Annotated in this window: 92 protein-coding genes and 1 tRNA gene (2 of these 93 running past the window's edge); 49 read left to right on the top strand and 44 right to left on the bottom strand. The window is 56.1% G+C overall.

All coding sequences use genetic code 11. From position 1 onward, the window contains the following. Nucleotides 1-1,698, top strand: the 3' portion of a protein-coding gene (cooS, locus tag ACUZ9Q_RS09115; protein ID WP_449247731.1) for an anaerobic carbon-monoxide dehydrogenase catalytic subunit. Its footprint begins 198 nt before the window's first position; only the last 1,698 of its 1,896 coding nucleotides appear in the window; its start codon lies off the left edge, out of view; its stop codon occupies nt 1,696-1,698. Nucleotides 1,699-1,785: 87 nt separating this feature from the next. After that, nucleotides 1,786-2,598, top strand: coding sequence for an ATP-binding protein (locus ACUZ9Q_RS09110; RefSeq protein ID WP_449247730.1), 813 nt, complete (start codon nt 1,786-1,788; stop codon nt 2,596-2,598). Nucleotides 2,599-2,752: 154 nt separating this feature from the next. Here the strand turns inward: ACUZ9Q_RS09110 and ACUZ9Q_RS09105 are convergent, their stop codons facing one another. The 9 genes from ACUZ9Q_RS09105 to ACUZ9Q_RS09065 all read right to left on the bottom strand — a co-directional run bounded on the left by ACUZ9Q_RS09105 (nt 2,753) and on the right by ACUZ9Q_RS09065 (nt 13,203). Next, the gene (locus ACUZ9Q_RS09105; RefSeq protein ID WP_449247729.1) at nt 2,753-4,924 is read right to left on the bottom strand and encodes an EAL domain-containing protein; all 2,172 of its coding nucleotides are present in this window, start codon (nt 4,922-4,924) and stop codon (nt 2,753-2,755) included. A gap of 476 nt (nt 4,925-5,400) precedes the next feature. Continuing rightward, entirely contained in the window at nt 5,401-5,967 is a 567-nt protein-coding gene (locus tag ACUZ9Q_RS09100) for a lipid-binding SYLF domain-containing protein (RefSeq protein ID WP_192113765.1), read from the bottom strand. Nucleotides 5,968-6,015: 48 nt separating this feature from the next. Further along, nucleotides 6,016-6,624: a hypothetical protein gene (locus tag ACUZ9Q_RS09095; protein WP_449247728.1), complete on the bottom strand. Its 609-nt coding sequence runs from the start codon at nt 6,622-6,624 to the stop codon at nt 6,016-6,018. A 439-nt stretch (nt 6,625-7,063) separates the two neighbouring features. Further along, nucleotides 7,064-7,717 (bottom strand): DUF599 domain-containing protein, encoded by a 654-nt coding sequence (locus tag ACUZ9Q_RS09090; protein ID WP_215648631.1) that lies wholly within the window; start codon nt 7,715-7,717, stop codon nt 7,064-7,066. A 314-nt stretch (nt 7,718-8,031) separates the two neighbouring features. Further along, nucleotides 8,032-8,418: a response regulator gene (locus ACUZ9Q_RS09085; RefSeq protein WP_449247727.1), complete on the bottom strand. Its 387-nt coding sequence runs from the start codon at nt 8,416-8,418 to the stop codon at nt 8,032-8,034. Continuing rightward, nucleotides 8,393-11,005 (bottom strand): PEP/pyruvate-binding domain-containing protein, encoded by a 2,613-nt coding sequence (locus tag ACUZ9Q_RS09080; RefSeq protein ID WP_449248136.1) that lies wholly within the window; start codon nt 11,003-11,005, stop codon nt 8,393-8,395. The genes ACUZ9Q_RS09085 and ACUZ9Q_RS09080 overlap by 26 nt, the downstream gene beginning before the upstream one ends. Before the next feature lie 86 nt (nt 11,006-11,091). Continuing rightward, entirely contained in the window at nt 11,092-11,850 is a 759-nt protein-coding gene (locus ACUZ9Q_RS09075) for a TIGR02186 family protein (RefSeq protein ID WP_192113770.1), read from the bottom strand. A 2-nt stretch (nt 11,851-11,852) separates the two neighbouring features. Beyond that, nucleotides 11,853-12,791: a sulfite exporter TauE/SafE family protein gene (locus ACUZ9Q_RS09070; RefSeq protein ID WP_192113771.1), complete on the bottom strand. Its 939-nt coding sequence runs from the start codon at nt 12,789-12,791 to the stop codon at nt 11,853-11,855. 22 nt (nt 12,792-12,813) lie between these two features. Then, nucleotides 12,814-13,203 carry a universal stress protein gene (locus tag ACUZ9Q_RS09065; RefSeq protein WP_192113772.1) on the bottom strand — a complete coding sequence of 130 codons (390 nt, stop codon included), beginning with the start codon at nt 13,201-13,203 and terminating at the stop codon, nt 12,814-12,816. A gap of 232 nt (nt 13,204-13,435) precedes the next feature. Between ACUZ9Q_RS09065 and ACUZ9Q_RS09060 the strand changes: the two genes are divergently transcribed. Further along, nucleotides 13,436-14,926: a sensor histidine kinase gene (locus tag ACUZ9Q_RS09060; protein ID WP_192113811.1), complete on the top strand. Its 1,491-nt coding sequence runs from the start codon at nt 13,436-13,438 to the stop codon at nt 14,924-14,926. Nucleotides 14,927-14,929: 3 nt separating this feature from the next. Further along, nucleotides 14,930-16,273 carry a sigma-54-dependent transcriptional regulator gene (locus tag ACUZ9Q_RS09055; RefSeq protein ID WP_192113773.1) on the top strand — a complete coding sequence of 448 codons (1,344 nt, stop codon included), beginning with the start codon at nt 14,930-14,932 and terminating at the stop codon, nt 16,271-16,273. Nucleotides 16,274-16,396: 123 nt separating this feature from the next. Here the strand turns inward: ACUZ9Q_RS09055 and ACUZ9Q_RS09050 are convergent, their stop codons facing one another. The 3 genes from ACUZ9Q_RS09050 to trpS all read right to left on the bottom strand — a co-directional run bounded on the left by ACUZ9Q_RS09050 (nt 16,397) and on the right by trpS (nt 18,552). Further along, on the bottom strand, nt 16,397-16,798 hold the full coding sequence (locus tag ACUZ9Q_RS09050) for a pyridoxamine 5'-phosphate oxidase family protein (protein ID WP_192113774.1): 402 nt from the start codon (nt 16,796-16,798) through the stop codon (nt 16,397-16,399). 84 nt (nt 16,799-16,882) lie between these two features. Then, the gene (locus tag ACUZ9Q_RS09045) at nt 16,883-17,323 is read right to left on the bottom strand and encodes a MarR family winged helix-turn-helix transcriptional regulator (RefSeq protein ID WP_192113775.1); all 441 of its coding nucleotides are present in this window, start codon (nt 17,321-17,323) and stop codon (nt 16,883-16,885) included. A 161-nt stretch (nt 17,324-17,484) separates the two neighbouring features. Continuing rightward, nucleotides 17,485-18,552: a tryptophan--tRNA ligase gene (gene trpS, locus ACUZ9Q_RS09040; protein WP_192113776.1), complete on the bottom strand. Its 1,068-nt coding sequence runs from the start codon at nt 18,550-18,552 to the stop codon at nt 17,485-17,487. Nucleotides 18,553-18,917: 365 nt separating this feature from the next. Here trpS and ACUZ9Q_RS09035 point away from each other — a divergent pair, with 365 nt between their 5' ends. Continuing rightward, on the top strand, nt 18,918-19,346 hold the full coding sequence (locus tag ACUZ9Q_RS09035; protein WP_022659158.1) for a cupin domain-containing protein: 429 nt from the start codon (nt 18,918-18,920) through the stop codon (nt 19,344-19,346). Nucleotides 19,347-19,516: 170 nt separating this feature from the next. Here the strand turns inward: ACUZ9Q_RS09035 and ACUZ9Q_RS09030 are convergent, their stop codons facing one another. Genes ACUZ9Q_RS09030 through ACUZ9Q_RS09020 form a run of 3 tightly spaced genes read right to left on the bottom strand, consistent with a single transcriptional unit; the run spans nt 19,517 to nt 22,201 of the window. Then, on the bottom strand, nt 19,517-20,374 hold the full coding sequence (locus tag ACUZ9Q_RS09030; RefSeq protein WP_449247726.1) for a DMT family transporter: 858 nt from the start codon (nt 20,372-20,374) through the stop codon (nt 19,517-19,519). After that, nucleotides 20,367-21,176 (bottom strand): alkaline phosphatase family protein, encoded by an 810-nt coding sequence (locus tag ACUZ9Q_RS09025; RefSeq protein WP_449247725.1) that lies wholly within the window; start codon nt 21,174-21,176, stop codon nt 20,367-20,369. The genes ACUZ9Q_RS09030 and ACUZ9Q_RS09025 overlap by 8 nt, the downstream gene beginning before the upstream one ends. Continuing rightward, nucleotides 21,176-22,201 carry a hypothetical protein gene (locus ACUZ9Q_RS09020; RefSeq protein ID WP_449247724.1) on the bottom strand — a complete coding sequence of 342 codons (1,026 nt, stop codon included), beginning with the start codon at nt 22,199-22,201 and terminating at the stop codon, nt 21,176-21,178. Before ACUZ9Q_RS09020 ends, ACUZ9Q_RS09025 begins: the two co-directional genes overlap by 1 nt. Before the next feature lie 229 nt (nt 22,202-22,430). Here ACUZ9Q_RS09020 and ACUZ9Q_RS09015 point away from each other — a divergent pair, with 229 nt between their 5' ends. The 10 genes from ACUZ9Q_RS09015 to ACUZ9Q_RS08970 all read left to right on the top strand — a co-directional run bounded on the left by ACUZ9Q_RS09015 (nt 22,431) and on the right by ACUZ9Q_RS08970 (nt 33,075). Then, on the top strand, nt 22,431-23,522 hold the full coding sequence (locus tag ACUZ9Q_RS09015) for a glycosyltransferase (protein WP_297891830.1): 1,092 nt from the start codon (nt 22,431-22,433) through the stop codon (nt 23,520-23,522). A gap of 185 nt (nt 23,523-23,707) precedes the next feature. After that, nucleotides 23,708-24,193, top strand: coding sequence for a hypothetical protein (locus ACUZ9Q_RS09010; RefSeq protein WP_449247723.1), 486 nt, complete (start codon nt 23,708-23,710; stop codon nt 24,191-24,193). A 142-nt stretch (nt 24,194-24,335) separates the two neighbouring features. Continuing rightward, entirely contained in the window at nt 24,336-25,523 is a 1,188-nt protein-coding gene (locus tag ACUZ9Q_RS09005; RefSeq protein WP_449247722.1) for a glycosyltransferase family 2 protein, read from the top strand. 260 nt (nt 25,524-25,783) lie between these two features. Then, nucleotides 25,784-26,974 (top strand): ABC transporter permease, encoded by a 1,191-nt coding sequence (locus tag ACUZ9Q_RS09000; protein WP_192113784.1) that lies wholly within the window; start codon nt 25,784-25,786, stop codon nt 26,972-26,974. A gap of 61 nt (nt 26,975-27,035) precedes the next feature. Further along, the gene (locus tag ACUZ9Q_RS08995) at nt 27,036-29,021 is read left to right on the top strand and encodes a glycosyltransferase (protein ID WP_449247721.1); all 1,986 of its coding nucleotides are present in this window, start codon (nt 27,036-27,038) and stop codon (nt 29,019-29,021) included. A 19-nt stretch (nt 29,022-29,040) separates the two neighbouring features. Further along, nucleotides 29,041-30,498, top strand: a complete 1,458-nt coding sequence (rfaE1, locus tag ACUZ9Q_RS08990) for a D-glycero-beta-D-manno-heptose-7-phosphate kinase (RefSeq protein ID WP_449247720.1) — start codon at nt 29,041-29,043, stop codon at nt 30,496-30,498. 27 nt (nt 30,499-30,525) lie between these two features. After that, nucleotides 30,526-31,524 (top strand): glucokinase, encoded by a 999-nt coding sequence (locus ACUZ9Q_RS08985; RefSeq protein WP_449247719.1) that lies wholly within the window; start codon nt 30,526-30,528, stop codon nt 31,522-31,524. A 292-nt stretch (nt 31,525-31,816) separates the two neighbouring features. After that, a complete protein-coding gene (locus ACUZ9Q_RS08980) occupies nt 31,817-32,224 on the top strand; it encodes a Fur family transcriptional regulator (protein ID WP_022659167.1) in 408 nt (135 codons plus the stop codon). Between the two features lie 107 nt (nt 32,225-32,331). Next, nucleotides 32,332-32,871 (top strand): bacterioferritin, encoded by a 540-nt coding sequence (locus ACUZ9Q_RS08975; protein WP_022659168.1) that lies wholly within the window; start codon nt 32,332-32,334, stop codon nt 32,869-32,871. Between the two features lie 15 nt (nt 32,872-32,886). Then, nucleotides 32,887-33,075, top strand: a complete 189-nt coding sequence (locus ACUZ9Q_RS08970; RefSeq protein ID WP_022659169.1) for a rubredoxin — start codon at nt 32,887-32,889, stop codon at nt 33,073-33,075. Between the two features lie 124 nt (nt 33,076-33,199). On the opposite strand, the gene ACUZ9Q_RS08965 is transcribed toward ACUZ9Q_RS08970, so the two are convergent. The 5 genes from ACUZ9Q_RS08965 to ACUZ9Q_RS08945 form a co-directional block, all read right to left on the bottom strand. Continuing rightward, nucleotides 33,200-34,051, bottom strand: coding sequence for a PhzF family phenazine biosynthesis protein (locus ACUZ9Q_RS08965; protein WP_449247718.1), 852 nt, complete (start codon nt 34,049-34,051; stop codon nt 33,200-33,202). A 128-nt stretch (nt 34,052-34,179) separates the two neighbouring features. Beyond that, complete coding sequence (ybaK, locus tag ACUZ9Q_RS08960; protein WP_215648650.1) at nt 34,180-34,668, bottom strand: Cys-tRNA(Pro) deacylase; 489 nt, start codon at nt 34,666-34,668, stop codon at nt 34,180-34,182. Between the two features lie 15 nt (nt 34,669-34,683). Beyond that, nucleotides 34,684-36,741 carry an ATP-binding protein gene (locus tag ACUZ9Q_RS08955; RefSeq protein WP_192113790.1) on the bottom strand — a complete coding sequence of 686 codons (2,058 nt, stop codon included), beginning with the start codon at nt 36,739-36,741 and terminating at the stop codon, nt 34,684-34,686. A gap of 139 nt (nt 36,742-36,880) precedes the next feature. Further along, the gene (locus ACUZ9Q_RS08950) at nt 36,881-38,455 is read right to left on the bottom strand and encodes a dephospho-CoA kinase (protein WP_449247717.1); all 1,575 of its coding nucleotides are present in this window, start codon (nt 38,453-38,455) and stop codon (nt 36,881-36,883) included. Beyond that, complete coding sequence (locus ACUZ9Q_RS08945) at nt 38,452-39,837, bottom strand: NlpC/P60 family N-terminal domain-containing protein (protein WP_192113792.1); 1,386 nt, start codon at nt 39,835-39,837, stop codon at nt 38,452-38,454. The genes ACUZ9Q_RS08950 and ACUZ9Q_RS08945 overlap by 4 nt, the downstream gene beginning before the upstream one ends. Nucleotides 39,838-39,988: 151 nt before the next feature. Between ACUZ9Q_RS08945 and ACUZ9Q_RS08940 the strand changes: the two genes are divergently transcribed. Further along, nucleotides 39,989-40,064: transfer RNA gene (locus ACUZ9Q_RS08940), tRNA-Glu, on the top strand. A gap of 501 nt (nt 40,065-40,565) precedes the next feature. Here the strand turns inward: ACUZ9Q_RS08940 and ACUZ9Q_RS08935 are convergent. The 14 genes from ACUZ9Q_RS08935 to ACUZ9Q_RS08870 form a co-directional block, all read right to left on the bottom strand. Then, on the bottom strand, nt 40,566-42,590 hold the full coding sequence (locus ACUZ9Q_RS08935) for a glycosyltransferase (protein ID WP_449247716.1): 2,025 nt from the start codon (nt 42,588-42,590) through the stop codon (nt 40,566-40,568). An 18-nt stretch (nt 42,591-42,608) separates the two neighbouring features. Next, nucleotides 42,609-43,691 (bottom strand): methyltransferase domain-containing protein, encoded by a 1,083-nt coding sequence (locus ACUZ9Q_RS08930; RefSeq protein WP_449247715.1) that lies wholly within the window; start codon nt 43,689-43,691, stop codon nt 42,609-42,611. A 99-nt stretch (nt 43,692-43,790) separates the two neighbouring features. After that, nucleotides 43,791-45,728 (bottom strand): TIGR04326 family surface carbohydrate biosynthesis protein, encoded by a 1,938-nt coding sequence (locus tag ACUZ9Q_RS08925; protein WP_449247714.1) that lies wholly within the window; start codon nt 45,726-45,728, stop codon nt 43,791-43,793. Between the two features lie 302 nt (nt 45,729-46,030). Beyond that, the gene (locus ACUZ9Q_RS08920; RefSeq protein WP_449247713.1) at nt 46,031-48,352 is read right to left on the bottom strand and encodes a glycosyltransferase; all 2,322 of its coding nucleotides are present in this window, start codon (nt 48,350-48,352) and stop codon (nt 46,031-46,033) included. Next, a complete protein-coding gene (locus ACUZ9Q_RS08915; RefSeq protein WP_225530094.1) occupies nt 48,352-49,587 on the bottom strand; it encodes a glycosyltransferase in 1,236 nt (411 codons plus the stop codon). The genes ACUZ9Q_RS08920 and ACUZ9Q_RS08915 overlap by 1 nt, the downstream gene beginning before the upstream one ends. A gap of 85 nt (nt 49,588-49,672) precedes the next feature. After that, the gene (locus tag ACUZ9Q_RS08910; protein WP_449247712.1) at nt 49,673-51,361 is read right to left on the bottom strand and encodes a class I SAM-dependent methyltransferase; all 1,689 of its coding nucleotides are present in this window, start codon (nt 51,359-51,361) and stop codon (nt 49,673-49,675) included. Further along, the gene (locus ACUZ9Q_RS08905) at nt 51,362-52,993 is read right to left on the bottom strand and encodes a radical SAM protein (protein ID WP_449247711.1); all 1,632 of its coding nucleotides are present in this window, start codon (nt 52,991-52,993) and stop codon (nt 51,362-51,364) included. It lies immediately after the preceding gene. Nucleotides 52,994-52,995: 2 nt separating this feature from the next. Continuing rightward, complete coding sequence (locus ACUZ9Q_RS08900) at nt 52,996-55,188, bottom strand: hypothetical protein (RefSeq protein ID WP_449247710.1); 2,193 nt, start codon at nt 55,186-55,188, stop codon at nt 52,996-52,998. Nucleotides 55,189-55,190: 2 nt separating this feature from the next. Beyond that, on the bottom strand, nt 55,191-56,198 hold the full coding sequence (locus tag ACUZ9Q_RS08895) for a glycosyltransferase family 2 protein (protein WP_192113801.1): 1,008 nt from the start codon (nt 56,196-56,198) through the stop codon (nt 55,191-55,193). A 2-nt stretch (nt 56,199-56,200) separates the two neighbouring features. After that, nucleotides 56,201-56,830: a transferase gene (locus tag ACUZ9Q_RS08890; RefSeq protein WP_215648702.1), complete on the bottom strand. Its 630-nt coding sequence runs from the start codon at nt 56,828-56,830 to the stop codon at nt 56,201-56,203. Beyond that, nucleotides 56,830-57,585, bottom strand: a complete 756-nt coding sequence (locus tag ACUZ9Q_RS08885; RefSeq protein ID WP_215648700.1) for an SDR family NAD(P)-dependent oxidoreductase — start codon at nt 57,583-57,585, stop codon at nt 56,830-56,832. Before ACUZ9Q_RS08885 ends, ACUZ9Q_RS08890 begins: the two co-directional genes overlap by 1 nt. Beyond that, complete coding sequence (locus ACUZ9Q_RS08880; RefSeq protein WP_192113804.1) at nt 57,582-57,812, bottom strand: phosphopantetheine-binding protein; 231 nt, start codon at nt 57,810-57,812, stop codon at nt 57,582-57,584. The genes ACUZ9Q_RS08885 and ACUZ9Q_RS08880 overlap by 4 nt, the downstream gene beginning before the upstream one ends. Beyond that, entirely contained in the window at nt 57,812-58,996 is a 1,185-nt protein-coding gene (locus ACUZ9Q_RS08875; RefSeq protein WP_449247709.1) for a 3-oxoacyl-ACP synthase III family protein, read from the bottom strand. The genes ACUZ9Q_RS08880 and ACUZ9Q_RS08875 overlap by 1 nt, the downstream gene beginning before the upstream one ends. Nucleotides 58,997-58,999: 3 nt before the next feature. Beyond that, nucleotides 59,000-60,091: a DegT/DnrJ/EryC1/StrS family aminotransferase gene (locus ACUZ9Q_RS08870; protein WP_233483036.1), complete on the bottom strand. Its 1,092-nt coding sequence runs from the start codon at nt 60,089-60,091 to the stop codon at nt 59,000-59,002. Between the two features lie 1,456 nt (nt 60,092-61,547). Between ACUZ9Q_RS08870 and ACUZ9Q_RS08865 the strand changes: the two genes are divergently transcribed. Continuing rightward, nucleotides 61,548-63,287, top strand: coding sequence for a methyl-accepting chemotaxis protein (locus ACUZ9Q_RS08865; RefSeq protein ID WP_308586368.1), 1,740 nt, complete (start codon nt 61,548-61,550; stop codon nt 63,285-63,287). A gap of 210 nt (nt 63,288-63,497) precedes the next feature. Further along, a complete protein-coding gene (locus ACUZ9Q_RS08860; RefSeq protein WP_449247708.1) occupies nt 63,498-65,153 on the top strand; it encodes a sigma 54-interacting transcriptional regulator in 1,656 nt (551 codons plus the stop codon). A 138-nt stretch (nt 65,154-65,291) separates the two neighbouring features. Here ACUZ9Q_RS08860 and ACUZ9Q_RS08855 read toward each other — a convergent pair whose 3' ends face one another. The 6 genes from ACUZ9Q_RS08855 to lysA form a co-directional block, all read right to left on the bottom strand. Further along, nucleotides 65,292-65,522, bottom strand: coding sequence for a dissimilatory sulfite reductase D family protein (locus tag ACUZ9Q_RS08855; protein ID WP_215648696.1), 231 nt, complete (start codon nt 65,520-65,522; stop codon nt 65,292-65,294). Nucleotides 65,523-65,576: 54 nt separating this feature from the next. Further along, nucleotides 65,577-66,722: a dissimilatory-type sulfite reductase subunit beta gene (gene dsrB, locus ACUZ9Q_RS08850; protein WP_449247707.1), complete on the bottom strand. Its 1,146-nt coding sequence runs from the start codon at nt 66,720-66,722 to the stop codon at nt 65,577-65,579. 18 nt (nt 66,723-66,740) lie between these two features. Further along, nucleotides 66,741-68,054, bottom strand: a complete 1,314-nt coding sequence (gene dsrA, locus ACUZ9Q_RS08845) for a dissimilatory-type sulfite reductase subunit alpha (protein WP_449247706.1) — start codon at nt 68,052-68,054, stop codon at nt 66,741-66,743. Between the two features lie 872 nt (nt 68,055-68,926). Beyond that, a complete protein-coding gene (locus ACUZ9Q_RS08840; RefSeq protein WP_192112039.1) occupies nt 68,927-69,820 on the bottom strand; it encodes a DUF2156 domain-containing protein in 894 nt (297 codons plus the stop codon). Between the two features lie 88 nt (nt 69,821-69,908). Continuing rightward, on the bottom strand, nt 69,909-71,321 hold the full coding sequence (locus tag ACUZ9Q_RS08835) for an MATE family efflux transporter (RefSeq protein WP_233483032.1): 1,413 nt from the start codon (nt 71,319-71,321) through the stop codon (nt 69,909-69,911). A 1-nt stretch (nt 71,322) separates the two neighbouring features. Then, nucleotides 71,323-72,591, bottom strand: coding sequence for a diaminopimelate decarboxylase (gene lysA / locus ACUZ9Q_RS08830; protein ID WP_449247705.1), 1,269 nt, complete (start codon nt 72,589-72,591; stop codon nt 71,323-71,325). A gap of 413 nt (nt 72,592-73,004) precedes the next feature. On the opposite strand from lysA, the gene ACUZ9Q_RS08825 reads away from it, so the two are divergent. From ACUZ9Q_RS08825 to ACUZ9Q_RS08750, 16 genes are all read left to right on the top strand, one after another. Beyond that, entirely contained in the window at nt 73,005-73,427 is a 423-nt protein-coding gene (locus ACUZ9Q_RS08825; RefSeq protein ID WP_192112037.1) for an FKBP-type peptidyl-prolyl cis-trans isomerase, read from the top strand. A 355-nt stretch (nt 73,428-73,782) separates the two neighbouring features. After that, nucleotides 73,783-75,975: a glutamine synthetase III family protein gene (locus ACUZ9Q_RS08820; RefSeq protein ID WP_449247704.1), complete on the top strand. Its 2,193-nt coding sequence runs from the start codon at nt 73,783-73,785 to the stop codon at nt 75,973-75,975. Nucleotides 75,976-76,320: 345 nt separating this feature from the next. Then, nucleotides 76,321-77,778 carry an anthranilate synthase component I family protein gene (locus ACUZ9Q_RS08815; protein ID WP_192112036.1) on the top strand — a complete coding sequence of 486 codons (1,458 nt, stop codon included), beginning with the start codon at nt 76,321-76,323 and terminating at the stop codon, nt 77,776-77,778. Next, a complete protein-coding gene (trpD, locus tag ACUZ9Q_RS08810; protein ID WP_192112035.1) occupies nt 77,759-79,351 on the top strand; it encodes an anthranilate phosphoribosyltransferase in 1,593 nt (530 codons plus the stop codon). Before ACUZ9Q_RS08815 ends, trpD begins: the two co-directional genes overlap by 20 nt. Then, entirely contained in the window at nt 79,341-80,174 is an 834-nt protein-coding gene (locus ACUZ9Q_RS08805; protein ID WP_215648905.1) for an indole-3-glycerol-phosphate synthase, read from the top strand. Before trpD ends, ACUZ9Q_RS08805 begins: the two co-directional genes overlap by 11 nt. Further along, entirely contained in the window at nt 80,168-80,800 is a 633-nt protein-coding gene (locus ACUZ9Q_RS08800; RefSeq protein WP_297891779.1) for a phosphoribosylanthranilate isomerase, read from the top strand. Before ACUZ9Q_RS08805 ends, ACUZ9Q_RS08800 begins: the two co-directional genes overlap by 7 nt. Next, nucleotides 80,797-81,990 (top strand): tryptophan synthase subunit beta, encoded by a 1,194-nt coding sequence (gene trpB, locus ACUZ9Q_RS08795; protein ID WP_192112032.1) that lies wholly within the window; start codon nt 80,797-80,799, stop codon nt 81,988-81,990. The genes ACUZ9Q_RS08800 and trpB overlap by 4 nt, the downstream gene beginning before the upstream one ends. A 2-nt stretch (nt 81,991-81,992) precedes the next feature. Further along, nucleotides 81,993-82,760 carry a tryptophan synthase subunit alpha gene (trpA, locus tag ACUZ9Q_RS08790; RefSeq protein ID WP_192112031.1) on the top strand — a complete coding sequence of 256 codons (768 nt, stop codon included), beginning with the start codon at nt 81,993-81,995 and terminating at the stop codon, nt 82,758-82,760. Between the two features lie 209 nt (nt 82,761-82,969). Further along, complete coding sequence (locus ACUZ9Q_RS08785; RefSeq protein ID WP_022659208.1) at nt 82,970-83,245, top strand: DUF2325 domain-containing protein; 276 nt, start codon at nt 82,970-82,972, stop codon at nt 83,243-83,245. A 481-nt stretch (nt 83,246-83,726) separates the two neighbouring features. After that, nucleotides 83,727-85,958: a ferrous iron transport protein B gene (gene feoB, locus ACUZ9Q_RS08780; protein ID WP_192112030.1), complete on the top strand. Its 2,232-nt coding sequence runs from the start codon at nt 83,727-83,729 to the stop codon at nt 85,956-85,958. Nucleotides 85,959-86,080: 122 nt separating this feature from the next. Continuing rightward, nucleotides 86,081-86,569 (top strand): thermonuclease family protein, encoded by a 489-nt coding sequence (locus ACUZ9Q_RS08775; protein ID WP_022659211.1) that lies wholly within the window; start codon nt 86,081-86,083, stop codon nt 86,567-86,569. A gap of 31 nt (nt 86,570-86,600) precedes the next feature. Beyond that, nucleotides 86,601-87,023 (top strand): hypothetical protein, encoded by a 423-nt coding sequence (locus ACUZ9Q_RS08770; RefSeq protein WP_192112029.1) that lies wholly within the window; start codon nt 86,601-86,603, stop codon nt 87,021-87,023. A gap of 2 nt (nt 87,024-87,025) precedes the next feature. Continuing rightward, complete coding sequence (locus ACUZ9Q_RS08765) at nt 87,026-87,556, top strand: 3'-5' exonuclease (protein WP_227117969.1); 531 nt, start codon at nt 87,026-87,028, stop codon at nt 87,554-87,556. A gap of 231 nt (nt 87,557-87,787) precedes the next feature. Further along, nucleotides 87,788-88,201: a flagellar basal body rod protein FlgB gene (gene flgB / locus ACUZ9Q_RS08760; RefSeq protein WP_192112028.1), complete on the top strand. Its 414-nt coding sequence runs from the start codon at nt 87,788-87,790 to the stop codon at nt 88,199-88,201. A 72-nt stretch (nt 88,202-88,273) separates the two neighbouring features. Then, complete coding sequence (gene flgC / locus ACUZ9Q_RS08755) at nt 88,274-88,711, top strand: flagellar basal body rod protein FlgC (RefSeq protein WP_192112027.1); 438 nt, start codon at nt 88,274-88,276, stop codon at nt 88,709-88,711. Between the two features lie 203 nt (nt 88,712-88,914). Beyond that, complete coding sequence (locus ACUZ9Q_RS08750; protein WP_449247703.1) at nt 88,915-89,118, top strand: hypothetical protein; 204 nt, start codon at nt 88,915-88,917, stop codon at nt 89,116-89,118. On the opposite strand, the gene ACUZ9Q_RS08745 is transcribed toward ACUZ9Q_RS08750, so the two are convergent. Then, the gene (locus ACUZ9Q_RS08745) at nt 89,115-89,795 is read right to left on the bottom strand and encodes an IS1595 family transposase (RefSeq protein ID WP_449247358.1); all 681 of its coding nucleotides are present in this window, start codon (nt 89,793-89,795) and stop codon (nt 89,115-89,117) included. The genes ACUZ9Q_RS08750 and ACUZ9Q_RS08745 overlap by 4 nt on opposite strands. 48 nt (nt 89,796-89,843) lie before the next feature. Between ACUZ9Q_RS08745 and fliE the strand changes: the two genes are divergently transcribed. From fliE to ACUZ9Q_RS08690, 11 genes are all read left to right on the top strand, one after another. Continuing rightward, nucleotides 89,844-90,104, top strand: coding sequence for a flagellar hook-basal body complex protein FliE (gene fliE / locus ACUZ9Q_RS08740; protein ID WP_449248135.1), 261 nt, complete (start codon nt 89,844-89,846; stop codon nt 90,102-90,104). Nucleotides 90,105-90,422: 318 nt separating this feature from the next. Next, entirely contained in the window at nt 90,423-92,066 is a 1,644-nt protein-coding gene (gene fliF, locus ACUZ9Q_RS08735; RefSeq protein WP_192112025.1) for a flagellar basal-body MS-ring/collar protein FliF, read from the top strand. After that, nucleotides 92,047-92,250: a hypothetical protein gene (locus tag ACUZ9Q_RS08730; protein ID WP_225529821.1), complete on the top strand. Its 204-nt coding sequence runs from the start codon at nt 92,047-92,049 to the stop codon at nt 92,248-92,250. Before fliF ends, ACUZ9Q_RS08730 begins: the two co-directional genes overlap by 20 nt. A 46-nt stretch (nt 92,251-92,296) precedes the next feature. After that, on the top strand, nt 92,297-93,292 hold the full coding sequence (fliG, locus tag ACUZ9Q_RS08725; RefSeq protein ID WP_022659219.1) for a flagellar motor switch protein FliG: 996 nt from the start codon (nt 92,297-92,299) through the stop codon (nt 93,290-93,292). A gap of 37 nt (nt 93,293-93,329) precedes the next feature. Beyond that, nucleotides 93,330-94,943 (top strand): FliH/SctL family protein, encoded by a 1,614-nt coding sequence (locus tag ACUZ9Q_RS08720; protein ID WP_449247702.1) that lies wholly within the window; start codon nt 93,330-93,332, stop codon nt 94,941-94,943. Nucleotides 94,944-94,949: 6 nt separating this feature from the next. Next, the gene (locus ACUZ9Q_RS08715; protein ID WP_215648891.1) at nt 94,950-96,467 is read left to right on the top strand and encodes a FliI/YscN family ATPase; all 1,518 of its coding nucleotides are present in this window, start codon (nt 94,950-94,952) and stop codon (nt 96,465-96,467) included. 166 nt (nt 96,468-96,633) lie between these two features. After that, a complete protein-coding gene (locus ACUZ9Q_RS08710) occupies nt 96,634-99,276 on the top strand; it encodes a PEP/pyruvate-binding domain-containing protein (RefSeq protein ID WP_449247701.1) in 2,643 nt (880 codons plus the stop codon). After that, nucleotides 99,276-100,979, top strand: a complete 1,704-nt coding sequence (locus tag ACUZ9Q_RS08705) for a sensor histidine kinase (RefSeq protein ID WP_192112021.1) — start codon at nt 99,276-99,278, stop codon at nt 100,977-100,979. Before ACUZ9Q_RS08710 ends, ACUZ9Q_RS08705 begins: the two co-directional genes overlap by 1 nt. A gap of 50 nt (nt 100,980-101,029) precedes the next feature. Further along, nucleotides 101,030-101,407, top strand: a complete 378-nt coding sequence (locus tag ACUZ9Q_RS08700) for a response regulator (protein ID WP_192112020.1) — start codon at nt 101,030-101,032, stop codon at nt 101,405-101,407. Between the two features lies 1 nt (nt 101,408). Next, nucleotides 101,409-104,021, top strand: coding sequence for a PEP/pyruvate-binding domain-containing protein (locus ACUZ9Q_RS08695; protein ID WP_449247700.1), 2,613 nt, complete (start codon nt 101,409-101,411; stop codon nt 104,019-104,021). Between the two features lie 212 nt (nt 104,022-104,233). Beyond that, nucleotides 104,234-105,211 (top strand): 2-hydroxyacid dehydrogenase, encoded by a 978-nt coding sequence (locus tag ACUZ9Q_RS08690; RefSeq protein ID WP_449247699.1) that lies wholly within the window; start codon nt 104,234-104,236, stop codon nt 105,209-105,211. 286 nt (nt 105,212-105,497) lie between these two features. Here ACUZ9Q_RS08690 and groL read toward each other — a convergent pair whose 3' ends face one another. From groL to ACUZ9Q_RS08675, 3 genes are all read right to left on the bottom strand, one after another. Continuing rightward, nucleotides 105,498-107,150 carry a chaperonin GroEL gene (groL, locus tag ACUZ9Q_RS08685; RefSeq protein ID WP_192112017.1) on the bottom strand — a complete coding sequence of 551 codons (1,653 nt, stop codon included), beginning with the start codon at nt 107,148-107,150 and terminating at the stop codon, nt 105,498-105,500. Between the two features lie 42 nt (nt 107,151-107,192). Continuing rightward, nucleotides 107,193-107,480: a co-chaperone GroES gene (groES, locus tag ACUZ9Q_RS08680; protein WP_022659228.1), complete on the bottom strand. Its 288-nt coding sequence runs from the start codon at nt 107,478-107,480 to the stop codon at nt 107,193-107,195. A gap of 381 nt (nt 107,481-107,861) precedes the next feature. Next, complete coding sequence (locus ACUZ9Q_RS08675) at nt 107,862-110,939, bottom strand: hypothetical protein (RefSeq protein WP_449247698.1); 3,078 nt, start codon at nt 110,937-110,939, stop codon at nt 107,862-107,864. A 226-nt stretch (nt 110,940-111,165) separates the two neighbouring features. On the opposite strand from ACUZ9Q_RS08675, the gene ACUZ9Q_RS08670 reads away from it, so the two are divergent. The 4 genes from ACUZ9Q_RS08670 to radA all read left to right on the top strand — a co-directional run. After that, on the top strand, nt 111,166-111,429 hold the full coding sequence (locus tag ACUZ9Q_RS08670; protein WP_449247697.1) for a hypothetical protein: 264 nt from the start codon (nt 111,166-111,168) through the stop codon (nt 111,427-111,429). A 770-nt stretch (nt 111,430-112,199) separates the two neighbouring features. Continuing rightward, the gene (locus tag ACUZ9Q_RS08665) at nt 112,200-113,402 is read left to right on the top strand and encodes a sensor domain-containing diguanylate cyclase (RefSeq protein ID WP_449247696.1); all 1,203 of its coding nucleotides are present in this window, start codon (nt 112,200-112,202) and stop codon (nt 113,400-113,402) included. A 217-nt stretch (nt 113,403-113,619) separates the two neighbouring features. Beyond that, nucleotides 113,620-113,925, top strand: a complete 306-nt coding sequence (locus ACUZ9Q_RS08660) for a hypothetical protein (protein WP_192112013.1) — start codon at nt 113,620-113,622, stop codon at nt 113,923-113,925. Nucleotides 113,926-114,218: 293 nt separating this feature from the next. Beyond that, nucleotides 114,219-115,343, top strand: the 5' portion of a protein-coding gene (radA, locus tag ACUZ9Q_RS08655) for a DNA repair protein RadA (RefSeq protein ID WP_300553150.1). Its footprint extends 219 nt past the window's final position; the window shows 1,125 of its 1,344 coding nt (coding positions 1-1,125); it begins with the start codon at nt 114,219-114,221; its stop codon lies beyond the right edge, outside the window.

Here is a 115,343-nt window from a genome sequence, read left to right as displayed (position 1 = left end):
GAACCTGGTGGAAAACTTTCTCGCGGCGTGTGTGGCGCAGACGCCGATGTGATTGTGGCCCGCAACTTTGGCCGTTTTATCGCTGGCGGCTCTGCTGGGCACTCCGATCACGGACGTGATGTGATCGAGGCTCTGGAGGCAGTAGTGGAAGGCCGCGCCCCCGGCTACCAGATTCGGGACGAGGCCAAACTGCGGCGTATTGCTGCCGAGCTGGGCGTGGCAACAGAAGGGCGCGATGCCCTTGATGTGGCCGCCGATGTGGTGGATGCCTGCTACAGCGATTTTGGCAGCAGGCGCAAGGCGGTCAATTTTCTCTCTCGTGTTCCGGCCAAGCGCCGCGAGCTGTGGGAAAAGCTCGACATCACTCCGCGCGGCGTTGACCGCGAAATAGCCGAAATGATGCACCGCACCCACATGGGCTGCGATAATGATGCGCCCAATACCATGCTGCATGCGGCGCGTTGCGCCCTGGCCGACGGTTGGGCTGGTTCCATGATCGCCACAGAACTGTGCGACGTGCTTTTCGGTACACCCAAACCCAAAATGTCCACCGCCAACCTTGGCGTAATCAAAAAGGACACAGTCAATATCTTGGTGCACGGCCACAATCCTGTGGTGTCCGAGATGATTCTGGACGCAGCTCGCGACCCTGAAATGATCGAGCTTGCCAAAAAGAACGGAGCAACAGGCATCACTGTTGCCGGGTTGTGCTGTACCGGTAATGAGCTGCTCATGCGGCAGGGCATCCCCATGGCAGGCAACCACCTGATGACGGAGCTGGCAATCGTGACCGGCGCTGTGGAAGTTGTGGTGGTGGACTACCAGTGCATCATGCCGAGCCTTGTGCAGGTGGCTGGCTGCTACCACACCCGTTTTATCGACACAGCAGCCAAGGCCCGCTTTACCGGGGCCATCCATTTTAATTTCCATCCCGAAAATGCACGGGAAGAAGCCCGCAAGGTCGTCCGCATGGCGGTGGACGCCTTTGTGGAGCGCGACCCCAAGCGTGTGGAAATCCCCGCCGAACCTGTCAGCATCATGACCGGTTTCTCCAACGAGGCCATCCTTGAGGCTCTGGGCGGTTCGCTTGATCCTTTGCTGGGTGCCGTCAAGGCTGGCACGGTGCGCGGTTTTGTGGGCGTGGTTGGCTGCAACAATCCCAAGATCAAGCACGATTCGGCCAACGTGGGCCTCATGAAGGCGCTTATCAAAAAAGATATTATGGTTCTGGCCACAGGCTGCGTCACCACAGCGGCGGGCAAGGCCGGGCTGCTGATGCCCGAGGGCGCTTCCATGGCGGGGCCGGGGCTGCAAAGCCTGTGCGGGGCGCTGGGCATTCCGCCTGTGCTGCACCTTGGCAGTTGCGTGGATAACGCCCGTATCTTGCAGTTGTGCGCGCTGATCGCCAATGCCCTGGGCGTGGATATTTCCGATCTGCCCGTGGGCGCGTCTTCGCCGGAGTGGTACTCTGAAAAAGCGGCGGCCATCGGCCTGTATGCGGTTGCCAGCGGCATTTACACGCATCTGGGGCTGCCGCCCAACATCCTCGGCTCGGAAAAGGTGACGGATATAGCCCTAAATGGTCTGGAACAGATTGTGGGCGCATCCTTTGTGGTCAATGACGATCCCGAAACGGCGGCTGATCTGCTGGATGCGCGCATCCGGCAGAAGCGGCAGGGCCTTGGCCTGCAACCCTAGGCCAGTGTGTTTTGCAGAGCGGGTGGGCGGGCCTGCCCGCTCTGCGCAAGGCGAAAGGACACGTACATGAACCACAAGGGGGATTGCATGAAGATTGCCGTTTCTGGCAAGGGCGGCGTGGGCAAAACCTCCATCACCGCCTGGCTTGGCGATTATCTGGCCCGGCGCGGAGAAAAAGTCTGGCTTGTGGATGCCGACACGGCGCTTTCGCTCGGGCAGGCCTCTGGTCTGGCGCGGGCTGATCTGCCGGAGGCCCTCACCCAGCGCGCCGTATTGATTGAAGAACGCATTCGTCCCGCTGGCAAGGGCGGCATGATGGATCTTGATCCGCATGTCAGCGATCTGCCCGAGGCTCTGTCGGCCCCTCTGCCTGTTGTGGGGGAAGGGGCGAAAACAGCAGGCGACAAACGCCTGCTGGTCATGGGCCCCTTGACCAGCGCCGGGGGCGGCTGCGCTTGTGAAAGCAACGCCCTGCTCAAGGCCCTGCTGGCGCACCTGGTGCTCGACAGACGTGAATGGGTGCTGGTGGACATGGAGGCCGGTGTGGAGCACCTGGGCCGGGGAACCGTGGCTCATGTGGATGCCCTGCTGGTGGTATCCGAGCCGAGTATGCGCTCGCTGGAAACAGCGGCGGAGGTTGCCCGTATGGCTGGCAATCTGGGCCTGCACCGTCAGGTGCTGGTGCTGAACAAGGCCACACCTGACCAGGTCGCTGACCTGCCGCCTATTGCCGATCTGCCGCAACAGCGCATCAGCATGCCTGATCTTGAGCCGCTACGGGCGCGCCAGTTGCGGTCCGGTTCTGTTTTGGGGCTGGGCGATGAAACAGAAAAGATGCTGGACAATTTTTGCGCCAGCCTGCTGCAAAAAATCGAAGGCGAATCCGTCCAACGAGGGTAGCGCAGGCTTTGCCCGACTAGTGTCATTGGCCCTGTCTGGCTGGGGATAATTGCGGCAGATTTGGAAAGTTCACGCTATAAAGTTTAGGCCCCGGTTATGCCGGGGCCTTTTGCGTGCTTGGGGCAAAGCGCGAAAAAAACGCCAACCTGCTGCCTCAGGCTTCCAGATCCGTTTGCCCGTTGTAGCGCAGTACAAAGTCCAGGCAGTCCGCACTGGAAAGCGGGCGGCTGAAATAATAGCCCTGAAACGTATGGTAGCCGATGCCCGTAAAAACGCGCAACTGCTGCTCGTCTTCCACGCCTTCCACCACTGTGGTTATGCGCAGGCTGCGGCTCAAATCCAGAATGCTGCGCACGATCTGTTCCTGCACGTTGCTGTTGAGGCTTTCCGTCAGGGAGCGGTCAACCTTGACCGTGGTCACAGGAAAGGCGCGGATGTAACGCAGAGATGTGTGCCCCATGCCGAAATCATCAATGGCAAGGCGTACTCCAAGCACACGCAGCCGGGTGAGCAGATCAAGAGTGCGGGCGTCTGGCTCCAGAATGGAAGATTCCGTAATTTCCAGTTCAAGCTGGGTGGGTGAAAGGCCCAGACCGTGCAGCGTACCAAGCACCATCTGGGCAAAGTTGGCATTGCGCAGCTGGCTGGGAGTGATATTGACGGCGATCACAAGGTCATGCGGAACAGCGGGATGCCATGCAGCGCGCTGTTTACAGGCCTCAAGCAGTACAAACTTGCCCAGTCGGTCAATGAGGTTTGTGTCTTCGGCAAGCGCAACAATAATGGGCGGGGCCACAGGGCCATATATGGGGTGATCCCACCGCAGCAGGGCTTCCACGCCTGCCACGCGCTTTGCCGTGTGGTCGCACTGCGGCTGAAACACAAGATAAAGCTGACCGTCATTGGCGTTTAGCGACCGCTCAAGGTCTGTGGCAAGCGTGTGGGCAAGGCGGCCCACTTCGCCGGGAATGTTCAGGCACTTGCGAGTGTCGGGAGACCCAAAATCACAGCGGCTGGCAATTTGCAGCAGGTTGTGCATAACCTGCTTGCCGTGCTTTTCGCGCACTGCGTCAGAGAGAGCCACAAAGGGCAGATATATGAGGAAGCCAAGCCCAAGGTTAATCATCTGCAAAATGGAGCCGTTGATGCTGCCAGTCGCGACATAGCCGCTGAGCAGTGGGGGGGTGGTCCAGGCAACTCCCACCGTGGTATGCGGCACAAAGGCAATAATTGTTGCAAGGTATGCCACTACGGTTTGTACCGCCGGCACCAGAAGAAAAGGAATGGCAAACGCGGGGTTGAGCATCAGGGGAATGCCAAAAATAAGAGGCTCATTGACGTTGCACAGGGCCGGGACCAGCGCCAGCAGGCAGAGTTTTTTCATACCCCAGTCGCGGCAGCGTACCAGAACGGCAAAGCACAGGGCCAGGGTGGAGCCAGAGCCGCCCATGCGCGTAAAAGTATCAAAGAATATTTTTGTAAAAACAAAAGGCGGCTCGTTGCCATACATTATGGCTTTGGCATTAACCAGGCCCGCAGGGCTGAGGATGTTCACATCCACAGAATTGAGCACGTTGGGGCCATGAGCGCCGAAAAACCAGAGCACCTGCGAGGTGAAGCTGTAGAGCAGGCCAAAGCCGAGGCCATTGCCGCTATGCTGAAAGGGCAGGGTAAGCAGCTTGCTTGTTGCTGCATGCAGGTCTGTTGCTCCCCATAGCGTCAGCAGAAAGCGGATAAACCCGAAAAGCAAGATTGTTGCCATGGCCGCAGGCATAACTGTGACCACATCGCGTACAACCGGATCATGCCCCGCCATTTCTTCCGACAGATGAAAAATACGGTACCGCGCAAGGCGTACAAATACGGCGCTGCCCGCCATTGCCACGCACATGGCAAGCAGCAGGCCTCTGTCCATGGAAAAGCTGATGGTCCAGGAACTTGTTTCTTCCGGTGCAACAATGACAAAAAAGCAGGAGAGAACCACCAGCGAACTCAGCATTGGGCTGACGGCTGGGGCAGAGGGATTGGTCAGGTTGGCCCGCATGGCGCTGGCACCGCCCAGTGCGCAGGCCAGGGCCAGGGCGGATATGCCGAATGTGCCTGCCACAAGGGTGTCGCACGCGCGCATTCCCACGGGGCCGAGCAGTGCGTCAACGGCATTTTGCGCGGCTTCAAAGGGCAAATTGCGTAGCAGCAGGGTGAATGAGCCGATCATTATGAGCGGCAAAACAATGAACAGCCCTCGCCGTATGGCAAGAAAAAATGGCCTCCCGCTCAAATTATCAAGCAGGCACAAGAGGGATTGGGCTAGCTGTTTGCTGTTCATATGCAGAGTGTCGCTTGCAAGTCCACCTTCTACGGCTCAGTGTGTACAGTCAGGCTGAGCCGTTTGATCGAATTCGTGTCAAAGACCTCGTAAAGGCAACGGCATCAGGGGTTGCCGCGCCAGCCTGCAAGCTGTCTGCAATTGCACCCGGCAGAAACATCTGTTTGAGCGATCCTGCCATGCATGTTGGATGACTTATTATCAATCTGTGTAATATCAGGATAAAAAACAATCAAGCGCTCAGGTATGTTAGCGGCAAAGATCGTACGATTTTCAGAAGAAAGGGGAGAGGGGCAGATCGGCAGGCAGTTCAGGTGGTGATTACATATGTGGGCTTGAGCCCAAGAACGAGTATGACCACATCAAGGGGTCACTATCTTCCACCGCATGCGCAGGAAAAACGGCGGCCTACCCTGAACGGTAAGCCGCCGTTTATGCATTTCAAAAGGCTGAATCCGAGTATGTAAAAACAGAGGCTACTTGCCCGGATGTATTTCAGTTATTTTGCTGCCCTGAATACCCAAGCCAGCCATTAGCCCCTTCTGGTTGAAGAAAAATGCGTACACCCCAGAGCGAGCCGTGGTAGTGGTAAACGATCTGGCCATCCCCTCATCCACAACAACCACGCTGGGGCCGACACCTATCTCCCATCCGCCACTGCTTTTCAGATACTTCAGGTCATCATCTGAAAGAAAAAACAGAGCATAGCCAAACTTCTGTATACCGGCCTGCAACCCGTAGGATGCTGCAACGCTACGATAGTAGCCCCTGGTTTTGCCTCCAATCCGCAGGGCGCCTTCGCCGAATTGACCGCCAATGATAAAGCCGCCCTTGACTATATTGGGAAAGACAAGGATTCCCTTGGCTGCGCTTCCCATTTTTTTTGCCGCCGGGCTTGAAGCGTATAACTGGTTTAACGCAGCAGTAACATCATAATTGATGGATGCCGCGCTGTCTGCCATGGAGGGCGCGGGAAGAGCAACGACCATGAGTGCAAGCAGGGATAAGAAGATCATCAAACGCCGAAGAACTTTCCCGTTCATTGACCATTCCCCTCGTTAATATGGCCCGAAGACACCAGGCTTATAAAATCAACGCTTGGAGCCCTGCTTGGCGCTCTGCTTGGAGCTCTTCCGTACGGCGATATCAACAACCTCAAGATAGCTAATACCCAGCGTATCCCCGACCTTAAGCTTTTTGAGGTTCTCTGGATTTTGCACCTTGACTACCACCACAGAACCGTTGGCGAGTTCAAGCTTGGCCAGCTCGTTGACTTTATCCATGGCAAGTATCTTGGCGGTAAAGTTCGATTCCCTTACTCCCATGCCCTGCGGCTGGGATCCGGGTTTGGCCCTGACAACAGCCGTAGCCTGTTCGTCAGCCACAGAACCAGGCTCCGCCAACCACACTGTCAGTTCACGCCCGTAGGAAATATCGACCATATCTCCTTTCTTTACGCGCCGCAGATTAACGGCTTCCTTGCTCACATGAATAATAAACAAATCACCCTGAAGGCTGCTCAAGGTTACCTTGCGCGTTTTCAGATCAACAGCTTCAACCTTTGCCACCGTGCTCTCAATCTCAGAGCTCATCACCAGCGTTTCATTTGGCTGGGCAGAAGGTTGAGGGGCATTTTTGCTGCAACCCACCAAACATATAGCCATAAGTCCTAGCACCAATCCAGAAAATACAATCTTCATGCCTTTCCCTCCCATGGTTGACTTTTTCATTTGATTACAAACATTCTTTGACAAAAATAAAGTACCTCTTGCCTACTAAGGCGTCAATTATATCTGATTTGCGTCAAGGTTAAAATAATGCGCATACCTAAATAAACTGCATATAAAAACTGCATGCTATTGATAACAAGGGTGAGCACGCAGTTAATTATGCTTGCATAAAGCGTTTATATCAGACAGTTGAATATGATATAATGCAACAATGAAGATAGAAGTGAGTTGTGAAAATTGTATAATGTTCTCGTAAGTACTGTTATTTTTGTCATGATGCTTTATTTTTATGATGGTATTCATAAAAAATAAAATCAATACGCATATAACTGTGTTAACTTGTACTTAAATTCAGAATTTTTTTACGAGATTATCAATAATAGAATGGAAAGATATTTCAAGATAATATCTAACTCTCTTTGTGTTGTGGCGTCTTATCAAGAATAAAGATGATGCTGATCAGAAACGCAGTGCCAAAAATCATGAACTGCGCGCCAAAAATCCAGAAAACCAGCGGCACAGTGAAATAGAAGGCGCGCATTCCCAAATAAAAATGGTTTGCACCCATATTCAGGTATTTTTCTGCCATGCTGCCAAGCTGGTCGGAATCCTGTTGTCCGGATTCCGCGCCCAGCATGAAGGCCACATGCGTGTACAACCTGAGCGATGAGGTAAAGCAAAAAAAAGCCAGAAAAAAATTCAGCAAAAGGGCAAGAATCTTGAAGGCAAACATGCCCGGCTCCACAGAACCAAAAAAGTTCAGCGAGTGCCATGTGTGCCGGACATTTTCCCCATTGCCAGTAAGGGAGAGCACGCCCACGGCCAGCAAAACGCTTGTGGAGGCCATGAAGGTAGAGGCCATGGTGGCGTTGCGCAGGGTTTGCACGGCAAGAATGCCATTCTTTTTTTCAAGAATGGACGCCACCCACTGAACCCGTGCCGTTCGCGATATGCCGTGGATTGTGTAGCCAGGATTGAATGATTCCCTGAAACGGATAAAGAGATTGTATGCGGCGTACAGGGCCACGGAAATACAGAAACACAGCAGGTCAAAAGTATACATGCAGCCCCCGAGGGAGAAAAAGCCAATACTGCTGCCCCTTCACATTGACGGCAAATCCCTTTGCGCGGATTTTACGCCGTCAGCACCTGTAAGGGGGCCGGGCGAAATACGAAACAAGTTGCCTGGTGAGGCGGCAAAACCCCAGTCTGCACTTGATTTTCGTTCGTGCTGGCGTTGCCGGCACGTTAGCTCTGCGCCCTCAGTGACTGTATACTCCTGCATGTGTATCTGAAGCAACCGGTCGGCCAGCGGTTCCCTCATTGCCGCAAATCTCACACACTCAGGCAATGGGTTGCACCGCGGCACTCAGTGTTTCAACGGGTTGCGGACGGGGGCGTCATGCTTTCCTCAAGGCGGCGCACGCATTCAATGATGCCGCTCAGCTTGAAGGGTTTGGCCACAAAATCAAAGGCTCCCTTGCGGAACGATTCCTTCGCGGTTTCCAGCGTTGCAAATCCGGTAATGACCACAATCCGCGCCTGCGGCAAAAGCTCTCTTGCGCGTTCCAGAACCTGAAATCCGTCCGCTCCTTCCATTTTAAGGTCTGTTATAATCACATCAAAACCCCCTTCAGCCATGCGCTGCAATGCTGCTGCGCTGTCTGTGAACGTTTCTACTTCATAGCCAGACTTCTGAAATGCCGGTTTCAGGCGTTTACAGACGATTGGTTCGTCATCAAGCACCAAGATGCGCAGCGCCATTGTGCTTTCCTCCTGTGGGCTCGGCAAGTTCAGCCGGGATTGTGGATTTGATGGCCTCCAGAAAGGCCTGAGCGTGTTTTTCAACCAGTTCATCGCTGTTCAGGCGGGCATCAAGCTGGCGAGCGTAACCCACAAGGCCGCCAAGCATGTGCATGCGAACCAGCATGCGCGTTACGGAGAGTTTTTTTATTCTGCCAACTACCAAGTCTCCGTGCACTTCCGCGCGAAAGTCAAACCTGTCAAGAACGTTCGCCACAAACCGGGCCCTGCGGGACCGACGCACAAGTTCCGTTACACCGCCAATAAAGCGAAAGTAGATGTAGTTGTCGTTGATCTGCTCGGAGATATAGGCATCAATGGTATTATAATGATAGCCCAGACGCATGTTGACGTTCATGTAGTCGCGCAGCGCCACGGCAAGGTTGCGCCCCACTGTTTCCGGCCCAGCCATCGAGGCGGTGAACGTGCGGGTAAAGCTGGACATAAAACTGCCCAGATCTACCGGCACGGGGGCAGTGTCCCACATGCCGGAAATGCTCATTCCTTGCAGAAAGGCCAGGAGCGGTACAGAAGTTATTTCTTCCATATTCAGGGTTGGCGCTTCCGGCTGGCAGTTGGTTCCGCCGCCTGCGTCAATGATGGTAAGGCCAAGAGGAGGGCCGTCCATCAGCCGACGGGCCGGAGCGTGGTGCAGGGCGTCGTGCCGCTGGCTTAGCACCACCAGTGCTTCAACGGCTTTCTCATGAATATAACGGGTTATATCGTGGTATGTCTTGCATGCCTGCGGTTTGAAATCGTCCGAATGCGGATCGACAAGATTGAGCGGCGTTATATGCTTGAGCAACCTGCGCAACAGCCTGTATTCATAAGATTCTTCAAACATGTCAGACTCTGAACGCTCAAACCTGTCCAGCTCTGCAACGCGCCCCCGGTAAACAATGTTCTGCGTTGCATCAAGGGTTATTTCATCATCATTGCGCAGCAGACGCGTGGCTTCTTCAGTGTTGACCAGCGCGGGCACGCGCTGCTCCCTGGCAATAGTGGCCATGTGCCCCGTGGGTGAACCAACGTCAGTAATAATACCGCAGGCGCGGCGCATGACACGGGCATAGCGGGGGGAGGTGAACTTGGAAACAAGAATGCCGCCTTCGGGAAACTGGTCGAGATCTGTATTATGGTCAACCAGCACAACCTTGCCTACCGCCACGCCGCGTTGCGCCACCAGGCCCTTGCCAGCAAAAATTATTTCTGCCTTTCTGGTGGCGTCCTGAACTGGAACAGACAAACCCGCGTCGCCGCCTGGGCGCAAAGGGCGCGATTGCAAAATATGCAGTTCACCCAGGGAATCGAATGTCCACTCCACATCTTGCGGGCGTTTGTAATAGCGCTCAAGCGACATGCCAGCCCGGGCGAGCTGTTCCAACTGCCTGTCGGTAAGGCAGGGAATGTTTTGCAAATTTTCCGGCACATCCTCCCATACAAGGTCCCCTCTTGCCGCAGGCACAAGTCTGCGCATTTTTCGCGCTATTGCCCGTGTGAATGATGGATAGGGCGGCGTGCGGCTCAAATAGATGGTATCAGTGGCAGTTTCTCCTGCAACCACGGCAGCGCCTCCACCCCAGGTGGCGCTCACGATCATGGACTCGCACGCTGCGCTGGAAGTTTGCGTGCAGGTAAAAAGCACACCGCTGATGCGGCTGTCTGCCATGATCTGGCAGCCCACAGCCATGGCCACTTCGTTTTCGTGGTATCCACGATCAAGGCGATAGCGCCATGCTTCAAAGGAATAGGTGCTGGCGATAACGGTTTTGTATGCTTCAACAACGCGGTCAGGTGGCACATTCAGCTCGGTTGCGTATTGTCCGGCAAAGCTGGAATCGCCGTCCTCGCCCCAGGCGCTGCTGCGCAGGGCAAGACGCAAAGGGTGGCCAGGGCATTTGCTCAGCACATCAATCATGGCGTCAATCTGAGCTACAAGTCGCCAGGGAAGGGGGGAGTCCATAATGCGCGACTGCATAAGGTCGGCCAGTTCGTGGAGTTCCTGATCAGTGCCGTCCCATTGCTCAATGCCTTTTTGGGCCAGCTCAAGAAGGCCGCTGTGCGACATAAAGGCAAAAAAGGCCGTGGTGGTGATGGCAAAACCATTGGGTGTTTGCAGGTGCAGGCGGTTGGAGATGTCGCCAAGCTGGGAAATTTTGCCGCCAACCTCGTCTTCTGCTTCAATGCCGATGTCTTGAAACGGCAGCACCATGCGGCCTCCTTCCGGATGGCGCCGACCTGCGATTTCTTCCTGCAGGATATGCTGAATGCGTTCAAAGGCCAGAAACAGGGCTGTGTTTTTATTCTGTGTGAGCACGCTCATATCAGAAATGAGCTTGAAAATCTGGTCGTTCAGTTCGAATGTGGCGTCTTCAATATATTTGCTGTCAAAAATGTATTCGCCGCCAAGCTTGTCCCCCATATCGGCCATGAGTTCAAGGATGCGGTTATTGCGTTCAAGAATGCTTTTGAATTTCTTGAACAGCAGGGCAAAGGTTACGCTTTGCTCGTTGCGCCAGCCTGTCAACAGGTTGGCTATGCGCGCCATAATTCCCACGATTGCCCTCCGGCGGGGGGCGTTGCCGCTCCCCCGTATCCGTTCGTGCGGCTAGAGCACGTTTGCGTATAAATGCTCTAGTGCGCCCCGCCCCTGCTCTGGAATACGATGCCAATGGCAAGGCCTCCCAAAATTGCTATCAGGGTGGACAATATGCCGTACAGCAGGCTGTTGTCCCTGGCCATGTGGTCTATCCATGCAGGCATGCCCACAAGCCTGACTGTCACTGGGGCCGAAGCGCTACCTGCAATGCTGCCATTGCGCAGGGCAAAAACCTCAAGCGTGTATGCGCCGGGGGACATGCGCGAAGGAATGGGCATATTTGCGGTAAAACTGCCATTGTCTGCTACGGTGATCCCCCGGGTGCTCTCGCGGTACAAGCCGTCCTGTTGTTTCAGTTTTATGAGTTCAGCGGGAATATCAAGGGCATCGCCCTTGTTCTCCTCTGCAGTTATTGCTTTACGCACGGCCTCAAGCCCCAGATCTGCACCGCCCACATCCGCCAGCGGGCGCGATGACGCAACCAGAAAGACTGACGGCACGTTGTGCAGGTGCACGGTGCCGAGGTTCATCCACAGCAAGTCGAAAACCTTGCCCTTTTGCCTCAGGGCAAGATCTGTTTTTTCGCCCGCAAAACGGACGGCAATGGCGCTGCCCTGTGGGGCCAGCCCTTCCACATGCAGCGTTGTCCCTCTGTAAGAGGCAGAAATGTTGATGTCGGATGGTGTTTCCGTGAGAACTACTGTTTCTGCGGCATGTACGGCAAAGCTCGCAAGGCAAAGGGTTATGGTCAGGGCCGCAGCCGGAATAATGCGCAAGAGTGCAAGATCACACATGATTAATGCCCTCCCGCGTATGCCAGCAATACATCTGGCCGGGCCAACAGGTCGTAGAGAATTTTGCCCATAACCACCAGGACAAGTGTTGCCAGCAGAATTTTAAGCTGGTCGGCCTGGAGCTTTTTGCCAATGCGCGTGCCGATCTGTGCGCCAAATGATGAACCTATGAGCAACAGCAGAGCCAGGATGAAGTCTACCGTATGGTTTTCAATGGACTGCATGACGGTGACATTGACGCAGGTGAACAGAATCTGGAACAGGCTCGTGCCAACCACAACATGCATGGGCATGCGCAGCAGGTACACCATGACAGGTACCATGATAAAACCGCCTCCAACACCCATGATGGCGGCAAGTATGCCCACCAGGGTTCCAAGGCCCAGAGGCATGAGTACAGAGAGCCGTACGCCGGAACGTGCAAAATCCATTTGCCAGGGCAGGTTGTGCAATCCCCGCTGATATGGTGATTCGGCGCGTTTGGCTGTTTTGGTACGGGTTACAGCATTCGGAGCGCGCATGGATTGCAGGCTTTCATAAAACATGTACCCGCCTACAAGGCCGAGCATGAGCACATACGTGATGTTGATGAGAAAATCTGCATTGCCCATAGCACGCAACAGCTTGATGACGCGCACCCCCACGCAGCCGCCAGCCACACCGCCCGCCAGAAGCAGGAATCCCATTTTGAAATCCACATTGCCCAGGCGAAAATGGGCCAGGGTGCCGGAGGTGGAAGCGCCGATAATCTGGTTGGAGTCAGAAGCCGCGGCAACTGTCGGGGGGATGCCCAGCATGATGAGCAGCGGCGTCATAAAAAAACCTCCGCCAACGCCAAAAATGCCCGAGAGCAGTCCAACGGTTCCGCCCAGGCCCAGTATTGCCGCCATGTTTACGCTGTTTCCGGCAATGGGCAGGTACATATACAGCGGTATGTTCATACGTCAGCCTCGCTGTGTTGCATCAACGTTTTTGAGGAGTTACTGTTTCAACCCTGCAAGAAATCCTGTGACGAACAGACTTTAGTACAGAAAAACTGCGCTCGAATGAATGTAAATCTGTATGTTCAAGTTCGTGTATGAACAGGGTTATTCCATTATTTTGTATAAATGAAATAATTGATTCTTCATATCCTCCTTCTAATATGGTATACTCAACATGTATTCCTTCTGTTCTGGCATATGCCACAAGTAATTCAAGGCGCTGGCGTGCCGGATTTGTGACCACGCACGACTTTTTGTGCACAAAGAGCACATGCAGCCGTGCTTGAATGCGTTTTGCCAGAGAGCACGCGTGAGCTATGGCTTCATGCTGGGGATGTAGCTGATCAACGGCCACTAAAATGTGTTCCATGCGCCACCTCGTGGGTGTGCATAGGCAAATGTGATGCCAAGGTGGAGTTTTAAAGAATAATGTTTAATTTAAATGTGTTGTGAATTTTGCACCAAGAGTTTTAAAATTCGTTGTGTTCATTTTGAAAAGAATATAAAAAATCTTAGTGAAAAATGTTTCAAAATGAATAGGCGTTGGCGTGGAACTTGAACACCATGCACTATTGCCTTGGGAAGAGGCGTGGAGGTTGCCAATGGGCGAGGCGGAGATGGGGAAAATTGCAGCCATGCGGGGCATTCAGCGTCTGGTTGTGTCTTCTGGAGATTTTTTTCACTCCATCAAGGGCAAAATATTTATTCTTTTTGCCGTCACCTTTCTGTCTATCGGCGTTTTGGCGGGCCTGAATTACTGGAGCCTGTCCACAGTGAGCCAGCGGCTGCTGCTTGGTGAAAAATATGACGATTTGTTAAATAATATTCTTGAAGTACGCAGATATGAAAAAAATTATTTTTTCTACAATGACGCCAAGAGCCTGAGTGAAGGCATTGTGTACCTTGAGCGTATAAACGCCCTTGCCGGGGAACTGGCCGAAGATATGACCATGCTCGCCGGGAGCGAGCAGCAAAAAAAATTCATGGATCTGCTTTACCACTATGATCAGGCCATGCGGATCCTGGCAAAAGGCGGCGAAGCCGGGCAGCAGACTCTGCGCAATCTGGGAAAAGTGCTGACAGAAGCCGCAGATGACATCCGCAGGCAAAAGCGCGAGCGGGCGCACAAGGCTCTTAAGCAGACCCATATTATGCCGGTGGCTTTTTTGTCGATATTTCTGCTGCTTATGGCTCTGGTCATCAAGCTGATTTCGCAAGGGGTTCTGCGCCCGCTGGGCATGGTGGCGGCGGGTACAGCCCGCGTAGGACGCGGCGATTTCAGCCCCATAGCAACAGGGGCCGAGCAACTTAGCGAAATTGCCAGTTTCATTCGCGCCTTCAACAGAATGTCGCACGAACTGGCTGTAAATCAGGAGCACCTGCTGCAAGCCCGCAAAATGGCAGCGCTTGGCACATTCACCGCTGGCATCGCGCATGAGTTGAACAATCCCATCAACAACGTATTGTTGAGCGCCGAAGGTCTGCGCGAAGATTACAAGGAAAACATCGATGCCGATGGGCAGGAGATGATTGATGATATCATGCAGCAGGCGGAGCGTGCCTCTGACATTGTGCGCAATTTGCTGGATTTTTCGCGCACCGGGCATCCTGCCTCAGAGGGGCTGTGCCCGGCAAAGGTTGTGGGGTCTATACTGAACTTGCTGAAAAATCAGGTGATACTTTCCGGGGTTGTGCTGCATGCTGATGTGCCTGAAACCCTGCCGGATATATGCGGCGATCTGCGAAGCTTGCAACAGATATTCATGAATCTGCTGCTCAATGCCATTCAGGCCACGCCAAGGGGCGGAACGGTTAGCGTCTGCGCCCATGAGGCAGATGCTAACATGGTGGCATTTGAGATCTGCGACACTGGCCCTGGCATACCGGAGTCCATTCAGGAACATATTTTTGAGCCTTTCTTTTCCACCAAGGAGGTTGGCAAGGGCACGGGCCTTGGCCTTGCCGTAACCTATGCACTGGTGCACCGCTACGAAGGACAGATCAGTGTGCGGAGCAGCCTGGGGCAGGGAGCCGTGTTTACAGTTTTGCTGCCCCGCGTGGGTGGCTGTTTGCAGGCTACTGGAAAGGAGTAACAGATGCCCTTGCGTGTCGCCATTGTTGACGATGAGCCTGTTGTCTGCAAACGCCTCAGCCAAGCCCTTGTGAAAGAAGGGTATGCCGTCGAGGCCTTTATGAGCGCCCGTTCTTTTCTGGAGGCGATGATTGAACAGCCTTTTGACGTGGTTTTTTCAGACATGCTGCTGCCGGATATGAACGGCCTTGAACTGTTGCCCAAAATCAAGGGACTGAAGCCGGAAACCGAAGTCATCATTGTAACAGGGCACGGTACTATTTCTACCGCCATAGAGGCCATGCGCGAAGGTGCCTTCCATTATGTAACCAAGCCCGTGAATTTTACGGAGATTCGTACTCTTGCCCGACATGCGCAGGAAAAAATAGCAATGCGCATGGAAAATACCCGTTTGCGGGAGGCCCTTCTGGGGACTACCGGCCTGTCATCCATAGTGGGCAAAAGCCCGGCCATTCAGGAGCTTTTTTCGCTTATCAGGAAGGTTGCGCCAGTTGACTGCAACGTGCTTGTTCAGGGCGACAGCGGAACCGGCAAGGCCCTTGTGGCCCTTGCCCTGCACCATCTGAGCCCGCGCCGCAACCAACCCTTTGTTACTTTCAATTGCGGTGGTTTTACAGAAGAACTCATCAGCAGCGAACTTTTTGGTTATGAAAAAGGGGCCTTTACCGGGGCGGCAACCGGCAAGATCGGCCTGCTTGAGGCAGCATCGGGCGGTACGGTATTTCTGGACGAAGTGGGCGAGATGCCGTTGTCCATGCAGGTGCGGTTGCTGCATGTGCTTCAGGAAAGGCGGATTTTGCGGGTTGGCGGCACACGAACGGTGGATCTGGATATCCGCGTTATTGCCGCCACAAACCGGGACTTGAAGGCCGAGGTGGAAAAGGGGAATTTTCGCGAAGATCTGTTCTTCAGGCTCAATGTGGTCAGCACAACCTTGCCGCGCCTGGCAGACCGGCGTGAAGATATTCCGCTTCTGGTGCAGCATTTTATTGAGAAATACCGATTGGCGTTTCGCAAACAGGTTTATGATCTGGACGATCAGGCTCTCGCGGCCTTGATGGGCTATAGTTTCCCTGGCAATGTGCGCGAACTGGAAAATATCATCGAGCGCGCCGTAGCACTTACCGACAGCGAAACCATCACCCCGGCCGACTTGCCAGAAGATATCCGGCGGCTGGAATTTGATACGCTTGAGGGCGGCGGTCTGCCCACCCTTGCGGAGATGGAACGCCGTTATGTAATTAAAATACTGGAAAAAACTGGATATAACAAAAAACTTGCGGCTGAGGTGCTGGGCATGCCCCGCACTACACTATGGCGCAAGCTTAAGGAATACGGCGTGGAGTAGGGCACCACCCTGCGGCGTCTTCGCCGCCGCGCGCAGTTGGATGATCCATATTTTGTGCACAGGCCCACATGCAACCTCCGTTTTTTTGCGGAGTTGCATATGGGCCTGCGGTGCTTTGGGGGGCTAGAAGCTGAAAGACTGAGGCGGGTTGCCGCTGAAATCAAACATGAAGGCCGTGCCGTGATCAACGCTGAAAACCGTAAAATCAGGGTTTTCTGCCGAGCCATAGATGGAGCGCACAAGGCCGTTGTTTTCAATGATGCGCCGCTTGATTGCCATGTCATCGTCCAGATTGGCCTGACCCTTTACGCGCAGGGTTTCCATCTTGGGCGACATGCAGGCAAACTCCAGCCGGGGGTCGTTCTGCATCTGGGCAAATGTTTCTTTTGAGCGCGCGGTGCAGAACCACAGGCGGCCATTTTCCGCAAACTGAAACTGGAAGGGCCGCACGCGGGCCGCGCCGGAATCAGAGGTGGCAAGAAAAACCGTGGTGTTGGCTGAGAGGAAGTCGATTACTTTTTGCATGATGAGCTCCTTTTTATTCTATATCGAACTATTGTTTCACAAAAAAACATCCAAAGCACAGTGCGTTGGATGCTTTTGGGGGTATCAGAATATGGTTTTCAGGCTGATGTTGCGCAGCACTTTTTCCAGCCCGGCAACAAGGGTTTCCCTGTCGGCTTGGGGCATGTCGCCCCACACGGCATCAAGCAGCGTATGGGAAATGGCGTCAAAATCAGCCTTGGCAGCAAGCGCTTTGCCGGAAAGGGAAACCAGCGTAACCCGCGAATCTTCCTGCGAGGGAGATTTGGTTACGTATCCCGCCTGCTCCAGTTTGCCGACCAGTGTAGTCACAGTGTTTTTTTGTTTGCCTATTGCCTCGGCAAGCGCGCTCATATGCATGGGGCCGCGCGTAAACAGGGCCTGCAAAATGGCGCCGTGAGAGGGGGCCATGCCGCTGTGCCCGCGCTTTTCAAGCTCGGCGACAATAAGGTTGTTGGCCTGCTCGCGCACCCGGCCTATGAGGGCAACAATGTGATCGGTCTTCATGGGGGTAGTTTATTCGATATAGAACTAATGTCAAGCCTGTCATGAGCCGCGCACCGCAGAAGAAGCAAAAATCCCCGGCACTGCCTGATGGCGTTGCCGGGGATGACTGACATGATACGGCGCAATTATCTGCGCTCGTGCAGCCTGCCTGTGTGGGTTGCTTACTTGGATTGCAGCTTGAGGCCCGCTTCAAAATGGTTCAGCTTCATGGCCCGGCGAACCTTTTCGAGAGTTTTGGCTGCCTTGTCATAGGCCTTTTCCGTGCCTTTCTTGAGCACGTCAATGACGAAAGGAATGTCCTGTTCGTATTGCTGCCTGCGGGTGCGGATGGGGCTGAGGATCTGCTGCATGACCTCGTTGAGGAACTTCTTCACCGCCACGTCGCCAAGGCCGCCGCGCTGGTAGTGGGCCTTCATTTCGTCCAGATTGGGGTAGGGCGAATTGAACTTGGCAAAGTCTTCCGGCACGGCAAAGGCGTCCAGATAGGTGAACACGGTATTGCCCTCAATCTTGCCGGGGTCGGAAGCCTTGAGGTGGCCTGGGTCGGTGAACATGCTGAAAATCTTGTCGTGAACTTCCTTCTCGGAGTCGCTCAGATAGATGCAGTTGCCGATGGACTTGCTCATCTTGGCCTTGCCGTCAATGCCGGGCAGGCGCAGGCAGGCGGCGTTCTGTTCCAGCAGGATTTGCGGTTCCACCAGGGTTTCACCGTAGGTGCTGTTGAACTTGCGCACGATTTCCACGGTCTGTTCCAGCATGGGCTTCTGGTCTTCGCCAACCGGCACGGCGGTGGCTTCAAAAGCCGTGATGTCTGCCGCCTGGCTGATGGGGTAGGTGAAGAATCCCACGGGAATGCTCTGCTCAAAATTTTTCTGGGCAATCTCTGCCTTGACCGTGGGGTTGCGCTGGAGGCGCGACACGGTGACAAGGTTCATATAGTGGAAACTCAACTCATAAAGCTGCGGCAACTGCGACTGGATGAAGATGGAGGACTTTTCCGGGTCAATGCCGCAGGCAAGGTAGTCCAGCGCCACTTCAAGGATGTTGTTGCGCACTTTTTCAGGATTGTCGGCATTGTCGGTCAGAGCCTGCGCATCGGCCAGCATGATGTAGATTTCATCAAATTTGCCAGAATTTTGCAGCAAAACGCGCTGTTTGAGCGAGCCGGCGAAGTGTCCGATGTGCAGCTTACCCGTGGGGCGATCCCCGGTCAGAATGATATTGCTCATAATGTTCTGCGTATGCCCTCTGGGCAAGGACATCAGGAACGCAGCCTCCATGCGTGAATTTTTTGCAGTACGGAGCGGGCTTGCTCCATAAATATGCAACCGTGCCGCAATGTTCGCACATTCGGCAGGGCGTAGGCGTTTTCGTATACACCAAGCATGCGCAGGCCACAAGGGGCAAGGCCGGTAAGGACGAGACTTTGGCGTTTTGATTGGGAAATTATTCACTTGCGGGCGGCATTGCGCGGGCGTATGGTCTGGGCGTCAGCAGCAGCTTGCCGCCTGTATGCTGATACGTTTTTATTGTTCTGTGATTTCATTGCGTTATGTGAATTTATAGAGTGTGTTCATGCAACGGGAGTGTGATCATGAAAAAGATGCTTTTTGCCGCAGCGCTGTGTTCACTGGTGTTTGCCGGAACGGCTCTTGCGGGCGAACCGCAGCTCTACCCAAAGGATTCCTTGAAAACCTGGAACCGTGATAAGGTGGCTGGCGGCCAGGGAACCCTGTTTGGCCAGTTCGGCTTTACCCGCAACGATGCCTCCAAAGACATGGTCATCAAGGAAATCGGCTGGATGACCCTGCAACCGGGCGCTTCCATTGGCATGCACAAGCATGAAAACAATGAAGACGCTTACATCATCGTTTCTGGCGAGGGCGTGTTTACCGACAGCGCGGGCAAGGAAACCCCGGTAAAAGGCGGCGACATCACCATCGCCCGTCCTGGCGATACCCACGCGCTCAAATGCAGCGGCAACGTGCCTCTGGTATTTCTGGATGTGATCGGCCAGCGCTAACGCTTCGGATTGTCAGGGCAAGGTCGGCCCGATAAATATACCCCATCAGGCAAACAAAGCACGGCAGTCCGTACGCTGCTTCTTTGAAAGTCTGATGGGGTTTGTATTTGGTGGACGAGGTTGTATTTGGTGGCTTGGGGTGTCAGCGCAATGGCATCCAGCGATCCGCACTATTCGCTGGTTTTGTCAGTGGTCAGCAGAAATACCGCACTGAGAACCAGCGCGCCGCCCAACCAGCCGGACGCGCTGAAACTTTCATTCCAGAACAGCCAGACCCAAAGAGTGCCGAGCACTGGCTCCAGATGGCAGGTAACTGCTGCCCGCACAAGGCTGATGCGTTTCAACCCTTGCCCGTAGCAGATGTAGGCCATGTAGCAGGTGAGCAGCCCCAGGGCGAACAGCCAACCCCATGTGTCCAGGGCGTGATCCACATGCATCGGGCCGCAGAAGCCCAGAGCCACCACACCACCCAGCAGCATGAAGCCATAAATGCTGGCTGTGGAATAACGGCGTTGCCACCAGCGGTAAAAGGGATAGTGCGTGGCATAGCACAGGCCGGAGAGCAGGCCAAAGCCAATGCCCGCAAGGGATGTTTTGCCAGGCAGGCTGCCGCCGGAAAAACAGACCAGCGCCGTGCCGGAAAGGGCAATGAGCACGGCCAGCGCCTTGCGCCGTGTTATGTGTTCGCCAAACAAAAAGCGCGAAAAAACAGCCACCCACACCGGGGCAGTATACAGCAGCACCACGGCGGTTGCGCCGCCGCTGAGCTTGATGGCCATTTGCATGGCACCGAAAAACACCCCAACGCCCCATGCGCCAAAAAGCATAAACGTCAGGGCATGGCGTAAGGGAATGCGCAGCCCCCCGGTCAAAGCGGCGTGCGCCAAAAAGAAAGCGCAGCCTATGGCCGCCCGCCAAAAGGCCGTTTCAAGCGGCAATACGCCCGCATGCTGGCAAAACTTGGAAACAACACCCAGCAGCGACCACAGCAGGGCCGCCAGCAAAATCCATACATAGCCGTTAAACATGTTCTGTCGCATGAGCTTGGTGGAGGTGCAGGGGGTATTCAATGCCGAGCGCACGGCATACAAGCCCTGCAATCTGCGTTTGATCTGTGGGCAGCGGGGTGTTTTTAAACCCTTCGCCCGCCAGCCACAGGGGAACCCGCCGGCTGGCTTCGCTGTTGTCGTTATGGCGGCCGTCGTCGTCCATGCCGTGATCGCTGGTGACCAGCACCGCATAGCCTGCCGCCGTCCATTCCGGCAGCCAGCGGGCCAGCAGGCCATCGGCCCTGCGGGCGGCATCCCGGTATTCCTTGCTGTTTGCGCCGTACAGATGGCCTGCGTTGTCAATGCCCATGCTGTGCGCCAGCAGCAGATGCGGTTCATGGCGCCGCCGCAGGCAGGCCGCATCGTGAAAAATCTCATCGTCCGGGTAGGCATCGGTGCAGTAAAACAGGCCGTGGGCAACGGGCAGGGCCGCATCGTCCGTAATCCGGTCGCGCCCCGGCTCAAAGGGGGCCACGTTGCACAGCTCGCTCATCCAGTGGTAGGCAGCCGCGGCGGTGGTCAGGCCTGTTGCCTGCGCACGGCTGAAAATGGTGGGCGCGGGGCAGAGCCGGGCATCATCATTATGCATAATGCCGCTTTGCGCCGGGCGCAGACCTGTGAGCAGTGTGGCATAAATGGGGCGGGAGAGCGGCGGCAGTTCGCCTTGCAATTCCGTATGGCGCGCCAGACCCGCATCGGTGAGCGACTGCATGAAGCTCATGCAGCGGCGAGCCGTGGCGGCGGCAAGGCCATCCAGCAGCACAAAGACCACGCGGGACATTACCAGTCTCCCTTGCCTGCAGGGCGGGGGCCGAAGTCCAGACCGGGAGCCTGCTCCCGCAGTTGAGCGGCGGTGAGCCCACACACTGCGTAATTGCGCGCCAGCCACGCCAGAAAGTCATAAATTTTTTTGTACAGGGCATCAGCGGCTTTTTGATCGGGAATGTTGGGCGAGCCGCCGGGCAGCATTTCTGACGAATGCCAGAACAGGCTCAAAACCCGCCCGCCGCGCGCCATGTGCAGGCGCGTAGCCGCCCGCATGACGGCGGCGCTGTGCCACACCGGGTTGGGGCTCAACGCTCCCAAAAAATGAAAGGAATCGCCCCAGGCCGCGCCTCTGGCGCAACCATGCCACAGCCGCGCCAGCGTGCGCGAAAGCGGAATCTGTGTAACCGGCGATTCCAGCAGGCCGGGGGCGTCCTCAAGCCAGTACGGGTCGGAAGGCGCAAGAAAGTGATCCGGCCCGTCGTGGAAGACGCGCAAGGGGCACACAGAACTGTCAAAGGTGATGCCTTCCTCCGCCAGCAATGGGCGCACAACGGATTTGAGATCCCAGCGTCCCATGCGGAAGCTGGTCAGATCCGCGCCCTGAAATTCGCGTCCGGCATCCAGCAGGGTGCGCAGGCGCTGGCGCAGCAGTTCGCGCGGCAGGCGGTCTGTGCGGGTGGGCGGCCCCTGTTTTTGCGTGGCGGGCTGTGCCGTGTCGTCCCCAAGGGGCGGTGTGCTCCAGTGGTGCAGGTGCGCGGCGATTTCCGCATTGCAGTGGTCGCGCATCCAGGCCAGATGGGAGCAGGCTTCGGCATTGGCAAAAACCGTGTGCGCGCAAAACAGCGTGAGCGGAAAGCCCAGTTCGCTGGTGAGGGGGGCAAGCCTGCGCAGCAGGGCCACATTGCGCACGCCGCAGCCTTGCGCCGCATAGTTGCCGGAAAACAGCCCCTCTTCTTCCACATCAAGGCTCACAATCACGCGCAGGGCGGGTTTGTCTGCCTGATTATTGAAGGATGTATCGGTGGTGCAGTCAGTCATACTTCAAGTGTAAGCCCAAGCAGGGCGCATGGCAATGCGGGGCGCGCACAGGCCGCTCACCTGGGGGCCTGCCTAGGGCGGCATAAAATAATTGCCTGTATTTTAAATATATTATGAGGGTGTGGCTTGGGCGGCCTTGCAAAACCGGGCGGAATGCATACAATAATGCATACGGCTGTTCGGCTTTTGTGCCGTAACTTTCCGCCGTCCGGTTATCTGAAGGAGAAGCATGACCATCCCACAGCGCATCCTCTTTTTTATGGAGGATCTTTGTTATGGCGGTACGCAACGCCAGACTCTTGAACTGGCCCGCCGCCTGGATCGAACTCGTTTTACGCCGGTCATGCTTACGCTCACTGGCCCCACTGATCTGGATGAAGCCGCGCGGGATGCGGGCATAGAGCTGCACCACATGGGGCATGACCGCAAGGTGCCTCCCCTGTTTTTCGCTGCCCTGTATTCAAAGCTGCGCATGTTGCAGCCAGATGTCATCGTGCCTTGCACGGCCTTGCCCAATATATGGGGGCGCATCTGGGGGCGGCTGGGCTGGCTTGGCGAAAAAAAAGCCCCGCGTATTGTGGGAACCTGCCGTGGCGGTGGCGGCCCCAAGCGGCAGCATGAACGCTGGCTTTGGCGGCTTACGGATCATATGATCTGCAATTCCGAAGCATTGCATGAAATTTTGCTGTATTTCGGCTTGCCGCAATCCCGTTTGAGCTACATCCCCAACGGGGTGGATACAGAATTTTTTGCGCCGTCCGGGGCTGCGCCCTCGGCACGTGCGCCCGAGATTGTCTGCGTGGCGCGCCTTGCGGGCGACAAGGATCATCTGACCCTCTTGCGAGCCTTTGAGATTGTGTTGCAACGCCACCCCTCGGCGCGTTTACGCATTGTGGGGGATGGCCCGGAAGAGGCCAATCTGCACCAGTGGGCCGCGCAACACGCCGCCGGAAGCAACGTGGACTTTATCCCCGGCGGGCTTGATATGCGCGGGCACTATGCCGCTGGGCGCATCTTTGCACTTTCATCCGTGCGCGAAGGTCAGCCCAATGTGATTCTTGAAGCCATGGCCTGCGGCCTGCCCGTGTGCGCCACATCGGTTGGCGGCATTCCACGGCTGGTGGAGAGCGGTCAGAACGGTCTGCTTTCACAGGCGGGCGATGTGGCGGCCCTGGCGGAAAACTGCTGCCGTCTGCTCGAAGACGGCGCGCTGTGCGATGCCATGGGCCAGGCCGGGCGTTTGCGCGTGGAGCGGGATTTTTCCTTCACTGCCATGGTGGAGGCGCATCAGGCCGTTTTTGCTGGCTTGCGCCGCAACTGACGGCTGAACTTGTCAATCAGTCTTCTGCCCAAGTGCGGAAGGCGCAGGAATATATGGAATTAGATCAAAATTCACTGCGTGCATGCTCCAGGGCTGCACAGGCAACGCGGGCAATACGGCTCAGGCGCGCGCGGCTGAAATATGCAGTTTTGTGTCTTGCGGCGCTTTGCGTCTGCCTTTGCCTGATGACCGTAGGTGTTTTTGCGGCTCGCGCTGCCGAAGTTCAAACCGCGCAGGACCAAAATTCCGGCTCCCTGGTGGAACAGCGCGGCGAACAGAAAAATACGCCCCCTCCTGCCGGGGACACAGCAACTCCAGGGCCGTCTGCTGCCAACACCCCTGTGGAAGTGCGCGAACTCTGGACAGGCTCGCTCTATTCATCAACATACCGTGTGGGCGTGTGCGTTTCCGCTCAGGGCACTGTGCGCGGCGTGGTGCACCTGCGTCTGTACAACGGCAAGGTTGACGTGTACCACATAGATGGAACGGTGCGTAACAATGATATTGAGGCGCACCATTCATCCGGGCATTCATTCAAGGGGCGTCTTGCTTCTGCCGATAAAGTCGAGGGCGTCATCAGCCTGAAGAACGGCATGAACGTACGTCTGGAGGGCAAGCGCATCCACGATGCGCCGCTTGCGCCAGAAGACTGCGCCCCCTTGCCCCAATAAAAATTTGCGTTGCGGGCGGGGCGTTTTTACGTCCTGCTCCTGTATGGCTTGCCCGAACATGCTTTTATAGCAAGCGCTGCAAAGGGTTCATGTCCTTGCTGCCGATTGCTGATCCATCCAACGATAACATGAAGGAGTGCCTATGTTCTGGATATGGTTTTTGCTGGCCACCTCCCAATGCGCTCTGTTGTATATTCTGGCCCGCAGGGGCGAAAGCATGCCCCGCCGTATTGAGGAAGAAGCCGAGGCTAACCGCGCCATACCTGAAGACAAATGGCCTTCTGTGGGCATGATTGTGCCCGTGGCCGGGCGCGATCCGCGCATGGAAGGCGCGTTGCGCAGCCTTTTGACCCAGGATTACCCCCGTTTTGTCCCCGTGCTCGTTACTGCGGAAGAAAATGAACCCGCCGCCGAGCTTGTAGGCAGACTCAAACAGGATTTTTCCGCTCTGCGTCATGTGGTGGCAGGCACCGCCACGGGTTGCGGGCAAAAAAACCATAACAGCCTTCAGGGTATTGCCGCTCTGGGCGATGAAGTGGACGTCTATGTGTTCTGCGACAGCACTCACATGGCGGAACCCGATTTTCTGCGGCATCTGGCGGCGCCCATGGCCAGGGGCGAGGCTTCGTTCAGCACCGGTTACCATGTGGTGGAGCCTCGCGACGACCAGCCCGTAACGCTGGCCTATACGCTGTGCGTCATGCTTATGCGCTACCTGCAAGCCATGTCTGCCTTTACCCAGTTGTGGGGCGGCGCTATGGCCATGACCCGCGAGGCCTATGTAAAATACGGCGTGGCGCAGTTGTGGCTTGAAAACGTGGTGGACGACTGCTCGCTCACGGCTCTGCTTCAGGTGCGCGGCGCAAAAGTGCGGCTCTGCCCTGGCGCTTTGCTGCACACCGATGCCGTTAATCACTCCACGCCCGTCTGGCGGGCCTGGATGGACAGGCAGGTGCTTTTTCTCAAGTTTTGCATGCCCGGCCAGTGGAAGCTGCTGGGTCTCATGTGTGTTATGATGGCCCTGCCCATGGTGTGTGCGGCCCTGGCCTTTCTGGGCTGGATTGTGAACGTGGGCAGCGGCGCCGGCGTGTTGCTGGGGCTGTTCTGGCTGGCGGCGATGGTGAGCGCGCTGCATCTGTGGCGTGGTCTGCTTGCCAAGCCCGTGCCGCTGTGGCGCTGGTGCATGGCCTTTGCGGACGCCGTACGCATGTTCACCTCTGTTTACTGGCAGAGCATAAAGTCGTGGGATATTGTCTGGCACGGCATACGGTATGAAGTCGGCAAGGGCGGGGTAGTGCTGCGCTCTGAACACAGTCAGGGAACAAAATAGCAATGTTGAAACCACTCCTGATGGAGGCGTGGTGCGCCAGATCCTTTCTTATTTGCGCATGCAGTCCGTGACAGGGTATGGAAATAGAGGCTTTGACATACACCCATGGTGGCGTGTATCGTCTTTTGCCCTTTTGTCACGGGCCGGATGCAATATATATGTATGCAGCCCGACAGCAGGATGCGGCAATGGCGTTGCGCATGTGCGCGGCATAAGCCACGGCTTTTTTTATCGTTTTTTGTCAGAGTAGTGATTGCGCCATGATTGCAATGTCAGACCTTATTCGCGTCAGCCTCAGGCAGGTTGTGCGCCAGCGCGGCTTCGGGGTGATGCTTTCCATCGCCCTGGGCATCACGGCGTTTATCGTCCTGGCGGTACTTGGCCGCGAAATCCGGTACAAGGTGGGGCAGGACATGGTGCTCATGGGTGGCGTCAACGTCATCCAGGTATACATGGATGATGCCCAGTACCCCGGCCAGCCCGACCGCGAATTTTATCCTGAAACTGTGGAAGCCCTTTCCCAGTTGCCCGGCGTCAGCCTGGTGAGCAGAAACCTGCGCGACAACAAAAATTTCCCCATACGCGGCACCGGCGAGCGCACGCTTAATGTGGATTTTATCGGCATCGACCAGTATTTCGCCGAGGTCTACTCCATTGATCTGGTGGCCGGGCGGCTGCTCAATCAGGAAGATGTGGACGCTCACAGGCGCGTATGCCTGCTAGGCAGGGATGCGGCCAGAAATTTATTCGGCGGTTCGGAAGAAGCCATAGGCAAGCTGCTTTTTCTGGAGCAGGATGTTTTTGAAGTGGTGGGCGTTGTCAGTGGCGTCATGCTCGGCAGCTGGAGCCAGGGCGGTTTTTTGCCCTATACCACCATGGCCGACCGCAACTGGGGCCGGGGCAAGGTGCGCAGGCTCTTTATCCGCGCCATCGGGTGGGAAGACGTGCCGCCGCTTGTCAAAATTATTCCTCAGATGGTGCGCGAGCATCAGTCTGCCCCATACATTGTGGTGCAGACGCAGGAAGATCAGCTCAAACGCATCAAAACCACCTTCATGTGGGTTGAGGCTCTGCTGTGGCTTGGTATTGCCGCATCGCTCATGCTGGGCGGTTTTGGCATCTGGTATGGCACGTTTGCCGCAGTTCGGGCCAGAACGCGCGAAGTGGGCCTTAAAAAGGCCATGGGCGGCTCGGATATAGACATCTTGGCGCAGTTCCTGGCCGAGGCCCTGTGCAAATCGGTTGCTGGCGGCATATTTGGCATTCTCATTGGCTGCGCGCTGGTCGAGATCGGTTCTTTATCGCTTGGAACGGGCGTTTCGTACTCGCTGCTGTTCTTCAGCAGCTTGGGAAGCATCGTTTTTTCTGCCGTCATTGGCATTGCGGGCGGTCTGTTCCCTGCCATGCAGGCAAGCCGTATGGACGTGGTAACCGCTCTGCGATTCGAATAGCACACAATGCGCGGGTTGCCCCGCGTTCTTGCGGCTCTGCCGCACATGCACAAGGTGGATCATGGCACCCGTTATAGTCGCCAAAGATTTATATAAATGCTACGCCGGTTTTTCACCGGTGCTGCGTGGCGTGAATATCGAAGTTGTTCCCGGCGAGATGGTGGCTATCATGGGGCCTTCGGGCTGCGGTAAATCCACCATGCTGCACGTGCTGGGCATGCTGCACGCGCCTGATTCCGGCTCTTTGCAAATTCTTGGCAAGGATGTGCTGACGCTCGACCGTGAGCAGACTGCCAGTTTCCGCCGTGGCACCATGGGTTTTGTCATGCAGTCGAGCAACCTTTTTGACCACTCGACTGTGTTTGAAAATGTTGAATTCCCCCTGATATTTGAGAAGATTCCGCCAGAAGAGCGCTGGGAGCGGGTTATCCGCGCCCTTGAGCTTGTGCGCCTTTCTGCGCGCGTGCACTACCGCAGCAACCGCCTTTCGGGCGGCGAGCAGCAGCGTGTGGCCATTGCCCGCGCCATGGTCAACAATCCGCGTATCCTGCTGGCTGACGAACCCACGGGCGCGCTGGACGCCAAAACCAGCCGTCTTATCATGGATAATTTCCGTTCGCTCTGCCACACGGGCGGCGTTTCCATGGTCATGGTTACGCATGACCCCAAGATGGCCGAATTCTGCGACAGCATCTACACCCTTGAAGACGGCATTTTGCACTGCCGCCAGCGCAACCTGCCGCAGATGCCCGACACCATTTCGCACAATCTGCTTCAGGGGGTTGCCCCTGTGGTGCGCGGCGCCATGGTTGCCGAGAGCTTTCCCGAGGCCTCCGGTCAGTGCCTTATGGATGAGGCCCACCGTATGCACGCGGCGGGCCTGCTCACCCGTATTTACGCCATCCGCGATAATGGATTTCTGGGCAATCCCGAGGGCTACGCCCTGCCGCTGGCTGTGCGGCGTATAGGTGCCTTGCGTGTGCTTGCGGCCTGCCTGGGTATGCTCAGACTCATGCGCGGTTCTTCCTCCCAGTTGTGGGCGCTTTGGCGCAAACTGCCGGGGCGTGGCCGCTGGGGCAGCCGCTGGTGGGATCATCTGCGCGCATTTTGCGCCGGGGCCATGCTGGCGCGTTGGGGCCAGGAAGAAAAGATTGAATTTTTCTATGCAGCAGGGGCCCACGGACCAGCCACGGCCAGCTGGGTTGCCTCGCGCCTTATGCATGTGCCGTATGCTTTTGCCGTGCGCGCTCAGGATATGACGGAACCTGGCCTCAACTGGGCCGCCAAGGGTGCGGATGCCGAATTTGTGCGCTGCGACACAGAAGCCACGCGCGATGCCATGCTGCAATTGCTGCCCGAGCTGAAAGACAAACTGCTCGTGCTCCGCGATCCCCTTACCCTCACGCCGCCGGAGGAAATGGAAGAGCAGATGCCCGTGTCCGCCGGGGGCGATGCCGCCAATGATGCGGATAAGGCTGCGGATTTCAACCTGCTGGCTGTGGGCACCATTGCACGCCGCAAAGGGTACGATCTTCTGCTTCGGGCCTGCCGCCTGCTGGCCGACAGAAATGTGAACTTTTCGCTGACCTTTGTTGGCCAGGGGCCGGAAAAACTGCGTTTGCGCTGGCTTGTCTGGCGGCTCGGGCTTCGTGGTTCGGTACAGTTTGCCGGGCAGATTCCCCATGAAAACATGGCGGATATGTACAACCGGGCGGATGTTTTTGTGGCTCCTGGCCGCAAGACCACTGGCGGAGATGCCGACGGCGTGCCTTCGGCTCTGGTTGAAGCCCTGGCCTTTGGCCTTGCGGTGGTTGCCAGCGATCTGCCGGGCCATGCGGAAGCCATTACGGACGGCGGCAATGGACGCCTTGTGCCGCAAGACAACGTGGGCGCGCTGGCGGACGTTCTGGAAGCTCTTGCCTCCCGTCCCGAGGAGCGCAAGCGCCTTGGCGAGGCCGCCCGCAAGTCGGTAGTTACCCTTGTGGATACCGACCGAACGGAAGCCCGGCTGACCGAGCTGATCAAAAAAGCCTGCGGCAAGGCCTGAACCACGCCGGGAGAGCGTCATGAATTTTGACGGAGTACGCATACTGGTTGTGGGCGATGTGATGCTTGATCATTACATTGCAGGCCAGGTCAAAAGGATTTCTCCCGAAGCCCCGGTGCCTGTGGTGTCTGCGGCAAAACGCTGGTCTGTGCCTGGTGGTGCTGCCAACGTGGCGCGCAACCTTGTGCGCCTGGGCGTTGATGTGGCTGTTGCTGGCGTAGTGGGGCAGGATGCCGCAGCCAACGACCTGCGCGCGGCGCTCGCGGCTGAGGGGATTGCGGACGGCCTGGCCGTTTCGCCCAGTCGCCGCACCACCTGCAAGACGCGCGTTCTTGCGCAGGGGCAGCAACTGCTGCGCCTTGACGAGGAAGTAAGCGCTCCGCTTGGCGCAGATGAAGCAGACGCTCTGAAAAAACAGGTTCTTTCCCTGTTGCCGGGGCGGCATGCGGTTATTCTTTCTGACTACGCAAAGGGCGTGTTGCTTGAATCGGCCAGCGGCTGCAATCTGTGCCAGATAATCATTGAAGAAGCCCGCCAGCTTGGCATCCCCGTGCTGGTTGATCCCAAGGGCAGCGACTGGCGGCGCTACGCAGGAGCACACTGCGTTACTCCCAATGCCGGGGAATTTGACGCAGCCTGCGGGCTGGACGCTGGTGTAACGCTCAGCAGGCCTCGCCGTGAAACCCTTGCCGGGGAACTGCGCTCCCGTTACGGCATTGAACGCCTGCTCATAACGCGGGGGCCGAAGGGCATGGCCCTGTTCACCCCTGACGAAGCACCTGTTTACTGCCGCGCCGCCGTGCGCGAAGTGGCCGATGTTTCCGGCGCAGGCGATACCGCCATTGCCACTCTGGCAGCATGCGTGGGAAAAGGCCTGCCCTGGGCCGAAAGCATGCACCTTGCCAATGCGGCGGCAGGGGTCGCCGTGGGCAAAATGGGCACTTCACCCGTGTCTATTGCAGAGCTTAACGAGGCGCTGCGTGAACAGGCCGACAATCCCAAGCTTTTTAGCGTTCAGAACCTTGTTGAAAAAATTGAAGAATGGCGCAGAAAAAACGAAACTGTGGTTTTTACCAACGGTTGCTTTGACCTGCTGCATCCTGGCCACATTTCCCTTATCCGGCAGAGCGCCGCTCAGGGCGATCACCTGATTGTGGGGCTCAACAGCGATGCCTCAGTGCGCCGCCTTAAGGGGCCGACCCGCCCCATCCAGAATGAAAGCAGTCGCGCCTTGCTGCTGGCTGCTTTGTCAGACGTGGACGCCATTGTGCTTTTTGACGAAGATACCCCGTTTGAACTCATCTCGGCCCTGCGACCTGACGTGCTCGTGAAAGGCAGCGACTATACCATCGACAATGTGGTTGGGGCCGATGTTGTGCAGCAGGGGGGCGGCAGGGTCTATCTTGCCCGCCTGGTAGACGGTTGCAGCACTACGGGCATAGTGCGCAAAATCGATAACCAGCGGGATGTCACCTAGGTCAGCATCCGGAGTTTTCAGCCGTACATGCAACGCATTTTCGCAGCAGATATAGGTGGAACCAACGCAAGGTTTGCCCTGTTCACAGTGTATGAGGGCAATCTCACGCTTATGTCTGCTGTGTGGGCAAAGTCGGCTGATCTGGGCAATGCCCATAATGTGCTGCAAGCCATGCAGCAGCTCTTGCAATCTTCATTCTCTGCGGGTGATTCCCTCGTCATTGCCCTTGCCGGGCCTGTGAGCGGCCTGCGCGGCAAACTCACCAACGGGCAGTTGCGCGTAGACCTTGATGGCGTAGCGCAGCAGTACAACCTGGCCTGCTGCCTGCTGCTCAACGATTTCAGCGCGCAGGCCTTTGCCACGCTGACGCCCTGCGGCGCTGCTGCCGCACTTGTGCGCAGCAGCACCAGATTCATTGACGAATCCAGAGAAACCCGGGCCGTGCTTGGCGCTGGCACTGGCCTTGGCGCAGCCATGCTGGTGCGCTCGGGCGACCCTGACCCTGCCGGAAGCTGGTTGGCCGTGCCCTCGGAGGCAGGGCATACTGCCTTTGCCTTTGTGGGGCCGGAAGAGCAGGCCTATCAGGCTTTTTTGGCCCGCGAACTGGGCCGCGATTATCCCACGGCGGAAAATGTGCTTTCCGGTGAAGGGCTCTCCGTGCTGCACTACTATCTTTCCGGCCAGTTTTTTTATCCCCCTGCCGTGGGCGCTGAGGCCCTGTCGCACGAAACGCCCACGCTATTGTGGTATGCCAGATTTTGGGGCCGGTTTTGCCGTCAGTGGATACTGACCACGCTCTGCCGTGGCGGGTTGTGGATTGCTGGTGGCATTGCCGCCAAAAATCCCCTGTGTCTGACGCATCCGGCCTTTATGCAAGAACTTGGTCTGGTGCCCGATATCGGCGGCATTGCGGCCTCTGTCCCCATTTATCTTGTCACCGATGGCAACAGCGGCCTGTGGGGTGCGGCGTGTGCGGCTGCGGAGCATTTGTCCTGCCGCGTTGCCCGTGCTGAAAAAAGCGGCTAGGCAATCACGGCCCTGCGGACTGATGCAATTTGGGGTTACGCCTTGACGCTTTTCTGAAAGTTATTTATTTACCCGCACTGCGATGGTATGTTTTTATGCGCCTTGTGGGCGTGAGCGCTCTAGCTGGACTGGAGCCGCCGCAAGGCATTTTTTTTCAGCATGGGAACCATATTTCCGATAAGCAGCCATTGCGCACTGTTTTTCGCCAGGCAAAAGTCTTAGTCTTTTGGTTGAGTTTGGGCTTGACAGTAATCCGCGATAACAGTAATTTTTAGCAACACTGGAGGCTGGCATGGCTCAAACACAAACACGAATGACCCGGCAGCGGGCAGTTATTTTGGAAGAACTGCGCAAGCTCAAGAGCCATCCAACTGCGGATGAGCTGTACAGCATCGTGCGCGAGCGTTTGCCCCGAATAAGCCTGGGTACTGTGTACCGGAATCTGGATTTTCTGGCAGACAGCGGCGAGATCCGCCGTCTGGAAGCTGCCGGATCAACCAAACGTTTTGACGGTGACATTTCAAACCATCAGCATGTTCGCTGCATTTATTGCGGCCGGGTTGGCGATGTTGAAGACGTCAAGCAGGCCCCCACAGTTGAAGGCATGCAGGCAATGGGTTTTGCGAGCATTTTGAGTTCGCGGGTGGAATACGACGGCGTGTGCGAAACCTGCGCGAGATCGCTTGAAATAACCCAGTAACTGTTGTCCGAATGTTTTTCCGTGTGCGCGGTGGCTGCTTGTGAGATTTTGCTATTCGTATTATGCAAATAGCATCTTGAACCTGTTATAACCAAGGAGCTTGCGTCATGGCTGAAAACAGGGAAAGCCGGAAGGCTAAAGTCATAGAAGTACTGAACAAGGCGCGCGCCATGGAGCTGTTCGCCATCCATCAGTATATGAACCAGCACTACAATCTGGACGATATGGATTATGGCGAGCTTGCTGCCAACATGAAGCTTATCGCCATTGACGAAATGCGTCATGCCGAAAATTTTGCCGAACGCATCAAGGAACTGGGCGGCGAGCCCACCACCCAGAAAGACGGCAAGATTGTCACCGGGCAGGAAGTGACTGCTATCTATGAGGCTGACGCCAATCAGGAAGAAGTCACCATCGAGGCTTACAGCGGTTTTCTTGCCATCTGTAAGGATGCGGGCGACATTGTTTCTGCCCGTCTTTTTGAACGGATCATTGACGAAGAGCAGGCCCACCTGACCTATTACGACAATATTGACGGGCATATCAAAAAACTTGGCGACACCTACCTTGCCAAGATTGCCGGTACGCCTTCCACAACCGGCCCTGCCAGCAAGGGCTTTGTGACCGCAACGCCCGCAGCGGGCTAACAGGCGGGGCAAAAGATGGCTGAACCCAAGGATATGTGGCGTTGCCAGATGGTTAATTGCGGTTACGTTTACGACCCTGACCGGGGCGACAAACGCCACAAGATACCGGCTGGAACCCGTTTTGAAGATCTGCCTGAAGACTGGAAGTGCCCTGTATGCGGGGCAACAAAAAAGAGCTTTCGCCCTTTGAGTGACGAAGGTTAAGCCAGGAATCCAACACCCTTGCGGTGAGTTTTGAAAAGGCCCGTTCCCTTGTGCTGCCGAGGCAGAGAAGGAGACGGGCCTTAAATTTTGCGCCTGTTGGAGGAGCTTGTGAACGCAGGTTGGTTTACATCCCCTGTATACATTCCCCGCGTACGAGCAGGCGAACCTGACCGCTCACCAGCATGTTGCCGCTGGCTTTGTCCTTGCGGATGCTGATTTCCGAGTCACGCCCCACAAAGCGCCCCTGACGGAGAAGTATTTCCTGTGTGGGCGAAAATCTGTTGTGTTTGTACAGGTAGGCCCCTACCGGCCCTGCGGCGCTGCCCGTGGCCACGTCTTCCGCCAGACCAGCATTGTCCCATGTTCTGCCTTCTACGGCGTTGACGTCAAAAACATAGGCGAATTTTGCGCCGATCTGTGCAAGCCGCGATTCGTAATCCGCCACGAGAATGCGGGCTTGGTCCAGCCCTGAGGCAAGGGGCACCAGCAGATAGGGCAGCCCTGTGGATACTACTTCCAGGGGGAATCCGGCGGCAACATTGTGCGGCGCCAGATTCAGCGGTCGCAAAAAGTGTGCATATTCTTCCGGCTCTGGCGCACAGATGAATTCCGCTGGCCCCTGATCCATACAGCAGTCATAAAAATCACCCTGCGCTGTGCAAAAAACAGAAACCTGCTTGCTGTTCAGGTTGAACAGAACCGTGCTGGAGGCCTCCTGCAAAAATTCGTGCTGCACAGCCGCGGCAGCGCCCAGAATGGGATGCCCGGCGAAATCCAGTTCTTCCTCAACGGTAAAGATGCGCGCATCAAAAGCAGCATCACCGCGCCGCACAAGGAAGATTGTTTCAAACTGCCTGAATTCACGGGCAATCTGCTGCATTACAGCGCTTTGGGGAAAGGCCTTGGCAATAAAAACAGTCAGACCATTGCCGGTCATGGGTTCTTTGCAAAACACATCTGCGTGGTAATACTGCATGCATGATCTCCTTGTCGGATGGGCAGATGGCAGAGCATGCGCTCCGTGAAGTATTGAGATACCCACGCGGCAGCTTGTGATTGTCTGCCCCGGCCGGAGGCTTTATGCAGAAAATAACGGGTGGGCAACTAAATGCGCGCCACTGGTGCGTACTGCCCTTCAACGGCGCGCAGCAGATCATCCGGCTTGAGGCGCAGCTGAACGCCGCGCTGGCCTGCGCTCACAAAGATGGTTTCAAGCAGAATGGCGTTTTCGTCCACAAAAACCGGATAGGCCTTCTTGGCTCCAAGGGGGGAGCAGCCGCCGCGCATATAGCCGGTGAGGGGGCGAACATCCTTGAGCGGAACCATTTCCACATGCTTGTTGCCAGATGCGGCGGCCAGCGCCTTGAGGTCAAGCTCCGCCGCAGCGGGGATGCAGGCCATGAGCACGCCTGTTTTGTCGCCTCTGGCTACCAGGGTTTTGAACACGCAGGCAGGGTCAACGCCAAGATTGTGCGCCATTGTTACGGCTGACAGGTCATTTTCGTCCACGTCAGCAGTGTGCAGTTCGTAGGGAATGCCCAGGCCTTCAAGAATTCTGGCGGCATTGGTTTTGGAAACTTTTGCGGCAGGCATGATTTGTCGGGGTGCTCAGTGGAGCTTAAGCCACTTGGCGAGTTTATTGCGCAGGGTTGCCATGCTGAAGGGCTTGGCTATGTGATCGTTCATACCCGCGTTGATGATTTCGGCGATGTTGTCAGGCAGGGTCGCGGCGGTAAGGGCAATGATGGGCAGGGCTTTTTGTTCGTCATTTCCCGGCAGCATGTTCCGCAGTTCGCGCGTGGCGGTCAGGCCGTCCATGACGGGCATGTTAACGTCCATCAGCACAATATCATATGGGGTTTCCATGGCCATGCGCAGGGCTTCCTTGCCGTTGGGCGCAACATCGCATTCAAAGCCCAGCTGGCGCAACATGGCGCGCAATACTTCCACGTTGATCTCGTTGTCTTCCGCCACAAGAATGCTGCATTCTGCGGCCCCGTCCAGCGGCTCTGCCGTGGCGACGGCCTGCTCCTGCGGGCAATATATATTGCGGGCAGGCGTGCAGGGGATGCTCAGGTGGAAGGTGGAACCCTTGCCCAGCTCGCTCTCGCACCACAGCGCGCCGTGCATGAGTTCCGCAATGCGTTTGCAGATGCTCAGCCCAAGGCCGGTGCCGCCAAAGCGGCGGCTGATGCTCGCATTGGCCTGGGTATAGGGATCAAAAAGGTGCTGCTGGTATTCGCGGCTGATGCCCATGCCCGTATCCGCAATCCTGAAGTGCAGGCTGTCTTTGTCGCCAGAAATTTCGCGGTCAATTCGCAGGGTTATGCGCCCTTCGGCGGTGAATTTGACGGCATTGTTCATGAGGTTGAGCAAAACCTGCTTGAGGCGCAGGCTGTCGCCCCAGAGCTTCAGCGGCACATCGTCGCCAAGCTTGCATTCATACTCAAGCCCCTTCTGCTCAATGGGGAAGCGCAGCGAGGTATGCACGAATTCAAGCACGTCTTCTAGCGGATAGTTGGCGTCTTCCAGCACCATCTTGTTGGCTTCGATTTTGGAAAGATCCAGAATATCGTTGATGATGGCCAGCAGGTTTGTGGCGGAAGTGCGGATTTTTTGCAGATAGTTTTTCTGCTCGTCGCTGGGATTGGATTGCAGGGCCAGATGAGTGAGGCCAATGATGCCGTTCATGGGCGTGCGGATTTCATGGCTCATGTGCGCCAGAAATTCGCTTTTGGCCTGCGAGGCCACCACGGCATCCTGTTTTTCGTGCTGGGTTTGCAGCAGGTCAGTCACATCGCGTGAAATGCTGAGGCGAACCGTTTTGTCGTTGTCCCACCTGATGGCCTTGTCCACCACCGTATAGGTGCGCCTGGTGGTCTTGTTTTCATACGTCCACTGATATGGCTCGCTGGAGGCGGCAATAATGGCATTGGTGCAAAAGGGGCAGGGCGTATCCCGCCCCATGAGCCTCTTATAGCAGATGTTGGACAAGGTGCCGTCTTTGCGCGGATATGTTTCTTCAACACTATTGTTGACGAAAAGAATTTTGTACGTCTCCATATCCACAATGCAGACAGGGTCAGTGAATGCATCAAGAATATCGTGCAGTTGTCTGTGCTTGCGCTGTAACTGCCCGTAAAGACGAAAATGCGTCAGCGTGATGGCAAGGATGCTGCCCAAAAGATAGCAAAGGCTGGAGTCCTCGATGGACCATTGCCCGCGATAGCGGTGGCGCAAAAGGCAGATGCCGCCAAAAAGCTGGCCATCGTGGGCGATGGGCACGCAGATTGCCGATTTGATTCCACGGGAGAGAAACAGGGCTTTTTGCGGGCCTTCGGGCATGGCCGAGGTATCGGCAACGCACAGGCTTTTGCCCTCTTCAAACAGGCTCAACACCGGCGACATGTCGTTGAGCGTTGCCGCTGGCATATCTGCCGTTGCACTGCGAATGCCCGACCGCCAGACTACAGGGGCAGACCACTGATCATCGTCAAATTCTACAAGAGACACCTGCTCACAGTGCAAGGATTCGCCAATACTGGCCATGGCTGCTCTGAGAAAAGGCTCTTTGCTGACGTGCAGAAGGGCTGAACTTGATATTTCCAAGGCCAGCACCAGGGGATTGGCTAGATTGCCCTGATGCGGCTGTTGTGCGTCTGACATGTTTTACTTCAACTGATGCTTTTGGTCTGAAAATTTAAAGATAGCCTATACGCGAATACTGCGAATTGTGTCAAGAAATGGCAAATTAGGTGAAAAACTCATGGAACTTGAGTGGATAGACAGTATCTGACTCCAGTAGTTACTGCCACAGACTTGCGAGGTGCAGCGCAAGGGCCTGTTCATCCTTCTGATCCTGTGTGCGCATGCTTGTCAAAAAATCCTGGGCCTGGGCGCATAAAGATTCCAGCGAACCCTCGTTATCCACAACTGTGTTGCAGGCGGCCATTTTGCGGTCTTGCGTCCATTGCCAGCCCTCAATAGCTTCCAGCTTGTCTTGCGTCCAGCCACGGTTAGCTTCTATGCGCTGCGCGCGCAGGGGCATGGCGCAGCGCACTCCGACAACGTGCGGTTCTGGCGAAAAGCTGTTTTGCCAGCCTGTTTCAAAATACAGAGGCACTTCGGCCACTGCCAGCGGCACACCCAGAGATTCCTGCTGTATCCAGAATGCTTCCAGCGCCTTGTGCGTCAGGCTGTGCACCATGTTTTCCACCTCGCGGCGCAGCACGGGGTTGGTGCGCATGGCCTCAAGCAGCGCGGTTTTATCTACTGCGCCGGCTGGAGTAAGCAGTGCGCTGCCGCCGATCTGCCCGATCCATTGTGCAGCCTCTCCATGGGGGGCGTACAGGGCGGCAACCGTTGCATCAGCGCTGAACACAGGCACGGCCATACCGGCCAGGCACTGGGAAAAGGCTGATTTGCCGCTGCCGGGATTGCCCGTTACCACCACGCGGCGCATGCGGCGGCAGCCCTGAAGCGCGGCCATGAGCATGTCGTCCGGCGGCGGGCAGGCAAAATTCATGGCCGCGCCCGTGGCCGGGTGGATGAAGCTGATGCGCCATGCGTGCAGCATCTGGCGCGGGGCGAGGGCCTGCAAGGCTTTGGGCGCATAGAGCCTGTCGCCAAGCAGGGGATGCCCAATGTGGGTCATGTGTACGCGTATCTGATGCGTGCGCCCGGTATGGATGCGCACGGCAAGCAAGGAGAAGCGCCTGTCGGGCGCTGTCCACAGGGTTTTCCATTCCGTATGGGCTGCGCGCCCGCCGCGCGATTCCGGCACAACGGCCATCTTGACCTTGGCTGTGGGGTGGCGGCCAATGGGTTCGCGGCATTCGCCCTCTGCGGGCGGCCTACCACTCACAAGGGCCAGATATTCCTTGTGTACTTCCCTCTGTGCAAAGGCCGCGCTGAGTACAAGGCGATCCTGCTCAGTCAGTGCCACCAGCAGGATGCCGCTCGTGTCTTTGTCCAGCCGGTGCACTATGCCGGGGCGTTGGCCTTCAATCCTGCCCAGTTGCGGGAAACGCCCCAGCAGGCGCTGCACCAGGGTCTGCTCTGGGCAGGAAGGGCAGGGGTGCACTGTAAGGCCAGCAGGCTTGTTGCACACAACCATGTGTTCGTCCTGCCAGAGCAGCTCGAGGTGTCCTTCCTCAGCCTGCAAGGTCGTGGCGGTTTCCGGCAGGCGCAACGTGATGGTCTGCCCGGCCCGCATTTTGGCATTTACGCGGGTTTCCGGCAGGCCGTCCACCTGACAGTGCCCGGCCTGAACGGCTTTTTGCAACGCTGCCCGCGACATCTCGGAGGCAACCTGATGCAGCACGCGGTCCAGTCGCTGGCCCGCATCCTCGGCTGTTGTTGTATGGCGCAGTTCTGTCACTGAAGGGTATCCGCCGGGGTACTCAACGTGCGGAGCCTGTCGGCAAACGTCGTTGTACGGTAAAGGTTTTTCAGCTCGGCGCCGGGGGTGATGGAAGTGACAACGGCCCTGCCGATAACAAAACGGCCATCAGTGTCGCTGCCCTCAACTGTGCGTACGCCCCACACATTGTGGAAAATGGCGGGGCGTCCATTATACTTGCCCACATACAGCATGATATGCCCGCGCATGCCCACAAGGCTGAGGAAGGGAACTCCGTTGCGCAGAATCTGTTCTTCCTTCTCCTCGGTTGTCATGCCCTCAAGCATGTTAACCGCGCCAGTGCGCGCCTGCGCCACGGAGTTGCGCGGCAGCCAGATGCCAAAGGGCGTGAACAGTTCGCGCGTGAGGGCAGAGCAATCCCTGTCGCCGAACATGCCGCCCCACCCATAAGGCTGGCCGATCATGAAATTGCCCACCTTGGCCACGTTGCCAGGGGTCATGCGCATGGGCCACGGAACGGCGTCTGCTGTAGTAAGCGACGCCGGGGCCAGTTGGGCCATGCCGTCTGCTCCGCGTATGGGCACAAGCAGCTCAATTGCGGCCTGCCCGCCGGAGCTGGCGTCTGCGGGCGAGGAATATCCGCTACGCATGGGCAGCAATGCTCCGATATTGGCTAATATGGAACCTGCAGGCGTGACAAGGTTCACGCGGTCGCGCACCAGGGCTGCAAATGTGCTGTTGCGGTACATGTATTTGAATTCAGGGCTGACTGGGGCCAGATCTTCGTCCGCCACCCAGCCGCCAGCCACGGGGCATTCCACATAGTGCCAGCGGCCATCACGGCTTGTGTGCGCGATAAGCACCGGTGTGCCCACGGGCAGCAGGGAGTATTGAAAATAATCAAAGGGATTGGCTTTGGGATTTGGCGTGGGTTCGGAAAAACGCGCCTCATTGGTGGGCAGTTCGCGCAGATTGGCGTTACGCACGGTTATGGCTGCCTGGCTGCGCGAGGGGTAGGAACCCAGAGCCGCGTTGGCGCTCATGGCATCCCATTCCGGCTGCGTCCAGCGCACATCGCCAATTTTGTAGCCGCGCGCCTTGTTGAACAGCACCGCCACATCGCGCTTGCGGATGGAGGTCTTGGCCATTTCCCACGGGCCAAAGGTGATGCGCATAAATCTGGCCGCCTGATTGGCCTGCTCGGCAGGAGAAACAAGCAGTTTGTCTTCTCCTGCGGCCTTAGCGTACACATCCAGATTCTGCGGGTAGCGCCGGAGGTCTTCCAGTGTCCCCATCCACGTGGGCATGTCGCCGTCGCGCGTGGGAATAACCTTGCCGCCGCATGCGGCCAACAAGGCAAAACAGGCGATAAGCAGGGGAAGGTGAAGACGAGATTTCATGAGGGCTGCTCCTTCCTTCAGATTTGGGCCGCCGCCAGCGGCAACTCCATACCTAGCACCTTGAACGCAGGTACGGCAACGGCTGATTTTACCGCCCTGCATATGAACTGCTTGACAAATAAGGCTTGAGGGCCTTATTTAACTCCTCGTTGTCACCATCGTCTATCCGGTTAGGACGGCGGCCTCTCAAGCCGCTAAGACGGGTTCAAATCCCGTTGGTGACGCCATGTTTCCGAGTGAGGCAATTTGACCGTGTGCTAATTTATGTGGCAATTGCCGTTTTATCGGGCGCGAAGGGTGTGATCTTCGCGCCCTTTCTTTTTGCAAAGACCTGTTCAATTTTGTCTGGTTGTACACCAAGCCGCTAAGGCGGGTTCAAATCCCGTTGGTGACGCCAAATTCAAAGGCGCTTGCAGTTTATGGCTGTAAGCGCCTTTTTTATTTATTTGATTTTATTTCTTCGCGGAGGCTAAGCGCCCGTGTTTGAGGCAGAGTCAACCACATAAAGTGCAACGCAGTTGGTGCAGATTGGCACACGCGGGCATAGAGGGCAAAATAAGGGAACGAGATTACAGCCCAGCTTTATTGTATTTTTTACGCTGCAATCCGGTCGAAAACTGAATGATGTGCCAATTGGGCGTTCTGGCGCTCACCGGAGCAACCTGGGAGGACGCGGCGACAGGCAGCGGAATTGCCGTTTGCTTTACAGCACGGGTAGCGTGCTTGCGTCAGGCAACGGGGGTATTTTTTGCACTCACCAGTTTCAACGATTCGAGAAAATGGCGGGCAAAATCGGGGTACTTTTCGACCAACGTGGGCAGAACTGGATTAAATTCTTCATCTTGTTCTCTGCTGGAATCATACATGAGGCAATCTGCAAACACACCGTTAACAAGATCGAGGAGAATTGATTTATATTTATTGTCAAAGTGTTTATTGATGATGTCGTAAACCTCAATTTCTCTCTGGCCTACTGTAGCCCTATGTTTTAGGCGATCCACTTCTGAAAGATAGTAAATGCCTTTTTTGTGTCTGCGATACACACTCATTATCTTGTTGATAAAGCCGATCTTTCCCAATTCTGCATGCAGCAGATGCCAGTACCAGTCACCAGGGCAGCAATCGGGTCTGAACCACTCGGGCAGTCCGTTCCGAAACCGCCAGCGGTACACAACAGAGTTGGTCTGGATAATATTGCATTTGAGCAAGTCGCTTAAATAATAAAAAGGTTTGATACCGCGCGGAAGCTGCTCCACAGGTGGGTATACACGCTCGCGTTTTGAGTCGTCCTCGTACACGACCTTAACAGGGTGGAAACACAGGGCGCAGTCCTTGTGCTGATCCAGAAACTCTACCTGAATTTGTAGTTTCGCGGGGTCGGTAAAGTAATCGTCCCCATCGCACAGCGCCGCGTACTCCGTACGGCACATGTCAAAAAGAGCCTGAACGTTTCTCCAGCCGGCCTTGTTTCTGTCCTTGCGAAATACGGGCACAATATGTGGGTATCGGGCCGCAAAGTCCAAAATGATTTTCTGCGTGCCATCGGTTGACCCGTCATCGGCAATGATATGCTGAACAGGAAAGCTGGTTTGCTGTGCTAGAATGCTTTCAATGTTTCGGGCAATAAACTCCGCATGGTTGTATGCAAGAGTGAGCACTGACAGCCGTGGCTCTGGCGCTATGCTGATGCTGGAGGGCAACGGTTCTGCTGTGTTGTCGCAAACATCGTGGAGGGCTTGCTGCACAAGGCGCTGGTCGTGCTGGAGGAAATGCGCAGGTATGGCGTCCAGTTCTGCCATGCGTGCCTGGGCGAAGTCCGTATCCAGATGCTGTGCTATGTTGAAGGCGGTTGCTGCATCAAGCCCCAAAAAAGGTTGCCAATCCGGCTCCGGCTCCGGCTCGTCAAAAAGGCGCTCCTGGCCCAGCAGCCGGGCAGCCTCCAGATTGTCCGCCTGCCGCTGCGCCAGCAGCTCCGTGCGGCGTTTTGGCCCAAGCAGACTATGAGGTGAAGCCGGATAGTCGCTGTTTATAAACCGGTGAAGCTGGGTGGGCCAATGGAAGACTGTATTGGGAGGCAGTGGAAGGGTATTATCCATCAACGTTGTCTGGGCAAAACTGAGGACTTCGCGTGGAATCATCGGAAAGCACAGAGGCTGATAACTGTTTACCCAAAGTGGACTTTTTATATCTATATGCAGTAAGTCCGCTACATCTTCAATTGTTATAAGCGAGTTGTTTTTTTGATCAAAAGTGCGAAGCAAATATTTAATGAAATCGCTGAAATTGTTTTCGCAAAAAGTATTTCTTACGTTATAAAAGCGGTTAAATTCAAGATTGCAAAGACGAAACGAAGTATATGAATAGTAACGTTCAAATATTATATCATCGCGTTGTGATTTATCGAGAGCAATGCTCAGCGTCGCGTCCGGAAAAATATGTCTGCATGCCTGCACAAGATTGCGGAAGGCGTATACTCTTGGCCGGATAGAAAGTAGGCCCAAGCATAGTGTATGGGCCTCGTGCCCGGTTGCTTCCTTCTCAATAATTCGTAGAGCTGCTGGCAGTCTGCTGTCTCCATGCTTTTCGCACAGTTCATTTATCTTGGTAATATATGCGGAGCTGTGTGCTGTTGAGCAAAAATCTTCAGCGAAAAAAAATCCTAATTCAGTCAATTTTTCATGAAATGTTTTGTTTAGAAATGAGAAAAAAAACTGCTCATGAGTGCCTGAATAGAGAATTATTTTGTTTATCATGCTGATTTACATGGATTGTTAGTATAAAATGACTGGGTGTATGTTGGCATTGCTTCCAAAATATTCCCATATATTTCTTAGCATGGCGTCGTGATGCTGTGCTCGCGTGAATAAGATTATAGGTATGTTTCTATTTTGGGCTGCCGCAACTTGCGGCGGGATCACGGAAATGCCATCAACGCTTGGCGTTGCTTGTGCAAATTCTGGTGACAGAATCATGCCTTGAGGGCAGAGGCATGCAACGCTCTGTTTGTAATATTCATAAGCTGCTCCAGCTCCCCAAAACCAGACTTTTTCGCCAGAAATTTTTTTAGCCATGCGGAGGTAGCATTCCCGCAATGCTTTGTTTCTTTTGTCGTGTCTTGCTTTGAAGTACGTCAGAACCAGTGCCCCGTCATTGGTCTGAATATCGATTTCATGGAGGCCAGCCTTTTTACATAGCGCGATATGCTCTTGTATTGATCTTTTCCATCCCCATAATTGAACAGGTTTTTTTAGTAAAAAATGATTAACCAGGGTTTGGATTGTTGAAATAAACTGTTCAATGTATCTGCGTATAGAAAAATAATAATGTTCATATGTTGAATGGATTATTATGATGCCGTCTTTATTTAGATAGTCGCCAAGACTTTTTAAAAGATCAACCCATTGTGTATTTGACATGGAATAATCAACTTCAATGATATATATAATGTCAAATTTGTCTTCTTTCTTAAGACATTCTGGAACAAACCCAATACGCAAGTTATTTTTCAAAAAATTCTTGTCTAAAAACGACGGTATTTCTTCAGATAATTCTGTGCAGTATAGTGTTATATTGGGCCGCTCTTGCAATAATCTGTGCTCAACATATCCATTTCCGCAAGAAATACTTAGAACTTTTTTTTCAGAATCTACGTCGATATTTTGGAGAATGTTATCAAGAGATTCCTCCTTAAACAACTTGTAGGTTTCACTAAGTTGAGCTGGGGAAGTGTATCTTTTCTGAAATTCTTCATAAAAGGAGTTATAAAATAATTTATCAGCAATTTTAAAAAAAGAAAGTTTTGAAAACGCAAAAAAAGGAATATAGTGCCAGTGCCATTGATATGAACGCCTCATGACAACACCCTTTTCATAATCTGACTTGGAGTGATTGGTCGCTATGTATGCGTGCGCACCTGAACCAGAGCATTTCTATGCAATTACAATTCATATTGCTTAAATGTTGGATCCAGAAAGCAGGTTATGCCAGCGAGGCATGCCCGGAGTAGTGCAAAAAAAGTTGTTTGCCCTGGTTGATTTTATTGTGTGCAGCGCTTGAACAAGTTCACTTGCATTTTTGACAGAAACTCTTTCCGCCACACCTTGTGTAATGCTCATGTCAAAATTGTTTTCAGGGACGCATTCTATAAGTGGCAATTCTCTATAGCAAGCGAGCAATCCCACAGAGGTTGCGCTGTCGGCCACAACAACCGTGCCTGGCGTCATGTGGCTTTCGATGGAGCCGGAAACCTGCCGCGGTGGCGAAACAAACAATTGGGCCAGCATGGCGTCCACAGGAAGGTATGGGTGCGGTTTGATAAGCACGTTGCCCAGCAGCGGGTGGTCTGACAGGCGCATGGCCTGCGCCAGAATGGTCAGTGTTCGCAGTGCTTCCTGTGCAAAGTAGGAAGTTGCGACAAGAATGCGCCTGAACAGCGTGCCATGCAGCGGCGGCATTGATGCGGATATGCCGATAAAGCGTGTTGCTTCCAGCATGTCAAGGCGGTGCTCGGGAAAGCCGCTCTTGTGCATGGCTTGATACGCGCCGTCGCTGTTGCAGAAAAATTTGTCAGGCATGCACTGGCAAAATTCGTTAATATCCCAGGTAGGTTGTGCAACAAAAAAACGAAAGTCCGCATCCCGGATGACGGAATGCTGGGCAGCGTAGATGCGCCTACAGCCAAGGTTGCGTTGCTCTCGGAATAGCAGCCTTTCCCAGGATTGCAGTTCAGATGAGGTTACTACGGTGTCCTGGGGGCCAACAAGGGCGCAATAGCGGCGTATGCCTTCTAGGGTGAAGCACATGCGCATCAGGTGCTCGCCCTGGGTGGATTCCTTCCAGATGCCAGCCAGCAGGGGATACACGTTGAGGCATGAATCGGGCCAGCGCATCGTTGCTGGCAAATACCGCAATAATCCCCGTGCATTCCAGGCAACACGCATGGCCCACAGCCATGCCCTTAAAGCTCCCCGCGGGGTGAGGCATTCTTCCAGAAAGGTCATATCGACATTGTCTGGTTCGTTCTGCAACAAGTTGTCGCGCAGGCGGATATTTTCCGGGGCCTTGCTCACAGGGTCGCCGTGAATGAAGAACCAGTGCACAGGCTTGCCGCATTCTGGGATAATATCGTGGACACTTTCCCAATATTTTGAACGAAAGCGCCCCTGTTTTGCCGCGTTTGCGTCTACATTGGGAAACCAGGTGCCGAGCAGCAGGCCGGAGCGCTTGGCAACTTTGGGTGCTCTGGGAAATAGTGAACGAACTTTGCGCCACCAGTGCCATGCGTGGCGAGTGATCTGGAATGCGTTTATTGTCCGGTTGGCTATTGCGCTGCGGCGAAGGCGGGTCAGTATGTCCTGAAGGGGGGATGCGCCAGTTGTGGCGGTAGTGGCGGAATCTGTGCTGGAGGGTACGCAACGGCCTGCTTGATACGCGCCCGCGGGGTTTGCCTGCATTGGCGCAAAGTGCTCAAAGGGAATACGCTGGCTTTTGCAGAGTTCGCGCACAGTACGCGCAAGCTGCGTATTGTTTGTGTGCAGGCAAACAGAAGACGGTTGCATGCCGAGCAACAGATGTTCCAGCGCGCGCAGCTTGAAAACTTCAAACAGGTTGGCCCCAAAGAATGCCGGATGCCGTTCAAAAATTCGCGTCAGCCACCAGAGGGAGAAACCGTCAGGCAGCCGTAGATAATCGCGCAATGGGCGGCCATTTATGGAATGCTCTCCAAAATTGTGCACAAAGCAAAGAAATTCCGCCCGTGTATCATGGAAATAGCGTTCTTGCAGGTCAAGAATACTGTCTATGGAATCGTTTTCTGAAAAACGATCCCACAGAAGTATTTTTCCGCTACATTGGGGCGGCGGCATTGCGTCAACAATGTGCAAACATTCCATATGGTATTATTGGCGGTTCCAGATGCAGTTGTAGGTATTTCGATATGGCGATGCGTCATAAAAGTCCGCGTGGGCGCGGACGGCAAGCGTAACATCACTAGCTCTGCTCAAGCCCTCCACATTTCGTTGAATCGCTCAGGTATGCCGGAATAATCGAAATTTTATTGTCTGTTTGATGGTGGATGTTGATGGCGGCGTGTCAATGTCCTCCTTTACATTTAGCAACAATTCATGATTTGGAGATTTATCTGTTTATATGTATGTCGCGTAGCAATGCAAGGCTGGAATAATTTGCAGATGCATCATCGGTCATGGCCTCGCGTGCATTGGCGGCATATCTCGGGTATTTCTTTATCTATCAAATAATTTTTAAACATTGTGTGAATAGATTCCTGGCTAAGGCATTCCGAGATTGTTTGTGATGCAAGATTGCCTATCACCATGCTGTCATATTCTGTTTTAATATACGTGCATCCGCACAACTTCAAGCTTCCATCGGCAAGAGTACATAATTGTGGTGTATACAGCTTTGGGCACAGGCTTTGAGTATTACTGTGATCGACAATCTTTATTCTTGAACCGGCTTTGGAAAAAATTTGCCCAGACCAACTGTCAAACTCAAACCGATTCAGCTCGTTGAAGATGATTTTGTTATCAACAAAGTATTTTACATGTTTTTTGTAGTCATCATCGTTAACGACATCCTCATACGTGCGGTTGGAACGGAAGCCAAAGCCGATATGCGTTTGTGGACAATTTTTTTCTTTATACTGAAAAAAGTTGATAAGCGCAGGAAAGAATTCATCGTAATTGTTAACGCCAAACAATGTGGCATATGCATCAGCAGAAAATCCAGGCGTTGAAATATATATACGTTCAGGATGAAGATTCAGTGTTCTTTCCACAAGGTTCCATTTGTGAAAGAGCGTTCCATTTGTTGTTATATATGCCTTGAGGCCAAGACTCTTTGTATATGCTATTTTTTCAATAATGTTTCTATCGGTAAAAACTTCCCCTGTTCCAATAAAATGGATGATCCCATCCTTCCTTTCTTTATAAAAGTCGTCAGCAATTTTTTTAAAGAGTTCAAAAGACATGATGCGTTTTTTATCAATATTCAGGCTGTATTGGCAAAAAACGCAGTTTGCATTGCATATATTGCTATTCTGAACAGGGATACACTGGGGAACCGGCAGGGGAACAAACGTGTGCCGCAGTGCGCAGCTTGCCTGGGAATGCAGCTCTGCCTTGGTGAGCATGTTTTGCATTTTTTCTTTTATGTCAGGGGCGGCCTGGCCCAAGGCCTGACAGGCCTGGTGCGGGTATTCTTCCGCATACCAGCGCAGAACGGCATCCAGCGGAAAGCCCGCAGGCATGGCTTCCGGATAGGGCAAAGCGTTGCGTAGAGCGGGGATTATGAGTTCTTTCTTGTCTTCGCTCTGTATCTCCGGCAGCGAGGCAAGCCATGCAAAAGCGCCGGATGTACCTGGGGTAAGCAATCTTTGCGCCAGTTCTATGGTGGGTTCCGTTATGTGTTCCAGTGGATCTTGTTCACCATTATTCCGTTTGTCGCAAGCTATGAGCGCCAGTACATGTTCCAGTGCCTTTATGGCGTTTCTGTCTGAATTGGCGCGTTCATACTGCCTGTACAGCAGCAAGGGGTCCCCAGCTATGCTGGCGATGGCGCAGCCGTTTTCAAGCAGCCTATGCCACAAGTCGAAATCCTGCACATAGTTCAGCGCCGGGCAGTATCCCTTCACTTTTTGCAGCGCTTCCGTACGGAACATGGCGGCTGGGTGGGGAATGGCGCGTCCCTGCCATGTGTAAATATCGAGGTTGATCATTTCGGGGGTGCAGGGGGGGCGCCATGACCAGCCATTTGGGGTTCCGTCCTTGTCAATGCCAAGGATACTGCCACCAAGGGCCGCCACATCTGGATGCCCCTCCATAAAAACAAGCTGACGGTAAAACCGGTCGGGCAGGGCTATGTCGTCCGCGTCCATCCGGGCGACATAGGGCGTATCCACTAGAGCAAGCCCCTTGTTCAGGGCGCCCGTTTGGCCGAGATTGCTCTCGTTCGTCACAACCCGGATGCGCGAATCATTGCGCGCGTGCTCGGCCAGGATAGCTGCCGTGGCATCCTCTGAAGCATTGTCGATGATCAGAAAAATGAAGTTGGAAAAGGTTTGGCCCAAAATGCTTTCCACGGCTTCTTTGAGGTGCGCTTCACCGTTGAATACACTCATAAGAACCGTAAGGGGCGGCTTGGTGTACTGCGGGAGCTGTGCCCTCTGGTCACTGCTGCTCGCATAAAAATCTTTATCCAGATGTTGCAGAAAGTGGAGCAGGGGATTGCGTCCAGAGGCCAAAGCGTCTGGAAAGGCGCTCAGATACAGGAGTGGATCAAAAAATTCGTTGGGGCGATAACCCTTTCTGGGGCCGTAGCGCAAAAAATGCACAAGGGGCGGCATGGTGGCGGTACGTACCAAAAGGTAACAGCGCCTGTACCATGCCTCGTCAAATAGTCCGCTTTCTTCCACCAGACGCAGTTCCTGATCTGTGGGGCAGGCATACACGGGAAGATCATCGCAGCAAACGGGCTGGATGTTGGCGCGGGGGATCATTATTCAAATCTCCTTTGAAAGCTTTTCCATAATTTTGAGGCGGCTGTACGCGCGGCCTCGGCATACCAGCGCAGAGTGCCGGGCCATGGCCTACCGAAATCGCGGAATAGCCATTCCCTTCGGGCTGCCGCAGAAAGCCGCGCCATGGATGCAAAGGGTTCTTCGCTAAAGGCGTCCATGCGCGTATGCCCCTTGATGGATGCAGTGCTGAGCAGTAATGCTTCCCACTGGTCGAAAATCGGCCCTGGGGCATATTCTTGCGCGGTCTTTAAGGCTCCCTGAGCAAGCGTGCTGCGTAATCCTGCGCTACCCATGGCTTTGGCCAAGGTGTCGGCAAGGCTTTGCGGGGTCATTTCCGGCGCCAGGAGGCCGTTTTCGCCATCTTTGATTATGTGGTTCACGCCTGCGCACCCGGCAAAGCCAATGGCAGGAGTCCCCTGCGACATGGCTTCAAGAACGGTCAGTCCAAAACCTTCGCAGCGCGAGGGAATGCAGAAAAGCTGCGCCTGAGCGAATATGCCCAGCGCCAGGTCGGCAATGCCGCGCATGCGTATTGCCGATTTTGCCGGACTTTGGGCGATGGCTTTGAGGATGGCGTTTTCCTCTTCGCCATAGCCCCATATATCCAGCATCCAGTCGGGAAAACGGTCGTGCAGCAGGCCAAAAGCTTCAACCAGTAGTGGTATCTGCTTGACCGCAGCAAAGCGCCCAAGGCTTACCAGGGTGAGGGGTTTCGTTTGATGTTTTGCCGCAGGGGCAACCACGTCTGGCGCAGAGTTGGGAATAAATGTCACCCGATCATGCAGCCACGCGGGCAAAGAATTGATGAACTCTGGCAGGAGCAGATGTATGGCGTCAGCTCCACTCATGGCTGCCAGCCTTCCTGGGCGACTCCAGAATTGTTCCACCCTGGCCGGAAAGCTGTGTTCGGAGTATACCAGTGGAATGCCTGTTCCCATGAGGACGACAGCCCAATAGAGTTGCATTGCTCCACCCTGCATGGAGAGGGCAACATCGTAATTTTCTTGTGAGATTTTTTTCCTCAGCAAGGCAATATTTTCGTGCTTGTCTGACAGGCTGACCCTGAACATCCGTATGCGAGCGTCAAATTTGTACGGAGGCTCTTTTTTTGATGTGGCAGAACTGTAAATGCTGACCTCATGACCCCGCGCGATCATGGCATGTGCCAGTTCCCATGTGAACTTGGGCCCCCCGCCATAAAGCCAGTAGTGCATATCAAACAATATGCATATTCGCAGAGAGCGCTGCCCTGCCAACGCGGCAGAAGGCGGAGCCGATAGTCCAGTTTCCATGGTCGGCTCAGATTGACGATTGTTGTATTTTTCTCACGGCAGCGATCATTTTACCTTCCAGCCCTGGCGAAGGCGCAATGCAAAGCCGTTTTAATATGTAGTTTACGTCAATGATGTTGTCTCGAATCAGAGGAGAAAACACATTATAGCTATCATAATTTTTTGAAGAGTCTGGCGGTTGTGGAATAAAAACGTCGTCGCAAAGCAGTATTCCGTCGTCAGCCAGCAGGTGCCAGGAATTGCATAGGTCAAATGCTACATCCGGATAGGTGTGTCCGCCGTCCATCCAGATGATGTCAAATGGACCGGAAATGTATTTGGGGAGCAGAAAACTGTTTTTCTGAATAAACGTAATGTTGTCTGCCTTAAGATTCTTTGCGCGCTGTTCTTCGAGCGTACGTTTTTTGTCGGGATTTTGCCGGCCATAGCTTGAGATGTACCGCTGTGAATCATCAGGCAGGTCGCACGTGACTATCTGCGCATGAGGGTACAGCGCAGAGAGAAAAGCTGCGGTATCACCGGAAAAAGTGCCTATTTCCAGAATCCGCCTGACTTTTTCCGGTGCAATTGCCGCCAGCGCCAGCCAGTGCTGGGAGGCGTTTTCGCACATGTCTTCATGGAAAGGGCCAGCCATGCCCAGAAGCGGCAGGGTTGCATTGGTTCTTTCAATGGCTTTTTTATAATCCCAGCCTATTTTTTCAAAACGCGCGGCCTGCAAAATGAAGGCGCTTTCAGACGGAGTATCTGCCAGCTCTATTTTTGCCTTGATAGCTGCAACGTCCTGGCTGGTCAGGTTGGCAAAACTCGCCGGGATGTCCTCCTGTTTGTCCAGAACACGCCCCGTCAGCCTTTTGTCGATCTCCACGCCGTTCCAGGTGCCCTTGTGCAGGCAGGGGAGGTCTTCAATGCCAAGCCATGAGGTAAGACGCGTCATAACGGTTGCCGTGTCGCAAACAAGATCCGTAAAGTCGATTGTCATAAAGCGGTCAGGCTGCTCGTTGGCAAACCGTGCAGCAACGTCTTTTGCCTTGATCATCCGCCTGAGCCAGTCAGATTTGAATGTTGTCAGCTCCTCCAGCGCCTCCTCGGCCGAAATCCCCCGTGTGAACGCTTCTCTTTTGCTGTGGGCGTACAATACTTCCTGCATGTCGCGCATGATATAGACGATCTTGGCCTGCGGATACGTTTGCAGGATGATTTCAAAACGGAAAAAGTCGACCTGGGGCATGCTCACGCCCCATTTGGCCTGAGGGGCATCAGGCATCAGGTACTGCCCCAGTGCGGAATACACTTCGCTGAAGACAGATTGGGCATCCAGCCGCTCCAGAGTGGCGAGCCTGTCCATAAGGGTTTTGTCGAGCCCATAAAAATCAAGGTTGAAAGGCAGCTTGACGATATTGTCGCCCGAAACGGTAAAGGGAATGTACCCTTGACGGGCAAAGCCCTCCAGGTGGCTCCAGCGCCCAGCGCATGTCAGGGCCGCACGGGCATCGCACAACTTTTCTGTTTTTTCGTCAAAATGATACAGCATGGGCGGCTTCCAGGCAGACAGGTAGCACAGGGCCGAGGCCATGAAATCATGCCAGAAGGAAAAGCTGAGTACGTCAGGATGCCCATTCAGCAGCGAGGCCAGCAGGCCCTTGCCTGAAACCTGCGAGCCGCAGAGGCAAAGAGGGGAAATTGTGCTCTTGTTCATCTATGCCTCCAGGGGGGCCCAAATGATTTCACGCTGTTTCAGGCCGTAGCGTATCAATGCCTGCTCAATGCCGGGCATGTGCAGCCTGCGGGCAAAAACTACAATGGGCAGATTGCCGTCCTTGGCAAACTCTTCCGCCATGTGCTCGGGGTTGCGTATTTCCAGCCCGTCCACCTTGGCCGGAGCGCTGCCCACGTCCACCAGAAAGCAACGGGCGTTCACATTGCTGAAAAACTGGCGGTATTGACGCCATGCGGCACCGCAGCCCCAGAAATAAACTTCTCGACCAGCGAGGGCCCTGGCGCGTTTTTCCACCTCGCCCAACAGAACAGTGTTGAACAGGGTATGTATTTTGTCGGGCAGGGCGGCCAGCTCTTCAAAGGAACAGTCCTCGCCGGGAAGCTGCGCAAAAGCCTCGTCGTCAAGCAGGCAACGCAGATAGAGCATCAGGCCGCGATAGTAGAGATGCCGCTCGTGCCTGTGTTCAGGCAGCACGAATGGATATTGGTCGTACAGGGCATCAAAGGGCAGCCCCTGATACAGAAAGTATCTGCGTTTTGGGGCGAGGTGCGGCCCTTCAACTATGGGCAGGTGAACAACCCTTTTGAGGGCTTCGGCGTATTCCGCGTCCGTATCCACGCAAAACAGGCTTTCATCGTTGTCCTTGAGGCGCAGAGGTACGTTAAAACCTTTGAAAAACGATGGGAGGTCCTCGTCCTCAACAATGTCTTCGCGGTAGTTGCCGGGGTACCAGGTCTTTGCATAGCGCTCAATGGTGTCCACATCGTACTGTTGATCCACAACACTTACCTGATCGTTGAGGCGAATCAGCTTGCGCTTGCGGAAGTCGCCCAGCAGGCCTGGGCTGAAAAGTTCGCCCCTGTGGCCAAGTAATTGACGCTCGCCGGGCAGGCACATGCCGCAACGCGGGCAAAGCTGGCTGACCTGTTCCTGAAACTCATGCGGCTTGCGCTTCCACCATCCGGCCTCAACGGGCCATGCGTTGGCGCCGTCAAACAGCAGCATGTCCAGAGCTGCGCCCACTTCGCAAAAGTAGGCCCCGTGAATGTTGACGGTGGGGCTCCAGCAGCGTTGCAGCCAGCAGTTGTTGATGAGCTTCCACATCAGGGCCTTGTCGGGTACGGCCTCTTCTACTGCAATGGTCAACGGGTGATGACTGCACGAGGTCATCTGTTCTTCGTTATGGGGGTTAAAGCGGATGGTGCGGTAGGTGCGCGTCATGTCCGAATTGGTTTCCGGCCACTGCGTCCACGGATATTCCGGCTTCCAATTGTACAGCGAATTGGGATCCAACGGCGTGGTGCTGACGGTCTTGGGCGTGCTGGGCAGGCCAGACGTGAAGATGTTCAGCTTTTCCTGCGGCAGATGTTTGCGCAGCAGAGCGTTGATTTCGTCAAACTGCGGGTGGAGCAGGGGTTCGCCGCCGATGATGCTGACCTCTGTGGGCCAGTCTTTATAGGCAAGAATAGCGGCCTCTATTTGTTCCAAAGGCATGTGACGCCGTTGATCCGGTCGCAGATGGCGCTCATATCTTGTGCAGTATACGCACGAGTGGGGGCAAACAGTCGTAATGTCGATAAGTGCGCTCCAGCGCTTGTAGATATAGTCCACAATTATACTCCGGATGTAGCAATAAATGTGTTGTAGTCGCGCTCGTCAAGGACGGATTTAGCCTCACGATGCCAGACTGAAAATAGTGGGCCGAGAGGTGTCATCCAGTCGCTGCGGTGTACTGCGCCGGGGGCGAAACGCCATGGTTTGTTGCAGTTAAGGTAGTGCAGAAAAAACGGCACATTACCAGACAGCACAGATCCATTAAACATGTTAAACCTGTCATCAAGCGGCATGCAGAAATTTTCATCCAGCATGCAAAAGAAATTCAACAGAGTTTCTTCATTATAGAAGAGGAATTCCGGGCCTATCTTTGCATATGCCTGAGTGCTTTGCCGTGAAAACTGTATTTTTGCCAGTGCTGCATTGTTAGCAAAAACTACGCCAGGATTGTTTAGGGGGGCAAGCCAGTTCCGGGGGGGAAGCCCTAATTCCTTTTCAATGCCTGTATGATTGTCGGTAATGGAAAAAGATCTGGCAGCAGGGTTGGCCCCGCTAATGGCAACATAGGGCGTGCGGGCAAAAATTTCATTCGGGCGGAAGGGCTGCACGCAAACAATGTCGGCGTGCAAACCCAGGCTGAAAGTATAGCCCCGCTCGTAGAGCATCTCTGGCGCAAAAAGTTGCACATAGGCTTCGGGCGTTGTGTGCATGTGCTTGATGTCAAAGCTGTTTCCATCGCCGCTATGCAAGACTTCAATATCATATTTGCGCAGCAGTGCCTTTCCTGCGTCTGACAGACGGTGGGCATCGGTAACAAAAAATGCATCGGCTTGTGCTGTTCGACGGCGCGTTGATTCCAGCGCCACAATGGCGGGGAAAAGATAATTTTCATCGCCCGCGCAAAACAGGGCGTAGTCTTTTTGCCTGCTTGCGGTCATCGGCAAGGGGCCAGTTGGCTCTTCTTGCTCAAAAATGTGGCGCAGGCCGTGCAACAAAAGATCCTGGCGGGCCAGAGCGGCCTCGCTGCGCGCTTGCGCCAGGCCAGCTGCAACGCTGCTGCTGTCGCTGTCATCAAAGTCACTGCCGCCGCCACGGAAAATAAGACGCACGTTGGGCAGGGGCGGGGTAGCACCCTGTGCTCTAGAGTCGGCCTGATGCGCCGCTTTGCGCAGCACAAGCGATGCCCAGAAATCAGCGGTGAAGCATGAGCGTGCAGGAGTCAAAGCGTGCTGCGCCGCGGTTGTGACCAAGGTATCAGGGCCGAACGAAACAGGCGAAGGCGTAAGCTGCACAACGCTTTTTCCAAACCAGCGGGCCTCATCAAGCCTTTTGCTGTTCAGACCCACCACCGTGCTGATGGACGGGTGCGACAGCATCATGACAGTATTTTTTAAAAAAAGATGGGGTGCTGGCAGCATTACTGCGTTCAGTTCTTGGCGCAGCAGCGCTTCATCCTGCCCGGAAAGGCCGGGCCCGGGCGTGTACGGCCCGTTGCGGTTCACATATGCCAGAACAACAGGGTGCTGTTCCGCCAGATCCCGCAGTGTTTGCGCGTGCGCGCTGAAGCTGTCGCGCTGATTGTCCGGGGTCAGAGGCAGGGGATCCATCCAGTCCTGAGCCAGCACAAGCAGGGAGTTTTCAGGAATATAGTTTAAAAAAGCATTGGGGGCGTAGCGCGCTTTCTGCCAGTCTGCGCAGCGTTCTATCTCTTCATCCTCCAGGCAGTTGAGGCCCAGAGTTTGAGCGATTTCCGGCACATTGGTGGAAAAAGCAAAAACAAGATCGGGCAAGAAACTCGCCGGATGGATATGGGCATTGATCCAGTCTATACCGCAGGCGGTGAGCACGCTGGTTGTGAATGTGGAAAGGCTGTAGCCAACCACAAGCACATTTTCGCAATGCTGGGCGTTGGTAAGGATGTGCTGCCTGGCAAATGCGCAGGCCTCTTCAGTCACGCCTTGGCGGCACAGGCAAAGCCAGTCGTTCTGCTCGGGGGCCGGAGTGCCGTTGGCGTTGGCGTAAAAACGGCGCACATCCTGCCGGGCCTGATCGTTGTGCTGTACCAGCCGTACGGAAAGCTTCGTGCCCTGAGCTGCTGGGAGGCGGCAAAGATGGAAAAAGCTTTCGGCAAAATAGTGCCAGTGCATTTCTGCTTTTATTGGCGAAAGGGGTCTGACTGGCGGCAGCCGAAAAAAGTCGCCCAGAAAAACCACTTCGCGCCAGTGCGCGGCGGATTGTTGCTTTGCGTCCATGATCAAAACGGCTTGTTGGGCTTGGGTTGCAAGGTTTGCAGGCAACCGAGTATTTTTGCGGCATTGTGACGGTTGCCGAGCAAAAGCACCTTTATGAACGTGCGGGCATCCGTATGCCGCAGCATGGCGTCAAGGGTCGCGTCTGAAATGATCATTCCGTCCTTGTTAACCGCCGCCGTGCTTGCGTGCCCCACCTTTACGCTCAGATGTTCCGTCAGCACGTTGCGTAGCGCATCCTGCAGGGATTGCGGGCATCCGTGCTGCTCAAAGTAGGCGGGCAATTCCTGCAACATATGCCATACGTAAGTGGCGCGTTCCGGCCCTTCAGCGAATTTCATTCTTTCGTTGGAAAAGTCGTAGGCATAGCCGTAGGCTGCGTGCGGGCTGCCAACATATTTTTGGGCATGAAAGGCTGTGGTCAGGCAGATGCAGGCGTCTTCCACAAAGCGCCGCACACTGCTGCGCTCCAACGCATCGCACGCCTTTAACGCAACGCTGCGGGAGAGAAATTTGTTCCAGACCGTGGACTGCTGCTGGAAATTGGGTGAGGTAACGTAGGTTTGAAAGATGTCCTGTCCCGTCAGATGCTCTACGGGCGGATCCATGGTAAGAAACCATGCGGCAAAACTACCATCGGCATTGATGCGGGCAGTGCGAAAGTGCAGAATATCCGGCTGCTCGCGTTGAAAAAGAGCCACGTTTTTGCCCAGTGATTCCGTGCCCCATATGAGGTCGTCGGCATCGGCAAAACCAATGATGTTTCCTTTGGCGGCCCGCATGCCCTCTAATCTGGCCCGCATAGTGTAAATGGGGGCAGTATGCGGCAGAAGGGTTATATTGAGTCCCTTCGTTCTATAGGCTTCGACCAGTGGCAGGCACGGCTCGTCCGAGCAGTCATCGACCAGCACTACCTCAATATCCTTGAAGTCCTGAGCCAGGACGCTGTCCAGAAGATGGGGCAGGCATTGCAGATGGTTGTGGTGCGGTACGATGAGCGAGAGTTCCGGCATGGTCAGTCTATCCTCATTGCCGGGTTGCCCGCCATGCGCCAACCATCGCGGCAACCCTTATAAATGTACGCGCCGGGCGCGATAATATTGCTGTTGCCGATGTTTGCCCCTGGCAGCACAACGGAGCGCACCCCAAAGGCGTTTCCATCGCCAATATGCGTATCGCCCAAAATCAGGGCGTAGGGTCCAAAAAAGTTGCCATCGCCAATGACAGCGTCATGCCCGACAACAACAGCGCCATTGAAATAATTGGCATTGCCAATGATTGCATCGCACGAAAAATGGCAGTTGGCAGTGACAATCATTGCTTCACCCACATGAGCGCTTTCGCCCACGTAGGATGACGGGTGCACGAGGTTGCAAAAGCTCGCGCCACGCGCCTTCCACTTGGCGTAGGCCTTGAGGCGCAGCTCCGGTGAAGCGATGCCGATGACAAATACATCATCCTGTTCAGGAACGAAGGCATCGTCCACGCCTATTTCCATTTCTGCAAGGTTGCGCAGTTTTTGCGGATAGCCTTCAAAGGACAAAAAACCCTTGAAGCGCAGTCTGTCGCCCCAGATTTCCTGCGCCATCCAGTAGCATTCTCTTGCTGCCGAAGAATTGCCGATGATTACAAGATTTTTATCCATCAGTAGCGTCCGCCGTCCATAACTACAGTTTGGCCTGTTATCCATTTACCGGAGTCACTCAGCAAAAATACTATAGTCTGGGCCACGTCTTCGGGGGTGCCAATGCCCAAAGGATAGGCTGCCAGCGCCTGATCGCGTGCATCAGGGCTGAGCATTGCGAAATATTGTTCGCTCATGGGTGTGCGGACCATGGCCGGAGCAACTGCGTTGATCCGTATGCCCTGAGGGGCCAGCTCTCTGCTCAGGCTTATGGTTGCCGCCTGTATGGCCGCCTTGGCGCCGCCATATGCCGCAAGCCCGGCTTCTTTGGCAAGGGCGGCGGCTGAAGACAGAAAAATAATTGAAGAACCCTGGCCCATGTTATTGCGCTTGTCGGCAAAGCCTCTTGCCAGTAGCAGGGGCGCATGGACGTGTATATCATAAAGGCTTGCAGCAGCGTTTCTGTCGTACGCGCGCAGGGGCATAACCGCGGCATAGCCCGCGCAACAGACAAGAGCGGTCAGTTTGCCGTATTTTTGACGCAAACCGGCAACCCATTGCGGCAGTGAATCCATATCCTCTTGCAGGTCGCGTGGCTCAATGTGCAAGGATTCTTGATGCGCGCATGAATTTTTAAGGTTCTGGAGCCGGGGCATGTCGCGTCCGCTGGCAATGACGGTAGCTCCCATCTGGTTGCACAGAAGGGCTACTGCCATGCCAATGCCAGAGCTGGCGCCTGTGACAAGAACGCGATTTTCCGGCGTCAGCATGGTCATGCGATTTTGCCTTCCCCAAGGCTCATGAGGTCTGCAACGGTGTTCACGTCTTTGTATTGCGAAAACCGGGTCTTTACCCCAAGTTCTTTGTCAAACAGGGCAATGCACGACATGATCGACAAAGAATCCCATTCCTCCATTCCTGTGAGCTTTGTGTCGGGAGTAATCGGGGTGTCCGTCTGCAAAATATCTTGCAGAGTTGCAAAGAATTTTTTTTGCTCGAGCATTATAATTCCTCCTTGGGAGGGGGGGGCGTTTTTTTTCCTGTAATTTTGTTTTGCCAGTAGGCCAGGTATTCTTGCTGCGTCATGGTATCTGCTGGGGGATCAAAATCAGAAACACCCGTACAGACAATGTTGTCTGTATCCATAATGGCGGATGCCCAGGCAAGCCCTACGCCGAATCCGCACAGCATCAGGCGCTGTTTTTTACTGAACTCAATCTCCTGCCACGCATCGCACAACGCTGTTGGTATGGAGGCTGCGGCAGTGTTGCCGAATTTGCTGAAAGCCCCCATTATTGTCTTTTGCTGTGAAAAACCAGCAGCTTCCGCAATCATGGACATGATCTGCTTGTTAGCCTGATGGGGTACAAACCAGTCGATGTCTTCCGCGTTCATGCCTGCCCAGGCGAGTGTTTCAATGATATGCGGCGGAACCGTGTTGACCGTAAAGTCAAAGATGGCGCCGCCATCCATAAAAATGTTTGTCAGTCGCCAGGGCGTGCCGTTGGGGTCGTGCAGATACTCGCAGTATGCGGCATAGTCTTCAACATTTTTGGGCAGAGGCAACCTGTAGCCGCCAGCGGGAATCATCAGGGATTCTGCGCCGCCGCCATCAGAACCCAGAGAGAACCACGACCGCCTCTCGATCTCTGAATACTCCACAATGGTGGCGCTGCCTGCATCGCCGAAAACCGGTGTGACTACCCGGTTGTCTCTGTCAAGCGTCTGGCACATGCCGTCGCCCACCAGCAAGAGCACCCGTGAAGCTGCTCGGCTTTCTACCAGAGAGAAAGCAAGCCAAAGACCGTAAACGTAGCCGGAACAGCCCTGATTTACGTCAAAAGCTGCACAGTGTTGCGAAAGGCCCAGCTTTTTTTGAAGAATGCAGGCTGTCGCGGGCAGTATGTGGTCGGGCCGTTGAGTCAAAAATATGATGACATCAATTGACTTACGCTCGATTTTCATATTGCTGAAAAGGATTTCAGCCGCCTGACGGCTCAAATCGGAAGGCGTAATACCAGGTTGAGACACTCGACGGCAATCCATGCCCACTATTTTGGTCATCCGGTTGGCTTTTTTAATATCGCCATTAAAATATTGCAGTTCATCTTCAAGGCGGATTTCGTCTTTGGGAACTACGGTGTGTATGCCGGAAATTTTTGCATGAAAAAATTGTGATTGCGCCATAATCTAACCTTCCAGGCAATGGTTGATGCAGTGCGCTATGCGCTCTACAATTTCTTCCTCCAGCCCCGCATAGAGAGGGAGGCAAAGAACCCTGCGCGCTACGCTTTCTGCCACAGGACACGGCAATGCATTTTTGATGTAGGGCAGCGTGTTCAATGACGGATAAAAGTACCGCCTGGGGAAAATATTATCCTTGGCAAGGGTATGCACAATTCGTTCCAAAATTTTTTCATCATCAAGAATTACGGGGTAATATGCATGATTCCAAATCAGGCCCTGGCGCAGGGCCGGTCGTCGCAACCCCTTGTCTGGCAGAAGGGCATCATACATTGCACTAACAATGCTGCGTTCTGCAATGTTTTCACGCACTTTATCAAGAATGCACAAGCCCATTGCGGCATGCAGCTCGGAAAGTTTGGCGTTTATACCAAGCCGGAAGTGCTGATTCCCCTGATGCCCATAGGCGCGCATCAGCAGAAAGGCCTCTCGCGCTTCGTCTGTTTGGGTGACAAGGCAACCGCCTTCTACAGTATTGAACACCTTGGTTGCGTGAAAGCTGCATGCAGCGGCGTCTCCATAGCTTAATAGGCTACGGTTGTTGTACGAAGCGCCAAAAGAATGCGCTGCATCATACAGGACGCGCAGGTCATGATTTTTAGCCAGTGCATCAAGTGAATCTACATCGCAAATATTGCCGTAAATGTGCACTGGAAGAATACCAGCAGTCTCTGGGGTGAGTCTTTCGGCAACACTTTGGGGATCAAGGCAACAGGTTTCCTCGTCGATATCGGCAAATACAACGTTGCAACCTTCCCAGAGCAATGCTGAAAGAGTTGCAACATAGGTAAAGGGTGTCGTGATGACTGTTTTGCCCGCCATGCCAAGTACATGCAGGCCCAGCTGCAAGGCTATGGTGCCGTTGGCGCATACATTGACTCGTGGCGTTTCCAGAAACTGGGCGAGCCGAATCTCCAATTCTTGTGAAAAGGGGCCATGATTTGTCAAATGCTGGGAAGCAAAAATTCGCGAAACATAGGCAGCATATTCTTGCTCTGTTGGCATCAGTGGACGCGTGACGTAACAAGGAGTGTTCATATGAACCCCGATATTTTGCGGGTAAAACTGCTAGCCTTCCCCCATGTGGACGGGGAAAGATAAATTATGTCTAACTTGCATTATTAAGCGAACGCCCACTTTTCGCAAAGGGTATGGGCCTGAAATACACCGCGCCACTTCAGTGGAACATGCTTTTTCTGCCAAGTTTCTTCGCTATAGACACCCTTATTATGTTCTTCTGCTCGTGAGATTCATCATTGGTGGAATGCATATTTGCAAGCCAACGGTCGTCATATCTGCCGGTGCCCCATATCCCTCCACGCCATGCAGGGTGATATCCAATTCCTTTTAATTGTCCCAAAACTGTCATCCCGTCTATTGGTGGCTGGCGATATATGGTATCCGTCTATTGTTGATAGCAAAAAAAAGATGCCATAAAATCAATATCTAGACAATCTTGTGACTGCACTATTTGAAAATATGTCTTTGTGATTATTTCGAGGGGAATGAATTTCTGATCGTCAATCGTGATCCGCGGGGGCTGCTGGCCTGGCAGGCAAAAAAATGCGTCAATCTTGCGTGTTGATTAGCTCTTTTTCTACAATACCCGTGCAAAATTCAGATATCTGATGCGCGTCCGTTGGCAACCGAAGTGAAAATTTTTTAAAAGTTGTAGCGCGTTTTTTGAAAAGCAATGCTAATCGTTGTGCCGGAGAATGGGCCTGAACCTCTTTAGGCAGCTTGTACAAGGTTCCCAGCGATAATGCGCAAGGTGCATACAAGGTCCGCGAGGTATCTGCTTCCATTGAAAGCGGACAGCGGGATGATTGTTTTAAAATTTTTCTCACGGGCAGCACGCCCGTGCAATATTTGCCTGCGGCGCGCTGAGAGCAATCTTGGCGCGCCTTTTGTTTGGGTTAGTAGAAATGTTTTATGCGACATTTAAGCGTGTTATCGCATGGAAGATGCATTTTGTGGGTAGTCTGTATATTCTGTGCATTAGCCGCATGTATTGAATTTTTGTTATGCAAAATTGATCTTTTTAGTGGTGAATTGAAGATTGATAGCTAACTATTCTTTATAATGTAACATATGTATTTAATATGGTGGTTGTTGTTTGGATATATTATGTTGAGGTTATGTTATAATATATTGTTATTGCATGATAAAAAAATTCATTTAACTTCTAATGTTATCATGGCTTATGCCGATATGCTTGATATTGTGCAGTTTGTATTGACTTCAAGAGTAGTTTGTTGTTTGTATCTATATAAATTTTTACCTTGATCGATAGCAAAAGTGCTGGTTCTAGCAATATGTTTGATTCTGTGCCTGTTTCTTAATTATTTTGAGGCGCATTTTTAGTGATGCATGTTTGATGCCCTAATGTTTTGTGATTCGCAATTGTGGGGGACTTATGAGTATCAAGCTGAAAGTTTTACTTCTATCAATACTCGGGCCAACGCTTCTTGCCATTCTGGTATTTGCATACGCAATGCAGAGCATATGGAAGTCTGAAGAAGAGGCTGTCCTTCAATCAGCACGCGGCATTGTCAGCATGGCTGAATCGGCGCGCCAGGAAATGGCCCTTAAGTTCAATGGTGTTATCAAGCCGCTTGATGAGATTTCGCGCGATAAACTGGTTGATGCCGTGCCGATCATCACGGCAATAAAAATGGCGCGGCAAAATGCGAGCAAGCTTGGTTACCGGTTTCGTGTGCCCAAATATTCCCCGCGCAATCCAGAAAATACGCCCAACGAGCTGGAAAAAACCGCCCTGGACAAAATCAAGTCGCAGGGCCTCACTGAGCTTGTAGTGCGGCAGCCCGACGCCATCCATTATTTTAAGCCAATAGCTCTGACCGCAGAGTGCATGTACTGCCATGGCGACCCAAAGGGTGCGCCAGACCCCATTGGCGGCATCAAGGAGGGCTGGAAGGAAGGCGAAATCCATGGGGCGTTTGAAATAATCTATTCTCTGGATGATGCCGTTAAAAGAACCCAGAACGCTGCCTTTGCTATTGGAGCAGCAACTATTATCATATTGGTTTTAATTGTGTGCGCTGTATGGTTTATCATGCGCAACAGCCTTGTGAACCCTCTTTTGCGGCTTCAGATATTTGCCCACCAGATTTCCGAGGGGGAACTGGATACGCAGCCAAAGGGCTCCTTTAAAGCGGAATTGCAGGCTCTGGAGCGCTCCCTGACAGCCATGGTGTCCCGCCTGAAAGAAAAGATACTTTTTTCCGAGCAAAAAACGGCAGAGGCCGAAGAGTCTGAAGCCCGCGCGCAGCAGCATGCCCAGGAAGCGTCTGATGCCAGGGACGATGCCCTTAAATCGCGTGCTGCGGGCATGGTCGAAGCTGCCAATATGCTTGATAGTGTTGTCGGCTCCGTTACCTCGGCATCGCAGGAAATTTCAGCCCAGGTTGAGCAATCCAGCAATTTCGCCTTGAGCCTCTCAAACAGCATGAATTCTGTTGCCGCTGCCATGGATCAGATGAATACCTCTGTTCATGAGGTATCAACCAATGCTGCGCAGGCTTCATCTTCCTCTGAACTGGTAAAAGTCAACGCGAATAAGGAACTTGGCGAAGTTCGCAATATGGTTGAAGCCATCAAGTCTGTGCAGACCATGGCAAACAGCCTGAAGACCGGAATGAGCGAACTGGGGCATCAGGCAGAAGACATCGGAAAAATTATGAATGTCATTAACGATATTGCAGACCAGACCAACCTGCTGGCCCTGAACGCAGCCATTGAAGCCGCCAGAGCGGGGGATGCAGGCAGAGGCTTTGCCGTGGTTGCTGACGAAGTTCGCAAACTTGCAGAAAAAACCATGCTGGCCGTAACGGAAGTGGGCGATGCCATCAAGGCCGTGCAGCAGGGAACGCGAAACAATGTCAACAGTGTTGATGCGGCTGTGGAGGCCATCTCAAAAGTCAACGGCATGGCGGAGGGAACAGGGGAAGCCATCAGCCAGATCACACTCCATGTGAATGAAATGGCTGGGCAAATTCAGGCCATTGCTCGCGCTGTGGATGAGCAGACGCATGCATCTGCTGAAATAACGCAATCCATCTCCGCGGCAGACCAGAATACGTCCGAGACATCGGCGGCGCTTCAGGAGATATCAACGGCACTGATTGATCTTTCGCAGCAGAGTCAGGTTCTTGAGTCTCTTATTACCAAACTGCGGAGTGGTGCAAAGCAGATTACGGCAAAGCTTGATTAGTGGTGAGCAAACAGCGCGGAAAGGCCGCGTTAGCCACTGGTTTTTATTTGCATGGATAAGCTCGGGCGGGCAAGCATATCGCCTCCAGCACGCCAATAGTTTGTAAATAACGATTGAGCGCGTTCCTGGGGGCGGTGCATTGCCCGCCTTAACTTTGCCTCAGGCATGCGGAATTGCGGAGTACAGGCCTGTGCTATATACTCCAGCCCTATGATTATTCTTGGCGACAGAGATATCAAAACCCTCCTTCTGGATCTGGCGCAACAGCGCGCAGTGGAAGACGTGCTTTCGCTGGCAGTCAAAAGCCTCGGCACCGCGCGTGATTCGGCGCTGGTGCGCATATGGCTTGTGGAACCGGATACTGCCTGCCCCACATGCATGGATAACGCAATCTGCGCGGGCCGGGGGCGATGCCTGCATCTCAAGGCCAGCTACGGCAAATCCCGCACCGATGGCAGGCTGTGGACAGAAACGGAACTGTCTGGATTTTACCGCTTCCCCCTTGGCAGCAGAAAGGTCGGGGCCATTGCCCTGACCAACAAACCACTTGAAGTTGCCCGCATTGACGGCACAGAGCCCTGGATTGCAGACCCGCAATGGATCGAGCGGGAGGACATTGTCAGTTTTGCCGGGCAGCCTCTTGTTTGCCGGGGGGAAACCCTTGGCGTCATAGCGGTTTTTTCGCGCGGCATGCTTGAAGCGGGGACCCTTGAACTCTTGCGCATGGTTGCCGATCATATCGCCTATGCCATTGCCAATGCACGTCTTTTTGAAATAGCCGATGCCAGCAACCAGAAAAAAGAGCTGGAAAACGCTCACCTGCGCGAGGAACTCTGCGAAGCGCGCAAGTTTACGGGCATCATCGGCGAAAGCGCCGCAATCAAGGAAATCCGCGAACAGATTCAGATTGTCGGCGATACGGAAGCAACCGTACTCATTCAAGGCGATTCCGGCACGGGCAAAGAACTTGTCGCCCATGAGCTGCACAAGCACAGCAAGAGAAAAAACAGCCCGTTTATCAAGATAAACTGCGCCGCAATCCCGCCGCACCTTTTTGAAAGCGAATTTTTTGGTCATGCCAAAGGGGCTTTCACTGGCGCTATCAATGACCACATGGGATTTTTCCAGCTTGCTGACGGCGGAACCCTTTTTCTTGATGAAATCGCCGAAATCCCGCTGGAGCTTCAAGGCAAGCTGTTGAGGGTCATACAGGACGGAGAATTTCGCAGAGTCGGCGAAGGCAAAAGCCGCCGCACCGATGTGCGGATCATCGCCGCCACGAACAAAAATCTGAAGCAGGCCATCCAGAACAAGACATTCAGGGACGATCTGTACTACCGCCTGCAAGTCTTCCCCATCATCATGCCCAATCTTAACGAGCGGGAAGAAGACATCCCCCTGCTGGTGCGGCATTTTATCGGCGTTTTTTGTAAAAAAAATGGTCGCTGCACTTTTGACCTGTCGGAAGAACAGATGCTCAGGCTGCGGCGCTATAGCTGGCCGGGCAACATCAGGGAATTGCAGAATTTTGTTGAAAGAATGGTCATCACCGGGCGGCCAGAGCAGGCCCTGGCCTATCTTGCCCTTTGCGGGCCAGCGGATCTGTCGGAAAAAGCCTGCGGCGAGCCTGCCAGCGGCCCGCAAAAGATTTTCACGGAAAAGCAGATGCGGCACATGGAAAAAGCCAATCTGAAAGCCGCGCTGGAGCGCACAAACTGGCTCATATACGGCAACCGGGGCGCTGCGGCCCTGTTGGGGATAAAACCAACAACCCTTATTTCCCGGCTCAAACGGTTTGACCTGTATAAGCTCCGCCCGGCATCCATATCTTTTGACGAACCAAAGGATTTTTCCGGGGCCGACTAATTCATGCAGTTCCCCATGAAAAAAGGCGAAGTTCCGGCGGCAATGGCGTGCTCCGAAACTTCGCCTTTCACATCATCTGCCTGCAGTGCAGATCAGCTCAGGACGAGGTTAATGAGGGCTGTGGAGGAACGGCATTTCCTATCCCTCGCCTTCGGCCTGGCTTTGCTTTCCAGCCCCCTTGAGGCCGTACATGGTTGTACTGCCTGAGGACCAAAATTCCATCACTTCGCATTGCACCATTGAAGTCAGTATCTTTTTTACTTCTCTGGGGCCTTTTTCAGGAAAAATATCCAGAAAGTCTTTGAAGTAAAACTTGGTTTTGTTTTTCTCAGCGATGAAATCAACGATTTTTTGTTGATCCGGCGTCATAGGAACCTCATTGTCGTGGGCACCCCGCAGAGGGGAGCGGGGTGCCCCAGACTGTTAGAACTTGAACTGCGTGCTCTGCCGCCAGGTGTAGTAGGCGGGGTCGCGGAAGTCGTCGATAAGGTGGTGGGTGAATTCAAGGCCGGTCATCTTGAAGAAGGTTTCCCAGCCGATGCGTTCAGCCCAGTCGCCCAGACGTTCGTACTTGTTGGCGTTGGCCGCGTACACATCCACAATATGCTTGATGGTTTTGGTCAGTGTGGGCCAGCGGGGCGGTTCGTTGGGGATGTAACCCACAACGACCTTGGAGAACTTGGGCATGCTGATGCGGTTGGAAACCTTGCCGCCAACCATGATGGCAACACCATCACCCTCGGCATCCGAGATGGGCAGCGCGGGGCACATGGTGTAGCAGTTGCCGCAGTACATGCAGCGGTCTTCCTTGATGGCGATGGAGTTCACCTTTTTGCCGTTATGTTCCACCTTGGTGGGGCGCACAGCGGCGGTGGGGCAGGCGGAAACAGCCAGCGGGATTTCGCAGAGCTGGTCAGCCCATTCGTGGTCGACCATCGGGGGCTTGCGGTGGATACCCACAAGGCCGATGTCCGAGCAGTGCACAGCGCCGCACATGTTAATGCAGCAGGCAAGGGCGATGCGCACCGGGGCAGGCATGCGCATGTCTTTAAACTCTTCAAACAGGGCATCCATCACAGCCTTGACCGGGCCGGAGGCGTCGGTGGCGGGAGTGTGGCAGTGCAGCCAGCCCTGGGTGTGCACCATGTTGCTGATGCCAGCGCCGGTGCCGCCCACGGGGAACTTGAACGAACCGCCGTCAAACTTGCGGCTGTTCAGGTCGTCGCGCAGAGCTTCCATAGTGGCCTTGTCTTCCACCATGAATTCAATATTGCTGCGCGTTGTCCAGCGCAAATGGCCGCCGCAATACTTGTCGGCAATATCGCACAGCTCGCGGATATGCGTGATGGACATGGTACGCGTGCCGCCAATGCGCACCGTGTAGCAGGTTTCGCCGCTTTCGGCCACGTGCACGAGCACGCCGGGCTCCAGAATCTCGTGATAAAGCCATTTGCCAAAGTTTCTGGCAATTACAGGCGGAAAGAATTCATTATATTTGCGGGGGCCAATATCGCTGATACGGCCTTCCATCGGTTTTGCGGGATTGTACCCGGAAGAAATAAAAGCCATGTTCTTCTCCCCCTTTGACTAGCGTTGATGGCGTTTGCGGTAAGCAGCAAGGTCACGGGTCCAGCCGCCAGGCACTTCTTCTTCCTTGAAGAAGATGTACGGGTTGGAACGCGGTTCCTTCACATGGTAGGCAGCGGCGGGAGTGTCGGTGACTTCCAGCAGCTTCTGGAACGACAGGCGCTTCATGGTTTCACCCACGCGCTCGCGGTTCTTGCCTTCTTCCATCCACCAGTCCCAAATCTTTTCGATGACTTCTTTCACGTCATCGTAAGGGGCTTCACAGGAAACGAAAGGCACGAGCAGCGAACCCATCTGGGCGCCGTCCACCACGGGGGCCTTGGCGCCCACGAGGATGCTCGCGCCGCGTTCGTCACCGATGTGCAGAGCGCGGGGCATGGTGTTGATGCAGTGCATGCAGCGCACGCAGTCGGCGGTCTTGATGGAAAGCTTGGAGCCGTCCCACTTCATGCACTTGGAGGGGCACAGATCCACGACTTCCTTCTGGATGTCGAACTTGCCCCAGTCACGGCCGGAGTGAGCGCCGGCGTTGGGGGCGAATTCGCCGCCAACGTAGCCCTTCACGGCGTCCTGGTCGATCTTGATGTCGTCCTTCCAGGTACCGACAACGGCAAAGTCGGAGCGCGCCATGGCGCACACGCAGCCGTTGGGGCAACCGTCGAACTTGAACTTGAACTTGTAGGGGAAGGCGGGACGGTGCAGTTCGTCCTGATAGTCCATGGTCAGCTGGTAGCACATGTCCTGCGTGTTGTAGCAGGCATATTCGCAGCGCGACTGGCCAAGGCAGGCTTCAGGCGTACGCAGGTTGGAACCGGAACCACCCAGGTCGACGTTCATCTTGTGGGTCAGTTCGTGGAAGATTTCTTCCAGCTGGGGGGTCTGGGTACCGAGCAGCACGATGTCGCCGGTGGAGCCGTGCATGTTGGTCAGACCGGAACCACGCAGATCCCAAATGTCGCACAGGTCGCGCAGGAACTTGCTGTGGTAGTACTTGCCGGAAGGCTGGGCCACACGCATGGTGTGGAAGTGCGCCACGCCGGGGAACATTTCGGGCTGGTCGCAGTAACGGCCGATAACGCCGCCGCCGTAACCGAACACACCCACGATGCCGCCGTGCTTCCAGTGTGTTTCCATTTCATTGTAGGAAAGCTCAAGCACACCCAGAAGGTCTTCAGGGCAGTCCACAGGGATCTGATAGTCGACATTGTTGGCATTGGCCGCGCGATGCGCAGCTTCCTGCTTGATATCGGATACAAAGCTCGGCCATGGACCGGATTCAAGCTGATCCAACTGCGGCGTTGCGAATTTTGACATCATCACACCTCAAAAGTTCATTGTTCTGTCCAGCCCAGAGCACAAAGCCAGACATTGATCGAGCAAAATCAAATACCACCGGAAACTGTGCAAAGCACGGCAAGTTGCCCGCACGTTATCCGTGGTTTCCTTTTGCCTGCTTCAGCCCAATATGCTTTCCCCAACGTGTAGGAGGAACAGCATCATTGGTCCGTAGTATTCAAAAACCAAGCCGTTACATATTATTCCTTTAATTGCGGTGTGTTGTCGTATTTTCTGCTCATTTAGCGCTCTCAGCAAAAATGATATTTCATAAATAAAAACGAAATTTCGTTGTTTTTACGCAAATAGTGCTGTGCTTGAGCGCTGTTGCTCTGCGTGGGAATATGGGCAGTTGCTTGATTGGCTCTGGAATCTGAGGGGGAGGGTGGCTAAAAAATATTTTTTTCCGAGGAAGGGCGGGAGGCGATATTTTTTCTGATGGGGCCTGAAGGACACTTCTGCGCATACCGCGTATCAGATTAATATTGCAGATTAAAAAATTTCAAGGCAGGGTGTCACAGGCAGATAACTGTGAAGGTAAGGTTATTTTTTGTCTACTGGTATCTCATGTTGACAGGAATACCAATTATGGCATGATTCAACCACCTCAACTGTTTTTTTCGTGCAATTCCCCGGCTTCTGTCGGGGTTTTGCATTTGTTTTGGTTGTCAGCCAAAGGAAATTTTTCAACTGGCTGCGCGCCGGGAAAACAGCAATAAACAGCAAGGCCGCACAAATAAAAAACCGCGCATACCGCCCTGATATAGGACGGCTGCGCGGTTTTATGTCTTTCAGGCCCGAAGCGCGGTGAACAGGGATTGCTCCCCACACTCCGTCGCGGCTGCCAAACGTCAGCTCTTGCGGATGCGCACCTTGTACTTGCGCAGAAAGTCGGCAGGCAGGTAGGTCATCTTGGCCTGACGCAGACCTTCTTCGTCCAGATCCTGCGCCCGGTTGATGTAGGTAAATCCTGCGCCCGCGTTGCGCGAGAACAGGCAGTTGATGGTCTGGTACACGCCCTTGAAGCCGTTGAGCCCTTTTTCGTAATGCACGCCAAGGTTTGCGCCGTCCAGATTTTCGCCCACGCTGAAGGCCACCATCTTGCCGTCCACATAGAGCGAACCGCCCACAAGCCCGGTAAAACAGTTCCAGTGGCTGAGCACTCGGTTGATGGCTTCGTTCTCGGCCCTGAGCGAAGGCGATTCCTCGCATTCGTGCCACTGGCACCAGTCGTCCTGCACGGCCAGCACGTCTTCAACCATGGCGTCGTCCAGCGTATGGTAGTCCGGCTGGCCGTAGGTCTTCACATAGCTGTTGAGATGATTTTTCTTTTTATGAAAGCGGTTGCCCGGCAGTTCCGCCAGTTCTTCCTGTTTGTACAGGTATTCCCACTGGCCGCGGTCTTCATCCGCATCCACAAGGCCGGGCAGTTCGCGCTGCCAGATTTCCAGCAGCTTTTCCGGCACGCGGGTGATGTTGTGGGCCTCGGGGTTGAAGCCGCAGGGCAGCAGATCCTTCCACGAAACCGCGTTCCAGTCGCCCACAGGGGCCCAGCACACGGCATAGGGCCGGGTCTGGCGGATCCAGCAGAGGTTGTCCTCAAAGCACCATTCAAGGCCGTAGTAATCCTGCCAGCCCCACAGGTTTGCCAGGGTGTAGTCCAGTGAACGCTGGGGAGTGCGGCCCCACAGTTCGTAATACTGTTGGCGTCCTTCCAGGCTGACAGGGGTAAAGGTCTTGCTCACAATCGTCTCCTCGCGTCTCAATGCGCAAATGCATGACAGTGCGCGGGCGCATGCCAGGGTGCCGCCATTGCGGCCTCTCGGGCGGTATTTACGGGGTTTGCGGCTGACGGCAGCGGCTCATGGCAAAGCGCGTCCAGTCGCTGAAAAGCACCACATAAAGCATGATGCTGGTTTGCAGAATCTGGGATACGAGCATGGCCACAAATACGCCCGAGGCCGTGCCCCAGAGCATGTGACCAAGCAGCCAGCCCAAGGGCAGGCGCACCAGCCAGAAACTGCCGCCAAAAATCATGAGGTTGTACTTGGTGGCACCGGCTCCCGTCATCACGCCGCCCATGACAGTGCTTGCGATGGAAAAGGGCGTGGAGAGCAGGTTATAGGTAAGGTAGCTCACAATTTGCGCTTGCGTGCCCGGCTCCTGCGAGAGCAGGTGGGCTACCTCCTGCCGGAAGGGCCAGAGCAGGGCGGCCATAAAGCTCATGGCCACAGCCGCAAGCGTCACCATATTGAGGGCCACGCGGCGGGCCTCGGCGGATTTGCCCGCACCAAGGCTGTTGCCCACCAGCACGGCTACGCTCATGTTGAAGGCCATGCCCGGCAAAAACAGCAGGGCTTCCACCCGCAGACCGGCATTGAGACCGGCCAGCGCGTTGACGCTGTCGGAGGGCAGTGACGCCACCAGAACAAACAGCATCATGTAGCCGGACTGCCATACGATCTGCGCCGCGCCTGCAGGCAAGGCCACCTTGAGCAGGTAGGGCAGGCCAGCGCGGAGCCAGCGCAGGGAGGGCAGGGATTTGCGGTTCAGATAGCCGGAATGCGCCAGCAGCACGCAGTTGCATACAGCGCCAAGATACTGCGCGCCCACATTTGCCCAGATCAGGCCCATATAACCCATGTTGGGCATGCCAAACCAGCCGAGCCCAAGGCCAAGGCAGGCCAGCAGGTTGCACAGACACACGCCGGAGGCAACCCACAGGGGCGGCAAAACCTGACGCGTGGCGCGGAACATGACCCCAGTTGACGCGTACAGATACTGCGCGGGCAGACCAAGCATACTGGCAGCCCACATTTCGCGGGTTTGCGGCATGATGCTTTCAGGCACCATGAGCACGCGCAGTATGCCGTCGCTGAAGAGAGCGGCTGTCAGGGCCACAAGAAGGCCAAGCCCCATGCAGCCGATAACTGTTGTGCCGATATAGCGTTGGGCGCGCATGACCTTGAGCGCGCCCAGCGACTGGCTTACAGCCGCCGTAGCGCCGCTTGAAACAGCCATGGCGACCACCATCAGCAGGATGCTGCACTGGTTCACCATGCCCAGCGCCGCCTGAACGTCCGCGCTGATCTGTCCGGCAACCCACACAGCCACAAAGCCCATGAAGAACATAAGGTACATCATGAGCATCTGGGGCCAGGTCAACCGCCAGACCGCGCGGGGGGAAGTGCTCAGGTCGGGCGCGGGCCGGGCCTGCTGCGCGGATGCGCCGCGTAATTGTGTCACATTAATCCATCAGGCAGCGCGCAAGATCCTCAAGGGTTTCGCGGCGGCGGATAAGTTTGGCAGTGCCGTCGCTTTGAATGAGAACTTCAGCGGGGCGACGACGCTGGTTGTAGTTGGAACCCATAGTAAATCCATAAGCTCCGGCGTCAAGTACCCCAAGCACATCTCCCTCGCACATAACGGGCAATTCGCGTTCCTTGGCAAGGATATCGCCGCTTTCACAAATATTGCCCACAATGGTCTGCACCATGTTTTTGCGGGCCTGGGTGTCGGCCCCGTAGATTTCCACATCGTGGAAGGAATCGTACATGGCGGGGCGCACAAGCACGTTAAAGCCCAGATTGGTGCCCACGTAACGCTTGTCGCCATTATTTTTGACGGCAAATACGGTGCCCAGCAGCACGCAGCATTCGGCGGCCACATAGCGGCCCGGTTCCACAAGAAAACGGCCCTTGTAGCCGGATTTTTCAGACCAGCCCGCAATGAGCGCGTGCAGGCGTTCGCCAAGGTCGGCCATGCTCAGGCGGGCCTGACCTTCGTACTTGTGGTAGGGAATGCCAAAGCCGCCGCCAAAGTCGATGACTTCAAGCTTTGCCAGCATGCTGGCGGGCAGGCGGTCGGCAAGATGCAGCAGCACTTCGGCGGCATCAAGGTAGCCGCCTGGTTCCATAAAGAGCGAGCCGATGTGCTGGTTGATGCCAGCCAGCGTGAGGTCGTGTTTTTCCAGCAGGGCAAAAACCTCGTCCAGCTTGTCGGGGGTGACGCCAAACTTGGTTTCCTTGCCCGCGGTGATGACCTTGGCATGGTGGCCTGCGCCAATGCCGGGGTTAAAACGCACCATGACCTTGCCGCCCTTGTTGATGCGGCCAAGGGTATCAAGCTGCGAGAGGGAATCCACACTGATAAGCAGCCCGCGCGAAACCGCGTTTTTCAGCTCGGCTTCGGAATTGTTGTTGGAAATGTACAGAATTTCGGCGGGCGTAAAACCGGCCAGCTCGTCCATGTACAGTTCGCCGGGGCTCATGGCGTCCACCACCAGCCCTTCTTCGCGCACTATGCGCAGCAGGGCGGGGGTCGCATTGGCCTTGACAGAATAGTTCACGCCGAAACCGGGGTGTTTGGAAAGCCCCATAAGGTCGCGGCAACGCTGCCGCAGCACGTTCTCATTGTATACATAGAGAGGGGTGCCAAAGGTTTCAGCCAGCTCGCGGGGGGTGTGGCGGCCATAAAAGTTGCATTCGTCGGTGTACGTGGAGCGGATATCGGACATAAAAATACCTCTGAGATACCTCTGAAAGATTGCGTGTGCCGCCCGAACAAGAGCGGGGTTTTCCCGTTGAGAGCAATTGCTGATTATTAGTGTCGCATGGCACTCTGTCAAGCCTGCAAGCGGCTGTTACGGCGGAGTGACAGCCGTGTCGCGTCAGGGCGGGATGCAACTGCGGCGGTTGCATTTTTACCGCAATGGCACGCAAAAGATCAAAGCCCGCAAACCCGCGCTGGCAGGGGGATTGAAGGCATTAACGGCAACGTTGCAGATTGACAGAAGGCCCCCGGCGTGTTTTGCTTGCACTTTACAATCGGGCGTTATTCTTTTCGCGGGCGGGTTTCTGCCCTGGCAGCTTCTGCCGACAATGCGGCACACTGCCGCAGACCGCCCACACACACTGCAATGGAGTAGTTATGCCTATTAAAAAAGGCGATACGGTGCGCGCGCATTACACGGGTACCCTTGACGATGGCACGGTGTTCGACTCTTCGCGTGAGCGCGAACCCCTGGAATTCGTGATGGGCAAGGGTATGCTGATCCCGGGTTTTGAATCCGCCGTTGACGGTCGCGAAGCGGGCGAAACCGTTACCGTGACCGTTGCGCCTGATGATGCCTACGGCGAGGCTGATCCCGAACTGGTGTTCACCGTTCCCCGCGCCCAGGTGCCCGACCATATTCCCCTTAACGTGGGCGTGCCTTTGCAGCTCTCCAACGAGCAGGGCCAGATGGACGTGACCATCACCGAAGTTGGCGCGGACGAAATCACCCTTGACGCCAACCACCCCCTCGCTGGCAAGACGCTGACGTTTGAAATCGAAATCGTGAGCGTGAACTAAAGCGGTTTCTGGTTCGCGCTTCCGGTTTTGCCTCTGCCTTTGCCTTATTGGCCGTGTTGATTGATTCTGCATGGCTGGCTTTGTGTGGCGGCAACGGGCAGCTCCAGGGCGCGTTCCGTTAGAGTATACTGTTCCGGGCCTGGCCTTCATGGTCAGGCCCGGAGATCATGGCTTTGGTGCGGGCGTCTGCACGGCGTCCGCAAGGCCTCTGCACCAGCCCCCCTTGTCCGCGTGCGCCAGGGCAGCACGGGCGCGGGCGTTTTGCGGTTTGCATGCAGCGGCATAAATCCAACCGCCATAAGCGGGAATATCGGCACCCCCAACACTGCGTCAGCCCTGAACGCGAGGTTCGTCCATGAGCAGCAAATCCGCCAGACAAAGCGCCATTGAGGCCATCACCACCTACAAACCCGAAGCGGCCCCCCTGAATTTCGTGGACACCAAACCCACCGATATTTTCGGGTGCAACGTGTTCAATGACCGCATCATGCGTGAACGCCTGCCCAAGAGCGTGTACAAGGCGCTGCGCAAAACCATTGAATTCGGCGAACGCATGGACCCCGCCATCGCCGATACCGTTGCCGCAGTCATGAAAGACTGGGCCATTGAAAAGGGTGCCACCCATTTTACCCACATTTTTTATCCCCTCACCGGGCAGACTGCCGAAAAGCACGACAGCTTCCTGATGCCTGACGGCGCGGGCGGCGTGATCGCGGAATTTTCCGGCTCCATGCTTATTCGCGGCGAACCTGACGCTTCGTCCTTCCCCTCCGGCGGCTTGCGCTCCACCTTTGAGGCGCGCGGCTACACCGCATGGGATGTGACCAGCCCCGCCTACATCATGGAGAACCCCAACGGCACCTTCCTGTGCATCCCCACCATGTTCCTTTCGTGGACGGGTGTTGCACTGGACAAAAAAACGCCCATGCTGCGTTCCGGCCAGGCCCTGAACCGCGAGGCTCACCGCGTGCTGGCGCTTTTTGGCGAAGATACGCCCCTGCCCATTGTTTCCTACGCCGGGCTTGAGCAGGAATACTTCTGCATTGACCACAACTTCAATTTTGCGCGTCCCGACCTCCAGATCGCCGGGCGTTCCCTGTTTGGGGCGCGTCCCGCCAAGGGACAGGAATTCAGCGACCAGTACTTTGGCGTTATCCCCCAGCGTGTGCTTTCGTACATGATGGAAGTGGAGCGCGAGCTGTACAAGCTGGGCGTGCCCGTGCGCACCCGCCACAACGAAGTGGCCCCCAGCCAGTACGAAATTGCGCCCCTCTTTGAGGTGAGCAACCTTGCGGTTGACCACAACCACATCATCATGGCCAAGCTGCGCAACGTGGCAAAGCGCTACGGCCTCAAGTGTCTGCTGCACGAAAAGCCCTTTGCGGGAGTGAACGGCTCGGGCAAGCACCTGAACTATTCCATCGGCAATGCGGAGCTGGGCACCCTGTTTGATCCCGGCGAAACCCCGCATGCCAACGCCAAGTTCCTGGTGTTCTGCGCCGCCATGATCCGCGCCGTGCACAAGTTCGGCGGCCTGCTGCGCGCAACCGTCGCCAGCGCCAGCAACGATCACCGTCTGGGCGCCAACGAGGCTCCGCCAGCCATCATGTCCATCTTCCTCGGCGATCAGCTGACGGAAGTGTTTGAAGCCTTCCGCGCCGGACGCGTTGAAAACGCCGCCGGTGGCCGCACAGGCCGCGCCCTCAATCTGGGCGTGGATACGCTGCCGCCCCTGCCCGCCGATCCCGGCGACCGCAACCGCACAAGCCCCGTGGCCTTTACCGGCAACAGGTTCGAGTTCCGCGCGCTTGGCTCCAGCCAGTCTGCGGCGGGTTCCATCACAGCCCTCAACACCATGATGGCCGATTCGCTGGGCTTCGCAGCCGACTGGCTTGAAAAGGAACTGGCCCAGGGCAAGACCTTCAATCAGGCTCTGGAATCCTTTATCAGCCATGTCATTGACGAGCACAGCGCCGTTATCTTCAACGGCGACGGCTACTCCGAAGTGTGGCACAAGGAAGCCGAACGCCGTGGCCTGCCCAACCTGCGCACCACCCCCGAGGCTCTGGCCGAGCTGACCAAGCTCGAAGTGGTCAACCTTTATGAAAAGGCTGGCGTGCTCAACAGGGCCGAACTCAAGGCGCGGCAGGAAATCTATCTTGAGCAGTACTGCAAAACCGTGCGCACCGAGGCCAATCTGGTTATCCGCATGGCCAATACCATCATTTACCCTGCGGGCATGCGCTATCAGGGTGAACTGGCCGCCACGGCAGCCAATATGCGCGCCATCGGCAAGGATCCCAAAACTGTGACCCTGGCCGAAATCACTTCAAATCTGCGCCTCATGCAGGATGCCTGCGGCCAGCTTGAAGAAGTGTTGGCCAAGGCGGACAGCCTGGGCTACGGCTTTGAAGCCGCCCTCAGCTATCGCGAATATGTGCTGCCCCGCATGGTTGAAGTGCGCCGCTACGCGGACATGCTTGAAGTGCGCGTGGCTGACGACCTGTGGGCGCTGCCCAATTATCAGGAAATTCTGTTCGGCAAGTAGGCCTGTACGGCAGGGGAGGGCAAAGCCGTTCAGGGCGCGCCCTCCCGCTTGCCATAGCTGATGCTGTAACGGAAATTTACTGAAAAACCGCCCTGCGTTGTTGACAGCCTGCGGCTGGATGCGTAGTGTGACTTGAAACATAAGGAACTAGGCATTTATATGAACGTTTTCTCCAACACCATTTCTAACAGCTTCAAAGGCTGGTGGTGGCGCATCCAACTGCGTGGGGGAGACGTGCGGGCTTAATAGTTCCGGTACGTTGGCATTGTCGTAAGTAGACGCCGTCTCCCCAAGGGAGGCGGCGTTTTTTGTTTTTCAGGCACAAAAACCCAAAGGATGCGCCAGATGAAAGAGAACGGTGATGCGCAGCATATGCTGACGCTGCAACAAACCGCCCGCTGGTTGCCAGCGGATATGGACACGCCCATCAGCCTGTTTATGGGCATGGTCGGGGCCGGTAACGGCATCTTGCTTGAAAGCGCCGAGGTGGATGGTCGCTGGGGGCGTTACAGCATTCTGGCCTGCGATGCGGCTTTGTTCATCTCTTGCCGCGATGGCAAGCTTGCGCTGGACATCCGCAACGACACCTTAACGCCCCTGGCGCGCTTTGAGGGCAAACCCTTTGTGGACGGCCTGCGGGCGCTCATGGCTGCGCTGACCATAGCTGGCCCGGCCAACATCACAAACCTGCCGCCCATTACCCGCGCTCTTTACGGGTATCTTGGCTTTGGCATGGCGGGTCTGTTCAACCCCAAGCTGGCCCCTGTCATGCCGCAGAGCGAGGCCGACTGCCTGCTCATGCTGCCGTCAACCGTGCTGGTGTTTGACCATCTGTATAACCGGCTCTGCCAGGTGAGCCTGGGCGAACACCGCGCGCTGCAAAGCTCGCGTGAATCGCTGGAAGCCCGCGCCACGGGGCAGGCCGGGGCCGTGCGTATCAATCCCGACAATGTCTGCGCTGAACCCGGCGAGGAAGGCTACAAGGATTACGTGCGCCGCATCAAGGAGATGCTGCGCCAGGGCGAGGCCATTCAGGTTGTGCCTTCCGTGCGATTTTCCACGCCTTTTGAGGGCAATCCCTTTGAACTGTACCGCCGCATGCGCCGGTTCAACGCTTCGCCCTACATGTTCTACATGCGCTTTCCCGAACTGACGCTTTTCGGTTCTTCGCCCGAGGTCATGGTGCGTTGCACCGCGGGGCATTTGCAGCTTTCGCCTATCGCAGGCACGCGCAAACGCGGCGCGGACGACCTTGAAGACGCCGCCCTTGCCGCCGAACTGCGCGATGACCCCAAGGAACGCGCCGAGCACGTCATGCTGGTAGACCTTGGCCGCAACGACCTTGGCCGCGTGGCCCAGCCCGGCTCGGTGAATCTGGAACGCTACATGGAAGTTGAACGCTACTCGCACGTCATGCACCTCACCAGCCGGGTCAGCGCCCGCCTTGAGGAAGGGCTGGACGCTCTGGACGTGCTGGCGGCCACCTTCCCGGCGGGTACGGTTTCCGGCGCGCCCAAGGTGCGGGCCATGGAAATCATCCGCGAGGTGGAAGGCCGCGCGCGTGGCCCCTACGCGGGCTGCATCGGCTGGCTCGGTCTGGACAAGGACAGCGTGAACCTTGATACGGGCATCACCATCCGCAGCATGTGGATGCGTGACGGCAAGCTCTTCTGGCAGGCGGGCGGAGGCATCGTGCATGACTCCGATCCCGATCTGGAATGGAAGGAAGTGTGCAACAAATCAGCCATCATGCGCCTGGCCCTGCGTGCGGAGGACGAAGAATATGTTTCTGCTCATCGATAATTACGATTCCTTTACCTACAATCTTGTGCAGGCTTTTTACGCCCTTGGGCACAAGCCTGTGGTGCTGCGCAACGATGACCCCGCCGTGCTGGACATGGCGGTGAACCCCGAACTTTCCATGGTCTGCATTTCGCCCGGGCCGGGGCATCCCGCCGATGCGGGGCTGTGCCCCGAATTCCTCAAGCGCCTCAGCCCGCGCATTCCCGTACTGGGCGTGTGCCTTGGACATCAGCTTTTGGGGCTGCATGCCGGGGCCAAGGTTGAGGTCGGTCCGTGCATCATGCACGGCAAACAGTCTGAAATCGTGCACGACGGCACTGGCATGTTTTTGGGCCTGCCCAACCCCATGCGCGTGGGCCGCTACCACTCCCTTGTGGTGCGCGCCGATGAAGATGCGGAAAACCCCCGGTTTACGGTCACTGCCCGCGCACCCGAAGGCGAAGTGATGGCTCTGCGCTATAATGACCGCCCGTGGGTCGGCGTGCAGTTCCACCCCGAATCCGTGCTCACGCCGGACGGCCTGCGCCTGCTGGGCAACTTCCCGCAGAGCATCCTCGGCACAGGCGCGGAAACCTCCGACTTCTCCGGCATTCTGGAGCGTCTGGCACGCAGGGAAAACCTCTCCGCCGAAATGGCGGCGGCGGGTTTTGCGGCCCTCATGGACGGCAAGATGACTCCGGCGCAGGCGGGCGGTTTCCTCATGGGGCTGCGCATGAAGGGCGAGAGCGCCCTTGAACTGGCTCACGCCACACGCGCCGCTTTGGCCCGCGCCGTGCGCGTGGACGGCATTTCGGGAACAACCATTGATGTGGTGGGTACCGGCGGGGACGGACGCAATTCCTTCAACTGCTCCACGGCCTCTTCTCTGACGTTGGCAGGCATGGGCTACAAGGTGGTCAAGCACGGCAACCGGGCGGTTTCGTCCAAGTGCGGCAGCGCGGATGCTCTGGAAGCCCTCGGCATCACGCTGGAAAAAGACCCCGCCTCCGTGGCCGAGATGGTCAAAAAGCGTAATTTCGCCTTTATTTTTGCCCCGTACTTCCATCCTTCCTTTGCCAATATCGGCCCTGTGCGCAAAGAGATGGGAGTGCGCACCCTGTTCAACATTCTTGGCCCCATGATCAATCCGGCGCGGCCCAGCCATCTGCTCATGGGCGTGGCGCGGCCCGAGCTGGTGGAGCTGGTGGCCGAAACTCTCATGCAGTCGCCCCTGCACCGCGCCGCCGTTGTTTGCGGCTCTGGCAACTATGACGAGGTGACGCCCATCGGCCCCACCAAGATGGCTTTGCTGCACAATGGCAAGGTGACGCCCATGATGCTCGACCCGCAGGAATTCGGCATAGCCTCCTGCACAGTGGAAGATCTGGCCGTGAGCGGCAAGGAAGAAGCCGTGGCCGTGCTCAATGATATTCTCAACGGGCAGGGGCCGCGCGCCATGATGGACATGGTGGTGCTCAACGTGGGGCTTGCCATCTATCTGCTGGAAGAAAAGATGGATATGGCCCTGTGCATGGCCCGCGCCCGCGAGGCCGTGAGCGCCGGTGTGGGCAGGAAGGTGCTCAATGCTGCTTGAGCGTTTTCGCAAGGCCAAGGAGGCTGAGGTCGAGGCCCTGCGAGCTCTGGAAGCACAGGACGCTCTGCCAGCGGTGTATGAAGGGCAGCGGCCAGATTTTGCTGCAGCTTTAACTCTCCGCGCGCCGGGCTGCCCTCTGGCGGTGGTGGCGGAATACAAGCGGGCCTCGCCTTCGCGCGGCGTGATCTGCGAGAATCTGGATGTGGAAGATGTGGCGCGCCAGTATGCCGCCGCAGGGGCCAGCGCCGTATCTGTGCTGACGGAAGAAGCTTTTTTCCGCGGGCGGCTGGAATATCTGGCCCGCGCCGCTAACCCGGCGCTCTACAATGGGCCGCGTGTGCCCCTGCTGCGCAAGGATTTTATTTTTGATCCTTTGCAGGTGCGGGCCACGGCGGCCACGCCAGCCTCAGCCCTGTTGCTCATCGTGCGGCTGACGCCGGACGCCGCGACCTTGCGGGCCTTGCGTGAACAGGCGGAGGGCTACGGCATTCAGGCGGTGGTGGAGATATTTGATGCGGAAGATCTGCGCCTTGCCCGCGAGAGCGGGGCGCGCATTATACAGGTCAATGCCCGCGATCTGGAAAGTCTGGCGGTGGATCGCGATGCCTGCCTGAAACTGATACGGGCCTGCCCGCCCGCCAGTGGCGAACTGTGGATTGCAGCCAGCGGCATGAGCAGCGCGGATCATCTGCGGGCAGCGGCATCTGCGGGATATCATGCCGCCCTTGTGGGCAGCGCCCTGATGGAAGGCGGCGCTCCGGGCGAGGCCTTGGCGGCCCTGCTGGGAGCTACAGCCAAAACTGATGGAGATTGCACATGCTGATCAAGTTCTGCGGCCTCACACGGCAAGAGGATGTTGACCATGCGGCCAGCCTTGGTGCTGCCATGTGCGGTTTTATTTTTCACCCCCGCAGCCCGCGCGGCGTAACGGTTGCGCAGGCGGCAGCCTTGGACAGTGGCTCTATGCTGCGGGTGGGCGTTTTTGTGAATCAGGGTTCGGACGAAATCCGGCGCATCATGGACGAAGCCCGGCTTGATTACGCGCAACTGCACGGTCACCAGAGTGTGGAATGCGCCCGCGCCATCGGCGCGGAGCGCGTCATTCGGGTGCTCTGGCCCGACCGTTACACCCACCGCGCTTTGTTGTACAATGATTTACAACGCAATGCCGAAGCCTGCGCCTATTACCTGCTTGATGCGGGGCTGAAAGGCGGCGGCAGCGGGCACAAACTGGACTGGTCGGATCTGGCCAGCTTGCGCCCGGCGCATCCCTGGCTGCTTGCCGGGGGATTGAGCGCAGCCAATGTGGCAATGGCCGTAGGCATGTGCGCGCCTGCCGGGGTGGATTTCAATTCCGGCGTGGAAGACGCGCCGGGGTGTAAAAACAGGGAAAAAATGGCGGCTGCATTTATGGCCGCAAACTCCAAAGGCAATGGGTATTCGTTATGAAAGACAGTTACTTTGGTGAGTTCGGCGGCTGCTTTGTTCCCGAACTGCTTATGCCGCCCCTTATGGAAGTGGAAGCGGCCATGCGCGACATTTATCCCACCGAAAAGTTTCAGGCAGAGCTGAAAGACCTGCTGTTCAACTATGCCGGGCGCGAAACGCCGCTGACCTATTGTCCCACGCTTTCGGGCGAGCTTGGTTTTGACCTGTGGCTCAAGCGCGAGGATCTGCTACACACGGGCGCGCACAAGGTCAACAACACCCTTGGGCAGGCTCTGCTTGCCAAATATATGGGCAAAACAGCCCTGGTGGCGGAAACCGGCGCTGGCCAGCACGGCGTTGCCACGGCTGCGGCAGCCGCCCGGCTGGGCATGGAATGCACCATCTATATGGGTGCGGAAGACGTGGTGCGGCAGGCTCCCAACGTCATGCGCATGAAGCTGCTGGGCGCCACCGTGCATGCGGTGGAAAGCGGCACCCGTACCCTCAAGGACGCCATCAACGAGGCCTTGCGCGCCTGGATCGGCAGCCAGAAAACAACCCACTACTGTTTTGGCACCGCTGCCGGGCCGCACCCCTTCCCCAAGCTGGTGCGCATGCTGCAAAGCGTCATTGGCCGCGAAACCCGCGCCCAGATGCTGGAAAGAACCGGGCGGCTGCCTGATGCCGTAGTGGCCTGCGTGGGCGGCGGCTCCAACGCCATCGGCATGTTCCATCCCTTTGTGGATGACGCCAGCGTGCGGATCATCGGCGTGGAGGCGGCAGGCACGGGCGAGACCGGCTGCTTCAATTCCGCCCCGCTGAATCTTGGCACCCCCGGCGTGCTGCACGGCGCGTACAGCATGCTGCTGCAAAACAGCGACGGTCAGGTTGAACCCTCGCACTCCATTTCTGCCGGGCTGGATTATCCCGGTGTGGGGCCGGAACATTCGTGGCTGCAAAAAATCGGGCGCGTCCATTACGGCATGGTCAAGGACGCCAACGCGCTCAACGCCTTCCAGCGCCTGTGCCGCGCAGAGGGCATCCTGCCTGCGCTTGAATCTTCGCACGCTCTTGCCTGGGTGCTCGACCACCCGCAGGAATTCAAAAAGGGCGATCAGGTGGTGGTGAACCTGTCTGGTCGCGGCGACAAGGATCTGGGCATTGTCAACAAGGCGCTGGGCTTTGCGGCGCAGGGCCAGGAAGAGGTGTAGTCATGAATATTCTTGAACAGAAAATCCGCGATGCCAAGGCGGCCGGTCGTCCGGCGCTGATTCCCTTTTTGACGGCGGGCTTTCCCGATCAGTCCACCTTCTGGCCCACGCTGATGGAGCTGGACGAAGGCGGCGCGGATATTATCGAAATCGGCGTGCCCTTTTCCGACCCTGTGGCAGATGGGCCGGTGGTGGAAGAAGCCTCGCGCCGCGCCCTGAGCGATGGCGTAAGCCTGCGCGGCATTCTGGAAGAACTCATTGAACGCAAAGGACTTATTCAGGCTGGCGTGGTACTTATGGGCTACCTGAATCCTTTTCTGCAATATGGCTACGAAAAGCTGGCGCGGGATGCCGCGCGCGGCGGCGTGCATGGTTTTATCGTGCCTGATCTGCCCTATGAAGAAGCCGGGCCGCTGCGCGAAGCCCTGAAAAAAGAAGGTATTGCCCTCATCCCTCTGGTTGGCCCCAATACCAGCGCGGAGCGCATGGCCCTCTACAACAGCGTGGGCGAAGGCTATGTGTACGTGGTTTCGGTCATGGGCATCACTGGCGAGCGCAACGACCTGGCGCCCCAGGTGGCGGTGACCATGCGCCGTGCGCGTTCGGCCTTCAAACTGCCGCTGGCTCTTGGCTTTGGCCTGCGTGAGCCTTCCCAGCTTGAGGCTCTTTCGCCCGATGCGCGGCCCGACGCCGTTGTTTTCGGCAGCGCCCTGCTCAAGCATATCGATGCAGGCAACAGCGCCGCTGAATTTCTGGCTCGCTGGAAGTAGCTGGAAATAGAAGCTGTTTCTATCGTCTTCTGCACAAAATGAGGGCGCTTTTCCGCAGGGGAGAGCGCCCTTGTTATTTGAATTGAAATTTATTTTCAAAAAAATGGTTCAGACTGCTTGACTTTGAAATTCGTTTTCAATTAAAAGAAGGGCACAGAGCAACCCCATCCGCGCAAAATTGAGCAGTGCGGCAAAAGACGGAGGATCATATGTGCGTAACCCTGATAGGCGGTATGGACCGACTGAAAAAAGATTACATGGCAGCGGCGGAGCAGGACGGACATTCCCTGAAGTTCATCACCCGCAATGAGCGCAATTTTGTGGACAAAATCGGCAACCCTGACGCCATGATCGTGTTCACCAACAAAATTTCTCACGAAGCCAAACGCAAGGCCGTGCAGGTTGCGCGCTCGCGCAATATTCCTCTGCAAATGGTTCATTCGTGCGGCGTGTCTTCCCTGCGTGAATGCCTCAAGGGCGCATAGGCTGCTGAAGGAGCGTTCTCTAATGCAGAACTGCCAACCCGGTGACGGGATGGGAGGCCGCTGATCAAGGTCGGCGGCCTCCCTTTTTTGCAGGCACTGTGAGCGACAGTCTCTGCGAGGGAAAGTCTGTGCGAGGAAATCTGGCCAGGAGAGTTTGGCCGGGAGAGTTTGGAAAGTTCGCGGGCGTTTTGCCCCTGGCCAATCGGGTTGGAGTAAAGTTGCGGAAAATTAATATCCATCGCTTGACATTTGGTGGGCAGGTAGCTAAATCAATCAGGACTTTGGAATTGAATTTCAATTTTTTGAGCAGCGTCTTGCAGACGACCCTTCGGCAGGATCGAAAAAGGGTCAGGTAAGACAAGTCGTTTGACGGCAGGGCTGCTGGCAGGAAGGCTGGTATGAACAAATTTTTGTTCGCGGTAATGGCTGGGATGTCGCAAGTGCGGCGTCGGTCTGTTTATAGCATGGGGGAGGTTCGTGCATGAGCGCGGTTCGGCAGTTTAATAATCCCGATGATGCCAATTTCAACGCTGATGGAAAGCTGCGGATAGCTCTTGCTGGCAATCCCAACTGCGGTAAAACAACAGTTTTCAACGGCTACACTGGCGCGCGCCAGCATGTGGGCAACTATCCCGGTGTCACGGTTGACAGAAAAGAAGGCCACATCACCGTGGGCGGCAAGCAGGTTACCGTGGTTGACCTGCCCGGAACGTACTCGCTGACCGCCTATTCCATGGAAGAACTGGTGGCGCGCCGCGAGTTGGCGGCTGGCAATGTGCAGGCCGTTATTGACGTTGTGGACTCCTCGGCCCTTGAACGCAACATGCTGCTTACCGTGCAGATGCTCGAAATGGGCATCCCTGTAGTGCTTGGCTGCAATATGATGGACGAAGCCCGCGCCGCAGGCATCCATATAGATATGGAGCGCCTTGGCGAACTGCTGGGCATCCCCGTGCTGCCCATGGTGGCACGCTCTGGCGAGGGGCTTGATGAAGCCATGGCTGTCGCCATCAGGTTGGCGCAGGAAGGCAAAGCCAATGCCCTGCGTATTTCTTACGGCAGCGATATTGACCCTGTGCTGCTGGATATGGAAAAGCGCATTGAAGACAGTGGGTTGTTGACAAAAAAATACATGCCCCACTGGATTGCCCTCAAAATACTTGAAGGCGACAGCGAAATCATGAGCGAGGTTCGCGCCGCAAATGCCGCGCTGGCCGAAGAGCTTGAGGGTATGCGCAAAAAGGCTGCAGCACATGTGCGCAGCACGCTCAATGCCAATCTTGAATCCATCATCACCGATTACCGTTACGGCTTTATCCGCAGCCTGCTGCGCGACGGCATCGTGACCCAGGATGCTGGCAAGGACCGTCTGGCCCTTTCCGACAAGCTGGACAAGGTGCTCACCAACGCCTTTCTTGGGCCGCTGATCATGATCGGCGTGCTCTACCTCATGTTTCAGGTAACGTTTACTGTAGGCGATTATCCCAAAGGCTGGGTTGAAGACGGCTTTAAATGGCTGGGCGACACCTGCACAATGCTGTTGCCCGAGGGTTTTGCCCAGTCGCTTATTGTGGATGGCATCATTGCGGGTGTTGGCGGCGTGGTCAGCTTTGTGCCGCTCATCCTCATCATGTTTGCGCTCATCTCCTTTATGGAAGACAGCGGCTACATGGCCCGCGTGGCCTACATGATGGATCGCATCTTCCGCTTTTTCGGCCTGCACGGCGCATCGGTCATGCCCTATATTATCGCGGGCGGTATTGCGGGCGGTTGCGCCATCCCCGGCGTCATGGCAACCCGTACCCTGCGCAGCCCCAAGGAAAAACTGGCAACCCTGCTTACGCTGCCCTACATGACCTGCGGCGCAAAGTTGCCCGTGTTCCTGCTGCTGGCCGGGGCATTCTTTCCTGACAATGCCCCCACAGTCATGTTTCTTATCATGATAACCGGTTGGGTCATGGCTCTGCTGGTGGCGCGCCTGCTGCGCTCTTCCATCGTCAAGGGCGAGGCCACTCCCTTTGTTATGGAGCTGCCCCCGTACCGCATGCCTACCCTCATGAGCCTTTTGCTGCACTGCTGGGAACGTGCCTGGATGTACCTCAAGAAGGCCGGTACCGTGCTGGTGGCCATTTCCATCCTGATATGGGCCGCCATGACTTTCCCCGGTCTGCCGGAAGACAAGTCCGCCCCCTTTGACGCCCAGATCGCCCAGCTTGAAGAAAAGATAGCGGCCATCCCTGAAGGTGACGAGGCCCGCGCCCCCATTGAAGAAGAACTTGGCAACGTGCGCAACGAACTTAAGGAAGAAGCCTTGGCCTTCTCCGTGGCTGGCCGTCTTGGCAAGGCCGTGGAACCCGCCACGCGCCCCATGGGTTTTGACTGGCGCACCGACATAGCCCTGCTGGCCGGTGTGGCCGCCAAGGAAGCTGTTGTGGCCACCATGGGCACTGCCTACGCCATGGGCGACCAGGATCCCGAAGACGCCGCACCCCTGGCGGAACGCCTCAAGGGTGATGAAGCATGGTCAAAGGCCACGGCGCTTTCGCTGATGCTCTTCGTACTGCTGTATTCCCCCTGCTTTGTGGCCCTGGTGGTCATCCGCCAAGAGGCTGGCAGCTGGGGCTGGGTGGCGTTCAGCATCGTGTTCAACACTGCTCTGGCTTTTGCAGTAGCCACAGCCGCCTACCAGATGGGACGCACTGTCTGGGGATAGCGCCACTGTCTGATTTCTGATTCCCCTCCTTGATGCCTGTGCCGCCTGCCTTGACAAAGGTCTGGCGGCACAGGCATTATCTGCTGGCGCACATTTGCAGGCCTTTACCGAGGGGTTCAGCAATGCTCAACCGGCTTTTTGCAAGTATAATCCTTATGGTTCTGGCTGTGTCTCCCGCTGCTGCGGCTACAACGTGGAATGCGTATGTGGTAAGGGTGGAAGACGGCAATACTGTTTCAGTCAGCACCAAGAAAGACAGTGAAGAACCAGAGAAGGTGCTGGTTTTTTACGGCATTGAAGCTCCCAGTCTCAGGCAGCCTTACGGGCCTCAGGCGCTGGCCTATTTGCAGCGCATGATGCCCAAGGGGGCCAAAGTGGACGTTGAAGACGTGGGGCAGCTCGAAGCTGGCCCCATTACCGCGCTTGTGCAGGTGGGCGGCGATTCCGTCAACTACAAGCTGGTGATGGAAGGTCTGGCCTGGGTGGACAGGCAGAAGTGCAGGGCTATTTTTTGCCGACGCTGGCTTATTCAGGAACATCAGGCGGTATTGGACAGGCGTGGCATTTGGGGGCTGAACATTGGCACCCCCCCCTGGCAATGGACCCGCTGACACGCCGCCGTAACCCATAAAAGGAGCGCGTATGGAAGTTACAGGTTCCGAAGAACTGCGTAAATTTCTTGATTCCTGGCAGGATGACCCGCTTAACATCAAGAAATCATTTACGGAATACATGGATTTTCTGGCCGCGCACAGCAATATTTCCTTTACTTTCAAGGCCCGGCCCGGCGTAAGTTATTCCCTGCGGGCGCGCCACAGCGTACAGACCGAACGCGTACTCTTTGTGCTGCTGGATGTGGTGGATGATGTACCGGCAAGCCGCTGGCTTTCCATTTGTTTTTATGACGAAATGGTCTCTGACCCCGGCGAAAAGGGCGACTTTGTGCCCGGTGGCCTCATGGGCGAAGACGCCCGTTGCTTTAACCTAGAGGACGACGATGCCGTCATGCGCGACTATATCAAGGCGCGTTTGGCCGAAGCCGCCCACAAAGCCGCAAAAGAGTAAGTGTGGTTTCTACAGATTTGAGCCGTAGTGTAGCTATTGATTTTGAAACTTCCGGCTACTCGGCCCACAGCGCTTGCGCCGTGGGCCTTGCTCGTATTGAGCAGGGCAGCGTGACAGATGTTTTTTACAGCCTCATCAGGCCGCCGTCTTCGCGGGTGATGTTTACCGAGATCCACGGTTTGACCTGGCCCATGCTGAAGGATGCGCCCACTTTTGCCGAACTGTGGCCGCAGATAGATGCCTTTCTTGAGGGGGCGGGCAGCCTGCTTGCGCACAATGCCTCCTTTGACAGGCGTGTGCTTGCCGCAAGCTGCCACGCCGTGGGAGCGCAGGAACCCCGTGCGCCTTTTTTGTGCACCCTTAAAGGCTCCCGCCGCAGTTTGCCGCTTGCCTCCAAAAAGCTCAGCAGCGTGAGCGCCTACTTTGGGATTGCGCTGAACCACCACCATGCCGGATCAGATGCCGAGGCCTGCGCCCGCATCTATTTGCAGTTGCGCGCTCTGGGCGTCACCGATGCCCAGATGAAACTGTAAGCCGCCTTTCGTCCATTCCCGCCAGATTGACCCCGCCCGGATTTTCGGGCGGGTTTTTCTTTTTTTGCGCTTGCACTCTGCCTGCCGATGCGTCCTTGCTTTTGTCAAAATACCGACTTCTGCCTATTCTCTATTTTTTAACACACTTGAATAACATGTTTTTTGCGCAGTGGAACGCTTGTTGCTAAAGGCTTGGCAAGCAGATTTCCGTGACGCACGGGGGTACGTAATATGAAATCAATGTTCAATATGCAGATGGGCCTTGTGGGCAAGGTCATGGATATGCAGTTGCAGCGGCAGAACGTCATCGCGGGCAATATCGCCAACGTGGAGACGCCCAACTACAAGCCGCGCGAACTGTCTTTTGAAAAAGAACTGCAATCGGCCTTGGGGCTTGATGCAAGAGGGGAGATGACCCGTACGGAATCTTCCCACATGCCCACGGCTTTCAGGCCTGATTCTTTTGGGCCGGAATGGGATATGGCGGTCAAACCGCGTGTTGTTCACGGCGAAGACCGCGTCAATATTGATAAAGAAATGGCCAAACATGCCAAGAACCAGTTGCAGTACACAGCGCTTACCCAGGTGATGAGCAAGTCTTTTGAAGGGCTGAACAACATCATCCAGGATGGCAAGCAGTCCTGATTTTTGCCCGCCGCCGCGCCGCTTCCATACGCGGCATAAGAACCCCGGCAGCGGACAGTGTAGGAGGAAGCCATGGACTTCATGACGGCATTTGATATCAGCGCGTCCGGCCTTTCAGCCGACCGCACCCGCATCAACACCATTTCGATGAACCTTGCCAACGCCAAGACAACGCGCACGCCTCAGGGCGGGCCGTACCGTCGGCGCAGCGTGGTGCAGCAAACGGCTGATGTGGATGATCCTTTTTCCATCCACATGCGTTCGGCCCTGGACAGGGCGGTACAGGGCGTGCGTGTTTCTGCCGTGACCATGGATAACCGGCCCTTCAAGCGGGTGTACGAGCCAGGCAATCCTGACGCCAATGCGGAAGGCTACGTCATGTACCCTGACATCAACGTGGTTGAAGAAATGGCCAACCTCATGACTGCCCAGCGCAACTATGAGGCCAACGTCACCACGGTGGATGCCGTCAAGGGCATGTACATCAAGGCTTTGGATATTGGCCGCTAGGGTCTGTTACTAAATAATTCTTTTGGCCGATCACTGCGTCATACAGCATTTTTTACTCCAGTCATGGACAGAAAGAGTCCACTCCTGTCGTAAAAAACACTGTTTTCCTTGTCCTCGGCGCAAAATCTTTTATTTAGAAGCATCCCCTAAGCCACGACCACGATGACAGCATAAAAAGTTTTTTTTGGAGCGCGGAGGTTGTTATGAGCATTCAGGCAGTTGGCATGCGGGCGTACAGCGAGGCAGTGCAGAATTTCAGCAAGGTGCAGAGCAGCCTGCAACAGGGCGGCTCCATCGGCGGCCAGACCCAGTTTGCCAAAACTCTTGACCAGAGCCTTTTGCGCGACAGCGTTGACCGGGGCGAAAATTTTGGCGCCCAGGCGGATTTTATCAAGGGTCATGACTAGGACAGAGGTTTTTCTCTGCACATTTTGAGGATGATTTTATACAAATCCTCACCTCTATGATTAAACCGAAACTCACATTCTTTCAAATGAAAATAAAAAGTCTGTCTTTGTATGCCCCGGAAGCGTACCAAACGAGTTTTGGCATAAGCCCAAAAACTCTCTATGCCATTGATATGGCTATATTCATTGGCAAATTCATTGTCACCATGGTGGACTCGATAATGTTTCTGGTAACCGAGATCTACCAAACCGTTATACCCTCTCCAACCGTCAGAATGAATAATACTTTCGGGATCCACGCGGCCACGGATGATGCCTTGCAGAGTGACCTTGGAGCAATTAGGGACAATCTCTGTATAAACCTTCCCTTGCCTTTTGAAGAGGCCAAAAACTATTGTTTTTCCTCTAGCGCCACGACCTCTGAGCCCTCGGACTCGGCGAGCGCCAAAGTAACTTTCATCAACCTCAACCTCGCCGGAAACAGGCGATTCTACTTCACAGGCAAAGGCAATTCTCTCTCTTATCCCCTGTAATAATCTATTCACGGTATTCCTGTTTAAATCTGTTACCTGGGCGATTTGAGTAGCATTTAAATCAACGCAAAAAAGCCTGAGAAGTTGACGGAATTTAGCCTCAGAAATTTTAGAACGAATGATGTACTTGTTTTTTATTGCCATAACTAGACATTAGCCTTTTATTGGCCTCTGTCCTAGTCATGGCCCTTTATCAAATATCCCACGCAGGCGCACACGCCGGTGACCCCACAGAACAGTTTTTCCGGCACCATCAAAAATTCGCTCAATAAGGTTAACGAACTGGACAGCGCCAAAAATGCAGCCATCGAAGATTTTGCCGCAGGCCGCACCCAGAATGTGCACGAACTCATGATCACCATGCAGAAATCCAGCATGGCCATGAAGCTGACCTCTGCCGTGCGCGGCAAGGTGCTTGAAGCCTACAAGGAAATTTCCCGCATGCAGTTCTAGGTCAACTGCGTGAGCAGATGTTCGCCGCCAGGGCGCAGAGCGTTTATTTACGTTGCGAAACGCCCGGGCAGGTAACTTTTACAAATTCCAGATTTTCCTTTCCGCGCGTGATACTCCTGAACGCCGAATCCCCCACGGGCTGTGCCTTGGGGGATTCGGCGTTTCTGGCGCAGTGTCACAAATTTGAATGAATCAGAGAGGTGTTTTAAAAAGTTATATAATTGCGGCGTGTTGCAATGTGGCATGGCAATTGCTTTGGCAGGGCATATGCCCGGCCAAAGTGCCGGAATTACGCCACGTCTTCGCAGGAGCTACCATATGCCGGCTTTTCTTATGCAACTTGTCAATTCCATCAAGGCAGTCTGGGCCAGAATGAGCGTCATGCAGCGCGTGATGGTCATGGGTGGATTTGTGCTTATCGGCTCTGCGGCCATTGGCCTTTCTGTCTGGGCCTCGCGGCCCGACTTGAAGGTGTTGTATTCCAACCTCAGCGCCGAAGACGCCAGTGTTGTCATCAAGTCGCTCCAGGCAGACAAGGTTATGTACCAGCTGACTGACAACGGGAAAACCATTCTTGTTCCCAAGGAAGTTGTGTATGATGAACGCATCAAGATCGCGGGCGAAGGCGGTCTTGTGGGGCAGGGCATTGGTTTTGAAATTTTTGACAAGGTCAAGGTCGGGCAAACCGACTTTGTGCAGAAAATAAACTACACCCGCGCCTTGCAGGGTGAACTTTCCCGCACCATCAGCGAGTTCCCCAATGTGGAAAGCGCACGCGTGCACCTGGTCATTCCGCACCGCAGCCTGTTTGTGGAAGAACGCCAGTCCCCCTCGGCCTCGGTTGTGCTCAAGCTCAAGCGGCCCAACCTCAAGCCCGACCAGAAAGAAATCAACGCCATCCTCAACATGATGCTTATGGCTGTTGAAGGGCTGGATAAAACGCACGTTTCCATTTCAGACAATGGCGGCAAGGTGCTGTATCAGCCGGAATCAGACAGCCTTGCCGGTGCAAGCTCCACCCAGATGGAACACCGCCAGCAGGTGCAGCGCAACCTTGAACGCCGCATTGAAGAAATGTTGCAGCCCATGTTTGGCCCTGGCCGTGTTATCGCCAAGGTCAACGTGGATATGGATTTCAGCCAGCGCACCATCCGTCGCGAGCTGTTTGACCCCGAAAAAACCGCAGTACGCAGCGAGCAGCGCAGTGAAGAAACCCAGCAGGGCCGCTCGAATCTTGAGGGCGGGTCGCCGGACGCCAACTTCCGTGGCGATGGCATAGCCGGATCTGTTTCACAGCAGAACGGCAGCCGCGAAACCCGCACCACCAACTACGAAATTAACAAGGAAGAGCAGCAAATCGTATCCAATGTGGGCGATTTAAAGCGCATGACGGTTGCAGTCCTTATCGATGGGACGTATGAAAAGACCAACGGGGCGTGGACATTTGTGCCGCGCAAGGCCGATGACCTTGAGCGTGTGCGTCAGCTTGTTACCAATGCCGTGGGTCTGGACAAGGCCCGTGGTGATGCTCTGGAAGTAAGCTCCGCTCCGTTTACGGATTCCGAGCCGCCCAAGGATCCCAACTTTGCCGAAATGCTGGCCGATTATGCCGAACGGCTGGGCAAGCCCCTGCTCAACGCGCTGCTGGCCTTTTTGTTCCTCATGCTTGTGGTGCGGCCCGTGGTTCTGGCCCTCATCCGGCCCAAGGTTGAAGCCGGTGAAATGATCGAGGGGCTTGAAGGCCTGCCCGCAGCCGAAGAACAGCTGGCCCTGTATGAGGCCCTTGAAGAGGCCTCCAAGGCAGATGACGAGATCGCCGCAGACGAAGAAGACGATGAACTGGTTTTCAAAGATATTGAAGCCTTGAAGTCGCACATTTTCACCCTTTCCGATAATCATATGGAGCAGGTGGTGATGCTGGTGCGCGGCTGGATGAAAAACGATGAAACAGCTACCGCCTAAAGCCGCAGACCGTCAATTGACGGAAAGCAACTCGACGCTTTCGCAGCTCAAGGCCTTGCGCCTGGCGCAAAAAGAAAGCAATCAGCGTGTTGAAGAATTGAAAATGCGGCTCTTTCACATTACCGAGCAGCATATGGATCAGGCCGTGCGGCTTATCAAGCGCTGGCTTGCAGACAAGGAATAAGCAACCCCGAGCAGCCTAGTGCGGATCTCGGTGAAGGAGTAGGGAGATGGAGTTGACCGGCAAACAGCGTACTGCAGTGCTGCTGCTCGCCATGGGCGACAAATTCACGGCTGACGTGTTCAAACGCATGGACCGGCAGGAAATAGCCGACATCTCCAGAGCTATCGTGGAATTGGAGCCTGTGCCGCGCGAAATAGTCGAAGAAGTGCTGCGCGAATTCCACGAATCGCTGGTTGAAGGTGTGGATATGATCACGGGCGGTAGCGAAACGCTGAAACGCCTGCTGGTCAAAAACCTTGATCCTGAAACCGCCAAGTACGTTATGGACTCCCTGAGCCTTGAAACCGGCCCCGCGCCCTTCCGCGAGCTGGAATCGGTCAGCCCCAAGCTGCTTTCACAGATTCTGCGCAACGAGCACCCGCAAACTCTGGCCCTTATTATCGGTCACCTGCATCCGGATCAGGCCGCCAATTTATTGACAAACCTTCCCGCAGGCGTGCGCGCCGAGGTGCTCATGCGCCTTGCGCGGCTTGAAGCCGTGCCGGAAGAAATGCTCATGGAAGTGGACAAGGTGCTCACAAGCCAGCTTATCGCCATGGGCGGCAAGGAAGGCAAAAAAGTGGGCGGCGTGCAGTCTGTGGCAGAAATTCTCAATGCTGTGGACCGCGCCACCGAAGAAGAAGTGCTCTCCGAAATCGAAGAAGATTCCGCGCAGATGGCCGAAGATATCCGCAACCTCATGTTTGTCTTTGAGGACTGCAAGAATATTGACGACCGTGGCGTGCGCGAAATGCTGAAGGAAATTTCCAACGAAGATCTCACCCTGGCCCTGCGCGGGGCCAGCGACGACCTCAAGGAAAAATTCTTCAAGAATATGTCGGAACGCGCGGGCAACATGATTCGCGAAGAACTGGAATTCATGGGCCCGGCCAAGCTTTCGGACGTGGAGTCGGCCCAGCAGAATGTCGTCAAGATCGTGCGGCGGCTTGAAGGCGAAAACAAGCTTGTCATCAGCCGTGGCGCTGGCGACGTGTTTGTGTAGCGGCCCGCCGCAGAATCTGTAACCATCGGAATCCGGCATGGCGTCAGACGAGTTGCGCAAAAAATGGGGCACCATCTTCATGGGCGAGCGCGAGGCAACACCTCAGCAGCTTGACGCCATGCAGGAACCCTTGCTCCGTGAACGCGCCCAGCACCTGCAGCAGGAGGACTATCTTGCCCGGGTGCGCGCCAGGGCCGAGGAACGCGCGCGCGAGATTCTAGGCGCAGCCTATGCCGAAAGGCAAAAGGTGCTGGAGGAGGCCGGGGTCGAGGCTCAGGCCCGTGTGGAGCAGTTCACGCGCGAAGTGAAAGAGCTGAAGGCGCAGGCCCAGGCAGAACTGGCCGAGGCCGAGGCAGAGCACGGCAAGGCCCGCGACCTGCGCGAAGAAGCCGAGTTTATCCGCGGCAACGCGCATAATGAGGGCTTTCAGGCGGGCATGGAGCAGGCCGGGGCCGAGCTTAAGGAGTTCCGCGTTGATGTGGGGCAGATGCTCGGCAACATGCTGCGCGCTCTTGAGGCGCAGCGTCACAACCTTGGCGAAGCCTGGCGGGATGAACTGGCAGAGCTGGCCCGCGTGGCCGTAGAGGCCGGAACCGGCTGGATTTTGCAGGCAGAGCATCAGCGCATTTTGCAAAGCCTGGTCTTTAGTTCCCTGCAACTGCTGGAAGACCGCGCCACCGTGAGCATCCGCGTGCACCCCGATGACGAGGACACTGTGAGCGACCTGTTTCGGGCCGCCCGCGAGCGTGTGCCCGAGTTGAGCCAATGGATCGTGAACGGCGATCCTTCTGTTGAGGCTGGCGGCCTTGTGGCCGAGAGCGTCAGCGGTTCTGTGGAAAATCTGCGCGAACATTACCGCGAAATGGTCAACGGCATTCTGGAGCATCTGACCTTGCCGCCGCGCCCCGAGGAAGAAAGGGCGGGGGAAGAAGTGAGCGCCACGGCTGCCCGTGAATCTGAGCGGTTGACGCAAATCGTGCCGGAAGCTGCCCCTGTTGCGGAGCCCGAGCCTGAACTGCCCGTTGAGCCTGTCGATACGATGGGCCAGCCGGAACTGTTGCCAGAACATCCGGCAGAACATCCGGCTGAAACTCTGGCGGCTGAAGCCTCTCCGGAATCTGGGCCGGAATCCGGGCAGGAATTTGCGCCCGAATCTGCACCAGATATGGCCCAAGATGTGCAGCCAGAGCAGGCCTCCTTTGCCGGGCAGGCTGGCGCTGGTCTCACACCCGACGAAATTTTGCCCGCATCCGGGCCTGCTGGCACGGTTGCTGCCGTTGAATCTTTTGAGCAAGGGCAGGAGCCTGCGCCAACTGATGCCGCAGTTCCTCTTGCCAATGCCTCGCCCGAAATGATGCAGGACTCCATGCCAGAACCCGGAGTCCAGGCAGAGGCGCATCCTGCGGAATCCTCCCCGGCTCCGATGGCGCAGCCTGATGCTGGTGTTGAAGGGCAGCCCGCACAGGAGCAGACACCGGAACCTGCCCATGTTCAGGCAGCGGAACACAATGCCAATCCCAGCCTTGCCGAGCTTGAGGACGAGCTCTTTCCCCTGCCGGAAGAGGAAAAGGAACACGTCTCGCAATCTTCTTCCAGCGTCTTTGTCAGCGGGGGCTTTCTGCCCGGCTCGGGCAACGGCCAGCCGGGATAGCCAGCCATGAAGCTTGACCCAGATTCCTGCATAAAGCTGCTCAAAACAAGCACCCCCGTGCGCCTCTTCGGCAAGGTCAACAAGGTCGTGGGCCTTGTGGCCGAGGGCAGCGGTTTGCGCGCCCCCCTTGGGGCCGTGTGCCACATGCTGCCCGATGAAGGCGATGACGGCATTGCCGCCGAAGTTGTGGGCTTTCGCGAGGGTAATCTGCTGTTCATGCCTTATGGCGATATGCGGGGCATCCGCCCCGGCAGCCGCATCCGCAACACAAGTCTGCCCCCGGTGTTCCCGGTGGGCCCGGATTTACTGGGTCGCGCCTTCGACGCCTTTGGTACTCCGCTGGATGCCGGTGCGCCCATAAGCGCGGAACTCTACGTTTCGCCCCTGCCAGTGGGGGAAAGCTCCAGAGAAGACTTTTTTCGCCAGCAGGAAGAACAGCGCCCCTTTGTGCCCCACTGGCTTGAGGAGGCCCGCAAGCACTGGAATCCCGAGCTGGTGCCCATCTATGCCGATCCGCCAAGCCCCCTGCAACGCCCGCGCATTACGGATATTCTTGATGTGGGCGTGCGCTCGGTCAACAGCCTGCTGACCCTTGGCAAGGGGCAGCGCGTGGGCATCATGGCCGGTTCGGGCGTGGGCAAATCCACGCTCATGGGCATGATGGCCCGCTACACCCGCGCTGATGTCAACGTCATTGCCCTCATTGGCGAACGCGGGCGCGAAGTTGTGGAATTTATGGAACGCGACCTCGGCCCCGAGGGCATGGCCCGCTCCGTGCTGGTTATCGCCACATCAGATCAGTCTCCCCTTGTGCGCATGCGCGCGGCTTACGCAGCCACGGCTGTTTCGGAATATTTCCGCGACAAGGGTATGGACGTGCTGCTGATGATGGACTCCGTAACCCGTTTTGCCATGGCTGCCCGCGAAGTGGGGCTGGCCGTGGGCGAGCCGCCCACCACCAAGGGCTATACGCCTTCGGTTTTTGCCCAGTTGCCCAAGCTGCTGGAGCGGGCGGGGCGTTCCGCCAAGGGAACCATCACGGGGATTTATACCGTACTTGTGGACGGCGACGACTTTAACGAACCCATCGCCGACTCAGTTCGTTCCATCCTTGACGGGCATATTGTGCTCACCCGCGATCTGGCCGACCAGGGGCATTTCCCCGCCATTGACGTGCTGCGTTCCATCAGCCGCCTGCGTTCCGACATCTGCGACCGGCAGGATGTTCTCGCGGGCCGCGTTGTCACCCGCTGCATGAGCACCTTCCGCCGCGTGGAAGACATGATCAACATCGGCGCCTACGCCAAGGGCTCCAATGCGGAGATTGACGCGGCAATTGCCAAGATGCCGGACATCAACGCCTTTTTGCGGCAGGATGTGGGCGAACCCCAGTTTGTGGAGCAGTGCATGGCCCAGATGCGCGCTCTGGCTGATATGGACGATGGCCAGCAGGGCGACCCGCAAGGCAATCCGCAGGGCGGAATGCCTGTGCCCCAACAGCCCAACGGCGTTGCACCGCTGTAGTTTTATCCATAATCTTCTTTTCCACATTTGCTTTTTTGAGAATGGGAATTCTGTCACATGCGGCTTGAAGGCGGCTTGGTGCTGTGCTAGGTTCAATGTGTAACTGTTGGCGCTGCGCGGTTTTTCGCGTTGTCGCAGGTTTACAGCCTTATCTTGTGGAGCCGCCATGTCCCTGAGCCGTCTGTTGGGCTTTTTAACGCGAGGCGCCCGCCGGGGCGACGAAGCAGTTTCCTCTTCTTCCGTCAGCGCGGCGGAGGAAGCCCAACGCTTTTTTGCCTTGCGGCACCACTCCTTCCGCCTGTTTCTTACGGCATGGAACGCCTTTCAGGAAACCATGACCGATCTGGAATACACCCTTTGCTGCGATCATCCCTTTGGCCTGTACCGTGTGCGGGCGCTCTGCACCTCTATGGCTACCCAGGTTTTTCAGTGCATCAAGCAGCTTGAGCGGCTTGACCCTGCGCCTTGCCCGGCCCTCTACGCCCGTTTTGGCGAACTGCAAAAGCTGGTGGCGGAAGAAGTGTACGAGCCGGAAGCCTGCCTGCTCGGGCCGCTGGTTGTACCCCTTTGCCAGGACGATGCCGGATGCCTGGCCGCTCTGCAAAGCGAGGGCAGGGTGCTGGTGGATCCCGCAACCGCCCGGCTTGAGAAACTGCGTCCTATTTTTCCCGGTGCCGTGCCGCAGGGATTTGTGGTCACGGCTGCTGGGTGCCAGCACTATTTTCAGAGCGGCGATCTGCAAAGCGAGATCAACCGCTGCATTCAGGCTGCTGGCGGCCTGGCCCCCAACCATCTGGCGCGGCTTTCCAAAAAGCTGGGCGCGCTGGTGGAGGGAACCCCCCTGCCGGAAGACCTTGCCTCGGCCATCCTTGAGCAGGTGCAGCGTTTGCGCGGCCTTTGCATCAAGCCCATGCAGCTCTTGCTGCGCGGGCGCGTATGGCCGCCTGCCGCGGGGGAGGGCGAAGGATGCGGCGTTGTGCTTTGGGGGCCGCCTGTTTCGTTGCAGGCGCATGACGATGATATTTTGCGCGCAGTGCGCGTAACCCTGTCCAGCAAGCAGCGCGCTCAGGCTCTGGTGTACCGCCGTGCGCGCGGGCTGACAGAAGGAGGGGCTGGCGTCTGCCTCACCTGCATGGCGGTGGATGAGGGCTGTTTTGGCGGCATTGCCCAGTCATCCGCGCCATTGACCCCGCACAGCGAAAATGTGCATGTCTACGGTTGTGCGGGTTTGCCGCAGGAGGTGGAATATTCCACCATGCCTGTTGACGCCATAAGTGTTTCGCGCGCGGCGCCACACACGGTGACAGACCGCCGTCCCTATAAAGCCAAGCGCCCGGTGCTGGACGATGCCACCGCCATACGCGCCGCAGAGCTTGCCCTCGCGGTGGAAGAAGCCGCCGGAAGGCCAGAGGTGCTCACCTGGGCATGCAACCCCGAAGGCCAGGTTTTTATGCTCATGGCGCGGCCCATGTCTTTGCCGCAGGAGGAAGAGCCCGCCTTGCCGGAGCCTGCCTTGCCGGAGCCAGCGAGGGCGCTGGACGATGCCCTGCTGCTGGAGGGGGGATTTACGGTCAATCCGGGCCGCGTATCCGGCCCCGCCTGGGTGGCCCGCCGCTGGGAAGACGCACGCAGGTTCCCTACAGGCGGTATTCTTGTGGTGCCGGACGACAACTACATCTGGGGTTCGCTCATTGACCGCGCCGCCGGGATTGTGGCGGAGCGCGGTTTTCAGGGATCGCGCCTGGCTTCGCTGGCGCGGGAGTTCGGCAAGCCCGCCGTCTTTGGCCTCAAATGGGCCACGGAAGTGGTGGAAAGCGGCCAGCGCATCACCCTGTGCGCAGACCTGTGCACCGTGTACGAAAACCGGCAGGATTCCCTGTTGCCCAAGGTACCTCCAGGCAAGGACTACATGCCCGGCAGCCCCGTATACCAGATTTTGCAAACCGCCTCCCGGCGCATTCTGCCCCTGACGCTTGAGGTGGACAGCGTAGACTTCAAGGCCGCCAACTGCGCAACATATCACGACATTGTGCGCTATTGCCACGAAAAGGCCGTGAGCGCCATGTTCAGCCTTGGTTCGGAAAAAAAGTACGCGCCGCAGCGCATCAAGCAACTGCGGGACAAGGTGGTCAAGCAGTTCTGGGTGGTCAACCTCAGCGATGGCTTTGTGCGTACTCCCAACGGGCCTGTCATTGACGTGGAAGACATTGCCTCGCTGCCTATGCTGGCCTTGTGGCAGGGCATGAACGCCCACCCCTGGCAGGGGCCGCCGCCTGTGGACGGCAAGGGTTTTTTATCTGTGCTTTTTGAGGCCACAGCCAATCCCAATCTGGATCCAGCCGCGCAGACGGCGTATTTCACAGAAAAAAATTATTTTCTTATCTCCAGCGATTATTGCAGTCTGCATTCCCGCTTTGGCTTCCATTTTGTTTCGGTCGAGGCGCGCCTTTCGGAGCGCACCAGCGAGAACTATCTGAATTTTCAGTTGCGCGGCGGCGCTGCCGACATTGAGCGCCGTATTCTGCGGGTGCGCTTTGTTGCCGATATCCTTTGGGAATTCGGCTTTTCGCCCGTTGTGCGCAATGATGCCGTGAGCGCCACACTCAAGGATCTGGACAAGGAAGAAGGCGAACGCCTGCTGGCTGTGGCAGGGTATATGACCATCCACACCCGCCAGCTCGACATGATCATGCAGGACCCAGGCCAGGTTGCGGCCCGCCGCCAGGAAATGCTGGCCCACTGCCGGGCGCTTTTCAGGGGAGAATCCCTGGCTGGCGTTGCTGATTCTCCATCCCAGGAGGCCCGTTAATGTCGTCCACCGTGCCTGTCCCACACAGAGGCTACAGGGCCATATACCGCCGCTTGCTGATAACGCTGCTGCTCATGGCGCTCACGCCGCTGGCGGCTCTGGGGATGTTTTGTCTGGACAGGCTCAGCGCCATCTATGACGAAAAAATCACCGCGGGCATCGAGGCTGTCATCAGCAGCAAGCACCGCGCCCTTGATACCTTCATGGTGGAGCGCATCGCGCAGGTCAAAAACCTGGCCTTCACCCACCCGTATTCTGATCTCAGCAATCCCGCGCGGCTGAGCGAAATTTTCAGTGTGATGCAGAGCAACAGCCGTTCGTTTGTTGATCTGGGCATTATCGGCATGGATGGCCGCCATGTTTCCTATGTGGGGCCGTTTGACCTGCGGGACGCCAATTATTCCGAGGCCCCCTGGTTCTCGGAAGTGCTGCGCAAGGGCGTGTACGTCAGCGATGTATTCATGGGCTACCGCCATGTGCCGCACTTTATCATTGCTGTGCTGCGGCACGAGGGCGGGCGCACCTATATCATGCGCGCCACCATCGACATGGACGCCATTGACGCCCTGCTGCGGCGCATATACTCAGGGCCGCACAGTGATGCCTTTATCGTCAGCAATACTGGCGTGTTGCAAACAGGCTCGCGATTCTATGGCCCGATCATGGGTAACTTTACCCTGCCGCAGGAGGATCTGACCCGCAACAACGTGGTGACAATGCGCAAGGTCATTCCCAGCGGGGAAGAAATGCTGGTGGCCTTGATGCGGATGGATTCCATGCCCTGGGTGCTGGTGGTCATGGACGATGTGCGCGACAGCCTCAAGCCTCTGCGGCAGCTCAAGGCGCTGATACTCTTTTTTACCCTGCTTGGCGGCGCGCTGACCTGCATGGGTGCGGAGCTGTGCACCCGGCGGCTTGTGGCTTCTCTTGAAGCCTCGGATCAAAAGCAGGCCCACATTGACGCGCGCATGCTGCAGTCAAGCAAGATGGCCGCTCTGGGCAAGATGGCGGCTGGCGTGGCGCACGAGGTCAACAATCCCCTGATGCTCATTCAGGAAAACGCGGGCTGGATACGCGACCTGCTGGACGATGAAGACCCGTCAACCATGAAGAATTACAAAGAAATTTTCGATAGCACGGAGAAAATCGAGCAGCACGTCAAGCGCGCCAAGGGCATAACCCAGCGCATGCTGGGCTTTGGGCGGCGCATGAATCCGGGCCGCACGGAAATTCTTATCAGTTCCCTGGCCGATCAGGCCGTGGAAATGCTCAAAACCGAGGCCGCCAACCGCAATATAGCCATTGTGCGGCAGTACGATGCACATGTTCCCGTAATTTTGTCCGACCCGGCCCAGCTTGAACAGATATTCATCAATGTGATAGACAATGCTATTGATGCCATGGGCAAGAACGGCACCCTGACCGTCAGCACGCAGCCCTGGCGCAACGGGGTGCGTGTTTCCTTTACGGACACCGGGCCGGGCATGGATCAGGAAACCCTGCGGCAGATTTTCGACCCCTTCTTTACCACCAAGAAGGTGGGCGAGGGCACGGGGCTTGGCCTTGCCATCTGCTACACCATTCTTGAAAAACTCGGTGGGCGCATAGACGTGCAGAGCGAACTTGGGCATGGCACCACATTCAATATTTTTCTGCCTGCGGAACCGCCGCAGCTCGCGCCTGAAGAAAGCGCAGAAGCATAATACCACTAGGCGGCCCCAATGGGGCATGCTGCCATATGAAGGAGGCCTCCATGCGCGCATTGTTTGTGGACGACGAAGTGGAATTTCTGGAACTGATGGAAAAACGCCTTACCCGGCGAGGTATGGAAGTTGTAACCGCCCCCGATGGCCAGTCGGCCCTTGATCTGCTGGATCAGGCCCTGCAATCGGGCGAGATGTTCCAGATTGTGGTCATGGATGTGCGCATGCCCGGCATGGATGGTCTGGAAACCCTCCGCCACATGAAGGAAAAAGCCCCCAATCTGCCCGTTATCCTGCTTACGGGGCATGCCTGCATGGGCGTAGCCGTGCAGGGGCTTGATCTTGGCGCGTATGACTACATGCTCAAGCCCGTGGCCATCAGCGAGCTGATTATCAAGATGGAGGAAGCGGCCCGGTCCGCTATGTGACATGACGCTGCTCGACTGCCTGCGAAAGTGGCTGGGGCGCGATGGCTCGGATGAGCCGGACGCGGAACAGCTTGCGCGTGAGGAGGCTTTCAAGGCCCACCTGAGGGAGCGTTGCGCGCGCTTCCGCCGCTTGCTGTCGTCCAACAAGACAGCCCTTGAGGCCATGAGCGATGTGGAGGAGCACCTCTCCGGAGCGCGGCCCTTTGGTATGGATTACGTGCATGCCGTGAGCACTCGCGCCGTAACTGCGGTTTTTCAGATGGTACGCGACCTCAACGCGCTTTCCGATGAAGGCTATGAGCCTTTGCAGCAGGCCTTTGACCGCATTCGTGAGCAGATGCAGAATCTGCTTGAAGATCAGCCGCATCAGGACGGCCCCAATATCATGCCGCTTGGCGATATTCGCCTGCATCACATCACCCTTGTGGGCGGCAAAATGGCCAATCTGGGTGAAGTGGCGGCCCACGCGGGGCTGGACGTGCCGGACGGTTTTGCCGTGACGGTCAGCGCCTACTACCGCTTTATGGAATACAGCGGCCTGCACAGCGAACTGAACCGCCGCATTCAGGCTACGGATATGCACAGTCTGGATGAAGTTTTCAGCCTTTCTGCGGCCTTGCAACAGGCCGTGCTCAGTGCGCCACTGCCGCCGGAGCTGGAGCAGGAAATTACCGAGGCCGTGGCCGCCATGCAGCGCCGGGCCGGGCCGGGCCTTGCCCTTGCCCTGCGCAGCAGCGCCGTGGGCGAAGATTCGCTTGGTGTCTCCTTTGCCGGGCAGTACCGCTCCGAGCTTAATGTGCCGCCGGAAGAAGCCTGCGAAGTCTGGAAAGAAATTATCGCCAGCAAGTATGCCGTGACAGCCATGAGCTATCGCTATCAACACGGCATCCCAGACGATGCTGCGCCCATGTGCGTGGGGGTGCTTGCCATGGTGCCCGCTGCCGCTGGCGGCGTGGCCTACAGCCGGGATCCTGTTGCTGCCGCGCGCGGGCAGGAGCAGGTGCTGCTCAATGCCGTGCCGGGCCTGCCTCAGGCCGTGGTGGACGGCGCAGTTACCCCCGATGTTTTTATTTTTACCCGCACCAATCCGCCGCAGCCCATAAGCAAGACTCTTGCAGGGCTTGCTGGCGTGCCAGCCAGCCTCACGGATGCGCAGGCCGCAGACCTTGCCCAGGTTGCGCTGGCGCTGGAAGAATACTACGCCGAACCGCAGGATGTGGAGTGGGCGCTGGATTCCCGCAACGGGCGCATTGTGGTGCTGCAAAGCCGCCCCCTGCACGAGGCGGATGCCGCCACGGAAAATCGCGTCGAAGTTGCGGACGGCGCAGCGGTGGGGCCGGGCGAATGTAAAATCCTGGCGGAAAATCTGCCCGAAGGCCTTTCCATGCTGGCCTGCGGGGGCGTTGCCGTAAGCCCCGGCGTGGGCATGGGGCCTGTGTTTGTGGCCCGCAAGGAAGCAGACATGCTTTCCTTCCCCAAGGGCGGCATTCTGGTAGTCGAACGGGCCTTGCCGCGCTGGGCACCTCTGCTTTCCCGCGCATCCGGCATGGTCAGCGAGACGGGCGGCATGGCGGGCCATCTGGCCTCTGTGGCGCGCGAATACCGCCTGCCAGCCGTGTTCAGTCTGCCCAACGCCTGTAGCCTGCTGGACAACGCCGGGGACGCCACGCTGGATGCCGTGCGCTGCGCCGTATTCGCGGGGCTGAATCCCGAGCTTGCCGCACAGGTGACGGAGCCGCCCAATCTCATGGAAGGCAGCCCGGTGCATCAGCGGCTTGAGGCCCTGGCGACCCTGATGGTGCCCCTGCATCTGCTGGATCCGGAATCGCCGGAATTTGCGCCGGAGCATTGCCAGACCCTGCACGACATCACCCGTTTTTGCCACGAAAAATCCGTGCAGCTCATGTTTGAGGAAGGCTCAGACGTCAACCAGCGCATGGGCAAGCAGCTCAAGGCCGGGGTCAAGCTTCAGTACTGGATTGTGGATATGGGCGGCGGTTTCAGGCGGCATGTGGGCGGCGCGGTGGTGGATATCGCCGATATTGCCAGCACGCCCATGCTGGCGCTGTGGGACGGCATGGTGGCCGTGCCCTGGGCCGGGCCGCCAGCGGCTAGCGCCTCGGGCTTCATGAGCGTGATGCTTGAAAGCACCATGAATCCGGATCTGGAAAGCACTGCGCCCAATGCCATGTCCAACAAAAACTTTTTTATCATTTCTGATAATTACATGATTCTGCAGGCCCGCTACGGCTATCACTTTTGTACGGTGGAAAGTCTGGCTGGCGCAAATAATCACGAAAATTTTGTGAGCTTCCAGTTCAAGGGCGGTGCCGCTGACCGTCAGCGCCGCCGCCTGCGCGCCCGCATGGTGGCCGACCTTCTGGAGGCGCATGGCTTCCGCGCTGATGTGAAGGACGATTCGCTCTTTGCCGTGGCGGAAAACTTCCCCGCTGCCGACATTCTGCAAAAAACCCGCATGCTCGGCTACCTGCTCATCCACACCCGGCAGGTGGACATGATCATGCTGGAGCAGGAGCGCGCCGCAGCCCTCAGGGAAAAGCTGGGCGGCGACATGGCCTCGCTGCTCGACAAGCCTTTACCGGCGGGCAATTAGAGTTTTTTTCAGCATACGTTCAAGGTGCTGCCTTCCAGAGAAACCTGTACGCTGGCTATGCCTTTGCGCCGAGTGCGGCCCGCGCCCGCCCCTTCATCTTCCTTGCCATTACATTCCTAGCTGTTTACTACAAAAACAGGCGACTGCGCTGGACTATCCGGCGGGTTGTGCCTCTGTTTGTCCTAAGTTTTTCGTATGCTGGAGTAGAGTTCATGATCAGACCAAGAATTTTTGTTCCGCGCACGGTGGTGCCGGAGGCGCTTGAATTGCTGCAAACCCGCTGTGATGTGGAGATGGGCCCCGGCGGCGGTTTGCCGCACGAAAAACTGGTTGAAGCGGTACGCGGCTGCGACGGCGTTCTTTCGCCGGTGGTGGCCTTGCCCTCGGATGTTATTGATGCCATGGCCCCGACCTGCAAGATCATTTCCTGCTTTGGCGTCGGCTTTGATCATGTGGATATTGCCGCTGCCACCCGCAACGGCATATGGGTGACGCACAATCCCGGCTTTGTCACCGATGACACAGCGGATATGGCCTTTGCGCTCATGCTCGGCGTGGCGCGTAAACTGCGCGCTTGCGACACCTTTGTGCGTAGCGGAGAAAGGCCCTGGCCCATGACGGTCAACCTGGGCTTGCGCGTTTCTGGCAAAACACTGGGCCTCGTGGGCAGCGGGCGTATTGCGCAAGCCGTGGCAGCCCGGGCCGCAGGCTTTGGCATGTCGTTGCTCTACACCGCGCGTCACCGTAACGAGAATTTTGAGGCCAGTACGGGCGCGCGCTACGTCAGCAAGGATGATCTGCTGCGGCTGTCCGACTTTGTCAGCCTGCACATGCCGCTGACGCCGGAAACGGAAAAATATATCGGCAGCAGGGAGCTTGAACTCATGCAGCCCCATGCCATCCTTATCAATACAGCGCGTGGCAAGGTTGTGGACGAGGCCGCTCTTGCCAGCGCCTTGAAAAACGGCGTGATAGCCGGGGCCGGGCTGGACGTGTTTGAAAACGAACCGCTGGTGCTTCCTGCTCTCTGCGATCTGCCCAACGTGCTGATGACCCCGCACAAGGGTGCGGCGACCATGGACGGATTCAGAAACATGGGGCGCAGCAGTGCGGAAAAGATTTTTGCAGCCCTGGACGGCAAACTGCCCACCAACTGCCTCAACCCCGAAGCACGGCAAGTGTCAAACTGATTTATTTTGAAATTTGTTGAGGGAGGGCGGCTACAACCTCGGGATTATCGGCGCGGGCAAGCCGCAGCCTGCTCCTGTTTTCTGGTTGCGCCGACTTTGTCAGCGCAACATACACAGAGCAAAGCCGCGTTGCGGACTTTGAAGCACAGAAACCAGTCGATTATCGGCGCGGGCAAGCCGCAGCCTGCTCCTGCTTTCTGGTTGCGCCGACTTTGTCAGCGCAACAAAAAGGCTCCCGCTTTCGCGGGAGCCTTTTTCATCTAAACGTATGAGCCGTAGGGCTGGCTTAGTACATGCCGCCCATGCCACCCATACCACCCATGCCGCCCATGTCGGGCATGGCAGGAGCAGCGCTCTTGGGTTCGGGCTTTTCAGCAATGGCGCATTCGGTGGTCAGCAGCAGGGAGGCCACGGAAGCGGCGTTTTGCAGGGCCGTGCGGGTAACCTTTTTGGGGTCGATAACGCCAGCCTTGATGAGGTCTTCGTATTCGCCGGTGGCGGCGTTGAAGCCGAAGCCGTCCTTGCCCTGGCGAACCTTTTCGACCACGATGGAGCCTTCAAAGCCGGCATTGTGGGCGATCTGGCGCAGGGGTTCTTCAATGGAACGGCGGATGATGTTCACGCCAGCAAGTTCGTCGTCGTCGGCGGGCTTGATGTCGTTCAGCACCTTGGAAACGCGGATCAGCGCAGTGCCGCCGCCAGGCACGATGCCTTCTTCAACGGCAGCGCGGGTGGCGTTCAGGGCGTCTTCAACGCGGTCTTTCTTTTCCTTCATTTCCACTTCGGTGGCAGCGCCCACATGCACAACGGCCACGCCGCCCACAAGCTTGGCCAGACGTTCCTGGAGCTTTTCGCGGTCGTAGTCGGAGGTGCTGTCTTCGATCTGGGCGCGAATCTGCTTCACGCGGGCCTTGATGTCGTCGCCCTTGCCGGCGCCGTCAACGATGGTGGTGTTTTCTTTGTCGATGACGATGCGCTTGGCGGTGCCAAGTTCGGCAAGGGTCATGTTTTCAAGCTTGGAGCCGGTGTCGTCAGAAGCCACCTGGCCGCCGGTCAGCACGGCGATATCCTGAAGCATGGCCTTGCGGCGGTCGCCGAAGCCGGGGGCCTTCACGGCCACAACCTGCAGGGCGCCGCGCAGCTTGTTGACCACCAGGGTGGCAAGGGCTTCGCCTTCCACGTCTTCAGCGATGATCATGAGCGGACGGTTCACCTTGGCAACCTGTTCAAGCACGGGCAGCATGTCTTTCATGCTGGAGATTTTCTTCTCGGTGCAGAGGATGTAAGGATTGTCCATTTCGCAGACCATCTTTTCGGTGTTGGTCACGAAATAGGGGGAGAGGTAGCCACGGTCAAAGCGCATGCCTTCCACCACGTCCATGGTGGTTTCCAGACCCTTGGCTTCCTCAACGGTGATCACGCCTTCCTTGCCCACTTTGGACATGGCTTCGGCGATGATGTTGCCGATGGTGGCATCGGAGTTGGCGGAAATGGTGCCGATCTGGGCAATTTCCTTCTGGTCGCGGGTGGGCTTGGCCAGGTTGGACAGCTCGGCGATCAGGGCTTCAACAGCCTTGTCCACGCCGCGCTTGATGGCCATGGGGTTGCGGCCGGCGGCCACAAGCTTGGTGCCTTCGCGGTAGATGGCCTGGGCCAGAATGGTGGCGGTGGTGGTACCGTCGCCAGCGGCGTCAGAGGTCTTGGAGGCCACTTCCTTGACGAGCTGGGCGCCCATGTTTTCGAACTTGTCGGTCAGTTCGATTTCCTTGGCCACGGTCACGCCGTCCTTGGTGATGACGGGAGCGCCAAAGGACTTTTCAATGGCGACATTGCGGCCCTTGGGGCCGAGGGTCACTTTAACGGCATTGGCGAGCTTGTCGACGCCACGGGCAAGTTTTTCACGGGCTTTAACGTCAAAAAGAATTTCTTTAGCGGACATTGGAAATTTTCCTCCTGAAATATAATTCGGCAGCAGTGGGAGCTAGTCAATAATGGCGAGAATGTCTTCTTCGCGCATCACAAGGTGATCAACGCCGTCCAGCTTGACTTCGGTGCCAGCATACTTGTTGAACAGCACCATGTCGCCCGCTTTCACAGCCAGAGCGACGCGTTCGCCATTTTCCCCAGCCTTGCCGGGACCGGCAGCAACAACCTGACCCTTGGAAGGCTTTTCCTTGGCCGTATCAGGGATAAACAGGCCACCGGCGGTCTTTTCTTCGGATTCAAGGCGTTTGACCAGCACACGGTCGTTAAGGGGCTTCAGCTTCATGACGTCAAATCCTCCCGGAAATGATATTATTATTGTCCATCTAGGACGCAGCAGCGGCCGCATCGCTGTGGCCGCGCTGGAAATATTGCGCGTTATGAACCGAAGCCAGTTTCACTTCGCTTCAGTTCCGCACCGGCATAGAAATAAGACGCGCTCGGAGCTTGAAAAGGGGTTTGGACTGATTTTTTTACTTTTTTTTGCAAAAAAATAAAAAATCAAACAAATCCAGCATGTTGAATTTAGCCTCGCTCCGGATGCCTTTTTCTCTGCGGCGTAACCGCGCTCAATACTTTGGGCAAGGAGCACTACCGGAGGCAGGGCGCGCAGTCAAGCTCGAGTTGCCCGCAAGCCAGTTCCTTTTCTTGCCCTGGTCCATCCGGGTCAGCACAGGCAGGGGGATGTTCCAAGTTTTGACCGCGCCTCGCGGCGGAGTTCCTTCACATAGGTCCTGTTGTTTTGCAGATAAAAAGCCAGTGCGCGGGCAAAATCTTTTTTCAGCAGGCCCTCAAGAATGAGGGTGCTGATTTCCCGTTCAAGCGAGAGCAGGGCGTGCATGCCAATGACAATGCGCCGTTCCTCCTGCGGCAAGGCGCACATCTTGCGCCAGAACACCTCACGGGCGCGGGGCTGATAATACCACATGTACATCATGTCCAGAAGATGCGTTACTATTTGCCGGGCTGCTGCCCGGTCTTTGCCGTACAGCATGCGCCAGTATTCCGCAGGGTCTTGCAGCATTGTCTCAAGGTCTTTGCTGGGGAACAGCAGTTCCTGTCGCGTCAGGCTTTTGTATATCTGCGTAAACTTGCTGTCGTAATCGCATTGCCGCATGCGCAGATACATGTTGCGATCGGCAAAACCTTCGATAATAGATGCCACCATGTCGGACGAGCACTTGGAAACAATGGCCGCGCAGTTCTGCATCAGGTTTATGGGATCAGGCAGGTGCATTGCGGTAAAGCAGAGCAGCAAACCTTGCCCCATGAGCATGGACAGCGGAATGGAAAGCGCGCTGCGAAAAAGATTGCCGACTATGGCTTCCTTTGGCAGGCCCCGGTAAATGTTATGCCCTGAAATATAGGCGCTGTTGATCATGGCTATGACTGTATAGACTGCAAGCGCGTTGTCCTGCACTGTCAGACCCATGAAGTCCTGCAAGAGCCACAGGCGCACCACAACCTCAAGCAGCGGAACGGATATGCCCGTGTAGAACAGCGAATCGGCCATGCGGCTCCAGCTCACATAGCGTTTCCACGGCACAAGCACAGAACGGGTAAAGGCCCCGCCGCCCACAACCGCCTGTCCCACATTGCGCACCGCGGTAATGGCAAACCATATGAGCGCGCCAAACCACGTGAGCACCCACCAGCCGTCCACGTAGCTGAAGGCCCACTGCGCGGGCAAAAAGCCCGCCAGGATTTTGAGAACATTGACAATGTCGCTGTTCATGTATTCTGGCGACCAGAAGGGGATTTCCCCTTTTTCCGGGCCGGGCGTCTGCTGCATTTCGCGGTTCACGCCCTTGGCGTCAACGCCGCCCAGGGTCACAAGGTTGCCATCATGCCCCACGCTGGTGGTGTTTTTTTCAAGGCCCCAGCCGCGCACCCGGTGGCAGCCCAGATTCCCAAGGCCGGGAATGCGCCTGAGCAGTCGCTGCCACCATGGTTGCGGCTGTGCTGGCTCATGGTAGTGCGTGAATCGGTAAATATCCGTATGTACGGGCAGGGTGAGCCGCAGGGAGTTATCTTCGCTGCGCAGGGCGGCACGGGCCTTGGGAGGCAGCGTTTCCACAAACACAAGCCCCATGCCGTGCGTGTGGTGCGAGCGACTGGTGGAATCTGTGCCGATGCGCGAACCCAGCGGCGAAAGCGCATAAAATTCCTGCAACTGCGGTATATGCCCCAATATCTCCTGAAACAGGGGAATGCGCGGAGAATCCTTGGGTTCCTTGCTGATAATGCTGCGGATGACCTGCTTGAGGCGCGGGGTGCTGCCCTCGTTGACGGCCCGTTGCAGTGTGTTGATTTCTTCCACATGGGCAAGCTGACCGGCTGTCCATTCGCGCAGGTTAAAAAGCTCGAGGTGGGTAATGCGCCCACGGCCCAGCCACAGCAGTTCCAGCACATCCTGTTCCGTCAGCCCTGCAAGATTGAGCACAATCTGACAGGGATGCAGCGGGTAAATGTTTTCCAGCAGAAATTCCGGCGACTGCTGCAAAATAGCGGGCAAATCCTTGTGCGGCTTATAGGGGAACACGATTTCCGGGTTGGCCTCCGGGCCGAGCCAGTCATCGCGCAGCATGTCGGGCACCATGTCTGTCAGTTCCGTCAGGCTTTCGCGCAGCTTGGCGGCACGGGTGGAATTGGTTTCTTCAGCCAGGGCTTGGCGCAGGCGTTCGCCGCGCAACTGCCGCATGGGTTCCAGATGATGGTAAATAAATTCGGCAAGATGTAGCGAGGACGGCTGCTTTTGACCCACATAGGCAAGAAAAGCCTCTTCCTTGATAGGCTCCGGCGCGGGCATATCCCAGCGGGCAGCCAGCGAGGCTGCGTGCCTTTCGTTCCAGGCCCGCAGGAGCTTGAGCACGTAGGCGCGCATCCAGTCGTTGACGGGCGCGTACTTGCGTAGCGCGTCTGTGATGTCCTTGCGGTGCAGCAGGTTGTCAAAAGCCCTGGATGTTTCGGTATTGAGCGGCGACCAGGTAAATTCCACCAGTTTGTCGCGGAACGTGGCCTTGAACTCAATACCTATGCGCACCGTAATGTCCATGATGCGCGCAGCGCGCAGCAGTTCCTGAGCCGCCTCCGGGTCAACGGTATTGTAGTAGATTACCGTCAAAAAGCGGATGCCCTTGATCCACGCATCCATGACCAGATGCGTGGGTTTTTTGCGGCCCTTGGTGTTGGCGTCGTGCACATGGTGGTCAAAGGCGTGCTGGTTCCATTCCTCCGGCATTTCAAGCAGGTGGTATTTGCGCAGCAATGCCCGCACAATGCGCGGCGTACCGCGCACTGCCTGATGAAATTCGTGCGCGAGGGGCAACTGGCGGCTGGCGTCGTTGTGCGAACGCACGAGGTCTTTCATGATCTGCACCAGCACGCGCGCTGTATTGTTTTGCAGCGAAGAATGCGTGGAGTACAGAACCTCGTCGTGCAAGCGGCGCAGAGCCTGCAATCTCTCGCTGGGGCCGCCAGCCTCCAGGCTTTCCAGCAGCACGATAACAGCGCTGGCAAGGCGCAGGGCGTGCGAAGATGTCATTTCAATGATGCCGTGGGGGTGCAGGCCCGGTTCGGGCTGGCGCAGGGCGTGATCCTGGGCGCGGGCGTCCACAAAGGCGTTCACCATCTGGATGAGCTTGTGGTCCTGCCTGTCAAACAGCAATGAAGAAAACTTCCGGTGCGCGTGTTCGCGCCCATCGGTTGAGGAACCGTTGGTAGTGGTACTTGTAGAACTGAGCATGTATAGTGTCGGGAAAAAGTGCTTAAAGATATTTGCAGCGGCTGCATGCCCTGCAAGCTGACCATATTTGGTTATGATGCAGTGCAAGTGCGCGAAAGTCCAGCGTCATGTTTCTGCCATCGGGCATGCGCTCGACTGCATTGATAAAAAGGCCATACTGCCGTTAAATGGCAAAAAGCAGTCTCCTGCGCGGATGCCCGCTCCAACCAGTTACCCCGGAGGATGTATGTACCAGCAAACCAACGATCTGGCCGGAGGGCATGTGTTCGCCTCGGCCCAGGAAATGATGGACTGGCTTGAAAAGGCCATGACTGACAATATCCAGAATAACAAGGATCAATACCGGTTTGAGGCTGATCCTTACGCCTATGTGGTCAACTATGCCGCTGCCGCCGGGCTTGAACTTGACGATGCACAACTGGGCGACATGCAGCGGCGTGTGGCGCTGTGGGCAGAGCAGCACTTTGCCGAGAATATGACGGAAGAATAGCTGCCTTTTCTTTTACTGCTGGCTGCTGCGGTGATTGCAATGCAAAGCGTGGGATATGACCAAAAATTTCACGTGCTTTGCACTGATATTTGCCGACAGCAGTCAGCAATATTTCGTTGATTACAAATTTTAATCCGTTACTGAAAACTGATGGTGCAGGTTGTATTGATATGTCAGTTGCAGTATTTCAGAATGTTACGTAAAACCGTACACAGTAAATGTAATTGTTTTACTGAGGTTATAAAAATTTTATGTGCAATGGTTGCATTTTGGGGTTGCCAAACGCGCATAAATTGATGAAGGTGCTGGAGGTAATTTTTTTACGACAAACACAAGGGAATATGGCTTGTGGATATGGTTTTTTGTATATGAAATCAATGTTCGGACTGCTCAGAACGCAAATTGAAGAACGTCCAACTCGAGCAATATTTTTGCTTTGGTCTTTATCGCTTCCTGTTGCTGCATTATTTTCACTGCTTGTAGCGTTGCACTGGCGTTCAGAAAGTTTGACAGTTGCAATTGATGAAGCAGAATATTCTTTGTCGCAACGTGTTCAACGCGTTGCGGAAATGGCAGACCTTAAATTTGATACAATAAGAAAACTTACCGTACTTCTGGCTACAGACTCACGCATTATTGCCGCTCTGAAGGGAGAAGGGGATTTTGCGGAATGCACCCGCTACCTGCAGAGTGTGGGGGACACGCTCCGGCTGCACCGTGCGTTTTTGCTTGATAAAAATGGTGTGTGCGTTGCTTCCAACGATGCGGGAATGCCCAAAAATCTCCTTGGCGTTAATCTTGCCGACCGTGATTATTTTATCCGCGCCATGGCTGGCGAAAGTTCCGTGCAATTTGTTGTAGGGCGGGTTTCAACAATTCCCGGTTTTCATTTTTCTGCGCCTGTCAGCGGGCCTGATGGCTACCTTGGCGTGGCTGTGCTCAAGGTTGATACGGACACGCTTGCGCAGCAGCTTTACCTGCCCACGGGTTTTGTTACGGACAAGGCGGGCGTGGTGGTGCTCTCCGATTCGCCGGGGAACATGCTGCGCGTCGTGCCTGGCGAGAGTGCCGCCCTGCTTGCCCCGGCCAAGAGTCTGCTCCGCTATCAGCGCGAAAGTCTTGAACCCATGTATCTGCGCAAAGTGGATGTGGACGGCTACGATGCATGGGAGCTCAGCCCCGGTGGCCCGCCCTACTTGTGCAAGACTGTCCGCATAAGTAAGGAGGGCCTCAGTGTATACGGCTTTGAGGGCCTTGGCCCTCTGCTGGCCGACCTTGCGGAAAGCTTCCGCATGCACCTTGCTACCACGTTTATTTTTTTTGTGCTTGGTTTTGCTGTCATAATCGGTACCACAGTGAACCTGCTGCGCGACAGGTATCTGCGCAAAACCTTGCAAAAACTTAATGATACCTTGCGGGTTCAGGCGCAGCATGATTCCCTGACCGGGCTGCTCAACCGCAGAATGTTTGATGAAATGGCCGAGGCGTGGTTTGCCCAGACATTGCGGCTTGGCGTGCCTTTTTCGCTGGTGCTGTTTGACATCGACCATTTCAAGCGACTGAATGATGCCTTTGGGCATCAGGCTGGCGACCATGTTCTGCGCGAAATCGCCAGATATGTGAGTATCCGCCTGTCCCGCCGGGGCGACAGGGTTTTTCGCATCGGAGGGGAGGAATTTGCCGTGCTGGCCAGTGCGTCAGAGGAGCGGCAGATCGTTTCCCTTATGGAAAAGATCCGAAAGACTGTGGAGGATATGCGCCTCCAGCATCCAGATGGGGCAGACAAGGTTGTAACCATCTCTTTGGGCGGTTTACTGGTGCGCGACTGTTGCAACATGTCGTTTGATGAAGCTTTCAGAAGAGCTGACGAAGCGTTGTACAGCGCAAAGGCTCAGGGGCGCAACCGCAGCATATTGGCAGACAGTTGCAGCGAAGAAGAGAATACGGACTGTTTGATACGTCCTCATTCCTGACACAGCGCATTAATGCGCTCTCCATTACGCAGTTTTTCGTGCTCAAATTTCCAGCTTTGCGCTGATAATCCATGTAGTTGCGATCATGCGGCCCGCAACGCGGCAATATTTTTCTTTTTGCATTGACTTTGAATTTCTATTTCATATAATGGAGCCTGTTGCCCTCAATAGGGCCGCACTGTTTACCGCCGCAAAGGCACACAGGAGAACAGGTAACATGTATAACCGTTTTGGAACAACGCAGGAAATGATGATCCAGACCGTTCAGGAAAATGGAACGGAGGCTGTGCTCGCCATCGACAGCAGGGGCCTGTATCTGACCACCGCCCAGTTTGTGGGACGCCCCATTGCCGACCGCAACCGCTATAGCGGCGTGCGCAGGGATGTGCCTCAAAGGCTTGCCGCACTGGGGCTGGATGTGGATGCCCTGATGGCCGCAAACCAGCACCGCATTCAGGTGGAGACCGTCTCCGCCAAGAAGGTCAACCCCCTCAAGGCTTCCAAGCGTGGTTCCAAGGGCTAACCTGGAGCAACTGCCAAGTTTGCAACTATCCTTACTCCAGAGCTGGATGTGGCTGAAAATACCCACCTGCTCCGGTTGACGCCACAGGCCGCGATTTTACGGCTGTATACCATCGCCCGTTGTTGACACGGTTGCCCGTACCGGGATCCGTTCAACAGCGGGCGCTGCTGTTTCAATCCCGCCTGAGTTTCCTTTATCGCGCAAGCGTTGCAGGGCGGATCGGCAGAGGGGAGGCGGCATGGCCCAAGCGCCCACGCCTTGCGCCCTGTGTACTTTTTCCGTAGGCTTTATTCATGTCGAAAACACGTGAAATTTATATATGCTCTTCTTGTGGCTCACAAACCATGCAGTGGCGTGGGCAATGCCCCAACTGCCATGAGTGGAATACGCTTCAGGCGGCTGTGCAGCCCAAATCCGCCCCCGGCGGCAACAGGCCCCGCGCTGCTACGGATTCCTCCAGCCGCCCCATTGCCTTGCGGGATGTGGAAGATGCCGGACACGCGCCCTACGGCAGCGGCCTGAAAGCCCTTGACCGCGTTCTGGGCAAGGGCCTTGTGCCCGGTGCGGCAATACTGGTGGGCGGCGAGCCGGGCATCGGCAAATCAACCCTGCTGCTCCAGGTGGCGGGGCTAGTGGCAGCGCAGGGCAGGCGCGTGCTCTATGCCAGCGGGGAGGAATCCCTGCCGCAGATCAAGGGCCGGGCCGAGCGCCTCGGCATGCTGGATCATAACCTCATGGCCATTGCCACCTCCCGCGTGGAGGACGTGCTCGAAGCTGCCAATACCGCGCCGCCAGCCCTGCTGGTGGTGGATTCGGTGCAGACCCTCACAAGCCTAGAGGCCGATGGCCTGCCGGGCAACGTCAGCCAGGTGCGGGCCGTGGCAACAACATTGCTCGAGGCCTGCCGCCGCCTGTCATGCACCCTGATTCTGGTGGGGCACGTGACCAAGGACGGTGTGCTGGCTGGCCCCCGCCTGCTGGAACACATGGTGGACACCGTTATTTCGCTTGAGGGCGACCGCCGCCAGATGTTCCGCCTGTTGCGCGTGTTCAAAAACCGCTTTGGCCCCAATGAGGAACTGTTGGTTTTTCGCATGGAAGCCTCGGGCATGCAGATTGTGGACGATCCATCCACGTTTTTTCTGGGCCAGCGCGACCCCTCGTTATCCGGCACTGCCGTGGTTATGGCAGTGGACGGGCAGCGCCCGCTGGCAGTGGAGGTGCAGGCCCTTGTTTCCCGCACATTTTTGAGTATCCCGCGCCGCGCCGCCCTTGGTTTTGACGTGGCCCGCCTGCATTTGCTGCTGGCTGTGCTGGAAAAAAGGCTCAAGCTCAACTTTGGTCAGGTGGATATTTACGCCAAGGTGGGCGGCGGCATGAAGCTGAGCGAGCCGGGGCTTGATCTGGCGCTGGTGGCT

The sequence above is a fragment of the Desulfovibrio desulfopostgatei genome (assembly GCF_053570645.1).
The sequence above is the reverse complement of the archived record's forward strand: the minus strand, read 5'-3'. Positions and strand labels throughout refer to the sequence as shown.

Coding starts and splice junctions, on each gene's coding strand:
- ACUZ9Q_RS09110 (WP_449247730.1), top strand. CDS start 1,786: ATGAAGATTGCCGTTTCTGGCAAGGGCGGCGTGGGCAAAACCTCCATC.
- ACUZ9Q_RS09105 (WP_449247729.1), bottom strand. CDS start 4,924: ATGAACAGCAAACAGCTAGCCCAATCCCTCTTGTGCCTGCTTGATAAT.
- ACUZ9Q_RS09100 (WP_192113765.1), bottom strand. CDS start 5,967: ATGAACGGGAAAGTTCTTCGGCGTTTGATGATCTTCTTATCCCTGCTT.
- ACUZ9Q_RS09095 (WP_449247728.1), bottom strand. CDS start 6,624: ATGAAGATTGTATTTTCTGGATTGGTGCTAGGACTTATGGCTATATGT.
- ACUZ9Q_RS09090 (WP_215648631.1), bottom strand. CDS start 7,717: ATGTATACTTTTGACCTGCTGTGTTTCTGTATTTCCGTGGCCCTGTAC.
- ACUZ9Q_RS09085 (WP_449247727.1), bottom strand. CDS start 8,418: ATGGCGCTGCGCATCTTGGTGCTTGATGACGAACCAATCGTCTGTAAA.
- ACUZ9Q_RS09080 (WP_449248136.1), bottom strand. CDS start 11,005: ATGGCGCGCATAGCCAACCTGTTGACAGGCTGGCGCAACGAGCAAAGC.
- ACUZ9Q_RS09075 (WP_192113770.1), bottom strand. CDS start 11,850: ATGTGTGATCTTGCACTCTTGCGCATTATTCCGGCTGCGGCCCTGACC.
- ACUZ9Q_RS09070 (WP_192113771.1), bottom strand. CDS start 12,791: ATGAACATACCGCTGTATATGTACCTGCCCATTGCCGGAAACAGCGTA.
- ACUZ9Q_RS09065 (WP_192113772.1), bottom strand. CDS start 13,203: ATGGAACACATTTTAGTGGCCGTTGATCAGCTACATCCCCAGCATGAA.
- ACUZ9Q_RS09060 (WP_192113811.1), top strand. CDS start 13,436: ATGGGCGAGGCGGAGATGGGGAAAATTGCAGCCATGCGGGGCATTCAG.
- ACUZ9Q_RS09055 (WP_192113773.1), top strand. CDS start 14,930: ATGCCCTTGCGTGTCGCCATTGTTGACGATGAGCCTGTTGTCTGCAAA.
- ACUZ9Q_RS09050 (WP_192113774.1), bottom strand. CDS start 16,798: ATGCAAAAAGTAATCGACTTCCTCTCAGCCAACACCACGGTTTTTCTT.
- ACUZ9Q_RS09045 (WP_192113775.1), bottom strand. CDS start 17,323: ATGAAGACCGATCACATTGTTGCCCTCATAGGCCGGGTGCGCGAGCAG.
- trpS (WP_192113776.1), bottom strand. CDS start 18,552: ATGAGCAATATCATTCTGACCGGGGATCGCCCCACGGGTAAGCTGCAC.
- ACUZ9Q_RS09035 (WP_022659158.1), top strand. CDS start 18,918: ATGAAAAAGATGCTTTTTGCCGCAGCGCTGTGTTCACTGGTGTTTGCC.
- ACUZ9Q_RS09030 (WP_449247726.1), bottom strand. CDS start 20,374: ATGTTTAACGGCTATGTATGGATTTTGCTGGCGGCCCTGCTGTGGTCG.
- ACUZ9Q_RS09025 (WP_449247725.1), bottom strand. CDS start 21,176: ATGTCCCGCGTGGTCTTTGTGCTGCTGGATGGCCTTGCCGCCGCCACG.
- ACUZ9Q_RS09020 (WP_449247724.1), bottom strand. CDS start 22,201: ATGACTGACTGCACCACCGATACATCCTTCAATAATCAGGCAGACAAA.
- ACUZ9Q_RS09015 (WP_297891830.1), top strand. CDS start 22,431: ATGACCATCCCACAGCGCATCCTCTTTTTTATGGAGGATCTTTGTTAT.
- ACUZ9Q_RS09010 (WP_449247723.1), top strand. CDS start 23,708: ATGACCGTAGGTGTTTTTGCGGCTCGCGCTGCCGAAGTTCAAACCGCG.
- ACUZ9Q_RS09005 (WP_449247722.1), top strand. CDS start 24,336: ATGTTCTGGATATGGTTTTTGCTGGCCACCTCCCAATGCGCTCTGTTG.
- ACUZ9Q_RS09000 (WP_192113784.1), top strand. CDS start 25,784: ATGATTGCAATGTCAGACCTTATTCGCGTCAGCCTCAGGCAGGTTGTG.
- ACUZ9Q_RS08995 (WP_449247721.1), top strand. CDS start 27,036: ATGGCACCCGTTATAGTCGCCAAAGATTTATATAAATGCTACGCCGGT.
- rfaE1 (WP_449247720.1), top strand. CDS start 29,041: ATGAATTTTGACGGAGTACGCATACTGGTTGTGGGCGATGTGATGCTT.
- ACUZ9Q_RS08985 (WP_449247719.1), top strand. CDS start 30,526: ATGCAACGCATTTTCGCAGCAGATATAGGTGGAACCAACGCAAGGTTT.
- ACUZ9Q_RS08980 (WP_022659167.1), top strand. CDS start 31,817: ATGGCTCAAACACAAACACGAATGACCCGGCAGCGGGCAGTTATTTTG.
- ACUZ9Q_RS08975 (WP_022659168.1), top strand. CDS start 32,332: ATGGCTGAAAACAGGGAAAGCCGGAAGGCTAAAGTCATAGAAGTACTG.
- ACUZ9Q_RS08970 (WP_022659169.1), top strand. CDS start 32,887: ATGGCTGAACCCAAGGATATGTGGCGTTGCCAGATGGTTAATTGCGGT.
- ACUZ9Q_RS08965 (WP_449247718.1), bottom strand. CDS start 34,051: ATGCAGTATTACCACGCAGATGTGTTTTGCAAAGAACCCATGACCGGC.
- ybaK (WP_215648650.1), bottom strand. CDS start 34,668: ATGCCTGCCGCAAAAGTTTCCAAAACCAATGCCGCCAGAATTCTTGAA.
- ACUZ9Q_RS08955 (WP_192113790.1), bottom strand. CDS start 36,741: ATGTCAGACGCACAACAGCCGCATCAGGGCAATCTAGCCAATCCCCTG.
- ACUZ9Q_RS08945 (WP_192113792.1), bottom strand. CDS start 39,837: ATGAAATCTCGTCTTCACCTTCCCCTGCTTATCGCCTGTTTTGCCTTG.
- ACUZ9Q_RS08935 (WP_449247716.1), bottom strand. CDS start 42,590: ATGATAAACAAAATAATTCTCTATTCAGGCACTCATGAGCAGTTTTTT.
- ACUZ9Q_RS08930 (WP_449247715.1), bottom strand. CDS start 43,691: ATGAGGCGTTCATATCAATGGCACTGGCACTATATTCCTTTTTTTGCG.
- ACUZ9Q_RS08925 (WP_449247714.1), bottom strand. CDS start 45,728: ATGGAATGTTTGCACATTGTTGACGCAATGCCGCCGCCCCAATGTAGC.
- ACUZ9Q_RS08920 (WP_449247713.1), bottom strand. CDS start 48,352: ATGATCCCCCGCGCCAACATCCAGCCCGTTTGCTGCGATGATCTTCCC.
- ACUZ9Q_RS08915 (WP_225530094.1), bottom strand. CDS start 49,587: ATGCACTACTGGCTTTATGGCGGGGGGCCCAAGTTCACATGGGAACTG.
- ACUZ9Q_RS08910 (WP_449247712.1), bottom strand. CDS start 51,361: ATGAACAAGAGCACAATTTCCCCTCTTTGCCTCTGCGGCTCGCAGGTT.
- ACUZ9Q_RS08900 (WP_449247710.1), bottom strand. CDS start 55,188: ATGGACGCAAAGCAACAATCCGCCGCGCACTGGCGCGAAGTGGTTTTT.
- ACUZ9Q_RS08895 (WP_192113801.1), bottom strand. CDS start 56,198: ATGCCGGAACTCTCGCTCATCGTACCGCACCACAACCATCTGCAATGC.
- ACUZ9Q_RS08890 (WP_215648702.1), bottom strand. CDS start 56,830: ATGGATAAAAATCTTGTAATCATCGGCAATTCTTCGGCAGCAAGAGAA.
- ACUZ9Q_RS08885 (WP_215648700.1), bottom strand. CDS start 57,585: ATGACCATGCTGACGCCGGAAAATCGCGTTCTTGTCACAGGCGCCAGC.
- ACUZ9Q_RS08880 (WP_192113804.1), bottom strand. CDS start 57,812: ATGCTCGAGCAAAAAAAATTCTTTGCAACTCTGCAAGATATTTTGCAG.
- ACUZ9Q_RS08875 (WP_449247709.1), bottom strand. CDS start 58,996: ATGGCGCAATCACAATTTTTTCATGCAAAAATTTCCGGCATACACACC.
- ACUZ9Q_RS08870 (WP_233483036.1), bottom strand. CDS start 60,091: ATGAACACTCCTTGTTACGTCACGCGTCCACTGATGCCAACAGAGCAA.
- ACUZ9Q_RS08865 (WP_308586368.1), top strand. CDS start 61,548: ATGCAGAGCATATGGAAGTCTGAAGAAGAGGCTGTCCTTCAATCAGCA.
- ACUZ9Q_RS08860 (WP_449247708.1), top strand. CDS start 63,498: ATGATTATTCTTGGCGACAGAGATATCAAAACCCTCCTTCTGGATCTG.
- ACUZ9Q_RS08855 (WP_215648696.1), bottom strand. CDS start 65,522: ATGACGCCGGATCAACAAAAAATCGTTGATTTCATCGCTGAGAAAAAC.
- dsrB (WP_449247707.1), bottom strand. CDS start 66,722: ATGGCTTTTATTTCTTCCGGGTACAATCCCGCAAAACCGATGGAAGGC.
- dsrA (WP_449247706.1), bottom strand. CDS start 68,054: ATGTCAAAATTCGCAACGCCGCAGTTGGATCAGCTTGAATCCGGTCCA.
- lysA (WP_449247705.1), bottom strand. CDS start 72,591: ATGTCCGATATCCGCTCCACGTACACCGACGAATGCAACTTTTATGGC.
- ACUZ9Q_RS08825 (WP_192112037.1), top strand. CDS start 73,005: ATGCCTATTAAAAAAGGCGATACGGTGCGCGCGCATTACACGGGTACC.
- ACUZ9Q_RS08820 (WP_449247704.1), top strand. CDS start 73,783: ATGAGCAGCAAATCCGCCAGACAAAGCGCCATTGAGGCCATCACCACC.
- ACUZ9Q_RS08815 (WP_192112036.1), top strand. CDS start 76,321: ATGAAAGAGAACGGTGATGCGCAGCATATGCTGACGCTGCAACAAACC.
- trpD (WP_192112035.1), top strand. CDS start 77,759: ATGTTTCTGCTCATCGATAATTACGATTCCTTTACCTACAATCTTGTG.
- ACUZ9Q_RS08805 (WP_215648905.1), top strand. CDS start 79,341: ATGCTGCTTGAGCGTTTTCGCAAGGCCAAGGAGGCTGAGGTCGAGGCC.
- ACUZ9Q_RS08800 (WP_297891779.1), top strand. CDS start 80,168: ATGCTGATCAAGTTCTGCGGCCTCACACGGCAAGAGGATGTTGACCAT.
- trpB (WP_192112032.1), top strand. CDS start 80,797: ATGAAAGACAGTTACTTTGGTGAGTTCGGCGGCTGCTTTGTTCCCGAA.
- trpA (WP_192112031.1), top strand. CDS start 81,993: ATGAATATTCTTGAACAGAAAATCCGCGATGCCAAGGCGGCCGGTCGT.
- ACUZ9Q_RS08785 (WP_022659208.1), top strand. CDS start 82,970: ATGTGCGTAACCCTGATAGGCGGTATGGACCGACTGAAAAAAGATTAC.
- feoB (WP_192112030.1), top strand. CDS start 83,727: ATGAGCGCGGTTCGGCAGTTTAATAATCCCGATGATGCCAATTTCAAC.
- ACUZ9Q_RS08775 (WP_022659211.1), top strand. CDS start 86,081: ATGCTCAACCGGCTTTTTGCAAGTATAATCCTTATGGTTCTGGCTGTG.
- ACUZ9Q_RS08770 (WP_192112029.1), top strand. CDS start 86,601: ATGGAAGTTACAGGTTCCGAAGAACTGCGTAAATTTCTTGATTCCTGG.
- flgB (WP_192112028.1), top strand. CDS start 87,788: ATGAAATCAATGTTCAATATGCAGATGGGCCTTGTGGGCAAGGTCATG.
- flgC (WP_192112027.1), top strand. CDS start 88,274: ATGGACTTCATGACGGCATTTGATATCAGCGCGTCCGGCCTTTCAGCC.
- ACUZ9Q_RS08750 (WP_449247703.1), top strand. CDS start 88,915: ATGAGCATTCAGGCAGTTGGCATGCGGGCGTACAGCGAGGCAGTGCAG.
- ACUZ9Q_RS08745 (WP_449247358.1), bottom strand. CDS start 89,795: ATGGCAATAAAAAACAAGTACATCATTCGTTCTAAAATTTCTGAGGCT.
- fliF (WP_192112025.1), top strand. CDS start 90,423: ATGCCGGCTTTTCTTATGCAACTTGTCAATTCCATCAAGGCAGTCTGG.
- ACUZ9Q_RS08730 (WP_225529821.1), top strand. CDS start 92,047: ATGAAACAGCTACCGCCTAAAGCCGCAGACCGTCAATTGACGGAAAGC.
- fliG (WP_022659219.1), top strand. CDS start 92,297: ATGGAGTTGACCGGCAAACAGCGTACTGCAGTGCTGCTGCTCGCCATG.
- ACUZ9Q_RS08720 (WP_449247702.1), top strand. CDS start 93,330: ATGGCGTCAGACGAGTTGCGCAAAAAATGGGGCACCATCTTCATGGGC.
- ACUZ9Q_RS08715 (WP_215648891.1), top strand. CDS start 94,950: ATGAAGCTTGACCCAGATTCCTGCATAAAGCTGCTCAAAACAAGCACC.
- ACUZ9Q_RS08710 (WP_449247701.1), top strand. CDS start 96,634: ATGTCCCTGAGCCGTCTGTTGGGCTTTTTAACGCGAGGCGCCCGCCGG.
- ACUZ9Q_RS08705 (WP_192112021.1), top strand. CDS start 99,276: ATGTCGTCCACCGTGCCTGTCCCACACAGAGGCTACAGGGCCATATAC.
- ACUZ9Q_RS08700 (WP_192112020.1), top strand. CDS start 101,030: ATGCGCGCATTGTTTGTGGACGACGAAGTGGAATTTCTGGAACTGATG.
- ACUZ9Q_RS08695 (WP_449247700.1), top strand. CDS start 101,409: ATGACGCTGCTCGACTGCCTGCGAAAGTGGCTGGGGCGCGATGGCTCG.
- ACUZ9Q_RS08690 (WP_449247699.1), top strand. CDS start 104,234: ATGATCAGACCAAGAATTTTTGTTCCGCGCACGGTGGTGCCGGAGGCG.
- groL (WP_192112017.1), bottom strand. CDS start 107,150: ATGTCCGCTAAAGAAATTCTTTTTGACGTTAAAGCCCGTGAAAAACTT.
- groES (WP_022659228.1), bottom strand. CDS start 107,480: ATGAAGCTGAAGCCCCTTAACGACCGTGTGCTGGTCAAACGCCTTGAA.
- ACUZ9Q_RS08675 (WP_449247698.1), bottom strand. CDS start 110,939: ATGCTCAGTTCTACAAGTACCACTACCAACGGTTCCTCAACCGATGGG.
- ACUZ9Q_RS08670 (WP_449247697.1), top strand. CDS start 111,166: ATGTACCAGCAAACCAACGATCTGGCCGGAGGGCATGTGTTCGCCTCG.
- ACUZ9Q_RS08665 (WP_449247696.1), top strand. CDS start 112,200: ATGCCCAAAAATCTCCTTGGCGTTAATCTTGCCGACCGTGATTATTTT.
- ACUZ9Q_RS08660 (WP_192112013.1), top strand. CDS start 113,620: ATGTATAACCGTTTTGGAACAACGCAGGAAATGATGATCCAGACCGTT.